111 protein-coding genes (1 of these 111 only partly in view) are annotated in these 112,968 nt (G+C 61.6%); 48 read left to right on the top strand and 63 right to left on the bottom strand.

Going from position 1 to position 112,968, the window contains the following annotated elements; genetic code table 11:
• Positions 1 to 49, bottom strand: partial view of a glycosyltransferase family 4 protein gene (locus ACFRFQ_RS00555; protein WP_378651732.1) — the beginning only. It extends 1,172 nt beyond the left edge of the window; 49 of the gene's 1,221 nt are visible here — the first part of the coding sequence; its start codon is at positions 47 to 49; its stop codon lies beyond the left edge, outside the window.
• Between the two features lie 189 nt (positions 50 to 238).
• Between ACFRFQ_RS00555 and ACFRFQ_RS00550 the strand changes: the two genes are divergently transcribed.
• The 5 genes from ACFRFQ_RS00550 (at position 239) to ACFRFQ_RS00530 (ending at position 5,806) form a co-directional block, all read left to right on the top strand.
• Positions 239 to 1,009 carry a class I SAM-dependent methyltransferase gene (locus ACFRFQ_RS00550; RefSeq protein WP_378651729.1) on the top strand — a complete coding sequence of 257 codons (771 nt, stop codon included), beginning with the start codon at positions 239 to 241 and terminating at the stop codon, positions 1,007 to 1,009.
• A 1-nt stretch (position 1,010) separates the two neighbouring features.
• The gene (locus ACFRFQ_RS00545) at positions 1,011 to 1,901 is read left to right on the top strand and encodes an ROK family protein (protein ID WP_378651726.1); all 891 of its coding nucleotides are present in this window, start codon (positions 1,011 to 1,013) and stop codon (positions 1,899 to 1,901) included.
• Between the two features lie 133 nt (positions 1,902 to 2,034).
• Positions 2,035 to 3,198, top strand: a complete 1,164-nt coding sequence (locus ACFRFQ_RS00540; protein WP_378651724.1) for a phosphotransferase family protein — start codon at positions 2,035 to 2,037, stop codon at positions 3,196 to 3,198.
• Between the two features lie 2 nt (positions 3,199 to 3,200).
• Complete coding sequence (locus ACFRFQ_RS00535; RefSeq protein ID WP_378653469.1) at positions 3,201 to 4,358, top strand: hypothetical protein; 1,158 nt, start codon at positions 3,201 to 3,203, stop codon at positions 4,356 to 4,358.
• Positions 4,358 to 5,806, top strand: a complete 1,449-nt coding sequence (locus ACFRFQ_RS00530; RefSeq protein ID WP_378651713.1) for an aldehyde dehydrogenase — start codon at positions 4,358 to 4,360, stop codon at positions 5,804 to 5,806. The genes ACFRFQ_RS00535 and ACFRFQ_RS00530 overlap by 1 nt, the downstream gene beginning before the upstream one ends.
• Positions 5,807 to 6,152: 346 nt before the next feature.
• On the opposite strand, the gene ACFRFQ_RS00525 is transcribed toward ACFRFQ_RS00530, so the two are convergent.
• Both ACFRFQ_RS00525 and ACFRFQ_RS00520 read right to left on the bottom strand, forming a co-directional pair.
• Positions 6,153 to 7,283 carry a pentapeptide repeat-containing protein gene (locus ACFRFQ_RS00525; RefSeq protein WP_378651710.1) on the bottom strand — a complete coding sequence of 377 codons (1,131 nt, stop codon included), beginning with the start codon at positions 7,281 to 7,283 and terminating at the stop codon, positions 6,153 to 6,155.
• 286 nt (positions 7,284 to 7,569) lie between these two features.
• Positions 7,570 to 7,965 (bottom strand): putative Ig domain-containing protein, encoded by a 396-nt coding sequence (locus tag ACFRFQ_RS00520; RefSeq protein WP_378651707.1) that lies wholly within the window; start codon positions 7,963 to 7,965, stop codon positions 7,570 to 7,572.
• 785 nt (positions 7,966 to 8,750) lie between these two features.
• On the opposite strand from ACFRFQ_RS00520, the gene ACFRFQ_RS00515 reads away from it, so the two are divergent.
• Entirely contained in the window at positions 8,751 to 9,698 is a 948-nt protein-coding gene (locus ACFRFQ_RS00515; protein ID WP_378651704.1) for a cation diffusion facilitator family transporter, read from the top strand.
• 19 nt (positions 9,699 to 9,717) lie between these two features.
• Positions 9,718 to 10,026, top strand: a complete 309-nt coding sequence (locus ACFRFQ_RS00510; RefSeq protein WP_378651702.1) for a hypothetical protein — start codon at positions 9,718 to 9,720, stop codon at positions 10,024 to 10,026.
• Positions 10,027 to 10,085: 59 nt separating this feature from the next.
• Here ACFRFQ_RS00510 and epsC read toward each other — a convergent pair whose 3' ends face one another.
• The 6 genes from epsC to ACFRFQ_RS00480 form a co-directional block, all read right to left on the bottom strand.
• A complete protein-coding gene (gene epsC / locus ACFRFQ_RS00505) occupies positions 10,086 to 10,664 on the bottom strand; it encodes a serine O-acetyltransferase EpsC (RefSeq protein ID WP_138870220.1) in 579 nt (192 codons plus the stop codon).
• 5 nt (positions 10,665 to 10,669) lie between these two features.
• Positions 10,670 to 11,605 (bottom strand): cysteine synthase A, encoded by a 936-nt coding sequence (gene cysK / locus ACFRFQ_RS00500; protein WP_378651699.1) that lies wholly within the window; start codon positions 11,603 to 11,605, stop codon positions 10,670 to 10,672.
• 200 nt (positions 11,606 to 11,805) lie between these two features.
• Positions 11,806 to 13,635 (bottom strand): phosphoenolpyruvate carboxykinase (GTP), encoded by a 1,830-nt coding sequence (locus ACFRFQ_RS00495; RefSeq protein WP_138870222.1) that lies wholly within the window; start codon positions 13,633 to 13,635, stop codon positions 11,806 to 11,808.
• Between the two features lie 329 nt (positions 13,636 to 13,964).
• Positions 13,965 to 14,339: a DUF6802 family protein gene (locus ACFRFQ_RS00490; protein ID WP_378651696.1), complete on the bottom strand. Its 375-nt coding sequence runs from the start codon at positions 14,337 to 14,339 to the stop codon at positions 13,965 to 13,967.
• Positions 14,340 to 14,461: 122 nt separating this feature from the next.
• Positions 14,462 to 15,817, bottom strand: a complete 1,356-nt coding sequence (locus ACFRFQ_RS00485) for a hypothetical protein (protein ID WP_378651693.1) — start codon at positions 15,815 to 15,817, stop codon at positions 14,462 to 14,464.
• Positions 15,814 to 16,758 carry a hypothetical protein gene (locus ACFRFQ_RS00480; protein WP_378651690.1) on the bottom strand — a complete coding sequence of 315 codons (945 nt, stop codon included), beginning with the start codon at positions 16,756 to 16,758 and terminating at the stop codon, positions 15,814 to 15,816. The genes ACFRFQ_RS00485 and ACFRFQ_RS00480 overlap by 4 nt, the downstream gene beginning before the upstream one ends.
• Positions 16,759 to 16,930: 172 nt before the next feature.
• On the opposite strand from ACFRFQ_RS00480, the gene trmB reads away from it, so the two are divergent.
• Genes trmB through ACFRFQ_RS00465 form a run of 3 tightly spaced genes read left to right on the top strand, consistent with a single transcriptional unit; the run spans position 16,931 to position 21,265 of the window.
• Positions 16,931 to 17,689: a tRNA (guanosine(46)-N7)-methyltransferase TrmB gene (gene trmB / locus ACFRFQ_RS00475; protein ID WP_045064652.1), complete on the top strand. Its 759-nt coding sequence runs from the start codon at positions 16,931 to 16,933 to the stop codon at positions 17,687 to 17,689.
• Positions 17,686 to 18,393, top strand: a complete 708-nt coding sequence (locus ACFRFQ_RS00470) for an NYN domain-containing protein (protein ID WP_138870224.1) — start codon at positions 17,686 to 17,688, stop codon at positions 18,391 to 18,393. The genes trmB and ACFRFQ_RS00470 overlap by 4 nt, the downstream gene beginning before the upstream one ends.
• Before the next feature lie 10 nt (positions 18,394 to 18,403).
• Positions 18,404 to 21,265, top strand: a complete 2,862-nt coding sequence (locus ACFRFQ_RS00465) for an MMPL family transporter (RefSeq protein WP_378651685.1) — start codon at positions 18,404 to 18,406, stop codon at positions 21,263 to 21,265.
• On the opposite strand, the gene ACFRFQ_RS00460 is transcribed toward ACFRFQ_RS00465, so the two are convergent.
• From ACFRFQ_RS00460 to ACFRFQ_RS00440, 5 genes are all read right to left on the bottom strand, one after another.
• Positions 21,240 to 23,084: a DUF2339 domain-containing protein gene (locus ACFRFQ_RS00460; protein ID WP_378651682.1), complete on the bottom strand. Its 1,845-nt coding sequence runs from the start codon at positions 23,082 to 23,084 to the stop codon at positions 21,240 to 21,242. The genes ACFRFQ_RS00465 and ACFRFQ_RS00460 overlap by 26 nt on opposite strands.
• Before the next feature lie 128 nt (positions 23,085 to 23,212).
• Positions 23,213 to 23,932 carry a DUF1707 domain-containing protein gene (locus tag ACFRFQ_RS00455; protein ID WP_138870227.1) on the bottom strand — a complete coding sequence of 240 codons (720 nt, stop codon included), beginning with the start codon at positions 23,930 to 23,932 and terminating at the stop codon, positions 23,213 to 23,215.
• Positions 23,933 to 23,975: 43 nt separating this feature from the next.
• Positions 23,976 to 24,608: a response regulator gene (locus tag ACFRFQ_RS00450; RefSeq protein ID WP_378653467.1), complete on the bottom strand. Its 633-nt coding sequence runs from the start codon at positions 24,606 to 24,608 to the stop codon at positions 23,976 to 23,978.
• 28 nt (positions 24,609 to 24,636) lie between these two features.
• Positions 24,637 to 25,842 carry a MacS family sensor histidine kinase gene (gene macS, locus ACFRFQ_RS00445; RefSeq protein WP_378651679.1) on the bottom strand — a complete coding sequence of 402 codons (1,206 nt, stop codon included), beginning with the start codon at positions 25,840 to 25,842 and terminating at the stop codon, positions 24,637 to 24,639.
• The gene (locus ACFRFQ_RS00440) at positions 25,835 to 27,025 is read right to left on the bottom strand and encodes an AI-2E family transporter (RefSeq protein ID WP_378651676.1); all 1,191 of its coding nucleotides are present in this window, start codon (positions 27,023 to 27,025) and stop codon (positions 25,835 to 25,837) included. The genes macS and ACFRFQ_RS00440 overlap by 8 nt, the downstream gene beginning before the upstream one ends.
• A 211-nt stretch (positions 27,026 to 27,236) precedes the next feature.
• Here ACFRFQ_RS00440 and ACFRFQ_RS00435 point away from each other — a divergent pair, with 211 nt between their 5' ends.
• Positions 27,237 to 28,715: an adenylate/guanylate cyclase domain-containing protein gene (locus ACFRFQ_RS00435; protein ID WP_138873406.1), complete on the top strand. Its 1,479-nt coding sequence runs from the start codon at positions 27,237 to 27,239 to the stop codon at positions 28,713 to 28,715.
• A gap of 9 nt (positions 28,716 to 28,724) precedes the next feature.
• Positions 28,725 to 29,831, top strand: coding sequence for a YbhN family protein (locus ACFRFQ_RS00430; RefSeq protein ID WP_378651673.1), 1,107 nt, complete (start codon positions 28,725 to 28,727; stop codon positions 29,829 to 29,831).
• On the opposite strand, the gene ACFRFQ_RS00425 is transcribed toward ACFRFQ_RS00430, so the two are convergent.
• Entirely contained in the window at positions 29,828 to 30,508 is a 681-nt protein-coding gene (locus ACFRFQ_RS00425; protein ID WP_378651670.1) for a FadR/GntR family transcriptional regulator, read from the bottom strand. The two genes, ACFRFQ_RS00430 and ACFRFQ_RS00425, sit on opposite strands and share 4 nt — an antisense overlap.
• Positions 30,509 to 30,672: 164 nt before the next feature.
• Between ACFRFQ_RS00425 and ACFRFQ_RS00420 the strand changes: the two genes are divergently transcribed.
• The 4 genes from ACFRFQ_RS00420 (at position 30,673) to ACFRFQ_RS00405 (ending at position 35,014) form a co-directional block, all read left to right on the top strand.
• The gene (locus tag ACFRFQ_RS00420; protein WP_378651668.1) at positions 30,673 to 32,448 is read left to right on the top strand and encodes a 2-isopropylmalate synthase; all 1,776 of its coding nucleotides are present in this window, start codon (positions 30,673 to 30,675) and stop codon (positions 32,446 to 32,448) included.
• A gap of 28 nt (positions 32,449 to 32,476) precedes the next feature.
• The gene (locus ACFRFQ_RS00415; protein ID WP_378651665.1) at positions 32,477 to 33,031 is read left to right on the top strand and encodes a YceI family protein; all 555 of its coding nucleotides are present in this window, start codon (positions 32,477 to 32,479) and stop codon (positions 33,029 to 33,031) included.
• A 76-nt stretch (positions 33,032 to 33,107) separates the two neighbouring features.
• Complete coding sequence (locus tag ACFRFQ_RS00410) at positions 33,108 to 33,485, top strand: DUF3054 domain-containing protein (protein WP_378651662.1); 378 nt, start codon at positions 33,108 to 33,110, stop codon at positions 33,483 to 33,485.
• 56 nt (positions 33,486 to 33,541) lie between these two features.
• On the top strand, positions 33,542 to 35,014 hold the full coding sequence (locus tag ACFRFQ_RS00405; protein ID WP_378651660.1) for a peptide MFS transporter: 1,473 nt from the start codon (positions 33,542 to 33,544) through the stop codon (positions 35,012 to 35,014).
• A 3-nt stretch (positions 35,015 to 35,017) separates the two neighbouring features.
• Here the strand turns inward: ACFRFQ_RS00405 and ACFRFQ_RS00400 are convergent, their stop codons facing one another.
• From ACFRFQ_RS00400 to ACFRFQ_RS00380, 5 genes are all read right to left on the bottom strand, one after another.
• Positions 35,018 to 35,755, bottom strand: coding sequence for a sulfite exporter TauE/SafE family protein (locus tag ACFRFQ_RS00400; protein ID WP_378651657.1), 738 nt, complete (start codon positions 35,753 to 35,755; stop codon positions 35,018 to 35,020).
• 45 nt (positions 35,756 to 35,800) lie between these two features.
• Entirely contained in the window at positions 35,801 to 36,661 is an 861-nt protein-coding gene (locus ACFRFQ_RS00395) for an SDR family NAD(P)-dependent oxidoreductase (RefSeq protein ID WP_378651654.1), read from the bottom strand.
• Positions 36,658 to 37,566 carry an LLM class F420-dependent oxidoreductase gene (locus ACFRFQ_RS00390; RefSeq protein WP_378651652.1) on the bottom strand — a complete coding sequence of 303 codons (909 nt, stop codon included), beginning with the start codon at positions 37,564 to 37,566 and terminating at the stop codon, positions 36,658 to 36,660. Before ACFRFQ_RS00390 ends, ACFRFQ_RS00395 begins: the two co-directional genes overlap by 4 nt.
• A 101-nt stretch (positions 37,567 to 37,667) precedes the next feature.
• Positions 37,668 to 39,356 (bottom strand): NTF2-like N-terminal transpeptidase domain-containing protein, encoded by a 1,689-nt coding sequence (locus ACFRFQ_RS00385; RefSeq protein ID WP_378651649.1) that lies wholly within the window; start codon positions 39,354 to 39,356, stop codon positions 37,668 to 37,670.
• Positions 39,357 to 39,463: 107 nt separating this feature from the next.
• Complete coding sequence (locus ACFRFQ_RS00380) at positions 39,464 to 41,269, bottom strand: penicillin-binding transpeptidase domain-containing protein (RefSeq protein ID WP_378651646.1); 1,806 nt, start codon at positions 41,267 to 41,269, stop codon at positions 39,464 to 39,466.
• Positions 41,270 to 41,355: 86 nt separating this feature from the next.
• Here ACFRFQ_RS00380 and ACFRFQ_RS00375 point away from each other — a divergent pair, with 86 nt between their 5' ends.
• The 3 genes from ACFRFQ_RS00375 (at position 41,356) to ACFRFQ_RS00365 (ending at position 44,528) form a co-directional block, all read left to right on the top strand.
• Complete coding sequence (locus tag ACFRFQ_RS00375) at positions 41,356 to 41,910, top strand: hypothetical protein (RefSeq protein ID WP_378651643.1); 555 nt, start codon at positions 41,356 to 41,358, stop codon at positions 41,908 to 41,910.
• Between the two features lie 188 nt (positions 41,911 to 42,098).
• Positions 42,099 to 43,700 (top strand): ABC-F family ATP-binding cassette domain-containing protein, encoded by a 1,602-nt coding sequence (locus ACFRFQ_RS00370; protein WP_378651640.1) that lies wholly within the window; start codon positions 42,099 to 42,101, stop codon positions 43,698 to 43,700.
• A 36-nt stretch (positions 43,701 to 43,736) separates the two neighbouring features.
• Positions 43,737 to 44,528 (top strand): alpha/beta fold hydrolase, encoded by a 792-nt coding sequence (locus ACFRFQ_RS00365; RefSeq protein ID WP_378651637.1) that lies wholly within the window; start codon positions 43,737 to 43,739, stop codon positions 44,526 to 44,528.
• Here ACFRFQ_RS00365 and ACFRFQ_RS00360 read toward each other — a convergent pair.
• The gene (locus ACFRFQ_RS00360) at positions 44,525 to 45,754 is read right to left on the bottom strand and encodes an acyl-CoA dehydrogenase family protein (protein ID WP_378651634.1); all 1,230 of its coding nucleotides are present in this window, start codon (positions 45,752 to 45,754) and stop codon (positions 44,525 to 44,527) included. The genes ACFRFQ_RS00365 and ACFRFQ_RS00360 overlap by 4 nt on opposite strands.
• Before the next feature lie 102 nt (positions 45,755 to 45,856).
• Complete coding sequence (locus ACFRFQ_RS00355; RefSeq protein WP_378651631.1) at positions 45,857 to 47,158, bottom strand: alpha/beta hydrolase; 1,302 nt, start codon at positions 47,156 to 47,158, stop codon at positions 45,857 to 45,859.
• 109 nt (positions 47,159 to 47,267) lie between these two features.
• On the opposite strand from ACFRFQ_RS00355, the gene ACFRFQ_RS00350 reads away from it, so the two are divergent.
• Complete coding sequence (locus tag ACFRFQ_RS00350) at positions 47,268 to 47,864, top strand: phosphoribosylanthranilate isomerase (protein ID WP_378651629.1); 597 nt, start codon at positions 47,268 to 47,270, stop codon at positions 47,862 to 47,864.
• On the opposite strand, the gene ACFRFQ_RS00345 is transcribed toward ACFRFQ_RS00350, so the two are convergent.
• On the bottom strand, positions 47,861 to 48,763 hold the full coding sequence (locus tag ACFRFQ_RS00345; protein WP_378651626.1) for an alpha/beta fold hydrolase: 903 nt from the start codon (positions 48,761 to 48,763) through the stop codon (positions 47,861 to 47,863). The genes ACFRFQ_RS00350 and ACFRFQ_RS00345 overlap by 4 nt on opposite strands.
• Positions 48,764 to 48,875: 112 nt before the next feature.
• Between ACFRFQ_RS00345 and ACFRFQ_RS00340 the strand changes: the two genes are divergently transcribed.
• Positions 48,876 to 49,874 (top strand): NADP-dependent oxidoreductase, encoded by a 999-nt coding sequence (locus ACFRFQ_RS00340; RefSeq protein ID WP_378651623.1) that lies wholly within the window; start codon positions 48,876 to 48,878, stop codon positions 49,872 to 49,874.
• Here the strand turns inward: ACFRFQ_RS00340 and ACFRFQ_RS00335 are convergent.
• Together ACFRFQ_RS00335 and ACFRFQ_RS00330 are read right to left on the bottom strand one after the other, a co-directional pair.
• Positions 49,843 to 51,006, bottom strand: coding sequence for a CaiB/BaiF CoA transferase family protein (locus ACFRFQ_RS00335; protein ID WP_378651620.1), 1,164 nt, complete (start codon positions 51,004 to 51,006; stop codon positions 49,843 to 49,845). The genes ACFRFQ_RS00340 and ACFRFQ_RS00335 overlap by 32 nt on opposite strands.
• The gene (locus tag ACFRFQ_RS00330) at positions 51,003 to 52,175 is read right to left on the bottom strand and encodes an acyl-CoA dehydrogenase family protein (RefSeq protein WP_378651618.1); all 1,173 of its coding nucleotides are present in this window, start codon (positions 52,173 to 52,175) and stop codon (positions 51,003 to 51,005) included. Before ACFRFQ_RS00330 ends, ACFRFQ_RS00335 begins: the two co-directional genes overlap by 4 nt.
• A 136-nt stretch (positions 52,176 to 52,311) precedes the next feature.
• Here ACFRFQ_RS00330 and ACFRFQ_RS00325 point away from each other — a divergent pair, with 136 nt between their 5' ends.
• Positions 52,312 to 53,379 carry a LacI family DNA-binding transcriptional regulator gene (locus tag ACFRFQ_RS00325; RefSeq protein WP_378651615.1) on the top strand — a complete coding sequence of 356 codons (1,068 nt, stop codon included), beginning with the start codon at positions 52,312 to 52,314 and terminating at the stop codon, positions 53,377 to 53,379.
• Here the strand turns inward: ACFRFQ_RS00325 and ACFRFQ_RS00320 are convergent.
• From ACFRFQ_RS00320 to ACFRFQ_RS00310, 3 genes are read right to left on the bottom strand one after another with little or no spacing between them, the layout of a single operon-like run.
• Positions 53,337 to 53,888: an SRPBCC family protein gene (locus ACFRFQ_RS00320; RefSeq protein WP_378651612.1), complete on the bottom strand. Its 552-nt coding sequence runs from the start codon at positions 53,886 to 53,888 to the stop codon at positions 53,337 to 53,339. The genes ACFRFQ_RS00325 and ACFRFQ_RS00320 overlap by 43 nt on opposite strands.
• Before the next feature lie 41 nt (positions 53,889 to 53,929).
• Positions 53,930 to 54,586 (bottom strand): alpha/beta fold hydrolase, encoded by a 657-nt coding sequence (locus tag ACFRFQ_RS00315; protein ID WP_378651609.1) that lies wholly within the window; start codon positions 54,584 to 54,586, stop codon positions 53,930 to 53,932.
• Positions 54,583 to 55,347 (bottom strand): MBL fold metallo-hydrolase, encoded by a 765-nt coding sequence (locus ACFRFQ_RS00310; protein WP_378651606.1) that lies wholly within the window; start codon positions 55,345 to 55,347, stop codon positions 54,583 to 54,585. Before ACFRFQ_RS00310 ends, ACFRFQ_RS00315 begins: the two co-directional genes overlap by 4 nt.
• 19 nt (positions 55,348 to 55,366) lie before the next feature.
• Between ACFRFQ_RS00310 and ACFRFQ_RS00305 the strand changes: the two genes are divergently transcribed.
• On the top strand, positions 55,367 to 56,434 hold the full coding sequence (locus tag ACFRFQ_RS00305) for an alpha/beta hydrolase (protein WP_378651603.1): 1,068 nt from the start codon (positions 55,367 to 55,369) through the stop codon (positions 56,432 to 56,434).
• A gap of 5 nt (positions 56,435 to 56,439) precedes the next feature.
• Here ACFRFQ_RS00305 and ACFRFQ_RS00300 read toward each other — a convergent pair whose 3' ends face one another.
• A complete protein-coding gene (locus ACFRFQ_RS00300) occupies positions 56,440 to 56,820 on the bottom strand; it encodes a DUF1801 domain-containing protein (protein WP_378651600.1) in 381 nt (126 codons plus the stop codon).
• A 125-nt stretch (positions 56,821 to 56,945) separates the two neighbouring features.
• Here ACFRFQ_RS00300 and ACFRFQ_RS00295 point away from each other — a divergent pair, with 125 nt between their 5' ends.
• The 3 genes from ACFRFQ_RS00295 to ACFRFQ_RS00285 all read left to right on the top strand — a co-directional run bounded on the left by ACFRFQ_RS00295 (position 56,946) and on the right by ACFRFQ_RS00285 (position 59,153).
• Positions 56,946 to 57,539: a hypothetical protein gene (locus tag ACFRFQ_RS00295; RefSeq protein WP_378651598.1), complete on the top strand. Its 594-nt coding sequence runs from the start codon at positions 56,946 to 56,948 to the stop codon at positions 57,537 to 57,539.
• Positions 57,540 to 57,541: 2 nt separating this feature from the next.
• Positions 57,542 to 58,519 carry a hypothetical protein gene (locus ACFRFQ_RS00290; protein WP_378651595.1) on the top strand — a complete coding sequence of 326 codons (978 nt, stop codon included), beginning with the start codon at positions 57,542 to 57,544 and terminating at the stop codon, positions 58,517 to 58,519.
• Between the two features lie 115 nt (positions 58,520 to 58,634).
• Positions 58,635 to 59,153 carry a GNAT family N-acetyltransferase gene (locus ACFRFQ_RS00285; RefSeq protein ID WP_378651593.1) on the top strand — a complete coding sequence of 173 codons (519 nt, stop codon included), beginning with the start codon at positions 58,635 to 58,637 and terminating at the stop codon, positions 59,151 to 59,153.
• Positions 59,154 to 59,155: 2 nt separating this feature from the next.
• Here ACFRFQ_RS00285 and ACFRFQ_RS00280 read toward each other — a convergent pair whose 3' ends face one another.
• Positions 59,156 to 59,383: a hypothetical protein gene (locus tag ACFRFQ_RS00280; protein WP_378651590.1), complete on the bottom strand. Its 228-nt coding sequence runs from the start codon at positions 59,381 to 59,383 to the stop codon at positions 59,156 to 59,158.
• Between the two features lie 160 nt (positions 59,384 to 59,543).
• On the opposite strand from ACFRFQ_RS00280, the gene ACFRFQ_RS00275 reads away from it, so the two are divergent.
• From ACFRFQ_RS00275 to ACFRFQ_RS00265, 3 genes are all read left to right on the top strand, one after another.
• The gene (locus tag ACFRFQ_RS00275) at positions 59,544 to 60,389 is read left to right on the top strand and encodes an LLM class F420-dependent oxidoreductase (RefSeq protein ID WP_378651587.1); all 846 of its coding nucleotides are present in this window, start codon (positions 59,544 to 59,546) and stop codon (positions 60,387 to 60,389) included.
• A gap of 98 nt (positions 60,390 to 60,487) precedes the next feature.
• A complete protein-coding gene (locus ACFRFQ_RS00270) occupies positions 60,488 to 61,057 on the top strand; it encodes a flavin reductase (RefSeq protein ID WP_378651584.1) in 570 nt (189 codons plus the stop codon).
• The gene (locus ACFRFQ_RS00265; protein WP_378651581.1) at positions 61,054 to 61,674 is read left to right on the top strand and encodes a superoxide dismutase; all 621 of its coding nucleotides are present in this window, start codon (positions 61,054 to 61,056) and stop codon (positions 61,672 to 61,674) included. Before ACFRFQ_RS00270 ends, ACFRFQ_RS00265 begins: the two co-directional genes overlap by 4 nt.
• 6 nt (positions 61,675 to 61,680) lie before the next feature.
• Here the strand turns inward: ACFRFQ_RS00265 and ACFRFQ_RS00260 are convergent, their stop codons facing one another.
• Together ACFRFQ_RS00260 and ACFRFQ_RS00255 are read right to left on the bottom strand one after the other, a co-directional pair.
• Positions 61,681 to 63,306, bottom strand: coding sequence for an FAD-dependent oxidoreductase (locus ACFRFQ_RS00260; RefSeq protein ID WP_378651578.1), 1,626 nt, complete (start codon positions 63,304 to 63,306; stop codon positions 61,681 to 61,683).
• A 62-nt stretch (positions 63,307 to 63,368) separates the two neighbouring features.
• The gene (locus ACFRFQ_RS00255; RefSeq protein WP_378651575.1) at positions 63,369 to 64,097 is read right to left on the bottom strand and encodes an enoyl-CoA hydratase/isomerase family protein; all 729 of its coding nucleotides are present in this window, start codon (positions 64,095 to 64,097) and stop codon (positions 63,369 to 63,371) included.
• A gap of 126 nt (positions 64,098 to 64,223) precedes the next feature.
• Here ACFRFQ_RS00255 and ACFRFQ_RS00250 point away from each other — a divergent pair, with 126 nt between their 5' ends.
• The 5 genes from ACFRFQ_RS00250 to ACFRFQ_RS00230 are packed head-to-tail and all read left to right on the top strand — an operon-like array spanning position 64,224 to position 69,143.
• Positions 64,224 to 65,756: an AMP-binding protein gene (locus tag ACFRFQ_RS00250; RefSeq protein WP_378651573.1), complete on the top strand. Its 1,533-nt coding sequence runs from the start codon at positions 64,224 to 64,226 to the stop codon at positions 65,754 to 65,756.
• Between the two features lie 41 nt (positions 65,757 to 65,797).
• On the top strand, positions 65,798 to 66,979 hold the full coding sequence (locus ACFRFQ_RS00245) for an amidohydrolase family protein (RefSeq protein WP_138870264.1): 1,182 nt from the start codon (positions 65,798 to 65,800) through the stop codon (positions 66,977 to 66,979).
• Positions 66,976 to 68,403 (top strand): FadD3 family acyl-CoA ligase, encoded by a 1,428-nt coding sequence (locus ACFRFQ_RS00240; protein WP_378651570.1) that lies wholly within the window; start codon positions 66,976 to 66,978, stop codon positions 68,401 to 68,403. Before ACFRFQ_RS00245 ends, ACFRFQ_RS00240 begins: the two co-directional genes overlap by 4 nt.
• A 33-nt stretch (positions 68,404 to 68,436) precedes the next feature.
• Entirely contained in the window at positions 68,437 to 68,670 is a 234-nt protein-coding gene (locus ACFRFQ_RS00235) for a hypothetical protein (RefSeq protein WP_378651567.1), read from the top strand.
• Positions 68,667 to 69,143, top strand: a complete 477-nt coding sequence (locus ACFRFQ_RS00230; protein WP_378651565.1) for a MaoC family dehydratase — start codon at positions 68,667 to 68,669, stop codon at positions 69,141 to 69,143. The genes ACFRFQ_RS00235 and ACFRFQ_RS00230 overlap by 4 nt, the downstream gene beginning before the upstream one ends.
• A 76-nt stretch (positions 69,144 to 69,219) precedes the next feature.
• Here ACFRFQ_RS00230 and ACFRFQ_RS00225 read toward each other — a convergent pair whose 3' ends face one another.
• Both ACFRFQ_RS00225 and ACFRFQ_RS00220 read right to left on the bottom strand, forming a co-directional pair.
• Positions 69,220 to 69,993: an SDR family NAD(P)-dependent oxidoreductase gene (locus tag ACFRFQ_RS00225; RefSeq protein WP_378651562.1), complete on the bottom strand. Its 774-nt coding sequence runs from the start codon at positions 69,991 to 69,993 to the stop codon at positions 69,220 to 69,222.
• A 31-nt stretch (positions 69,994 to 70,024) separates the two neighbouring features.
• The gene (locus ACFRFQ_RS00220) at positions 70,025 to 71,332 is read right to left on the bottom strand and encodes a cytochrome P450 (protein WP_378651559.1); all 1,308 of its coding nucleotides are present in this window, start codon (positions 71,330 to 71,332) and stop codon (positions 70,025 to 70,027) included.
• Positions 71,333 to 71,606: 274 nt separating this feature from the next.
• On the opposite strand from ACFRFQ_RS00220, the gene ACFRFQ_RS00215 reads away from it, so the two are divergent.
• The gene (locus ACFRFQ_RS00215; RefSeq protein WP_378651556.1) at positions 71,607 to 72,206 is read left to right on the top strand and encodes a TetR/AcrR family transcriptional regulator; all 600 of its coding nucleotides are present in this window, start codon (positions 71,607 to 71,609) and stop codon (positions 72,204 to 72,206) included.
• A gap of 198 nt (positions 72,207 to 72,404) precedes the next feature.
• Positions 72,405 to 72,596, top strand: coding sequence for a ferredoxin (locus ACFRFQ_RS00210; RefSeq protein ID WP_378651554.1), 192 nt, complete (start codon positions 72,405 to 72,407; stop codon positions 72,594 to 72,596).
• A 49-nt stretch (positions 72,597 to 72,645) separates the two neighbouring features.
• On the opposite strand, the gene ACFRFQ_RS00205 is transcribed toward ACFRFQ_RS00210, so the two are convergent.
• From ACFRFQ_RS00205 to ACFRFQ_RS00155, 11 genes are all read right to left on the bottom strand, one after another.
• Positions 72,646 to 73,254, bottom strand: coding sequence for a hypothetical protein (locus tag ACFRFQ_RS00205; RefSeq protein WP_378651551.1), 609 nt, complete (start codon positions 73,252 to 73,254; stop codon positions 72,646 to 72,648).
• Between the two features lie 51 nt (positions 73,255 to 73,305).
• On the bottom strand, positions 73,306 to 74,613 hold the full coding sequence (locus tag ACFRFQ_RS00200; protein ID WP_378651548.1) for an MlaD family protein: 1,308 nt from the start codon (positions 74,611 to 74,613) through the stop codon (positions 73,306 to 73,308).
• On the bottom strand, positions 74,610 to 75,719 hold the full coding sequence (locus tag ACFRFQ_RS00195) for an MlaD family protein (RefSeq protein ID WP_378651546.1): 1,110 nt from the start codon (positions 75,717 to 75,719) through the stop codon (positions 74,610 to 74,612). Before ACFRFQ_RS00195 ends, ACFRFQ_RS00200 begins: the two co-directional genes overlap by 4 nt.
• Entirely contained in the window at positions 75,716 to 76,822 is a 1,107-nt protein-coding gene (locus tag ACFRFQ_RS00190) for an MCE family protein (RefSeq protein WP_378651543.1), read from the bottom strand. The genes ACFRFQ_RS00195 and ACFRFQ_RS00190 overlap by 4 nt, the downstream gene beginning before the upstream one ends.
• Positions 76,819 to 77,871, bottom strand: a complete 1,053-nt coding sequence (locus ACFRFQ_RS00185; RefSeq protein ID WP_378651541.1) for an MCE family protein — start codon at positions 77,869 to 77,871, stop codon at positions 76,819 to 76,821. The genes ACFRFQ_RS00190 and ACFRFQ_RS00185 overlap by 4 nt, the downstream gene beginning before the upstream one ends.
• A gap of 6 nt (positions 77,872 to 77,877) precedes the next feature.
• Positions 77,878 to 78,915: an MCE family protein gene (locus ACFRFQ_RS00180; protein WP_378651538.1), complete on the bottom strand. Its 1,038-nt coding sequence runs from the start codon at positions 78,913 to 78,915 to the stop codon at positions 77,878 to 77,880.
• Positions 78,912 to 80,234 (bottom strand): MlaD family protein, encoded by a 1,323-nt coding sequence (locus ACFRFQ_RS00175; RefSeq protein ID WP_378651535.1) that lies wholly within the window; start codon positions 80,232 to 80,234, stop codon positions 78,912 to 78,914. The genes ACFRFQ_RS00180 and ACFRFQ_RS00175 overlap by 4 nt, the downstream gene beginning before the upstream one ends.
• Before the next feature lie 3 nt (positions 80,235 to 80,237).
• Entirely contained in the window at positions 80,238 to 81,092 is an 855-nt protein-coding gene (locus tag ACFRFQ_RS00170; RefSeq protein WP_378651533.1) for an ABC transporter permease, read from the bottom strand.
• Positions 81,093 to 81,953, bottom strand: coding sequence for an MlaE family ABC transporter permease (locus ACFRFQ_RS00165; protein WP_378651530.1), 861 nt, complete (start codon positions 81,951 to 81,953; stop codon positions 81,093 to 81,095).
• A gap of 780 nt (positions 81,954 to 82,733) precedes the next feature.
• On the bottom strand, positions 82,734 to 83,894 hold the full coding sequence (locus ACFRFQ_RS00160; RefSeq protein ID WP_378651528.1) for a thiolase family protein: 1,161 nt from the start codon (positions 83,892 to 83,894) through the stop codon (positions 82,734 to 82,736).
• Positions 83,891 to 85,084: an OB-fold domain-containing protein gene (locus ACFRFQ_RS00155; RefSeq protein ID WP_378651525.1), complete on the bottom strand. Its 1,194-nt coding sequence runs from the start codon at positions 85,082 to 85,084 to the stop codon at positions 83,891 to 83,893. The genes ACFRFQ_RS00160 and ACFRFQ_RS00155 overlap by 4 nt, the downstream gene beginning before the upstream one ends.
• Positions 85,085 to 85,403: 319 nt before the next feature.
• On the opposite strand from ACFRFQ_RS00155, the gene ACFRFQ_RS00150 reads away from it, so the two are divergent.
• From ACFRFQ_RS00150 to ACFRFQ_RS00110, 9 genes are all read left to right on the top strand, one after another.
• Positions 85,404 to 86,207 (top strand): TauD/TfdA family dioxygenase, encoded by an 804-nt coding sequence (locus tag ACFRFQ_RS00150; RefSeq protein ID WP_138870278.1) that lies wholly within the window; start codon positions 85,404 to 85,406, stop codon positions 86,205 to 86,207.
• Between the two features lie 23 nt (positions 86,208 to 86,230).
• Positions 86,231 to 86,950: an SDR family NAD(P)-dependent oxidoreductase gene (locus tag ACFRFQ_RS00145; protein WP_378651522.1), complete on the top strand. Its 720-nt coding sequence runs from the start codon at positions 86,231 to 86,233 to the stop codon at positions 86,948 to 86,950.
• 81 nt (positions 86,951 to 87,031) lie between these two features.
• On the top strand, positions 87,032 to 87,892 hold the full coding sequence (locus tag ACFRFQ_RS00140) for a mycofactocin-coupled SDR family oxidoreductase (protein ID WP_378651519.1): 861 nt from the start codon (positions 87,032 to 87,034) through the stop codon (positions 87,890 to 87,892).
• 98 nt (positions 87,893 to 87,990) lie between these two features.
• The gene (locus tag ACFRFQ_RS00135; protein ID WP_378651516.1) at positions 87,991 to 88,953 is read left to right on the top strand and encodes an alpha/beta hydrolase; all 963 of its coding nucleotides are present in this window, start codon (positions 87,991 to 87,993) and stop codon (positions 88,951 to 88,953) included.
• A 4-nt stretch (positions 88,954 to 88,957) separates the two neighbouring features.
• Positions 88,958 to 89,461, top strand: a complete 504-nt coding sequence (locus ACFRFQ_RS00130; protein ID WP_378651514.1) for a DoxX family protein — start codon at positions 88,958 to 88,960, stop codon at positions 89,459 to 89,461.
• 20 nt (positions 89,462 to 89,481) lie between these two features.
• Entirely contained in the window at positions 89,482 to 90,300 is an 819-nt protein-coding gene (locus ACFRFQ_RS00125) for an NAD(P)-dependent oxidoreductase (RefSeq protein WP_378653464.1), read from the top strand.
• A complete protein-coding gene (locus ACFRFQ_RS00120; protein WP_378651511.1) occupies positions 90,297 to 91,103 on the top strand; it encodes an NAD(P)-dependent oxidoreductase in 807 nt (268 codons plus the stop codon). Before ACFRFQ_RS00125 ends, ACFRFQ_RS00120 begins: the two co-directional genes overlap by 4 nt.
• A 79-nt stretch (positions 91,104 to 91,182) precedes the next feature.
• The gene (locus tag ACFRFQ_RS00115; protein ID WP_378651507.1) at positions 91,183 to 91,944 is read left to right on the top strand and encodes a GntR family transcriptional regulator; all 762 of its coding nucleotides are present in this window, start codon (positions 91,183 to 91,185) and stop codon (positions 91,942 to 91,944) included.
• Between the two features lie 105 nt (positions 91,945 to 92,049).
• The gene (locus ACFRFQ_RS00110) at positions 92,050 to 93,417 is read left to right on the top strand and encodes a DUF222 domain-containing protein (RefSeq protein ID WP_378651504.1); all 1,368 of its coding nucleotides are present in this window, start codon (positions 92,050 to 92,052) and stop codon (positions 93,415 to 93,417) included.
• Positions 93,418 to 93,527: 110 nt separating this feature from the next.
• Here the strand turns inward: ACFRFQ_RS00110 and ACFRFQ_RS00105 are convergent, their stop codons facing one another.
• From ACFRFQ_RS00105 to ACFRFQ_RS00080, 6 genes are all read right to left on the bottom strand, one after another.
• Positions 93,528 to 94,442, bottom strand: coding sequence for an NAD(P)-dependent oxidoreductase (locus ACFRFQ_RS00105; RefSeq protein ID WP_378651502.1), 915 nt, complete (start codon positions 94,440 to 94,442; stop codon positions 93,528 to 93,530).
• Positions 94,439 to 94,870: a carboxymuconolactone decarboxylase family protein gene (locus tag ACFRFQ_RS00100; RefSeq protein ID WP_378651499.1), complete on the bottom strand. Its 432-nt coding sequence runs from the start codon at positions 94,868 to 94,870 to the stop codon at positions 94,439 to 94,441. Before ACFRFQ_RS00100 ends, ACFRFQ_RS00105 begins: the two co-directional genes overlap by 4 nt.
• Complete coding sequence (locus ACFRFQ_RS00095) at positions 94,867 to 96,312, bottom strand: aldehyde dehydrogenase family protein (protein WP_378651496.1); 1,446 nt, start codon at positions 96,310 to 96,312, stop codon at positions 94,867 to 94,869. Before ACFRFQ_RS00095 ends, ACFRFQ_RS00100 begins: the two co-directional genes overlap by 4 nt.
• Before the next feature lie 75 nt (positions 96,313 to 96,387).
• Complete coding sequence (locus tag ACFRFQ_RS00090; protein WP_378651493.1) at positions 96,388 to 97,371, bottom strand: aldo/keto reductase; 984 nt, start codon at positions 97,369 to 97,371, stop codon at positions 96,388 to 96,390.
• Entirely contained in the window at positions 97,364 to 98,776 is a 1,413-nt protein-coding gene (locus ACFRFQ_RS00085; RefSeq protein ID WP_378651490.1) for an acyl-CoA reductase, read from the bottom strand. The genes ACFRFQ_RS00090 and ACFRFQ_RS00085 overlap by 8 nt, the downstream gene beginning before the upstream one ends.
• Before the next feature lie 11 nt (positions 98,777 to 98,787).
• Complete coding sequence (locus ACFRFQ_RS00080) at positions 98,788 to 100,086, bottom strand: hypothetical protein (RefSeq protein WP_378651487.1); 1,299 nt, start codon at positions 100,084 to 100,086, stop codon at positions 98,788 to 98,790.
• A 92-nt stretch (positions 100,087 to 100,178) separates the two neighbouring features.
• Between ACFRFQ_RS00080 and ACFRFQ_RS00075 the strand changes: the two genes are divergently transcribed.
• Positions 100,179 to 100,844 carry a TetR/AcrR family transcriptional regulator gene (locus ACFRFQ_RS00075; protein ID WP_378651484.1) on the top strand — a complete coding sequence of 222 codons (666 nt, stop codon included), beginning with the start codon at positions 100,179 to 100,181 and terminating at the stop codon, positions 100,842 to 100,844.
• 6 nt (positions 100,845 to 100,850) lie between these two features.
• On the opposite strand, the gene ACFRFQ_RS00070 is transcribed toward ACFRFQ_RS00075, so the two are convergent.
• The 12 genes from ACFRFQ_RS00070 to ACFRFQ_RS00015 all read right to left on the bottom strand — a co-directional run bounded on the left by ACFRFQ_RS00070 (position 100,851) and on the right by ACFRFQ_RS00015 (position 111,128).
• Positions 100,851 to 101,516, bottom strand: coding sequence for a TetR/AcrR family transcriptional regulator (locus ACFRFQ_RS00070; RefSeq protein ID WP_378651481.1), 666 nt, complete (start codon positions 101,514 to 101,516; stop codon positions 100,851 to 100,853).
• The gene (locus tag ACFRFQ_RS00065; protein ID WP_378651479.1) at positions 101,513 to 102,358 is read right to left on the bottom strand and encodes an SDR family oxidoreductase; all 846 of its coding nucleotides are present in this window, start codon (positions 102,356 to 102,358) and stop codon (positions 101,513 to 101,515) included. Before ACFRFQ_RS00065 ends, ACFRFQ_RS00070 begins: the two co-directional genes overlap by 4 nt.
• Positions 102,355 to 102,837 (bottom strand): VOC family protein, encoded by a 483-nt coding sequence (locus tag ACFRFQ_RS00060; protein ID WP_378651476.1) that lies wholly within the window; start codon positions 102,835 to 102,837, stop codon positions 102,355 to 102,357. The genes ACFRFQ_RS00065 and ACFRFQ_RS00060 overlap by 4 nt, the downstream gene beginning before the upstream one ends.
• A gap of 277 nt (positions 102,838 to 103,114) precedes the next feature.
• A complete protein-coding gene (locus ACFRFQ_RS00055; protein WP_378651473.1) occupies positions 103,115 to 103,582 on the bottom strand; it encodes a hypothetical protein in 468 nt (155 codons plus the stop codon).
• Between the two features lie 38 nt (positions 103,583 to 103,620).
• The gene (locus ACFRFQ_RS00050; RefSeq protein ID WP_378651470.1) at positions 103,621 to 104,226 is read right to left on the bottom strand and encodes a TetR/AcrR family transcriptional regulator; all 606 of its coding nucleotides are present in this window, start codon (positions 104,224 to 104,226) and stop codon (positions 103,621 to 103,623) included.
• Between the two features lie 149 nt (positions 104,227 to 104,375).
• Positions 104,376 to 105,524: an acyl-CoA dehydrogenase family protein gene (locus ACFRFQ_RS00045; protein ID WP_378651467.1), complete on the bottom strand. Its 1,149-nt coding sequence runs from the start codon at positions 105,522 to 105,524 to the stop codon at positions 104,376 to 104,378.
• 12 nt (positions 105,525 to 105,536) lie between these two features.
• Positions 105,537 to 106,682: a thiolase family protein gene (locus ACFRFQ_RS00040; protein ID WP_378651465.1), complete on the bottom strand. Its 1,146-nt coding sequence runs from the start codon at positions 106,680 to 106,682 to the stop codon at positions 105,537 to 105,539.
• 29 nt (positions 106,683 to 106,711) lie between these two features.
• Positions 106,712 to 107,533 (bottom strand): enoyl-CoA hydratase/isomerase family protein, encoded by an 822-nt coding sequence (locus tag ACFRFQ_RS00035; protein WP_378651463.1) that lies wholly within the window; start codon positions 107,531 to 107,533, stop codon positions 106,712 to 106,714.
• Positions 107,533 to 108,774 carry a CaiB/BaiF CoA transferase family protein gene (locus tag ACFRFQ_RS00030; protein WP_378651461.1) on the bottom strand — a complete coding sequence of 414 codons (1,242 nt, stop codon included), beginning with the start codon at positions 108,772 to 108,774 and terminating at the stop codon, positions 107,533 to 107,535. Before ACFRFQ_RS00030 ends, ACFRFQ_RS00035 begins: the two co-directional genes overlap by 1 nt.
• Positions 108,774 to 109,541, bottom strand: a complete 768-nt coding sequence (locus ACFRFQ_RS00025) for an SDR family NAD(P)-dependent oxidoreductase (RefSeq protein WP_378651458.1) — start codon at positions 109,539 to 109,541, stop codon at positions 108,774 to 108,776. Before ACFRFQ_RS00025 ends, ACFRFQ_RS00030 begins: the two co-directional genes overlap by 1 nt.
• Positions 109,541 to 110,707 (bottom strand): acyl-CoA dehydrogenase family protein, encoded by a 1,167-nt coding sequence (locus ACFRFQ_RS00020; RefSeq protein WP_378653461.1) that lies wholly within the window; start codon positions 110,705 to 110,707, stop codon positions 109,541 to 109,543. Before ACFRFQ_RS00020 ends, ACFRFQ_RS00025 begins: the two co-directional genes overlap by 1 nt.
• Positions 110,708 to 110,813: 106 nt before the next feature.
• Complete coding sequence (locus ACFRFQ_RS00015; protein WP_378651457.1) at positions 110,814 to 111,128, bottom strand: hypothetical protein; 315 nt, start codon at positions 111,126 to 111,128, stop codon at positions 110,814 to 110,816.
• Positions 111,129 to 111,319: 191 nt separating this feature from the next.
• Here ACFRFQ_RS00015 and ACFRFQ_RS00010 point away from each other — a divergent pair, with 191 nt between their 5' ends.
• Both ACFRFQ_RS00010 and ACFRFQ_RS00005 read left to right on the top strand, forming a co-directional pair.
• The gene (locus ACFRFQ_RS00010) at positions 111,320 to 111,787 is read left to right on the top strand and encodes a pyridoxamine 5'-phosphate oxidase family protein (protein WP_378651455.1); all 468 of its coding nucleotides are present in this window, start codon (positions 111,320 to 111,322) and stop codon (positions 111,785 to 111,787) included.
• Positions 111,788 to 111,964: 177 nt separating this feature from the next.
• A partial coding sequence (locus ACFRFQ_RS00005; protein WP_378651453.1) for an SRPBCC family protein occupies positions 111,965 to 112,968 on the top strand: 1,004 nt, incomplete at its 3' end.

The raw sequence follows: 112,968 nt of genomic DNA, 5'->3' as shown, positions 1-112,968 counted from the left end.
CCTGCGGATGCCCGGTGTCGCGCCAACAGAGCAACAGAACCTCGTGCACGTGCGTTACTCCCTAGAGTTCGTCGGTGACCCGCGCGGATGCGAGTGGTCCTGCGGGGGATGCCCACCCTGACCGGTCGGTAACCCTGCGGAACACCCTAACTGTTTCCGCGCCCGTATTGCCGCGCTCCTCACGGTGAAATTGACGGTGTTCGTGGACCCGGACTCGCGGTCGCTAAAGTTGATTCTCGTGACCAAGCCCGCAGTGACCCGCATTTTCGGCCGACGGGCGACCCTCAAACGATCCGTCAGCTTGCTCAGCGACTTCCGTCACGAGCAGACCGCACCAGATATCTTCTACGGCGCACTCGCTCGCGATTCCGTCGAATTGATCTCCGACCTGCATGAAGGTCACACCGGCCACACGCTCGACGGCCTCACCGTCCTCGATGTCGGCGGCGGACCCGGCTACTTCGCAGAAGTGTTCCAAGCTGCCGGTGCCCGCTACATCCCGGTCGAACCCGATCCGTCGGAGATGCACGCCGCAGGCTTGACCGTCGGCGGCGCGGTGCGCGGATCCGGGCTGGCTTTGCCGTTCCGGGACTCGTCGGTCGATATCTGCTTCTCCTCGAACGTGGCCGAACATGTCAGCGAACCGTGGCTCATGGCGGAGGAAATGCTGCGCGTCACCAAACCCGGCGGACTGATGGTCCTCTCGTACACCCTGTGGTGGGGTCCGTTCGGCGGGCACGAGACCGGGCCGTGGCACGCGTTCGGCGGTGAATACGCAGCCAAACGGTATCGCCGCACAACCGGCCGCGAACCGAAGAACAAATACGGGGAGTCCCTGTTCAAGGTGGGTGCCACCGACGGCTTGCGCTGGGCCCGTGGAACAGACCAAGGCACCCTGCTCGCCGCGATCCCCCGGTATCACCCGTCCTGGGCGTGGTGGATGGTTCGCGTTCCCGGCCTTCGCGAATTCCTCGTGAGCAACCTCGTCGTGGTTCTCGAGAAGCGTTGACATGATTCGCCTCGCCCTCGACGTCGGCGGCACCAAGATGGCTGCCGGCGTGGCTTCCGAGGACGGCCGGGTTCCCGAATTCCGCACGGTTCCCACACCGGAAACGGGCGCCTGGGCAGCGTGCGCGTCGCTACTGCAGAGCATCGCCGACGGACGCGCGGTTGACGGCGTCGGAATCGCCTGCGCCGGGCCGGTCGATACCGTCAGCGGGGTTGTCGCCCCCATCAATATCAACGAGTGGGCGTCCGGATTCGCACTGGTCGACGCTGTAGGTGCCCTCTTTCCTGGTACTCGAATCGCGCTGGCCATGGACGGAGCGGCCGCCGCACTGGCCGAACATCACCACGGCGCCGGGCGCGGAACCCCAGACCTGTTGAGCCTGGTCGTCTCCACCGGCGTCGGCGGCGGAGTTGTTCTGGGCGGTCACATCGCGCCGGGTCGCACGGGAAATGCCGGCCACATCGGGCATCTTGTTGTTCCCGGAACCGACGAACTCTGCTCGTGCGGTGGCGTCGGCTGCCTCGAGACGGTTGCGAGCGGTCCGGCAGCGGTTCGTTGGGCTCGCATTCAGGGGTGGACCGGCACCACCGGCCTCGAACTTGCCGACGACTCCCGCCGCGGCGACGCGCGCGCCCGTGCTGCGCTGCATCGCGCCGGAACTGCGCTGGGAGTTGCCATCGCATCGGCTGCGGCACTGCTGGATGTGAATCTTGCGGTGGTGGGCGGTGGTTTTGCCCAATCCGGCGAGCCCTTGTGGATACCACTCCGAGAATCGGCTGCCCGACATGCCCGTTTGTCGTTCATCGAGGACCTGAGAATCGTCCCGGCCGAGTTGGGCGAGCACGGAACGCTGACCGGCGCAGGGCTCCTGTCGCTCGTCGCTGCCATCTGACACGCGTTCTTCCCTGAGAAATCCGCAGGGAGTCCCACTAAACGGGTGCCACCTGTTCCCAATTTCTGTAACGTGTTTTAGTGTTCTGACTCACACCGTTACGGGCAGTGCGCGTGACACAAGCGGGAAGGAGGTGACCGTGAGCCCAGATGTTTCCTCGACCGAAGCCGAGCATCACGCCCAGGTCGCCCGACCAAGTGATTCCCTCCGCGATACCGAAGACCTCCGTGAACGCTTGGAACGCTGGATGGCCGGGAAGGTGCCGGCCGGATCCACCGTGACCGTCGCCGACGTCACCCTGCCCGCAGCCAACGGCATGTCGAGCGAAACCATCCTCTTCGACGCAACCTGGGACGGCGATCATCATCCGCTGGTCGCCCGTGTCGCCCCGGCTGAGACCACCATGCCGGTGTTTCCGACCTACGACCTCGAATCCCAGTTCCGCACCATGGCGCAGGTGCGCGAGCACTCTGCCGTGCCTGTCCCTGCGGTGTACTGGTCGGAGTCCGACGCCGACGCGCTGGGTGCACCGTTCTTCGTCATGGAACGAATCTCCGGTGACGTGCCGCCAGACGTCATGCCGTACAACTTCGGATCGTGGGTCACCGAGGCGTCCGCGGCGCAGCGAAAGACCCTGCAGCAGAACTCGGTCGACGTCCTGGCTCAATTGCACGCCATCGACAAGCCTTGTGAGCGTTTCGACTTCCTCCGACTCCCGAATTCGGGAACCACTGCACGAGAGGCATTCTCGGCGCACATCGCCGAGCAGCGCGGATACTACGAATGGGTCGTGAAAGACGGCGTCAGATCGCCGCTCATCGAACGCGCTCTCGACTGGGTCGAAGCACACAATCCCGCCGACGATTCGCCGGCCGTGCTCTGTTGGGGCGACTCACGCATCGGCAACGTCATGTACCAGGACTTCACCCCGGTCGCCGTACTTGACTGGGAAATGGCAACTCTCGGCCCCCGTGAGATGGACCTGGGTTGGATGGCGTTCCTGCACCGGTTCTTCGAGGACATCGCCGGGTTGGCCAACCTGCCCGGGCTGCCTGACTTCCTGCGACTGCCGGACATTGCCGCAACCTACGCCGACATCACCGGTCACACGCCACACGATCTCGAGTTCTACGTCACCTACGCAGCGCTGCGCCAGGCGGTAATCATGTGGCGAATTCAGGCTCGCGCCATAGCTTTCGGGCAAGCCGAGCAACCCGCCGACCCCGACGACATGATCATGCACCGCGCATCGCTCGCTGCGATGCTCGACGGCACCTACTGGGAGAGGGTGAAGTGACGATGTTGTCGCCGATGGACGATTACCCCATTCACCAGATCGCGGAACCGGTCCGCCACGTCGCCACCTCGGACCGAAACTTCTACGACCGCTATTACTTCAACTGCTATCCCCTGGGTAGTGCGGAGACCTTCCTGATCGTCGGTCTCGGCCAGTACCCCAATCTCGGTGTCATGGACGGATTCGCGGTCCTGCGTCACGGCGATCATCACATCGTGGCCCGCATGTCGAAAGCTCTGGGCGCCGATCGCACCGACACCACGGTCGGACCACTGCGCATCGAGGTCCTGGAAGGTCTGCAGAAACTGCGTGTCGTTCTCGAACCCGGCAGCGAATACGACCTCTCCTTCGACATCACCTTCGACGCCACCATCCCAGCGGCACTCGAGCCCAAGCACTTTCGACGCCAGCTCGAACGCATCACCTTCGACACGTCCCGCTTCCTGCAGACCGGAACGTGGACCGGCCAACTCACTGTCGACGGGGAAGAAATCGCGGTCGACCCCGACAGCTGGCGCGGCAATCGCGACCGCTCCTGGGGAGTGCGCCCGGTCGGTGAAGCCGAACCACCCGGCCGACGCGCCGTCGACGGTATCCAGAACTTCTTCTGGGTCTACTCAGTCATGCAATTCGACGAGTTCACCATCTCGGTCATCATGCAGGAAGACGAGCAAGGCCGTCGCATCGTCGAGGAAGCGATGCGAATCCGGCCGGAGGAAGGAAGCGATCCGGAATGGCTCGGCAGGCCCGAGCACAACCTGATCTTCTGCCCCGCCACCCGCGACGTCACCGGAGCCACCCTCACTTTCCACCGCCCCAGCGGAGAGGTCCTGACCGTCGACTGTGAACTGTTGCTGGCCAACCACATCGGCATCGGCACCGGGTACGGCCTCGAGCAGGACTGGCGCCACGGTATGTGGCAAGGCGAACTGGTTGTCCAAGGCCTGCGGCACAAGGTCCACGAATTCGAACCCATGCAGCGCATGTTCTCCCCCGTGGACAACCTCAGCAAGTTCCATCTCACCGAGGGGAATGAAACCTTCGACGGCACGGGGCTTTTCGAAGTCGCTGCCATCGGACCCCATGAGCGTTACGGCTTCACCAGTTTCATCGATATGGCGCCAGAGCGCGAGACCGACAACACCGAGGAAAGATTGTGATGACGAACTACGACAAGCTCTACATCGGCGGCGAGTGGGTAGCACCCGCGACCGACCAGATTCTCGAGGTGTTCTCACCGGCAACGGAGGAGCGCGTCGGAAGCTGTCCTGTCGCCGCTCCGGCAGACATCGACGCCGCAGTCTCCGCTGCGCGCAACGCTTTCGACAACGGACCGTGGGCCAAGACCACACCGGCCGAGCGGGGCGCGATCCTCGCGAAGGCCGCCAAGCTCCTCGAAGAGCGCAGTGCAGATCTCAACCAGCTCATCTCCAACGAGATGGGACAGCCGCCCGCCATGGTCGGCATGATGCAGCAGACCCCGTCGATGGCGACTCTCGGCTTCTACTCCGAACTGGCCGACAAGTTCGCGTGGGAGGAAAAGCGCACTGGCGTCTTCGGGCAGACCAAGGTCACCCGCGAACCCGTTGGTGTTGTCGCAGCGGTTCTCGCCTGGAACGTTCCGCTGTTCCTCGCGATCAACAAGCTGGCCCCCGCACTGCTCGCCGGCTGCACCGTCCTGCTCAAGCCGGCTCCCGAGTCACCGCTCTCGGTACACGTGATCGCGGAGATCTTCGCTGAGGCAGGCGTTCCCGCCGGCGTCATCTCCGTGCTCCCCGGCGGAGCCGAGACCGGCGAATACCTGGTCTCGCATCCTGACATCGACAAGATCACCTTCACCGGCTCCAGCGCCGTCGGCCGCAAGATCGGCGCGATCGCCGCGCAGAACCTCAAGCGCTGTTCCCTCGAACTCGGTGGCAAGTCCGCCGCCATCATCCTCGAGGACGCCGATCTCGCCGCCGGAATGCCGATGCTCGTCATGTCCGGCCTCATGAACACCGGTCAGGCGTGCGTCGCGCAGACCCGAATCCTCGCTCCCCGTTCACGTTACGACGAGGTCATCGAGGGTCTCAAGACCGCGGCCGGTTACATGGCCGTCGGCGATCCGTCCGATCCGGCATCTCAGCTCGGCCCGCTGATCTCCGAGAAGCAGCGCGACCGCGTCGAAGGCTACATCGCCAAGGGTAAGGAAGAGGGCGCTCGACTGGTCCTCGGCGGCGGCCGTCCCGCGGGACTCGACAAGGGCTGGTACGTCGAGCCGACCATCTTCGCCGACGTCGACAACTCCATGACCATCGCCCGCGAGGAGATCTTCGGACCCGTACTCTCGGTGATTCCGTACGACTCCGAGGACGAGGCCGTCAAGATCGCCAACGATTCCGACTACGGCCTCGCCGGATCCGTCTGGACCACCGACATCGATCACGGCCTCGAGATTGCCGCGCAAATCCGTACGGGCACCTACGCGATCAACTGGTATGCCTTCGACGCCGGCTCACCGTTCGGCGGTTACAAGAATTCCGGCATCGGCCGCGAGAACGGACCGGAGGGCCTCGAAGCCTTCTGCGAGACCAAGTCCGTGCTCATGCCGCCCGGCTACACGAGCTGACCTACCCCGGGGCAATCGCCCTTTGCTGACAGTTGGCACCCGTTCCGACCTGCCGGAACGGGTGCCAACGTTGTGAAATGGGTGCCTGTCAGTCTCAGACGACGACTGCATTTTCTAAGAAGACGGCTGCGCGCTCGGCGGAAGCACCACCACTGAGTCGTTCCCTGCCTGGCCGCTGAACCTCGAGTCCGAGAATTGATCGGGTGTTCCTATCGAAGCCGCTATGTCCAACATTCGTTCGGTTACGAGGCATTGATTGGTGAGACAAGTCCCCGAAACGACGTTGCCCGCCGTCCCTGCGGGGCGGCGGGCAACGTGATCAGGATGTCGGTACGGGTTGGAACGCTCAACTGCCGAAGATCGAGCCCAGCGATCCGGTCGCCGGCGGGTCGATCACCGGTGCGGCAGTGACATTGACCGTCACCTGCAAGGTGGCGTCGGGGGCGGTGCCGTTCGTGGCGGTGACGGTGAACGGAAAACTACCGGCGACGGGGGGTGTCCCGGTGACAACTCCGTTGGTGAGGGTGAGCCAGGTGGGTCGACCGGTGACGGTGAGAGTCGGGTTGGGGGTTCCGGTGGCTGTGAAGGTGTGGGTGAGTTCGGTTCCGACGGTCCCGGTCAAGGCGACGGGCGCGGTGTCGGTGAAAGCGGGAGCTTGGGTGACGTTGACGGTGAAGGTGCCGGTGCCGGTGCCGATCTCGGTGCCGACGGTGCACGTCACGAGGGTGGGGCCGATCGGGAACTGTGTTCCGGAGGCGTGGTCACAGGAGTTGACGGTCACTCCGATAGGGAGTGTGGGGGCGGTCCAGGTGGCGGTGGCGCCGTCCGCGGATATCGCGGGTACGGAGACGTTGCCGGGAATGACGCTGCTGCCGGTCAGGTTCGCGCCGCTCAGGACCGCGTCTGTCAGGTTCGCGCCGGTCAGGTTCGCGCTGGTCAGGTTCGTGTTGGTCAGGTTCGCGCCGAACATCTGCGCGCCGGTCAGGGTCGCGCCGGTCAGGTTCGCGCCGTACATCCACGCGGCGTACATCCACGCGTCGGTCAGGGTCGCGTCGGTCAGGGTCGCGCCGGACAGGTCCGCGCCGGACAGGTCCGCGCCGTTCAGGGTCGCTACGTTCAGGTCCGCGCCGGACAGGTACGTGCCGGACATGTACGCGAAGGACAGGCTCGCGCCGGATAGGCTCGCGCCGGTCAGGTTCGCGTCGATCAGGTTCGCGTAATCCAGGTTCACGCCGTCCAGGTTCATACCGGTCAGGTACTTGTTGGAACACTTGGTAAAGACGATGGAGTTGGGGTTGGGGACGTAGTTCCCGCACACTCTGGTGATGATCTGGACGGGGGTTTCGACTACTGCGGCGGCGGGTCCGACAGCAGTCCCGAACATCGCCGACGCGACGAGAACAACCCCGCCGAGTGCGGCGGTGATCGGTGCGCGGGTCGTTCGTCGAGGCGGGTGCCGATGCTCGGTTCGTGTCATGGTGGTGTGCTCTTTCCGGCAGAATCCGCACGGGTGCGGGGCGGCTACGGAAAGCAACCACGAAAATTGAACATAGAAGACATTCGCGTTGATGAATGCAGTTCTGTGGCAAATTCCCGAGCGAATGAGGGCGAACGTCCTACGCCCATGGGGGCGGACGGCACGCCATGGATACTTATGCGCTGGTTGGTGTTGTCTCCGATTCGTTCGTTTCTGAGACACTGAATTGGTGAGACAAGTCCCAGACACACTGACGTTGCCTCCACCCCGGAGGGCGGAGGCAACGTCAGTGTGTCGGTACGGGTCGGAAGGTCAGCTGCCGAAGAGAGATCGATCCGAGGGATCCGGTCGCTGGCAGTTCGGGAGCGTCAGCGGCCGAGGCGACTGTCACAGTGACCGTAAACGTTGCCGGAGTACCAGCGCCATTGGCGGTGAGGGTAAGCGTGAATATTCCTGCGGCGGTGGGTGTCCCGGACAGGACCTCGCCGGTGAAGGTGAGCCCAGCCGGTAGTACACCTGCAGTGACTCCCACCGACGGGGCGGGAGTTCCGGTGACATTGATGGTGTAGATGAAGGGGGTGCCGGCAACGGCGAGCATGGCGAGTTGGGTGCGGTCGGCAAAGCTGGAGGCTTTGGTGACAGTGAAGGTGCCCAAACCTGTCGACAGATCGTTGGTAGGCATCAGGCTGGTGACAGGGCAGGTCACGGTGGTGACACCAATCGAAAATAAGGTTCCGGCGGCGGGGTTACTAGTACCGAAGGTCAGCCCAGTGGGCGTGGTAGGGGTGGTCCAGGACACGTAGGTGCCGCCTCCGCGCCACCCTCTACCGACATCTTGTCGAGAACGAAGTGGCTGCTATTTGAGCGCCATCTAGGGATCTGTTCAGCAGAACCATTGACAGCTCTGATCCGCAAGGCCAATTAGACAGTTGGCGCACAGCACTTCTGAACACCGAATATCAAAAGACGACTGCACGCGGCACCAAAATCGCAGGTCACCCCGCAGCCGTCTTCTGAAACTGACGCCTCCACCCCTACGAAAGGATTTGGAGGACAATGTTATCGACAGTGCCTGCACTGACAACGCACGCATGGTCGGGAAGGTCAGGTGCCGAAGATCAAGTTCAGTGAGCCAAGGAATCCGGTGACGGGACAGTGCCGACTGTCAGCGAATCCTCAGATCCACCCGGTACCGTCGAAAGCGAATCAGTCGTCTCACAAAGGACATTCATATGCTCACCAACGCCATCAACGCTTTCCTCGCACTCTGGGGCAGCGCCTCCGTCGGCAGCAGTGGATACCAAATCCCGCCGGGAACCCTTCCCTTCGGTTCCTGAGCCAGGACGCCGGGATAGCCACCGGAAACCCGCTGAGTGCTAGCCCGACTCAGCGGGTTTCAGCATGTGGACGGCTATCCGAACGACAGTCACCACACAAAACCGTCCGCACGGGCCTAGCCTTAGCTCCGTGACCACCGAAACCGAAGCATCGGCCGACGAGAGCACCACCACCGTTGTACTAGCGTTTGCCGCAAATGCCCTGATTGCCGGGGCAAAAACAGCGGCCGCGATCATCACCGGATCAGCGTCGATGGTTGCCGAAGCCACACACTCGTGGGCCGACACCGGCAACGAGATCCTGCTCCTGATCGCCAACCGACGATCCAAACGCGTACCCGATCGCGAACACCCCCTCGGCTACGGCCGCGAGGCGTATATCTGGTCGATGTTCGCGGCCCTCGGACTCTTTGCGCTCGGCGCCGGAGTGTCGATCACCCACGGAATCCAGGAACTGTTCCATTCGGAGCCAGCCACCGATTTCGGAGTTGCCTACGCGGTCCTCGGAGTCTCGTTCATCCTCGAGGGCATCTCGTTCCGTCAGGCCTACAACCAATTGCGGGCAGAAGCCACGGCCGTCAACAGCGACGTTCTCACCCAAGCCCTCACCACGTCCGACCCCACAACCCGGGCCGTATTCGCCGAAGATGCTGCGGCACTTATCGGTTTGGTCATTGCCTTTGCCGGCGTCCTGCTGCACCAGATCACCGGCTCACCGATCCCTGACGCACTGGGATCCATCTTCGTCGGCATCCTCCTGGGCGTCATCGCGATCATCCTGATCGACCGCAACCGACGATTCCTGGTCGGCGAGGAAGCGTCACCGACCCTGCGCGGCGCAGCCGTCAAAGCACTGACACAGCTACCCGATGTCAACCGAATCACGTTCCTGCGCATGGAATACCTGGGACCACGGCAGGTGTACCTGGTTGCCAGCATCGACCTCGTCGGGGACTACGCCGAATCGCGAGTAGCCCACACGCTGCGCGACCTCGAGCGCACACTCGAGAGGAGTCCACGCGTCGTGCGGGCAATCCTGACGCTCTCGACACCGGACGAGCCGTCGATCACCGCCTGAAAGCCGATACTCTCGGTTGATGCGCGTACTTGTCGTTGTACTCATGGTTCTGGGATTTGTCGTCGGAGGAATTCCCTTGGTGGGCGTTGCGATCGACGTGATGACCAGTTCGGACGACAACATCGTGTTCCAGGGAGGGTACGCACCGCTAACTGGTGTGCAGATGAGTCGGGATTACGAGTCGTCGCTGAACCTCTACTTCGATTCTCAATCCAATCCGACGAGGAATTGGTTCATGCTTGCCAGTTTCCCGTTCATCGGAGCAGCCTTGGGCGCTCTGACCGCCGCCGTACTCGGGCGTCGCGGGTGGCGCCTGACGCGAGCCTGATCAGACGCCGGTGGCCGCCCCACCGACGAAACGAGGGGCGGCCACCGAGAGAACAGGGTTCAGATGTACATCGCAGGATCGATGTAGCTGTTCGGATCCACCAACTTCTCCTTGGCGGTCCGCGGCCGAGCCACTGCGGGAATACCCGTTGCAATGGAATCTGCCGGAACATCGCGCGTCACAACGGCATTGGCACCGATAGCGCTGCCCTCGCCGATGACAACGGGCCCCAAGATCTTGGCGCCCGCACCCACGGTGACCCGATCGCCGAGCGTCGGATGACGCTTGACCTGCTCGAGTGATCGACCCCCGAGCGTGACACCGTGATACAGCATGACATCGTTACCGATCTCAGCAGTCTCCCCGATCACGACGCCCATGCCGTGGTCGATGAAAAACCGTCGACCGATGGTCGCGCCGGGATGGATCTCGATGCCGGTGGCAAAACGTGTCAGCTGAGACAACACCCGCGCCGGGCCGCGCAGAGCGGGCACAGCCCACATCTTGTGCGCGATCCGATGCGACCAGATGGCATGCAGCCCTGAGTAAACGAGGGCATTCTCCACATTGCTGCGCGCGGCAGGATCCTGACCGCGCGCAGCCTGCAGGTCCTCGCGAATGACGCCGAGGATACTCACGAACCTCAGTCCCGGATGTGTTCGAACAGCGGGGTGGAGATGTAACGCTCACCGAAGTCGGGCACGACGACAACAATCAACTTGCCGGCGTTCTCGGGACGCTTCGCCAGTTCGAGCGCGGCCCAGACGTTGGCTCCGGAGGAGACGCCGCCGAGGATGCCCTCGTCGGTGCCCAATGCGCGGGCGGTGGTGACTGCGTCGTCGAACTTGACGTCGACGATCTCGTCGTAGATCTCACGATCGAGGACGTCGGGCACGAAGTTCGCGCCGATGCCCTGGATCTTGTGGGGGCCAGGCTGGCCACCGGTCAGGATCGGCGAATCAGCAGGCTCGACGCCGACGATCTTGACGCCGGGCTTGCGCGACTTGAGGGTCCGGCCGACGCCGGTGAGAGTTCCACCGGTACCGATACCGGCGACGAAGATGTCGATGGCACCGTCCGTGTCCGCCCATACCTCTTCGCCGGTGGTGGCCTCGTGGATGGCGGGGTTCGCCGGGTTACCGAACTGGTTGGCAGATACGGCGTTTTCGGTCTGCTCGACAATTTCCTTGGCCTTGGCAACTGCGCCTGCCATTCCGTCGGCACCCGGGGTCAGCACGATCTCGGCGCCGTACGCGCGCAGCATGACGCGACGCTCGGTGGACATCGTCTCCGGCATGGTCAAGATGACCTTGTAGCCGCGAGCAGCACCGACCATGGCGAGTGCGATACCGGTGTTGCCGCTGGTTCCCTCGACGATGGTTCCGCCGGGCTTGAGAGCGCCGGACTTCTCGGCTGCGTCGATGATCGCCACACCGATACGGTCCTTGACGCTGTTGGCCGGGTTGTAGAACTCGAGCTTCGCTACAACCTGCGCTCCGAGTCCCTCGGTCAAGCGGTTGAGTCGCACCAGCGGGGTGCGCCCGACCAACTCGGTGACATCGTTGTAAATTCCGGTCATTTCCGTACCTCCATGCGGCCGCAGTGTCGACCGGGTCGTTTCCTTGATGAGGTTATTGCATCATTCGATGTGTCCTATAGCTCAACCGGGCCGGTTAAGACCCCAGAACTACCCGAAAATATCCGCCGGAACGCCGAATGCCGCATCCGATCGATCAGATGCGGCATTCGGGTCACACAAGAACAGAAATAGCGAGGGACTCAGCCCAGGCGCTGCTTCAGAGCTTCGAACTCGTCACGGATCCCGGTAGGCAGCTTCTCGCCGACGAAGTCGAACCACTCCTCGATCAGCGGGATCTCGGCCTTCCACTCGTCGATGTTCACAGCGAGAGCCTCGGTGATGTCGGCATCCGACACGTCCAGGCCGTCGATGTCGAGAGCCGATCCCGTGGGAACGACGCCGATCGGAGTGTCGATTCCGGCAGCCTTGTGCTCGATACGCTCGACGATCCACTTCAGGACGCGAGAGTTCTCACCGAAGCCTGGCCACAGGAAGCGTCCGTCGTCGCCGCGGCGGAACCAGTTCACGTAGAAGACCTTGGGCAGCTTGGACTCGTCGGCAGACTTGCCGAGGTCGATCCAGTGCTGGAAGTAATCGCCCACGTTGTAGCCGAGGAACGGAAGCATTGCCATCGGGTCGCGGCGAACCGTACCGACCTGGCCTTCGGCTGCTGCGGTCTGCTCGGAGCCGACCGTGGCACCCATGAAGACGCCGTGCTGCCAGTCGCGAGCCTCGGTGACCAGCGGAACCGTCGTCTTACGACGTCCACCGAACAGGATTGCCGAGATCGGCACGCCCTTCGGGTCGTCCCACTCGGGAGCCATGATCGGGCACTGCGACATCGGGGTGCAGTAACGCGAGTTGGGGTGAGCGGCCTGCGTACCGGACTCGGGCGTCCACTCGTTGCCCTTCCAGTCGATCAGGTGCTGCGGATCGCCTTCGAGGCCTTCCCACCAGACGTCGCCGTCGTCGGTCAGTGCAACGTTGGTGAAGACCGTGTTGCCCTGGTCGATGGTGCGCATCGCGTTGGGGTTCGAGGACCAGTTGGTGCCCGGTGCCACGCCGAAGAAACCGAACTCGGGGTTGACGGCGTACAGCTGTCCGTCGTCACCGAAACGCATCCACGCGATGTCGTCACCGAGGGTCTCGGCGCGCCATCCGGGAATGGTCGGCTGGATCATCGCGAGGTTGGTCTTGCCACACGCGGACGGGAATGCCGCCGCGATGTAGTACGCCTTGTCCTCGGGGGAAATCAGCTTGAGGATGAGCATGTGCTCGGCCAGCCAGCCCTCGTCGTGCGCCATTGCGGAAGCGATACGCAGCGAGTAGCACTTCTTGCCCAGGAGAGCGTTTCCGCCGTAGCCGGAACCGAAGCTCCAGATCTCACGATCCTCGGGGAAGTGAGTGATGTACTTGGTGTCGTTGCACGGCCACGCAACGTCGGCTTCGCCATCGGCGAGCGGAGCGCCCAACGAGTGCAGTGCCTTGACGAAGAATCCGTCGGTGCCGAGCTTCTCGAGAACCTTGCTGCCCATGCGGGTCATGACGCGCATGGAGACAACGACGTACTCGGAGTCCGTGAGCTCGACGCCCAGCTTCGGATCCTCGGCATCGAGAGGACCCATGCAGAACGGCACGACGTACATTGTGCGTCCACGCATGGAACCGCTGTACAGGCCACCCATGAGGGTGCGCATCTCCGACGGGTCCATCCAGTTGTTGGTGGGGCCTGCGTCGATTTCTTCCTTCGAGCAGATGTAGGTGCGCGATTCGACGCGAGCCACATCGGAAGGATCGGAATTACCGAGGAACGAGTTCGGCTTCTTCTCGTCGTTGAGGCGCGTGAAAGTGCCTGCCTCGACCAGCTTGTTGGTAAGCCGGTCCCACTCTTCGTCCGAGCCGTCTGCAAAGACGACACGAGCGGGCTGGGTGAGTTCGGCAACCTCTTGCACCCATGCAAGCAATTCCTTGTGCTGCGTGGGGGGCGTGCCGTCAGTTCCGTTGAGACCGGGAATGGTCGCTGAGGTCATCAAACTCTCCTGGGGTGAGCCGGAACCGGGTTCTCGTGACACCGGATGCGAACTGCAGCGCCCCGATACCAGTCGATCCCGGTGTCCCCCTCTCGACGGGGTCCAGCCGCGTCATCCACTCACGTGGAATTCACGGACGCCGGGTGTCCTATGTACTGAGGTTAACGCTGGCTGTTCACCTGCAGGTAATCGGGTGCGGTCAGAAATGTCACAGAAACGATTCAGATGGTGTATCCACAACGCGTACCCGGCTTCCAATAGAGGCAAACGGTCCCGGATCGCAAGGCGAACGGTCCTTTACGCACGTCACTCAGTGCCTACTTCACGTGTCACAGGGTGCCAGAATCGGTGCGATCCCACACCAATACGCCTTGTTCGTCTCGGTGACATTCCCACCCCGCGAAGTCTCCGTCCGACTCCACCGTCGTCACGCGGTCGGCAACGCCGTCACGATCGAAATCCGAGACGACAACGATGGCAGCACCATCACTGTCGGAACCGTCGGTCGACACGACCCGACTGTCGACGATCCCATCGCCGTCCAGATCGAACGCGTCGAGCGTTGTCGTCAGGTCCCCGACGTCGACAGCCCCCGCGCCCGGTCCGAACGTCGCCGGGTCGATGCCATCCGCCGATAAATGATCGGCCACCACGTCGCACTGCCCCGTGTCGACGACGCCGGCTGTGATCAGTAGTCCGTCCATTACTTCCCCCTGTGCTTGATCTTGCTGGTCGCTTCTCCCGGCAACCCCTACCGAGATTCATCAGTACTACCAGATTTTCGTCGACATTAACCGACAAAAATCGGGGCCTGTGGACAACTCGTTCAGGCCCCGGCGCCGTTCAAAACGGCCAGGTCACGTTCACACGCGGCCAATTGTCCGGAACGTGCCTGTCCCAGTTCTCGGAGCTCGATGTCGATCTCCGCAATTCGCGCTTGCGCCGACGCAACCAGCTCACGACTCTCCGCCAGGATCGCGCTCCCCAGATCCACTTCTGCGTCAAGGAGTCCGTTCAGCGCGCGCTGCTCCCATTGCGCTCGGACGGTGGCCATCGTTTCCACCAGCCACGCACGAGCGTGCGCCCGATCTGCTGCAACGCCTCTCGCGCGGCTCAACCACCACGCCGCAGTGGCGCCGAGCACCAGAGTTACCGGAATGCTCGCGATATCGAGGGCCGGCACCATCTCCAGCGGAATGACCGCGATCCGCCCCAAACCGAGCCCCGCCGAGGCACCGACCAACACGGTGATGCGCTCTTCGTTTCCACGCGGCCGTATTGCCGGACCATCGGGAAAATGTGGGAGCGCGGCGCTCCCGCCCCGTTCGCCGATTCCGACCGCGGTGGCTATCGCAGCGTCGAAAGCCACTGTGCAGCTCTCGACTTCGTGTTGCAGACGTCCCGGCAAACTGTCGAGTTCGCTGCGGGAGGACTCCTCGATCCACAGTCGCGCCGACGCCACCGTAGTTCGAGAGGTGTCCGCGATCTGCTGCGAAAGTTCGGCTCGCGCTCGCTGGAGCCTGCTCCGCATCTGAGCCAGTCGTTCGCTACGTCGACCGTCGCGGTCGGTGAGCAACCCGGTGCGCTCAGCTCGCAGGTCAGCACCGGGATCGCTCTCGCGCAGGTTTCGGATCTCGAGGTCGATCATCCGTCGGGTTTCGGCGATCACACCGCCGCCGGGTTGCGATACGGCACGTCGGCGAACTGCGTCGATGACGTCGAACAGCGGTGCGACTCCACCACGTTCGGACAAGGCGATGATTGGCACCCCACCGTAAATATCGCTGTGATCTGCAAGAATTCGATGGTCGCGGTCGCGCACCGATTCCCAGTCGGGGTTCACGTTCGTTTTGGTCATCACAACCACAAACGGCAGGCCGCCAACCCCGGATTCGTCGAGCAACTCCAATTCTTCGCGCCCGATCACGCTTGCCGCGTCGACCACCAGCAATACGATGATGGAATCACTGGCGTGATCGACGCTCGTATATCCGCCCGCCGCGCGAAGGTGTCTTTCCACGTCTTCGCGACCACATCGTGGCAGTCCGAGAACAAAAACGCTTGCATTACTTGATGATTCATCCGCCCACGCCACATCGACATCGCCGGACAACCCGGCTGGGTTCCATCTCCGCACCACAGGATGAACCACCACCGGCAGAACCGAAGCCACATCGCTCACGCGCTCACCTCCGTGCTGTCTCGCTCGCCGCCGAGAAGCACCCACCGCCTGACATACGCCCGGTGGACCAGCGATATCGCGTCGGCCCAGGCGGAATGCTCGCGTTGCGTCGGCCCGCCCCACCACTGCGCGCACCTGCGCGCGTCCTCGGTTGTGGTCGGTGTCGGAGGTGCACCTGCCCCAAATTCACGCAGTTCCGGACGCGTCAGCGCACCTGTCGCGGCAAAGATCAGCCCGGAATCAGTCCGGAGATACTTTTCGACCTCGTCTCTGGCACCGGCCGACTCCCCCGCCTCGGCGCCGGCAGCGACACGCGCCAGTATCGATCGAATTCCGTCTACTCTGCGCCACCACCACAGCTCGAGAATCGGCGACAACTCATCGAAGAGCGCTTCCCGGCCTTGTCCGGTCAACGCGACCAGAGGAACTGTGACGGCGGAGACCTCACCGGAAATCTCGGACGCACGTGCCAGCGCGTCCTCCCACCCGTCACCGATGTGGTCGGCCTTGTTCAGAACTGCAAGGCAGTGATCGGACACCCGGCCGACTGCGCGTCGGTCCGCGTCTCGGATCGCATCGACTACGACGATCACAACACAGTGGCTGCTCAGATCCGGATCTGTCGCACCGGGCACGTCGAAGGCTCTCGTCTCCGTCGGAATCACCGGCGCGCCTCCCACCCGATGGCTCGCGAAGGGATCACTCTCGAGTAATCGGGTCACCGCGGACCGTCCGACTCCACTACGACCGGCAACCAATACCTGCAACGGTGCGGTCAGCGATCCGACTATCGAATGCACCGTCTCCGCTGCGTGCTGATCGATCGACATCAACCGGTAAGCAAGCCGTCGCAGTTCGTCCATCGGCGCCATACATGCGTCGTCCAGTGAGACTGCGGGCACAATCCGAGCCCACGCCTTCACATTTTCCCCTGTGTTCATCCCCACCCCACGTTCCCCGTCGTGCTGGGCAGATTCTGTCAGGTTTACGACGACACGGCTGTTCCTGGCAGGTCATCTCGCGTTCAGCTGTCCGATTTGACGGGCCGTTCTCCGGAATTTTCCCAGAAAGTCTCAACTCGAACTTCAGACCCGTCTGCGCTATATGGCAGTCATGCGTGACAATGGACGCGTGAACGAAGCCGATCAGCACGCACTGCCAACCCCGAACGCGGGCGAGACGGAAGACTCCAAGGGTTCCCGTCTCCATCCGCGCGTGACAAGTTTCCGTTCGCGCAGGGGTGCGCTGACCGACGCACAGCAGAAGTCATGGGACCGTCAGTGGCCGCTTATCGGTGCCGATGTGTCCGACACTCCCCTCGATGCGACCGCCTGGTTCGGACGTGACGCTCCGCTGATCATCGAGATCGGATCGGGCACCGGAACCGCCACCGCTGCGATGGCCAAAGCCGAACCGCACGTCAATCTCATCGCCATCGAGGTCTACCGCCCCGGGCTCGCGCAACTCCTCCAGCAGGTCGAACGCGAAGAGATCCCGAACGTCCGCGTCCTGCGCGGCGACGCGATGGATGTACTGGAAAACATGATTGCCCCCGAGTCGCTGACGGGTGTGCGGGTGTTCTTCCCGGATCCGTGGCCCAAGGCTCGTCATCACAAGCGTCGCCTGTTGCAGGCTCCGACTTTCTCGTTGATCGCCAATCGCCTCAAGCCCGGCGGAGTCCTCCACGTTGCCACCGACCACGCCGAATACGCTGAGTGGATCGAAGAAACCGGAAACGCCGAACCGCTCTTGAGCGCACTCGACTGGGAATCCCCGATGACTCACGAGCGCCCTGTCACGAAGTTCGAAGACAAGGCCCATAAGGTCGGAAGTGCAATTACCGAGCTTATATGGGGGAAGATCAGAGCATGAGCGTCAGCGAACAGCTATCCGACGACCTCGAGTCGTCAGGATCTCCCCTCGACCTCGGTCGTGACTCCCGCCACCCCAAGCGGGTCCTCCTGGTGTGGGATGCCCCCAACCTGGACATGGGTCTCGGCGCCATCCTCGGTGGCCGCCCTACCGCCGCCTACCGGCCACGATTCGACGCCCTCGGACGTTGGCTACTTTCACGGACCGCTGAACTGTCCGCGCGTGAGTCCGGCAATCTCGAACCCGAAGCGACCGTCTTCACGAATATCGCCACCGGCAGCGCCGACGTTGTGCGCCCGTGGGTCGAAGCGTTGCGTAACGTGGGTTTTGCGGTGTTCGCCAAGCCGAAGGTCGATGAGGACAGCGATGTCGATTCAGACATGCTCGAGCACATCGCTCTGCGGTACGGCGAGGGACTGGCCGGAATCATGGTCGCGTCCGCCGACGGTCAAGCATTCCGCGAACCGTTGGAAGACATCGCAGCGACCGGCATTCCGGTTCAGGTACTCGGATTCCGCGAGCACGCCAGCTGGGCTGTGTCGTCCGACGTCCTGGACTTCGTCGATCTCGAGGACATTCCCGGTGTCTTCCGCGAGCCTCTGCCGCGGGTAAGCCTGGATACTTTGCCCGACGAGGGCGCCTGGTTGCAGCCGTTCCGACCGCTTTCCGCCCTGCTTATCGGGCGAAAAAGTGTTGCCGAGTAGGAGTTGATCAGTGTTCGCCAGCTGGGGAAGCATCGTCTATCGTGCCCGCTTCACCGTCATCGCTGTCATGGTGGCGGGACTCCTCGGGCTTGCCGGATACGGCCTGAGCCTGCAGGACCATCTCAGCCAGAGCGGCTGGGACGATCCGGGGTCACAATCGGTCGAGGCTGCAAAGCTCGCCGACGGCACGTTCGGACGTAGCACCGCCGGCGACGTTCTGGCGCTGTACAGCGCGCCGGAAGGAAAAACCGTCGACGACCCGGAGTTCCAAGCGAAGGTCATCGACAGTCTTCAACGACTGGTCTCGGAGCATCCGGATCAGATCATGAAGATCAACGGTTCGTACTTCAAGGTCGGCGACGGACTTTCCGTCGCCGCCTTGGCGGACCCGACAAAACAACATGCCGTTGCCAGCGTGGCCATTGCCGGCGACAACGACACCGCGGTGTCCAACAACTTCCGCGATGTCGAGAGCGAGTTCTACATCGACGGTGTCAACGTGCAGTTGGCCGGTCTGCAGCCGGTCGCGAACTCGCTCAACGACACCATGGCCAACGACATCAAGCGCATGGAAATGCTCGCGATTCCCGCGGTCGGTGTCCTGCTGTTCTTCGTGTTCGGTGGCGTTGTTGCTGCTGCGCTCCCCCTGATCGTGGGCGGCCTAACCGTTATCGGGGCCAACGGAATCATCCGTCTGATTACCAACTTCACCGAGGTCAACGCATTTGTTGCGCCGGTGGTCTCCTTGGTCGGACTAGGTCTGGCCATCGACTACGGCCTGTTCATCGTCAGTCGTTTCCGTGAAGAAATTGCCGAAGGACACGACACTCCAGCGGCGGTCCGCCGAACGGTGATGACCGCCGGCCGAACCGTCATGTTCTCGGCGACCATGGTCGCCGTCAGCCTCGGTGGCCTTCTGTTGTTCCCCCAGGGCTTCCTGAAATCCGTCGCGTACGGCGCAATCGCGGCCGTCATGCTCGCGGCAATTTCGTCCGTCACGATCCTGCCTGCCATCCTCGGCATCCTCGGCAAGCGGATCGACGCACTGACCTTCAAGAGGCTTCGTCAGACCAAGACCAACGAGGAAATCGAGAACGGTTTCTGGGGCAAGCTCACCCGCTGGGTGATGCGGCATCCGCTCAAGGTTGCCGTTCCGATCGTGGCCGCGTTGCTCCTGATGATCATTCCGCTCAGCGGCATCAAGTTCGGTGGCATCAACGAGACGTACCTGCCGCCGGACAGCCCCACTCGCGTCGCTCAGGCCGAGTTCGACGAACTCTTCCCGGGTAACCGCACCGAACCTGTGCGTCTGGTCATCGAGGGCGCAGACAACACCGCTCTCGGCCAGATCGCGAAGACCGCCAACAGCGCGCCGGGGCTGGTCGAGAAGTTCACTCCCGAGGTCGCTACCAAGGACGGCGTCAACGTCCTCAAAGCCGGCCTGACCGAGCGCAACGAGGCTCGCCCCACCATCGACTACCTGCGGTCAGCTGATTGGCCGGAAGGTACGACGGTCCTTGTCGGCGGCACCCCTGCCATCGAGCAGGACAGCGTCGACGCTCTACTCGACCGTCTACCACTGATGGTCGTCACGGTCATCTTGCTGACGACACTGCTCATGTTCCTGACCTTCGGATCGTTGGTCCTGCCGATCAAGGCAGCACTGATGAGCGCACTCGGCCTGGGTTCGACGCTAGGCATCTTGACCTGGATCTTCATCGACGGCCACGGCAGTGAAATGCTCAACTTCACACCCGGTCCGATCATGTCGCCGGTTCTGGTGCTCATCATCGCCATCGTCTACGGGCTTTCCACAGACTACGAAGTCTTCTTGCTCTCGCGAATGGTGGAAGCGCGTGCCCAGGGCGCGAGCACCACCGAATCCATCCGGATCGGTACTGCGCACACCGGCCGCATCATCACCGCGGCGGCATTGATCCTCATCGTGGTGACAGGTGCGTTCGGCTTGTCCGAGTTGGTGATGATGAAGTACATCTCGTACGGCATGATCGCGGCTCTGGTCATCGACGCCACCCTCATCCGCATGTTCCTCGTCCCCGCGACGATGAAACTGCTCGGCGACGACTGCTGGTGGGCCCCGGCCTGGATGAAACGAATCCAGCAGAAGGTCGGGCTGGGCGAGCCGATCCTCGACAACGAACTTGCGCTTGTCGATGTCCCCCAGCTCACACCCGTCGGCGCGATCGCCGGACCGGCGCAGGCCAAAATCGCCGACCCTGCGCAGGCAAAAGCTGCGACACCGTCTCGGGTACTCCCGCCCACCACACCGGTCGGCGGCAAGCGCGAACCCGATCCCCTCACCGAACCCATTCCCCTCAGCGAGATGTCGGTCAAGGCGCCAACGCCCAAGACGTACGCACCCGGTGAGACACCCCGTCGACGCAGTACCGACCGGCCGGCCAGTGCGCCGCAGGATCTGATCGAAGCACCGGTCCCCAACCCCACGTACAAGGCTGCCAAGCCCGAACCGGCGGCAACCCCGACTCCGCCTCCGACCGCTCGCCGCACCTCCCCCGCTACACCGGCCCCCGCCGAACGACCGATCGAAAGCTGGTTGTCGGACCTGCGCACCCCAGGTGAGGCGCCACCGGCGTCGAGGCCACTGCCGGTCGTCCGCACTTCCGCACCGACAAACGGTGCCGTAACCAACGGCGCAGCCACCAACGGAGCTTCTTCCAACGGGGCTGGAGCGAACGGGGCTGGAGCAAACGGTGCAGCGACCAACGGCACGGCGTCCGAATCCACGCCGAACGGTCCGTCGTCCGGCAACGCTGCCAGCGGACGCCATCGTCCCGACGACGGCAATGCCGTGAGCGTCAGCGAGCTCATCGCGCGGCAGAAGCGGAGTTGATCTGGTCCTGCTTGCCGAAGGCGCGTGCATAACGCGTCCCGACAAGCAGGAGCAGTAGCCCGACCACCAGGAACGCGACACCGCGTACCAGTCCGCTCAGTGTGGCGAGATCGAACAGGAAGAGTTTTGCCAGCGCTGCGCAGGTCAGTGTCAGGCCGGTTCCCAGCATCGTGTGTGCGTACTCACGGTTGTTGAGCCCGAACACCAGAGCGGATGTGGCGGCCAGCATCCATACCACCGTCGCCGCACTGTGGCCGAACACAAATCCTGTTGTGCCGCCCCATATCTCGATACCCGAGGCCACCAGTGCGCAGGTCGCAGCGTAGAGGATGCCCATTCCGCTGATGGCCCATGTCGCGGCGATGTTGTTCTCCGAGACCAACTTCAGCCGCCTGGTGGCCAACACGAATGCCACGAGCACACCGATCGCCGTCAGACTCGTGAGCGCCGTCAACGCATCGAGATGGGCCGAAGCGGCCCGAGAGGTCATCAGCATGGAAGGCGCTGCGGATTCCAGGAACCCGATCCATCCGATTACGGCAAAACCGGATCCGAGTGCACAGACGAAACGCGATCCGGTCGAACCCGCAACCCCGATGAAAATGGTGGCGATGGCGAGCAGAACTGCAGCAGTCAACGACTGCGGTGATCCGGCAACACAGGACAGCAGCAGCGCCACTGCTCCGACGCCGGCAACGCTCATGCGCAGGTGAGTCGACAGTGCTGTGCCGGCTGCAGCGCCGGACAGGAGCACCAGGGCTGTGACGCCGTAGAGCAGAGAGGCCATCCGATCACTCAGGAGCACACCGACTCCCAGCAATGGCAGCACGGCGACAATGAACGTTGCGCTCGACCAGGCACCCGCAACACCGTCACGCGAAGGGGATCCCTTCCACTGCAAGGCAACTGCCGCGCTCAATCCGATCACCGAGACAAGAACTGCACTGAACGTCAATGCTGGTGAATCAACCTGCATTCCATCGAAGAGCGACACCCCGACGATTGCTGCGATCAACACGAGCACAACCGGCGCCGTACGAGCCAAACCGAGGTATTTCCAGTCGCGACCGAGTTGAGCGGATATTCCTGCAACCTGGAGTGCGACAAGAAATCCGATGAGCGGCAACGTGAGTGCCCCGGCCAATGCGGGTGCAGCCAACGCCGCGCCGAGCACGATCAGCAGCGTAAGAGATTCGGAGTTCCATCGAACGGCCACTGCGACTCCAGCAGCAGCGATGCCGAAGGCAATCACCATCGACAGTGGTGAGACGATCCAGCCGTACAGGACCGAGGCTGCCATCACGTCGAGATAGAGACCGGCAAATCCGGTGGCCGCCAGGGCGATTGCTCCCACCCGGCCGCCCGGGCGTCCGTACACCCGGAACCCGGCGAAGATCAGCGCGCCGGACAGTGCTGCTCCGCCGATCACTCGAAGCGGCGGCCCGAAAAAACCAGCCTGGGCCGCAAGAACCAACAGCATGACAACACCGATCAAGGTGACTGCCACGCCGGCAATGGCGAGGAGTCGGCTGATCATGCCATCACGTTGCCACCACGGCGCACTTGGTTGTTTGGGCGGACTCGTCGGGCGCACGGACTGCGGTTGGGGGGCAACGTACTGCGGGACCGGGTACTGAATCGGCTGCGGAACATACGCAGGCACCTGGGCGGGCGCTGCAGGCCGCATCGTGGTCAGTTGTGTCTGCAGAATCGACAGGTTCTGCCCCAGGTGGCGCAACTGCCGTCCGATGCTTTCGCACTCATCCGACAGCGCGGTCACCAGTCGCGGATCTACGGCAGGAGAACTTGGTGTGGTCATACACCGAGCCTGCTGCAGTCGGCCCCCGATTGAATGAGTAGTACTACTCGACCGGCATAGGGGCTTTCAGTGCAAACGCGGTCCAAGACCTAGTGCAAACGCGGTCCAAGACCTAGTGCGGACGCTGTCTAGGACCCCATGAACTTGCGGAAGGTGGTCCCGAACGGATGCTTCGCAGTGACGCTGCCGAAGCGCACCTTGCCGTGCACCACGATGTGCAGCGGCCCCATCTGCGGCCCCGACCGCACCTTGTTGGAAGCACTGCCACCAATGGCTTCGATATCGTTCATGTCCACCGTTGCCTCTTCGGGGACTATCAGCGAGATCGAGCTTGCGTAGTCGTTGATCGAGACATGCACGATCTGTGTCTGCATGACGGCCCGCGTGAAATCGACGGTGACACTGGACATTCGCGTGTCGATCACCACCGCTGGTGGAACGATCCACGCGCCGTTACGGGTCACTGTCGCCATCCGTCCACGAATAATCGCGGCGTTGGCTGCGCCGTAGGCACCGGACGCCGGAGCGCTCTGAGCAGCATAGGGCTGCGGTTGTGGGTACTGAGGAGGCTGATGAACCGGCGGCTGGTACCCCGGCGCCGGATACTGATAGCCAGGCTGGCCTGCGGACGCGGGATACGCAGGCGGTTCGTAATCCGAGATCAGAGTGATGCCCGGGAGATCGGCGAGTACGGCGTTGAGTTCGCCTCTGGTCTTTGCAGCCAACGCGGTGTCCATCCGTTCGGTGAACTCACCGAGTGAGAGCATCCCCTGACCGACGGCTTTCTGCAGCAATTCGCCGACGTGCTCTCGTTCTGCATCCGATACGCGTAGATTCCTGGCCTCCATGGTTTCCAGGATAAGCGCTAATCGAGGCATTCCTGGATAAGCATCAGTCGAGGCCCTGTTCGATGGCGTAACGCGTCAACTCGACGCGGTTCGCCAACTGAAGTTTGCGCAGAGTGGCCTGCACGTGGTTTTCGACGGTTCGGTGGCTCAGCGAGAGCCTCGTCGCAATCTGCTTGGCGCTGAGCCCTTTCGCGACCAGTCGCAGCACCTCGGTCTCCCGTTCGGTGAGTCTCGGAACCTCGGGGGCGCGGTCGTCGGCGGGGGCTGTGGACATGCGTCGGTATTCACCGAGTACCAATCCGGCGAGGCCAGGAGTGAAGACGGCTTGCCCGTCGTAGGTTGCGCGTACGGCGCCGAGGAGTTCGTCGACGGAAGCGCTTTTTACCAGGTAGCCGGACGCCCCCGCTTTGATCGCGTCCAGCACGTCGTCGCGTTCCGACGATGCAGACAGCACCAGGATCTTGCTGTTGGGCGAGACTTCGAGGACGGCGGCAGTTGCGTCGGCGCCATTTCCGTCGGGGAGGTGCATGTCCATGAGAACGACGTCCGGTGTCACTGCGGCGGCGCGATTTCGGGCACGCTCGACGCCGTCCGCGGTGGCTGCGACGACGAATCCGGCTGCTTCGAGGTCGCGGGACACTCCGTCACGCCACATCGGGTGATCGTCGACCACCATGACGGATACCCCGGTTACACCTTGCTGCTCAGTCACTTCCACTGCTTTCCTTCGGTACCGTGATTTCCCATTCTGTGCCCTCCCCTGGGCTGGTGTGCAGGCTCGCGGTGCCGCCGAGCACCGCGACGCGTCCGAGAATGGACTTCGATACTCCCATGCGGCCTTCGGCTTCGGCTTCGGCCAACCGGCCGTCGGGGATACCGATTCCGTCGTCGCGGATGCTGACGATGACCTCGTCCGGTAGATCTTCGAGCAGTACGAACACCCTGGCGCCTGGCCCAGCGTGGAGGGCTGCGTTGGACAGGGCGTTGTCGACGATGGCCGCCAGTTCGATGGCGCGGTCGCGGTCGAGAATGACAGGGTCGGCGGGTGTCGAGACGGATACCGTCGTGCTCGCCCCGGTGGTGAGCAGTGGGCACAGGTCGACGCTCTGACCACCGGTGTCGGCGGTTGCGCCCGAGCCTTGTTCGGAGATGAGCATGCGCAATGCCACTTCCTGCTCTCCGGCCAGTTCTGCGAGTTCTGCGGCTTCACCGCCCAGCGCGGCGCCTCGTCTTCGGACCATCGCCAGAACTTGGAGGACTCCGTCGTGGACTTCACGGGCGAGTCTTTCGCGTTCTTCGGTGGCTGCGGCGAGTCGCACGGCTTGTTCGAGTTGGCGATGTGCGCGTCGTGCCGTTGTGGTGGCGAGGCCGAGTGCCAGGCCGACCGATACGAGGACGGGGGCTGTGGCGTCACGCCAGAGATCAAAATTGATCTGGTCCCGAATGATCGCGCTGGCCGAGGAGATGACAACACCGGACGCGATGCCGAGCCACGGCCCACCGAGTATTGCCGCCGAGATCACGGCATTGGTCGCCCACAGCGTTGTCGGCAGAGTCTGGTGGTTCTGGTACCACTCGTGGTCTGACACGAGCCGCGTCGACGCCATGAGCGCGATGACGATCACCTGGTCTGCCAGCACGACATATTTCCGTGGAACCGTGTCGGCGGCGAGCATGACTGCGGAGGCACCGGACCACACCGCCATGAGAGCGACGAAGAACCAACTCAGACGTGCGTTGGTGTAATCCGATGCCGACGCGAACTGATAGCTGATCGCGTACACCAGCGTGACCAGCCGAAATGCCTGCGCGGCCCGCCACAGCGGCGCGTCCGGGTCTGTGTCTATTCCGGAAGCTTCGCGGACGGTGGGCCGGTAGTGCAATCGCCGCCGGCGGGCCGGTTCAGTCATCTGTGATCCGGCCGGGTGGGATCGGATTTTCGGTGCGCGGTTCGGTTCGTGGTTCGTCGGGTTCCGCTGGATAGAGCGGCGTCTCGGGATCTTCGACGTGCAGTTCGGCGTAGACGGCGTCGGGATCGTCGGCAAGCAGTGAGCGGATTGCCGTGTTGAGGACCGCGACGATCGGCACGGCGAGGAGCCCCCCGATAATCCCGGCGAGGACGATGCCCGCGGTAATCGCGAGAACCACGGCCAACGGGTGAAGCCGGACGGCGCGGCCGAGGAGCAACGGCTGCATGACGTGTGCCTCGAGCTGCATCACACCGACGATGATGGCGAGCACTATCAGGGCCGTCAGGAACCCCTTGGTGACCAGCGCCACGAGGACCGCAAGAAGTCCGGTCAGGAAAGCGCCGACAATCGGGATGAACGCGCCGATGAACACCAGCGAAGCCAGCGGCAACGCCAACGGGACACCGAGAATCGCGAGGCCCGCGCCGATTCCGATGGCGTCCGCCGCGGCGACGGCGACCGTGGCGCGTACGTATCCGATCAGCGAACCGAAACCTGCGGCCCCGGCGATCCGTATCCGGCGCCTTGATTCGCGCGGAATGATCCGCGTGACGAACTCCCAGATCTGGTCTCCGCCGTACAGGAAGAAGATCAGAGTGAAAAATGTCAGCAGTGCACCGGTGAAGATCTCGGTCACAACCGTCGCGGTGGTCAGTGCGCCACTGGTCAGCTGTTCGCGATTGGCTTGCACCGATTTGACGATGGAATCGCCTGCCTGGCGGATCTGGTCTTCGCTGAAGTGGAACGGGCCACTGGTCAACCAGTTCTGAATCTGGGTGACGCTGGCGGCAAACTGGTCGGTGAGCTGCGGAAGTCCGTCGATGAACTGTTCGACGACAAACGTCATGATCCCGGCGATGATGCCGAGAGCGCCGAGCAACACCACCACAACGGCAGCTGATCGCGGCACGCCCCACGTCTGAATCCGGTCGACGAACGGAATGAGCAGCGCCGACGCGAGGAGCGCCAGCCCGATTGGAATGAGCACCGTATCGAGTCGGTGGAAGACGTATCCGAGAATCACCAGGCCGGCGAAAATCACGATGAGACGCCATGACCACTCGGCTGCGATCCGCACGCCGGGGTGGACTGACTTCGCGTCGGACGTGATGGGTTTGTTCATTCCCACTCGAACTCATTCATGGCCGAATCCCCTCCGCATTCCCCTTATCCTGCGTTCTCTTCGGGAGCCTAACTGCCTGAGCCGACAACCGTGGGCAGACACAAATGGGACGCGCATACCAGTACTTCGATCCTGGCCAGCTAAATTGAACGCTGTGCGGGCTTCATACAGAGCGATAGCGGTGACGATCCGCAGTCGATGGCCCATCTATATGGTTTCGATGCTCGCGGCCAATCTGATCGGCGCGGTGCTGGTCTTTGCCTTTGTGCGGTATGGCGTGCCCATCGAGGAATCCGACGCGATCGTTGCCGATCATGTCCGGAATTTCGCGGTGTTCGGCATTTACCTCGCGTTTGCCGGCGTTGTCAGCCTTACGGCGGCAGCCATGATGCTCCGCAAGGTCATCCGGTGGCGATTACGCGGCGGTCCCCCGACACGCAGCGAACAGATGGCAGCGTTGCACGCACCGCTACGCCAGGCCATCGTCCACCTTGTTCTCTGGTTCCTCGGCGGCATCATCTTTGTCATCCTGACGATCAACGAGATGCCCGGGTTGGCTATCGCGGTGATTGTCACCGTCTGTATGGCCGCGACCACGACGTTCGGGTTCACGTACATGCTCGGTGAGCGAATCCTGCGTCCCGTCGCTGCGCTCGCGCTGAGTGAGGGCGAGTTCGACCGGACCATGGCGCCGGGCGTCGGCACGCGTTTGGCGATGACGTGGGGACTTGGCACGCTCATGCCCGTCGCCGGCATCATCTTGCTGTGCGCCACCCAACTCACCACTGATCTCGAGTTCTCGCCCAATTCGTTGGCGTGGGCGATCTTGTTGATCTCGATCATGGCGATCGTGCAGGCGTTCGCGCTGTCGATGCTGACGGCCAGTCAGATCTCCGACCCCATCCGGCAACTTCGACGCGCCATCGAGCGGGTACAGCGCGGTGCCACCGACGTTCGTGTCGAGGTGTTCGACGGCAGTGAGATCGGGCGTCTGCAGGTCGGGTTCAACCGTATGATGAAGGAGTCGGACGAGCGTCGTCTGTTGCGCCAGTTGTTCGGCCAACATGTCGGCGAGGACGTGGCTCGACGTGCTTTGCAGTTCGGTACGGAACTGGGTGGTGAAACACGCTTTGTCGCGGTCTTGTTCGTGGACATGGTCGGATCGACGGGCGCTGCGGCCGAACGCCCGCCGGGCGAGGTTGTCGAATTGCTCAACGAGTTCTTCCGCATCGTCGTCGACGTGATCGATCGTCACCACGGCTTTGTCAACAAATTCATGGGCGATGCGGCGCTCGCAATTTTCGGTGCTCCCCTCGATCGACCCGACGCGCCGACGGCTGCGCTGGCGGCTGCCCGCGAGTTGAGGTTCAAGCTCGACGCGATCACCGGCCTCGACATCGGCATCGGTGTGAGCGCCGGTTTGGCCGTCGCCGGAAATATCGGTGCCGCGGAGCGTTTCGAGTACACCGTGATCGGCGATCCCGTGAACGAGGCTTCGCGTTTGACCGAGCTCGCGAAGTTCCGTCCCAGCAGGGTCCTGGCGTCGACGAGTGCGCTGTATTTTGCGGACGAGGAGGAACAGGCCGAGTGGGAGCTGGGCGAGCAAGTTCAACTTCGTGGGCGCAGGCGGCTCACTCATCTGGCCTGGCCACAGAAATATCCCGAGGTCGAACCAGAACAGATTGGTTAGTCTGAATCGATGGAACAGACCGGAAAGTCCGCGTGGCGATTGAGACGACCCCCTCCGTCCGTCGCCGAGCCCGGTCGGGTTCGCGGACGTTTCTGGTGGATGAAGTATGTTCTCGGACTGGCGCTGATCACTCTGCTGGCGGTCGAGGGAACACTGCTCTGGCCCAAGCTCAATGAGTCCTGGCAGGCTCTGACGGAAATTCACTGGGGCTGGGTTGCGGCATGCATCGCCGCGCAAGCCCTCTCACTGAGCGGATACGCATCGGTGCAGCGGCGGCTTCTCAATGCTGCCGGTGTGGTGGCCGGGCACCTGAAGAATCTCTCCGTGATTTACGCAAGTACCGCAATGGCACTCACATTGCCTGCGGGGCAGGTGTTCTCCACCGCCTTCACGTACAAGCAGACCCGCAAGTGGGGTGCTACGCCGGTAGTCGCGTCGTGGCAACTGGCGATGTGCGGTGTGATCGCAGCAGCGACACTGGCACTTCTCGGCGCTACCGGCGCTCTGGCTTTCGGCACCAAGGTCAGTCCAGTCACACTGACTATCTCGATAATCTGTGTGGCGATCCTTTTCCTCGGTTTGCGGTATATCGCCCAGAACCCCGGCAGTCTCGAACGGATCGGACACTGGGTTCTTACCCGGTACAACAATTTTCGCGACAATCATCCAGATCGTGGACTGTCGCGCTGGTCCGAGATTCTTGCTCAACTCGATTCGGTGGAACTCGGACGCACCGATACGGTCATCGCTTTCGGATGGTCGGCGATCCATCGTGTTGCCGACGTCGCGTGTCTCGGCTTCGCTTGCTGGGCGGTGGGCGCTCACCCTTCGTTTGCCGGTTTGCTGATCGCGTTCACCGCAGCCAAGGCTGTCGGGAGCATTCCTCTGGTGCCTGGCGGTTTGGGATACGTGGACGCAGCGCTGATCACAGCGCTCACCATCGCCGGAGCCACCGGCGCGCAAGCACTCGCGTCACTGTTGGTCTATCGCATGGTGAGTTTTGTCTTGGTGGCGCTGGTCGGATGGATCGTCTTCCTGATCTCGTTCCGGGCAACACATCGCGATGACGCCGACATGACCATCGACTTCGAGCGCGGCGAGCAACCGGGGACCTAGCGTCGCAACGCTGCCGCCATGTCGTCGAGGTGTGCTCGGCTGATCCGTACCGCTGCCTCCGCGTCGCCGGCTTCGATGGCGTCCACCAACATTCGATGCTCGTCCGCGTCCGGCTGACTGGGGGGATGCAAATCCAGAACGGCGATCAACTCGATCAACGCTGCTCGTAGCCGAGGAACGAAGGTCTCGAAAAGTTCCGAGAGCACCGGGTTGTGCGCAGCAATCACGACCGCTCGGTGGACCGCGATGTCGGCGTCGACGAACGCCGCATCGCCGGAGTGCGCAGCGGCGGTTCTCCCGTCCAGTGCTTGCCGCAGCGCCGCGACGTCAACGGCATCGCGGCGCTGCGCAGCGAGACGCGCTGCCTCGATCTCGACCGCGTTCCGGACCTCGACGACATGCAGGATGGCTTCGGCTTCGAGCACCCGCGGCCACTGATCCGGCGGCGTCGCACTCCGCAGGAACACTCCGGCGCCCTGACGCGATTCCAACATTCCGAGCCCCGCGAGCGTGCGAACTGCTTCGCGGATGGTGGAACGACCGATGCCCAATTGGGCCGCCAGAGTGGTTTCACCTGGAAGTTTGTCACCGATCGTCCATTCGCCTCCGACAATGCGCGCACGGAGGAGCTCAGCAGCTTGATCGGTGAGTAGTTTGCGCTCGACCATCGGCGACACTGGAACTCCTCAGGTTGTCTGATAAGTGATTTCGTTCTAGTGTAGCCCGCATGGCTTACCGAGGACTCCTTCTCGACTGCCGCGGCGGGGCCTGAACAGACCGGCACCCCTCCGCGGGGTTCTGCCATGGCCGGTCTCTCACCAAGACCCGCAGGAGAACCCCGATGAGCACCACCTGGAACAAGCAGAAACCATCCCCCATGCCGTCCGAGCGCTATCGCGCCGCGTGGGATCGCGTCGACGTCCCGATTTTCGAGCGGACCTGGCCGTCGAACCGCACCACCACGGCGCCCCTGTGGGTACCGGTCGATCTGCGCGACGGCAACCAAGCCCTCGCGGAACCGATGGACCCCGATCGCAAGCGACGGATGTTCGAGATGATGGTGGCGATCGGCTACAAGGAAATCGAGGTCGGCTACCCCTCCGCGAGCCAGACCGACTTCGATTTCGTCCGCGACCTGGTACGCCTCGACCTGGTTCCCGACGACGTCACCATCGTCGTATTCACTGCTGCACGAACGGATTTGATCGAGCGAACCTACCAATCCATCGCAGGACTGCCGAATGCGGTGGTACACATGTACACCGCAACTGCACCGACCTGGCGCGATGTAGTTCTCGGGAAGGAGCGAGACGAACTGCACGGCATGATCTTTCGTGCCGCCGAGGATGTTGCGCGCGGCGGCGGCGGCCAGGACGGGTGGCGATTCGAGTTCTCACCCGAGGTCTTCAACCTGACGGAACCGGACTACATCCTGCAGGTCTGCAACAGCCTCACTGACCTCTGGGACGCCAGCCCCGATCGTCCGGTCATCCACAATCTGCCTGCCACAGTGGAAATCGCCACTCCCAACATCTACGCAGACCAGATCGAATACATGCATCACAATCTCGCTCGACGCGATTCCGTAATCCTGTCCGTGCATCCACACAACGATCGTGGCACCGGAGTGGCCTGTGCCGAACTGGCAGTGCTCGCCGGCGCGCAGCGCGTCGAAGGCTGCCTGTTCGGCAACGGTGAACGCACCGGCAATGTCGATCTGGTGACACTCGGACTCAATCTCCATGCCCAGGGCGTCGATCCGGCAATCGACTTCACCGACATCGACGACATACGTCGAACAGTGGAGTACTGCAACAGAATCCCGGTACACGAGCGTCACCCGTACGGCGGCGACCTGGTCTACACCGCGTTCTCGGGAACCCACCAGGACGCGATCAAGAAGGGCTTTGCACATCATTACGAGCGAGCCGAAATCCTCGGCGTCGATCCGTCGCAGGCACCGTGGGAAGTGCCGTACCTGCCGATCGATCCCGCTGACGTCGGTCGCGACTACCAGGCCGTGATCCGGGTAAACAGCCAGTCCGGCAAGGGCGGTATCGCCTACCTGTTGGCATCGGAATACGGCGTCGAACTCCCCCGTCGCCTGCAAATCGATTTTGCTGCGCGGGTTCAACGTGAAACCGATGGGTCCGGGCTCGAGATAATCGCCGACCAGCTGTGGAACCTCCTGCTGCGTGAGTACGGGTACAACGGAGGAATGCGCCGATACTCGGTGGAGCACAGCTCCGGTGGCGATCACCTGTTTGTCGTCTTGGATCGAGACGGCCGGGACATTACTGCCCAGGCCAGTGCGTCCGGACCCGTCGAGGCGCTGGCCAGGATCCTGACCGAGAACGGCACGGCAGTCGACGTACTGTCCCTCACCCAACATTCACTTCCCGGCAACTCGGATTCTCCGGGTAGTGCAACTTCTGCCGTCACCATCACGGAAGCCCTGGTCGACGGAGTCCAGCAGTGGGGCGTAGCGGTTCACAAGTCCGTCACAGCGTCGGCGCTTCACTCCGTCTATGCAGCAGCGTCCCGTCCATGTGATGCGAGTCACACATGCTTGCGGAAGGATTCCCCGAGGTCCATAGTTGAACCTACAAGCAATTGAACATTCAACTACTTATCAAGGAGTTTCGATGACCGCCGCTACCACCACGTTGCCCACATTGACCGCTGGAACCTGGGTCATCGACACGGTCCACTCGACCGTCGGTTTCTCGGTTCGCCACCTCATGGTGTCCAAGGTTCGCGGCACGTTCGACGAGTTCTCCGGCAAGATCACCGTCGCCGAGGACGGCACCCCGTCCGTCGAGGCCGAAATTTCGGTCGCCTCCATCAACACCAAGAACGAGCAGCGCGACGGCCACATCAAGTCCGCTGACTTCTTCGACGTCGAGAAGTACCCGACGGCCACCTTCAAGTCCACCGCAGTGCGCGCCAAGGGCAGCGACTTCGTGCTCGCAGGCGACTTCACCCTCCACGGTGTCACCCGCGAGGTCGAACTGAACCTCGAGTTCAACGGCGTCAACCCGGGCATGGGCAACGGCCCCGTTGCAGGCTTCGAAGCCACCACCGTCATCAACCGCAAGGACTTCGACATCTCCATCGAGATGCCCCTCGAAGGCGGCGGAGCAGTTGTCGGCGACAAGATCACCATCACCCTCGAGATCGAAGCTGGTCTGCAGGCCTAAGGAACAGCCCCCTGTGCGCCTTTATTAACGTCGGGCTCACGTGGTTGATAAAGGCGCACAGTCGTATGGTGTCCAGGTGAAGAAGTACGCACCATTCCTGCTGATCGACGCCATTCTGGTCATCGTGTTCTGCGCGATCGGCCGCCGCACCCACGAAGAGGCCAACGCGCTAGCCGGGCTGGCAAAAACGTCGTGGCCGTTCCTGAGCGGACTGTTGATCGGCTGGGCAGCTACTTACGGCCTCTACCGCGACAAATTCAACGCACTTCTGGTGGTTCCCACCGGCATCGTCGTGTGGTTGTCTGCAGTGATCTTCGGCATGATCCTGCGGGTGATCAGCGGACAGGGCACGCAGTTCAGTTTCATCCTGGTTGCCACGCTTGTCCTCGGAGTTTTCCTCCTCGGTTGGCGTGCGCTCGTCCCGCTCGTCGCAAAAATTCGCGCGAAGTCGTAACCGAATCGCTGGTCCAGGACTACCCGAATCGTAGCCAGAAGTAGGACACTTCTCGGATGAGCAACACTACGGAGCCTGCCGAACGGACCGAGAAGGAAGACAGGGGCTTCTTCGGCCAGCCGTTTGCATTGGCCAATCTGTTCGGCGTGGAAATGTGGGAGAGGTTCTCCTTCTACGGGATGCAAGGCATCCTGATCTACTACCTGTACTACACCGTCGCCGACGGTGGTCTCGGTATCAGCCAGGCTGCCGCGACGAGCATTGTCGGTGCGTACGGCGGCACGGTGTACCTGTCCACGATCCTCGGTGCGTGGGTGGCCGACCGCCTTCTCGGCTCGGAGCGGACGCTCTTCTACAGCGCTTCGCTGGTCATGGCCGGCCACATCGCGTTGGCGGTGTTCCCCGGTCTGTGGGGCGTCGGCATCGGTCTTGTCATGGTGGCCTTCGGCAGTGGCGGCCTCAAGGCAAACGCCACCTCACTGGTCGGCGATCTGTATTCGGCCACAGACGAGCGCCGCGACGCCGGTTTCTCGATCTTCTACATGGGCATCAACATCGGCGGTTTGGTCGGCCCGTTACTGACCGGCGCAGTACAGGATGCCTGGGGATTCCATGCCGGTTTCGCTCTCGCGGCCGTGGGCATGGCGCTCGGCCTGATCCAGTACACGTTGGGTCGCAAGCACCTTCACGGCATCGGCGCCGCCCCGGGCAACCCGCTTCCCGCGGACAAGCGCACTCTCTACATCGGTATCGGTGTCGCTGCGATCGTCGTGGTCGCCATCGCGTCGATCACCGGACTCATTACCGCGGACAACATGTCCGACGTTGTTGTCGGACTGACCATCATCGCGTCGCTCGGATATTTCCTGCTGATGTTGACCAGCAAGCAGATCACGAAGGTCGAACGCAGTCGCGTGTTTGCGTTCATCCCCATGTTCATCGCCAGCGCTGCCTTCTGGTCACTGTTCCAGCAGCAGTTCACGACAGTTCCGTTGATCTCGGACAAGCTTCTGGACCGCAACCTCTTCGGCTGGGACTTCCCGCCGAGCTGGGTTCAGTCCATCAACCCGGTGTTCATCATCGTCTTCGCAGGTGTCTTCGCGGCGATGTGGACCAAACTCGGACCACGCCAGCCGTCGTCGCCGATCAAGTTCGCCATCGGCACCGGGATCATGGGCTTGGCCTTCCTTGCCTTCATTCCCATCACCGGCGGAGGTCCTAACAGTGCACCGCTCCTCGGGTTGGCCGGAGTCCTTCTGCTCTTCACGTTTGCGGAACTGTTCCTCTCCCCCGTCGGCCTGTCGCTCGCAACCAAACTTGCGCCGGAGCGTTTCCACACGCAGATGGTCGCGTTGTTCTTCCTGTCCGTCGCGCTGGGATCCTCGATGGCCGGAACCCTCGCCGGTCATTTCGACATCGACGACAGCAAGCCGTTCTTCCTGATCATCGGATTCTCGTCGATCGGAATCGGAGTGGTGCTCGCTGCTGCGTCGCCGTGGATCAAGAAGCTGATGCAGGGCGTGCAGTAAGCACTATTTGACCCACAGCCACAGCGCCAATGTGAATCCCGCTATCGCTACTGCCACCCGCAGTACCGATGGCGGGATCTTCTTGACGACGGGTGGCCCGCACCAGCCTCCGGCCAAGGCGCCGATAGCCATCGCCAGCGCGGCCACCCAGTGAACTTGACCGGAAAAAGCGAAGATGAGGGCCGCCACCAGATTCGCGATGCCGAGGAAAAAGCTCTTCAGAATCGTGGCCCGCCACACCGTTTCGGAGGTGAGGATGAGGGTTGCGGCAAGAAAGATGACGCCGGCACCTGCACCGAAATACCCGCCGTACACGGCCACGGCAAACAGTGCGGCCGAGTAGATTCCCGGACGGTCACCACCGCCGGACAGTTCACGAATCTTCGGTTGAAGCAGCAGCGCCAGTGCCGCGAACGCAACCATCGCCGGTACAACCGATTCGAAGGATCCCTCCGGCGCGAGCCACAAAATCAACGCACCGATAATGCCGCCGGCGGCCGAATACAGAGACCAGCGAACAAGTTTGGGTCCGGTATCGGCAACTTCGCGCGACGAGTTCGCCAACGCACCGACGCCGACGGCCACCAGTGCCACGGTGTTGGTCATATTGGCGCTGACGGGCGACAATCCGACACTGAGCAACGCCGGGTACGACACGATGGACGCCAGTCCGGTGACAAAGCCGACTAGACCGCTGAAGAATCCCGCTACGACGAGAAAGAGAAAATCGAGCAGGTTCACAGCTCATGAACCTACCGGGCGCAGATTCTCGCCCACGCCACGCGCCTACGGATGCCCCTCCAGAAACCGCGTCGGTGCGTAGTTCGCCCAACCCGAGCCAGGCCAGTTGAACCACCCGGACGACGCGAGTGTTCCGCCGTCGGGATGAAGTGTTGTGCCCGTGATGAAGGTGGAGAGTCCGGAGGCAAGAAAGACGACGCTGTTCGACACGTCGGAGACATGCCCGACGCGTCCCATCGGTATCGCCACCCGAGCACCCACCGGAGTTGCCATCGAATGATCCCCGCTGCCGAATCGGGCAAGATTCGGCGTCGGGACAAAGTCCGGCGCAACGTTGTTCACGCGAATCCGGTCCGGGGCAAGTTCGACGGCCAGTGTCCGCGAAAACTGCTCGACAGCAGCCTTTGCCGCGGAGTAGACGGCAAAACCGGGTGCCGCGCGGTGTGCTTCGATGGTTGTCACATTGACGATGCTGCCGCCTCGGCCACCACTTTTCATCATCGGCACCGCGAGGGAGCACGCGTGCAGGACGTGGTGGAAGTTCGTGCGCAGAAGCGCGTCCCACCCTTTCGGTGTCGATTCGGCAAAAGGTGTGCGAAACGTGCCACCGACGACGTTGACCAGGATGTCGAGCCTGCCCCACCGCTCGTGAGCGGCCTCGAACAACGAGTTCAGCACGTCCGGATCACGTGCGTCACCGTGATGTACGACGGCGTCGCGTCCGCCCTCCGCCAACTCACGACGCAACCGCAGTGCCGCTTCGTCGTCGATGTCGACGACGGCCAGTCGCACTCCGTTCTCGGCAAGATCAGCGGCAATCGCGCCGCCGAGCCCACCGGCACCGCCCGTGATGACGGCCACGCAGCCGTCGAACCCGGCCCGATCTTCGAACCATGTTGTGCTCATGACAGGTACGTGGACCCGAACGCTTCGAGGAATTCGACGGTGGCGGCCAACCCTTCGATGGGACCGGAAACCACCACTGCGGTGACGCCTGATTTTTCGAGTTCTTCGAATACTTCGCGGTGCCGGTCGGATTCGACTGTCGGCGTGTGGATCCCGTCGCCGTGATAGGAGTACACGACGTCGATGGGCTCGGCGCGTCCGGCGGCCAGCGCCGCATTTCGCACTTCGGTGATGTGACCGCCGATCTGATCAACCGATCCGAGAGTGGGTGTTCGGGCGGTGGCACTCAACTCTGCCCCGCCGGACATCGGCATCCATCCCTGTGCGCGCTCCGCCACGCGGCGGCGGGTCAGCTTGGAGTTACCCCCGATCCAGATGGGAATCGGATTCTGAACCGGCTTCGGCCGGGCGATGACGTCGAGGGCGCTGAAGTGCTTGCCGCGGTAGGTAAACGGTTCACCGCTCCAATGCAGCGGAAGCACGTCGAGCGCTTCGTCGAAGAGCTCGTTGCGCTCGTCGAAATCGATACCGAGAGCGTGAAATTCGCTTTTCTGATATCCGGTTCCGAGCCCGAGCGTGAGGCGCCCACCCGAGAGCTTGTCCAGAGTCGACGCGGATTTTGCCAGCAGAAAGGGATTTCGGTACGGGGCCACCGCGAGATACGTGAGCAGTCGCAGTCGTTCGGTTGCCGCCGCGACATAACCGAGGGCAACAAAAGGGTCGAGTGTCTGATGCCCTCCCGAGGCCAGCCACCGGGCGCCGGGGATCGGATGTTCACTGAGCGACAGCGTGTCGAATCCGGCGCGTTCGGCCGCAATGGCCACGTCTCGCAGCGGCCCGGGATCGAGGACGTCCCCGTCGAGACCGCTTATTTCCGGGTAGTGGTAGATGAAACGCAATGTCACCGAGTGAACCCTCTCTGGCACGCGAGCACATACCCGGCTCGACCAGGTACGCTTTCCAGAGATGAGAATAGCGATTACATATTTGAAAGTCACGCTCTCATTTACTTGTCAGCAGGCTTCGCCAACTCCTGGAACAACTTCTCCGTCATCTGCTGCGCCCGGTCGTTACCATCAGCATCTGCGACGAAGACTGCAAAGGCCAGGTCACCACGTGATCCGAAGAACCAGCGATCGTCACCACTCGCCGCGCCGGCAGCGATCAGATCCGGGTATCCGACCACACCGCCCGCACCGCGCATGGAATCACGAAGCCGGTCGGTCACGTCAGCCGGCAGAGCTGACGCCGCAGTGTCGGCAGTCGCGGGCTGTCCGAACACCATCATCGGCGTCGGGGCACTGCCACGGGCAATGGACGCTGCGAGCATAGCCATACCGAACGGCGTGACCTGAGGTTCGCCAGCTCCGGTGGAAGTCCGGTTCGCCACGATATTGTTCACCGACTCGTTCCCGCCGGAACCATCCGACGCAAACGTTGCCGTCTGCTGCTCGAGGCTGGGAATGTGGAATCCATTGCCGAGTCCGAGTTGCCGCGCGGTGTCTGCCAGCTGTTCGCCAGACACGGCACGTGGCTCGACGCCGTTCTGCATAGACGACGCCAACCGGACGAGGTCAAGGGCGCCACCTGCCGGACGAAGCCCGGTGAAGGCGATCGGTCCCTGCTCGATAGCCTGATTATTCTGGGCCGCAGCAAGAATCGCGCCGTCCGAAGGTCGGATCGCGACTATCGCTGCCGGAGTTCCGGCGCTCACCACAGCTTCGATTGCCGCAAGTTGTGTGTGCGAATCCATGGTCGCGGCAACATCGGGGCCGGGAGGTCCCTGGAAACCGGCCTGTTTGACTGCCGCTCCGTTTCGGTCGACAAGATTAACCGCCCAGCCTGCGGTGGCGTCGCGGTTTGCCTGCCACGCGGTACGCAACGGGTCCAGTAGAGGCGAGTTGATCCGGCGATCCGACGCAATGAGTTTGGGTGTCTTCACGACAACAACTCCGGGGATGGCGAAGTCGCTTTCGAGGTACAGGTAGTCGGGGTCGCGCAGGAGCACTGCGGTGATCGGCTGACCGGGGTGCGCTGCGAGGTCCGCGAGCATCGATTCGCTGGTCACCAACGGGGCGACGGGTTCGATGACTTTCGCGAGTCGGCGCGTCGTGTCGACGGGATCTGGTGTGGCCGCCGGGTCGATCGTGATGGCGTTGATGGTCTGCTCGTTCATCAGCAGAGTCCCAGCCGCATCGACCACCTTGGGCGGGGCCGCGTCGGTTCGGGTGTAGTCGACGGTGCTTCCGCTGCCGAGTCCGGGGACGATGACCGACGGATCCCACGACACTCGCCAGCCGACGGACAGATCCCGGACTTCACCCTGCGACTGGTACGTCCAGTCCTTGCCATCGCCGAAGTTCCAGGCCGCGTCGAGGGTGAAAAATCCGGAGTCACTACCGAGGTCTATGACCTGGGCGACGTCGAAGTCGGTGGAACGCGCTTCCAATCCGTCGAACATCTGCGAGATGGCTGCACGTGCGGCATTGGGGTACGACGTGAGATTGGCGGCGCCGTCGACGTCGTGGTTGTTGAGTGCGGTGACAAAATCTTCGACGACCGTCGCGGCGTCAGTTTCCTTCTCTCCCCCGACGACGCACGACGCAAGTGCCACTGTCATGACAACAGCAGCTATCGAAGCAATTGCGTATTTGACGTTTTTTCCGCGGCTGCGTTTCTGTGCTCCGGGCCCCATTGGTGCAACTCTTCACTTCTGTCACAAGCGTAACAAGCACGGGATGCCTACGAACGTGTCACGGTTGAGCCACGGTGGTGTCATCGAACTGCAATCGAAATCAGGTTTCACCGCAAAAAAGTGCCCGCGACCTGCACCGCAGGAGCAGAGCTGTCTGCGCCGGCGATGAAAACCGCAAACGCCAGATCTCCCCTGATCCCGACAAACCATCCATGCGCTGGACCGCCGTCAACTTCCGCTGTTCCGGTCTTGCCCAACAGTCCGTCGATGTCGGCGAGAGTCGTGGCGGTACCGCCGGTGACGGTCTCACGCATCATGGTCCGCAACTGTTCGGTCACCACCGCGGGGGTGGGCGTCACAGTCTGGTCGGCAACCCCCGGCTTTCCTTTCACGACCATCGGGGCCGGCGTTTCACCGTGCGCGATAGACGCTGCGACCAACGCCATCCCGAACGGCGTGGCCGTGACGGTTCCCTGCCCGATCGCCGATTCGACACGTTCGGCCGGCGTGTTCGCGTCTGGCACATTTCCGGTCACAGTCGTCAGGCCTGGGGTGACGTAGTCGACTCCCAATCCGAATTGCAGTGCCGCATCGTGCAGCGCGTCCGCGGGCAGACCAACGGCCAGACGCGCCATCGTCGTGTTGCACGAATGCGCGAAAGCGGTGTGCAGGGGCACCGAGCCGAGATCGAACTCGTCGTCGTTGGGAATCTGTCGGCCCTCGACGTTCTCGGTGCCTGGACATGGCAGGACCGTGTCGGGAGTCGCAACTCCGGCTTGCAGCGCCGCCGACGTAGTCACGGTCTTGAATGTCGAGCCCGGCGGATACAGACCCGTGAGCGCAATCGGCCCCTGAGCATCGGCGGCCGAGTTCTGGGCAACCGCAAGAACAGCTCCGGACGACGGTTGCAGCGCCACGATCACCGCAGGCTGCGTCACCGCGGCGAGAGCGTTCTCCGCTCCTAATTGAAGTGTCCGGTCGATTGTTGTTGCGATGGTCGGCGCGACCGGGCCGTCCTGTCCGGCGATCGTGGTCGCCGACCCGTTCTCCTTCACCATTTGCACCGCCCACCCAGCGGATTTGTCCTGACCTTCCTGCCACAGGTCGCTCAGCCCGCTGAAGGTCGGCGACGTCAGAGCCTTGTCGACGGACAGCAACCGCGCTTGTGGGGCAAGCGTCACCCCGGGCAGGGAAGCCAACCGTTCTTGAATGGGTGCAAGGTCTTCCGCGCGAAGGGTGATTGCCGTGATCGGTTTTCCGGCAGCCGCGGCGAGGTCATTGCGCAACGAATCTGCTGTGACCGTCGGTGCAATCGGAGAGACGAGCGCCGCCACGGCATCGGTGTCGGCGGCGGGCTCGAGGTTGACCAGTGTCACCACCTGCTGCTCCATGATGGGCTGTCCGGCGGAATCGAGAACCGCAGGCGGGGCACCGGTCGTGGGTGTGTACCGCAGGGTGGTCGACGCCCTCAGATCCGGTGCGAGCAATGCCGGATCCCATTCGATCAACCATTGATCGCCACTTGCTGATGCATTCCCGTTGGTGGAGTACGTCCAGTCTTGGCCTTCCCCGAAGTGCCAGGCCGCATCAAGAGTGAAGGTGCCGGCGCTGTCTCCGGATTTCTCAGCTTCCGAAACCGTGAACGTTCCCTCGTCCTTCCCCAGTCCGTCGATCATCGCGGTGATCGCGGTGGATGCCGCCGCGGGATCGGTCGTCAGGTTTGCCGCTGCTGACACGTCGTCGTCAGTGAGTGCAGACGCGAACTGCTCGGCCACTGATCGCGGCTGGTCAGGGCCACTGCTGCACGCGACGATACTGCTCGCGGCGGCTACTCCCATGACCGTGAACACGGTGATTTTTCGGATCAACGGGTGGCGAATATCAACTCTCGATGGGCGCACCTTCTCGATCATGCCCGAAATTGTGGCGAACACTGGATTATCGGTGTAATCATGTAATCAGAGCAATCAACGCTCCAGACGACTTTCAGGAGAACGTCATGAAAAACTCACACGGCCCCGGCGAGCGCGGATTCGGACGCCCCGGAGGTTGGCAACAAGCATCAGTTCCCGATGCCGGTGACGCGGCCGACTGGTTTGCCGGCAGGCTCCCCGACACCTGGTTCACCCGCCCGGCCGATGTTCAGGTGGACCGCGAGGAGATCGTCGTGATCGGGGAATTACCACCCGTCGACGGCGGATCCGCGGCAGCGGAAGGCCGTATCTCTCGCTTCCGTGAAACCACCCGCGCCGATCGCATGCGCATCGCCGACGAAGCCGAGGCCCGATACGGCCGGAAGGTGGCGTGGGGTGTGAAACTCGACGAAAAGACCGTCCTGTTCACACATCTCGCGGTTCCGGTAATGACACGGTTGCGTCAACCCGAGCGCAAGGTACTCGACACGTTAGTAGACGCGGGTGTTGCCAGGTCACGCGCCGACGCACTCAAGTGGACCGTCCGCCTCGCCGGTCAGCACAGCGAACAGTGGCTAGCGGAACTCCGAGATGCGATGAAGAAGGTCGACGATCTGAGAACGGAGGGGCCGAAGATCTGACGATGCACATCACACGCTAATTCGATTGCCTACGACGACGGTCATCGAGTAGCGTCGATTCTCAGCAGTTTCATCCCCGACAGAACAGGAAACGGGCCGTTGCTCATCTAGAGGTTCATTACGCGAAGGCATCCACACCCATCAGCCGCGGCTGAGCCGGGTGGTCCCCGCACCCTCTGGAGTACAACATGACCCACTCTCATTCCTCTTTGTCTCTGTCCGACCTCACGTTCACCTGGCCGGACGGCGAACCTGTCTTCGCAGGTCTGAGCTTTGTGTTCCCCAGCGGCCGTGTCGGTCTGGTGGGATTGAACGGCTCCGGGAAGTCCACGCTGTTGCGTGTGATCGCGGGCCGATTGACACCCGACGCCGGTTCCGTTCATGCTTCCGGCGAGATCGGCTACCTACGCCAGGACATCACACTCGATCCGAATGTTCGAGTGGATGACATCCTGGAGATCACCGATCTACGTATTGCCTTGCACCGCATAGAAACCGGTGAGGGTACCGAGGCTGACTTCGCGTTGGCCGAAGGCAACTGGGACATCGAGGAACGTGCGATCTCGACTCTGCACCGACTCGGGCTCGAACGTGTTGTCCCCGGCACCGAGGCCTTGGGACGCACCGTCGGTACGCTTTCCGGCGGCGAGACGGTGCTCCTCGGTCTCACCGCGACCCTTCTGAAAAATCCGCAGGTGCTGCTACTGGACGAGCCGACCAATAATCTGGACCAATTGGCGCGCGCCCGGGTTCATGCCGCCGTCCAACAGTTCCCCGGCACGGTCTTGGTCGTGAGTCACGACCGGGAGTTGTTGAACAGCATGGAATTCACGGTGGAACTTCGTCGTGGAAATCTTCGGACGTTCGGTGGCAATTACTCCCTGTACCAGGAGGTGACAACGGCGGAACAGGAGAACGCCCTGGCCGCCGTGCGCGACGCCAAGACCGATCTGGCAAAGCAGAGCCGCGAATTGATCGAAGCACGAACCAAACTGGATCGCCGCAAGCGGTACGGCCAGAAGATTCAAGACGAGAAGCGGCTACCGCCGATCCTGGCGCAGGCCCGCAAGCGTAAAGCCGAGGTTTCGGCAGGAAAACTGTCGGTCAACCATATCGGCAAGGTCGACGACGCGAAGTCTGCTCTTGCCGACGCGGAGAAGCTACTTCGCGACGATCGCGAAATTCGTTTGGATCTTCCTGACACACAGGTACATCCGGGACAGCAGGTGGCGTCACTGGAGAGTGTTCCGCTGCGCAGCGGCCAGACTGCTTCTCTGCATATCACCGGACCGGAACGTATCGCAATTGTGGGGCCCAACGGAATTGGGAAGACGACCCTTCTCGACGCACTGGTGGAGGCTCAGCCATATGTTCCCTGCCGCGTACTTCGCCAGCGGCTGGACGTGTTCGACGAGAGCCTGTCGGTAGCCGAGAATGTCGCAGCGGCCGCGCCGCATGCAACCAGTGAGGAAATTCGTGGACAACTGGCTCGATTCCTTTTCCGCGGAACCGATTCCGATGTGACTGCGTCTGCACTGTCCGGCGGTGAACGTCTCCGCGCGGCGTTGGCGACCATCCTCCTTGCGCAGCCCGCTCCCAAACTCTTGATCCTGGACGAGCCGACCAACAATCTGGATCTCCCCAGCCTTGCCCATCTCACACAAGCACTTCACGATTTCCGGGGTGCGCTGGTTGTTGTCAGCCACGATCTTCCGTTCTTGCGGGAAATCAACATCACCCGATGGATCAGGATGGACGAGAACGGAATTCAGGACATCGATCCCGAGTAGCAACGACGCTATCGCCACGTCCATAATGGATCGGTGATGCAGGATGCGAGAAACCCCGTTGACGGTACCCGGATCGCGTACCAGGTCGTGGGGACGGGAACTCCCCTGCTGATGGTTCACGGCACTGCTCTGTCGCATTCGATCTGGCGTGGTTTCGGCTACGTCAAAGCCTTGCAGGATCAATACCGGATGATCCTGGTCGACATGCGCGGGCACGGTCGCAGCGAGAAGCCGCACACGTCCGATTCCTACGCGATGGATCTGGTGGTCGGCGATCTCCTCGAGGTCCTCGATACCGAGTCGCCGTTCGAACCCGCCCATGTCCTGGGGTATTCGTTCGGTGGGCGCGCAACACTGTCGTTGGCTATCGAGCACTCCGAACGGGTGCGATCGCTGACCGTCGGCGGTGGGAGCAGCAGACCCATGACCGGCGCGTTCGACGCGCTTTTCTTCCCGGGCTGCGTCGGCGCCCTCGAGGAGGGCGGGATCGACGGTTTTCTCGACGGCTGGGGCGCCAGGCGCGGCAGGCCGGTCGATCCGCAGACCGCGGCGGCATTTCGCCGGAACGATCCCCTCGCGCTGGCCGCGTATATGCGACGGTCCGACGTCGAACCGGGTATCGACGACAATGTTCTTCGCGAGATGATCACTCCGACATTGATGTTCGTCGGATCCAAGGACCGGGAGCGACGACCCGATACTGAGCACGCCGCGTCCCTGATCCCGGACTGTTCACTCACCGTCATCGACGGCACTGACCATGCCAGTGCCGTCGTGGCATCTGACGCCGTTCTAGCGTCGTTGATTCCTTTTCTGCGCCGGCACTAGCCCAGCAATCCCTTTGCGATGTGCGTGACCTGAATTTCGTTGCTGCCGGCGTAGATCATGAGCGACTTCGCGTCACGGGCCAACTGCTCGACGCGATACTCGGCCATGTAGCCGTTTCCGCCGAACAACTGGACGGCTTCCATGGCAACTTCGGTTGCGGCGCGCGACGAGTACAGCTTCATCGCCGACGCCTCGGCGAGGGTCACCTTGTCGCCGGCTGCCGTGCGCTCGATCGCGTTGAAGACCATGTTCTGCACATTGATTCGGGCTACTTCCATCTCGGCGAGCTTGAGTTGGATGAGCTGGAACTGTCCGATTTCGCGGCCCCACAGTTTGCGGGACTTCGCGTAGTCGATGCAGAGGCGGTGGCATTCGTTGATGATTCCGAGGGACAGGGACGCAATGCCGATGCGTTCGGCGGCGAAGCTTTCCTTGGCACTGGATTTTCCGTCGGATTTTCCGCTGTCTTCGGTTTCGCCGAGCAGGCGATCCTTGGTGATGCGGACGTTGTCGAAGAACAGCTCGCCGGTGGGTGAGGAGTTCATGCCCATCTTCTTGAACGGCGGGCTCTGGGTGAACCCTTCCATGCCCTTGTCGAGGATGAATGCGAGCACCTTGCGGTCGCGGCGGTCTACGGAGGCGTCACCTTCGTCGAGCTTGGCGTAGACGATGGTGACGTCGGCATACGGTCCGTTGGTGATGAAGGTTTTGTTGCCGTTGAGGATGTAGTCGTCGCCGTCGCGGCGAACGTAGGATTTCATGCCGCCGAAGGCGTCGGATCCGGAATCAGGTTCGGTGATCGCCCAGGCGCCGACGGTCTCGAAGGTGACCAGTCCGGGCAGCCAGCGTTCCTTCTGCGCGAGGGTGCCGCGGCTGCGGATCGTTCCGGCCGCAAGCCCGAGACTGACGCCCAGCGACGCGACCAGGCCAAGACTCACGCCGGCCAGTTCACTGTTGAGTACGACGCCCATACTCCCGGCGCCGCTGAAGGCGCTTCCCTTCTCACCGTCGCGGGCTGGTGCGTCGCCACGCTCGCGGGCAAGAGTTTTCTCGAGACCCTCGCGTGCCATGTCGGCCAATCCGAAGGTCGAGTACAGCTTTCGGATGATGTCGAAAGGCGGGAGCGCTCCGCTTTCGAGTTCGTCGACGTGCGGCCGCACCTCCTTGTCGATAAAGCCCCGCAAGGCGTCGCGGAACATCAGGTCGGTGTCGGACCACTCGTACATGTGCGTGCACTCCACTCGCTGAACGATCGGCTGCCGGAAAACAGCCTCACCTCGAATATAGAACACGTTCCAGTTGATGGGGTAGAACTGAGTGGATGGAACTCAGCTGATCAGTCCCATCCGCTGTGAAAGCCACTCGAGTTCCTGCTTCATAGCGGCCGACCACACGACAAAACTGTGGCCGCCGGGCAGTTCGACGTACTTGACGTTCATGCCCGCGGCTTTGGCCGCGTCGTAGATCTTCTGCTGCCCGGGCTTGAAGTCGTTGTCGTCGCTTCCGACCACCACGATGCCGGCAGAATCGGGGAACTTCCGGTTCGCCAGGATGTCCATCGGATTGACCTTCTTGAACGCTGCCTCGTCGCCGCCGAAAATCTGATCGACAGTCCGTTTCCGATCACCGAGCGACGGTTCGACCTGCCCGGAGAAGTCCAGGAACGTCGGGTAGATTTCCGGGAAGTTGGTCGCCATCTGGAGCGAGCATGTCCCGCCGTACGACAGTCCGCCGATGGCCCAAGCCTGCGGATCGGTATCGACCTGGAATGCCGACGTCACTGCAGCGGGTAGATCCTTGGCAAGATACGTCGCAACATTTCCCGCCGGCGAGTCAGTACACAGCGGGTTGGCGAACTGTGTGCCGGTCGCGTCGGCCATCACGACGATCGGCGCGAGTCCGGAATGCTCGCGCGCAAAGGAATCCATTGTGGCGGTGATCTTCCCGCCTTGCAGCCAATCCTGCGGGCTTCCCGGCTGCCCGGCCATCAGGACCAGAACGGGGAGCAACGGACGAGGATCCGTGAAGTACGACGCCGGCAGATATACCTCGGCATCGCGTGCGGTAAATCCTGAAACCGTTCCGGGGACAGGAAGAGTCGTCACTCGGCCGCGGTTAGACATGCCGTCCGGGGCTTTCCAGACTGCATCCGTGGGATCGCCGGTCACAACCGGATTGGTCGGACCGGGCACGTCGGCAAGGTCGATCCGGTCGAAATCGTCGTGGCCCAGCACAATTCCCACAGTCGGATACGCGGAGAACTCGAGGTTGATCTGCACCGCGGCCGTAAGCACCATCAGTAGTGCTGCGACGACGGACAGCACTGCGCTTCGAATACTGCCGCCGGCTTTGATGCGCGGGCCGAGAAGCAGGAGCCCGTACACGGCAAAACCGATCCACACGTAGATCGACATCGCAATCGGATCGGGGAAAGGCACGATCACTTTCTCCACCAGGATCCACGCCGCCACCATGATCACCAATGCAGCGACGCCGCACACCGGAATCGCGTAGCGGTAGAACCACCGAGGCTTCCCACTGAGCAACCACACTCCACCGAGTACGCCCAGAATCGTCAAGACCACAGGCACGGGACCAGAGATCACACTCGTCCGGTAGAGCCAGTCCACGTGTCGCCTCTCGTCGTGCCGCTACGCCTGTCCGTCGAAAGCGTAGAGCCGTAATCGAGGGTTCGCCACGATCGAGGGGTTTCCAGGCACGGCTAGTACCCTGAAGCAGGTGACTTTCATCAAGATCTGTGGCCTCCGCGACGCCGATACCGTCGACCTCGCCGTCCGACTCGGCGTCGACGCCATTGGTTTTGTCTTTGCCGAGAGTGTCCGCAAGGTCGACACGGCGCTTGCCACCGACCTCATTGCCCGAGTCCCCGGCACCATCCGAGCTGTCGGCGTGTTTCTCGGCAACCCGCTCGATCAGATCCTCGAGATCGCCGGGGTTACAGGACTGACGTATGTCCAGGTCCATGATCTCGAGTCCGCCGAGCAGGTTCAGCAACTGCACGACGCGGGCCTGACGGTGATTCGAGCGGTCGTCTCCGGCCGGGTGCGCGACGGCTACAGCCTCGATCTGGGCGAGGACGAACTCCTGATCGACGGAGCCGACGCCGGTTCCGGAGTGACCTGGGATTGGGCGCAGCAGCAGTCCAGGCCTGCGGGCCAGTGGATTCTGGCCGGCGGTCTCGGGCCAGACAATGTCCGCGCCGCACTGGACGCCACCGGGGCCTGGGGTGTCGACGTGTCCAGTGGCGTCGAGTCCTCACGTGGTGTCAAGGACCATGCGTTGATCACAAAATTTGTAGCGGCGGCTCGCGGCTAGATCAGAGCTGCCGACCGGTCGGCCGCAGCCCACGCACCCAGCACGGTCCGCACGCCGGTCACCAACTGCAGCGGCTGATCGATCATCACGTGGTGACCGGCGTCGGGAATTTCCGCGACGATTGCTTCCGGCCCCAACAGGATTCGGATGTCGGCCATCAGTGCGTCGGAGACAATTCCGTTCTCCGCCCGGAAATATGCTGTGCGGCAACGCGGGCTGTGATCGGTCACCTTGCCGGCACCGGTGCGAACGAAGACCCCCGGATCGAATTTCCACGACCAACCGCCGTCGACGGCTTCCATCGAGGTGTCCGCAACATGGTCACGGACGCACGGCAATCCAGTGTCCTGCGCCGGAACGAAGCGGAAGCGCGCCTTCGCGTCTTCGCGAGTCGGGTAGATCTTCTTCGGGCCGAATGCGTTCTCCTTCCGACTGGCTTCTTCTTCCGGCGTCAATGCCCGCAACGGCGAGTCGATGATGACTACACCACCGAGTTCGTCGCCGAGGATGTCCGAGGCCACGAACGAGACGATCCCGCCCATGCTGTGTCCCACCACGATCGGCTTTCCCTCGATCCCGCCGGCCCCCGCCGCCTCGACTATCTCGCGTGCCCACATCGCCAGCGCGTAACTCTCGCGGGTGCCACTGTCTCCGTGCCCACTCAGGTCGAGGGCGACAACTCGGTGATCGGCAGCCAGCTGCGGACCGATGTGATCCCACCACCGACTGTGTGCGGCGCCGCCGTGAACCAGCACGATTCCCGGCCCAACCGGCCCCCAGGCGCGGAATCGTACGGTTGTACCCTCGACGTCTACCGAGCCTGTCTCGGTGGGCGTCGACAACGCCTTCGTGAACCAGTCCGGGGCTTGCTGCGCCTCTTCGACGTTCGTGTTGCTCATTTCCTGAACATAACCCACCCGTCTCAATCCTTTCGGAACACTTCCCCTGTAACCACACGATCACCTATATTGAATCCGGCCTCAAGTTCAATTGTTCTACCGAGAGGGACACATGCCGAACCGCCAAGTACGCCTCGCTACGCGACCGACGGGCCTTCCCAACGCCTCCACCTGGGAATATGTCGACGCCGACATTCCCGTCGCCGGGCCGGGCGAGTTTGTCGTCAAGGTCGAATACCTCTCACTCGACCCCGCTATGCGCGGTTGGCTCAACGACGTGAAGTCGTACGTTCCGCCGGTGAAACTCGGTTCCGTCATGCGCGCTCACGGCGTCGGTCACATCACGGAGTCGCAGCATCCCGAGTTCAAAGTCGGCGAGGTTGTCGCGGGAGCGTTCGGCGCAGCGGAGTTCGGGCTGTCAGACGGTACCGACGTAACACGGGTCGACGAATCCATCGCACCCATGCCCACCTGGCTCGGAGCACTCGGATTCCCGGGCGTCACAGCCTATTTCGGCCTTCTCGAGGTCGGAAAACTGAAAGACGGCGACACCGTTGTCGTCTCCGGTGCCGCCGGAGCGGTGGGAAGCTTGGTCGGCCAGATCGCAAAGATCCACGGCTGCAGGGTAATCGGCATTGCCGGTGGCCCCGAGAAGTGTGCATGGCTCACCGACGAACTCGGATTCGACGCCGCGATCGACTACAAGAACGAATCCGTCTACAAAGCCCTGCGCGCTGCGGCGCCCGACGGAATCGACGTGTACTTCGACAATGTCGGTGGCGAAATCCTCGACGCCGCACTCTCCCGCCTGCGCCTGGGCGCTCGCGTTGTCATCTGCGGCGCTATTGCCGGCTACAACGCCACCGAGCCGCAACCTGGTCCGTCGCACTATCTGTCACTTCTCGTGAACCGGGCAACCATGGCCGGCTTTGTGGTCTTCGATTATCTCGATCGATACTCCGAGGCGCAGGAACAGATCGGGAAATGGATCAAGAGCGGTCAGTTGACGGCTCGCGAGCACATCGTCGACGGCGGCATCGACGCGTTCGGCGAAAGCCTCAATCTCCTGTTCGCGGGGGCTAACACGGGAAAGCTGGTTCTGCGGGTGTAGCCGAATCGGGTACAGCCGAATCCTCCCCCAGTCGCGGCGGCGCGGTGCGGTAGGTGGCCGGAGTGGCACTGAGCCGAATCGGGTTGGCCACCTGCCGGATCGGTACTGGGCGGCGCGGATCATCGATAGTGGCAACAGGATCGAGGTTCAACCGGTCGGCAAGCTCCATCGCATCCGCGATGTTGTTGAGCGGGCCGCACGGAACACCACGTGCCGCCAACCTCTCGAACCAGTAGTCGGCAGTGTGAGATGCCAGAGCACGTGTCAACGCCTCGAACAGTTCCTCGCGATGAGCAACCCGATCGCGGTTTGTCGCGAAACGCGCATCGGCTGCCAGCTGAGGGATCCCCAGAACGTCTGTCAGAGAAGCGAACTGCCGATCATTTCCCACTGCCAAGACGAGCTTCCGATCAGCCGTGTCAAACAGTTCGTACGGCGCGATACTGGGGTGGCGGTTCCCCATCGCCTGTGGAACCACCCCGGCAGCGACGTAGCCGGACGACTGATTGGCAAGTGCCGACAGCAACGAGGACAACAGATTAACTTCGACATGTTGGCCCTCACCGGTCCGGTCCCGATGACGTAGCGCAGCAAGGATTCCGACGCTTGCATGCAGGCCAGTGATGACGTCCACCACCGCTACACCGACCTTGGTGGGCGAATGCGGGTCCGGCCCGGTGATGCTCATCAAACCGCCGACCGCCTGGATCAACAGGTCGTATCCCGGAAGTGAGTTGTTTCCACCGAACCCGCTGATCGAGCAGTACACGATCGACGGATTCATCTCCTGCGCAGCGTCGTAACCCAATCCGAGCCGGTCCATGGTTCCTGGCAGGAAGTTCTGCACGACAACATCGGCGGTGCGAACCAAGTCCTGCGCGGCCTCCAGGTCATGGGCGTCACGCAAGTCCAACGTGACCGATTTCTTGTTCCGGTTCACGGAGAGAAAGTAACTGGACTCTTCGCCGACCCACGGCGGTCCCCAACTGCGGGTGTCGTCGCCGACGCCGGGACGCTCGATCTTGATCACCTCGGCGCCGAGATCCGCCAGGATCATCGTGGCGTACGGCCCGGCGAGCACTCGGCCGAAGTCGGCGATCACCAGTCCGTCCAGAGCGCCAGGCGTTGTCACCGGAATGCTTCCTCACCCGTCAGTGCCCGGCCGATCACCAACTGGTGAACCTCGGAGGTGCCTTCGTACGTGAGGACCGATTCGAGATTGTTGGCGTGCCGGATGACCGGGTATTCCAACGTGATGCCGTTGGCACCCAGGATCGTTCGGCACTGCCGGGCGATCTTGATGGCTTCGCGCACATTGTTCAGCTTGCCGGTGCTGACCTGCTCGGGGCGAACGGTGCCGGCGTCCTTGAGTCGTCCGAGATGGATCGCGAGCAACTGCCCCTTACCCAATTCGACTGCCATGTCGGCGATCTTGGCCTGCGTCAGCTGATAGGCGGCCAGCGATTTGTCGAAAACCTGCCGATCACGGGCGTAGGCGATTGCAGTCTCGAGGCAGTCGCGGGCAGCGCCCATCGAGCCGAAGATGATGCCGAACCTGGCCTCGTTGAGGCAACCGAGCGGACCGGACAGGCCGCGGGCGTTTGGCAGCATCGCCGATGCGGGCAGTCGCACGTCCTCGAGCACGAGCTCGGAGGTAACGGACGCACGCAACGACATCTTGTTCTTGATTTCGGGTGCCGAGAACCCGGGAGTGTTTGTCGGAACGACAAATCCGCGCACACCGTCCTCGGTTCGCGCCCAGACCACAGCGACGTCTGCGACGGATCCGTTGGTGATCCACATCTTGGTGCCATTGAGAATCCAGTCGTCACCGTCGCGCTTGGCATTGGTGCGCATACCGCCTGGGTTGGAACCGAAGTCGGGTTCCGTGAGACCGAAGCAGCCGAGGGCGGTACCCGCCGCCATGCGCGGAAGCCACTCTTCCTTCTGCTCTTCACTGCCGTTGTAATGGATCGCGAACATCGCGAGCGACCCTTGAACGGAAACGAGGCTGCGAATACCGGAGTCGACGGCTTCGAGTTCCTGGCACGCCAGGCCGTACGCGGTGGCGCTCATCCCGGCGCAGCCGTACCCCTCGAGGTGCATGCCCAGCACGCCCAACGATCCGAGTTCCTGCGCCAACTCGCGCACCGGCAGTGCCGCATCTTCGAACCACTGACCGATGTGTGGGCGGATGCGAGTCTCGACCATCGTGCGCACAGTGTCGCGGATCGCGATTTCCTCGGCGTCGAGCAGCGTGTCGATGGAAAACAGTTCGGACAGGGACTGCGGCGTGCTCACGTTGCCTCCAAGGATGTACGTACGGGTTTCGACGAGATTGACGAGAACGATTGTGCAATCGTTTGCATCACCTAGAGTAGAGACCGAATTGGCATCACGTCAATCCCCGAAATGAGTCTCAGGAGCCCCCGAGTTGATGTCGCCGGACCCGTCGACCCGCAGCAGCCGACGCCCACCCACCCTGCGAGAAATCGCGGACAAGGCCGGGGTTCACATCTCGACAGCATCGCGGGTCCTGCGCCAGCCTGAACCCGTCGACGGCTGGTCCGACTCGGCGCAGCGCGTACGTCAGGTCGCCGAAGAACTCGGCTACCAGCCAAATCTCTGGGCCGCAAGCCTGCGAACACGCAAAACCACAACCATCGGTGTGGTCATGCCGAGACTCACCGACGGCGTCGTCGCCACGATGTTCGGCGGCATCGAAGAAGCCGCGACGGCTGCCGGCTACTCGGTTCTGCTGTCCAGCCCGCCCGACGATCTTGATGCCCAACGCAAAGCCGTCGAGTTCCTGATCAGCCGTCAGGTCGACGGCCTCATGCTCAGCAGCATCCACCTGCCCGGCGCCGATTTTGTCGAGTCGCTACCCACGCGCTCACTCCCCGTCCTGCTCCTCAACCGCCACATCGACGTCGGGCTCCCCTACGTCAGCGGCGACGACCGCCGCGGCGGATACCTTGCCGGCAGGCACCTGCTGGACTGCGGCTACCGCGACCTCGGGGTGATTGCCGGGCCGGATCACGCCAGTACCTCACGCGAACGCGTCGCCGGATTCCGTGACGCGCTCGCCGAAGCAGGCTTGGAACTGCCGCCGCACCGGATCGTTGCCTCCGATTTCGAGGTGGAAGGTGGTGTTCGAGCTGCAACCCAACTGCTCAGTGGCCCGACGCGTCCCGACGCTATCTTCACGGTCAGCGACACCATTGCCATCGGTGTTCTCGGCGTCGCCCGGGATCTGGGCCTGAGCATTCCGAACGACCTTGCGCTGGTGGGCTACAACGACATTCCGGTGGTCTCGCAACTGCCCGTCCCACTGACTACAGTTCGCTCACCGGCCCGCAAGATCGGTGCAACCGGGGTCCAGAATCTGCTCTCCCTCATGGCGGGAAAGAGCGTCGAATCGGTGAAACTGCCGGTCGAACTGATCGTGCGGGCCTCGACGCGTTACCAGACTTCGGATTCCTCGATCCCTAACCGACTGGCGTAGCGCGAGTTGAGATCGTCCCAGCCGTACTCGCGTGCCTTCTCGCCCACGATGGGACCGAACGGCGAACCCGCAAGCAGCGCATCGAGGACGTCGAAGCACAAATGCCACCCCGCGGCCAACGCGGACGCCATTCCCTCGGCGCGCGAACGCTGAGTCAGAACCACCTCGGTTCCGCCGTCGACCGGAGTGAGCTCCCAGATCAATTCGTCCGGGCCCCATTCGTGTTCGAGTCGACGAGCTTGTTCGACCACTCGGACGGACGCCGGAAACGACATCTCCGGATCGCCTTCCTCCGAGAGCATGGCGATGACGACTTCGCCGACGCTGCCCAGGTTGCGATCAGCCGTGTACGGCGTCCACTTGGCCAACATTTCCGGATCGGTCACCGCCGCCCAGACCTGATCGACGGGGTACGGCAGCGTTCGCGGGAAGGTGACTACCGTGTCATCGCCATCGACGGTTACCGTCACGTCGGACAGGGCACTGGGCTGATATTGCTGGGCACTCATAGTTCGATCTCACCAGGTGCCGCCGACAGGAGCAACCGGCGTCAGGCTGGACTGATTCCGAACAGTTCGAACGCCGCCGCGACGGTGTGTTCGACCACGGGAAATTTGGTCACCCCCAAGTCGTGTTTGGCGCCGTCGAACTCCACCAACCTCGTTGCCGCGGAGATCAAGTCGAGCGCCGATCGTATCTCGTCCGTCGTCGCAAATTCGTCCTTCGATCCGTGCACCACCACTGTGGGAGTTGCCAGTGCCGGAAGATGCTCGGTGCGCAATTTCTCCGGCTTCTTCGGCGGATGCAGAGGGTAGGACAGCAAGATCAGCCCGTTCACCAATTGTGGGTCCTCGGCCGCCAGCATCGAGGCCTGGCGACCGCCGTACGAATGACCACCGAGAAGTACAGGCCCACGGCTCGGGTAGTCCTTGCGCAGCGTCGCAACAACATCCGCGATTCCCGCCCGGTCTTCGGCGGCGCGGGACGGGTGCGGCGGTCCCTTCGGCCGACGCACGCGGTAGGCGAGATCGAATCGCAACACCTGCACTCCCGCTTCGGCAAAGCCCTCGGCAACAGCGCGAAGGAGCACAGTGTCGCAGTTGCTTCCGGCGCCGTGAGTGAGCGCCAACGTCGCGATCGGCGCGGCATCGGGCCGATGCAGGAATCCGTGCAGCTCACCGCGGTCGACGGTTTCCAGAGTGGTCATGGTCGCATCCTCGTCCGGCCCGCGCGGGCCTGCTCGACTGCTGCCGTCATCGTGCCCTCGTATGCCGGTCCGTGTCCGGGGAAGATGACGCCGGCCGGGGTTGCCGCAATGGCGTCCAGCGCCTCGTCTGTTGCAGCTCGGTGATGATTGAACGGACACACCAGGAACTGCGGACCCGTCTGCCTCGACGTCGCATGCCCCGTCACCAGGGCGTCACCCGAAGCAATGACGCCGGCGCCGGGAATCAGGTACGCACTGTGCCCGTCGGTATGCCCGTGCGTGGGAATCGGCACGATGGCGCCGGGAACATCCAGGGCGACACCTTCCGCAAAAGCCTGTGCCTGAGGCAGTTCCGCGCCCTTCAGCGCGCCGGCGCCGATCACGTCGAACAGCCATTTCGGCGCACCCCGACGCCACAGGAGTAACGGAACCTTGACCGGCCCCAGTTGTTGCAGGTATTCGCGTCGCGCATGAGGGACTTCCAACGGGTCCATCAGCACCGGAATGTCATGGCGGGTCAGTATGTCCGCAATCCCACCGATGTGGTCGATGTGAGCGTGAGTGACAAGCACGGCGCGCACGTCGCCGATGCGGTGACCGATCTGCTCGATGGACCGTTCCACGTCACCGCCGTTGGCCGGGTACCCACCGTCGATCAGAGTGAGATCGGAGCCCTCCTCGACAAGAACCCAGTTTGCGTGCCCACATCGAACCAGGTGCGTGTTGTCGATCCGCGTGATCGACAGTTCCTTAGTACTCATGATTGGTAGTGTGCGCCACGTGTCGGAATCCCGGAACAGCGCCAGTGACCGAACCGTGCGGGGCCTCGCCGAAGCAGGCCTGGTCGCAGCAGCATTCGCGCTGCCTACAGCAGTGAAACGTCGCATCACCGGCCCGCCGGTGATCAAGGACGGACACACTCTCGACGCCGACGCCCACATGTTGTTGACTCTTGCCAAGGCCCGGCCGCGGCCCGCACTGTCGTCGGAACCGCAGGTACTGGCCGCAGCCCGCGCCGAATTGACGCGGACGGCGATGATGATGGCTGGTCGACCGGCGTCGGCGCGCACGGAAGACATCTCCGTGCAGGGTGCCGACTGTCCCCTTCGTGCTCGCCTCTACGTACCCATCCACGAATCCGGTGCGCTGCTGGTGTTCTTCCATGGCGGCGGCTGGGTCCAGGGCGACCTCGAGTCACATGACGCTCCCTGCCGGTTGTTGGCAGAAACGTCGGGAGCCCGGGTCATCTCCGTCGAATATCGTCTAGCACCCGAATTCCCGTTCCCCACACCAGTACACGACGCCTATGCGTCGTATCTCGACATTGTTTCCCGGGCAGCCGAGTTCGCCGTCGATCCCACCCGCATTGCTGTGGGCGGCGACAGTGCAGGTGGGCACCTGTCGGCAGTTGTTGCGCTCCGCGCCCGAGATGACGGGTATCCATCACCAGCAGCGCAGTTGTTGATCTATCCGGCCACCGATTTTCACGAGAGAAGGCCGTCCCGAACGACATTCGGCGATGGGTTTTTCCTTACCGAAGCAAATATGAACTTCTACGAGCACAGCTTCCTAGGGGAGAACTCGGATCGACTGGACCCGTGGGTATCTCCACTACGTGCACAAAGCCTCAACGATCTGCCACCGGCGATTGTGGTGACAGCCGGATTCGATCCCCTCCGCGATGAAGGCGAGGCATACGCACAGCTGCTGCGCGACAACGGAGTTCGCGTTGTCGCGCGGCGCTATCCCGGATTCATCCACGGCTTCGTGAACGTTCTCGGCCCCAGCGCACGATCACGTGCGGCGGTTGTCGAAATAGGCGGAATGCTCCGAGCGCTGTTGGCCTAGAACGCCTAAGCAGCATTGAGGGCAATTGCGGCGTGAATGAGGCCCGTGAACGCTTTCTCGTCAATGGTGTCGCCCTCGTTGAAGTCGATGGCGCGCCTGGTGTTGCCTTCGAGGCTGGAGTTGAACATTCCCGTCGGATCATCCAACGCGGCGCCCTTGAAGAACGTCACCTTCACAGCCTTCTTGTATGTCTCACCCGTGCAGAGAATGCCGTTGTGCTCCCACACCGGAACCCCTCGCCACTTCCATTCCTCGACAACATCGGGGTCGGCTGCCTTGACCAGGGCCCGGATCCGCGCGAGCATCTCTCCGCGCCAGTCACCGAGTTCCTCGATCCTCGCGTCGATCAATTCCGAGGGAGAACTCCCTGCTGCGTCCTTCATCATGGTCGGCGCCCTCTCCAGGGTCGACTCGCTCCCGGTCACCTCGAGTATGCCCGTTTGTCTTCACGCCGGGCGGCAAACACGGCGCATGTTCGTTCACCCTGAGTTTCGTGATGAATAATGCAGCGATGCCATCACTCGGAACGCGAGTAACAACCGTCCTCTCGTCGAAGTCGCGAGGTGGGTTGTTGATCCGGTCCGCACTCGCGGCGGTCGTCACCGTCGGCGTAGTCATCTCCGCGGTCCTCTCGCTTGGCGGCGACAACCGTGTAGCCGACACCGCATCGGAATCACCGACCGATACGAAGGCCGGAACCCACAACAGCGCCGAAGCGATCATCGGGACATTCCCACCCGCGCTGGCCGAGAGCATCTGCTCGCCGGGCTCGCCCAACTCGACAGGCGACCTGTACCTACTCTGCACGGTCAACTCCGGATCAGCTCTCGCCCAGAGCGTCTCAACCGACTACAACATCACCTTCGTCGCCTGGGTAAACCAGACCGAGGCTGGTGAGACTCTCATCGACTGGCGTGAGAACGAGCGGCCAGAGCTCATCACCGAGAACGCCTCGCGTACCGCAGCTGCCCGCATCGAGTACCGCGACGCCGTGAGCACCACGGACTACGCCAATTCCGACAGCGGGCTCCACTTCACCTCGAGCGCCATTTTTCCGGATGTTTTAGCCGCCAAGGCATTCCTCGAAAGCGCCGGGTTGATCTGACAATGCGCAAATTCCTGGCTGTCACCTTTGTCGGCGCGGTAAGCATCTTCGCAGTCGCATCGATATATTCTTCCGTCCGCAGCGACAGTGTCTCGTTCACCCCTCCGGTGGCGGCGATAGTCGAGCAGGCGGATTGCACTACACCTGATATCTCCGCGCCACTCAGCGGGCTCGCTCAGGTGGATTCACAGACCCCACCGATCACCGAACCAGGCTATCCGCCAACGGGTTTCGAACCCGTCGCGGTCATCCGGTGCGAGCGCGGGGAAAACGCCGCCGGTGGCTTGACTATCGATGCAGTTCGCCTCGAAGGCGATGTATCCGCGGCTGTCGAAGCATTCCGGACCGAATCGCACCGGTTCCGCGACAACATCTCGGCGTCATGCGCGATACGGGAACTCGAGCCCGCGGGCCTGTGGTTCGTCGACGCGTCGGGCGATGCATTTCGTCCCGCCTGGCCGTCGGCGCCGTGCGGCTTCCAGGACGCACCTCTCGCACCGCTGAATGCCTTGCACGAAGCCAGTCGTCAGCAGCACCCGATCGACGCAGTATCCGCAGACGATCCGGGAACCTGCCCGGACTCGATCGGATCTCTGTTCGAACTCACTACCCACGACGACGTCGACAAATCTGTGCGTGCAGATTCCGAGAACACCAGATACTCACCTCTCGACAGCCCGTTGGCCACGCCCGTCGACGACGTCGGGCGACTGCAGGTGTGCCGGTACAACCTGGGCCAGGCATCCTTGCATATCCGCTTGCCACTGGCAGACAGCGTCGAGTTGATGCAGGCAGCGTCCTCGGCACCCATCGCCCCACCGTGCGATCAGATCGCACAGCAGGTGGCGTCGATCGACCTCCGTCGAGCAGACGGTTCAGGGGGAACCCAAGTTTTTGCCGAACTCGACGGCTGCCAACGCATCGGATTCGGCGGATACCGTCAGGTACCCGCCTCGATCACCGAACTACTGACACGTTGACGAACTCACGAAAACCATTACCTAACAGCATTTGTCGAAGCATTCATTGAGATGATCCGAAGAATTCCGAAATCGAGGCGCGCGAGAGCAACCAGCTCGGGTAGTTTCGTACCCCATGTACATCCGCCGCGAATGCCCGTCCGACCGCGATGCCGTCTACTCACTTCTCGGTGCCGCATTCGCGGATCAGGCGCCGCCTGGCGAGACGCCGTTCGAGATCGAACTGACGCGCCAACTCTTTGCGTCGGACGAGTACCTTCCGAAGTTGTCCCTGGTCGCCGAGATCGACGGCGAGGTGGCCGGCTTCGTGATCGGAACCCGAGGTTGGGTCGGTGAGGTGGAGGCGGTGGGCCTGGGCCCGCTGGCGGTGGCACCGGAAAATCAGCGGTCCGGCGTTGGCTCGGCATTGATGCACGCAATTATCGGCGCAGCGGACGCTCTGGACGTGCCACTGCTCGCACTGCTGGGCAGCACCGAGTACTACCCACGGTTCGGGTTTGTGACCAGCACGAAGGTGGGTATCGAATCTCCGGAAGCCGAGTGGGGCGCGCATTTCCAGATCCGCACCCTGGCAGCGCACACGGCGGATCAGGTCGGCACCTTCAAGTACGCGGCACCGTTCGACGCGGCGTGATGTCAGTCGAACAGAGTCGGCGACACGCCCTCGTCTGAAGCACCTTCGGTTGGTGCGATTTTCTTGCCGCCGCCCTTGCGCACAACGGTCAGGCTTGTCGTTCGAAGTGACAGCCTGTGCCCGTCACCGTGTTCGAGCAACGCCATACCCTGACGAACGTCGACTACCGTCCACGGACCCGCATGGTCGGCTGCCTGTACGAGGTCACCGGACTCCACCTCAGTTGCCATGACCACTCCTTAGTTCCTGGTGTCCTGCACGTTCCCCTTCACATTATCGACGCGACCACGTAGCGACCGACGAGCAGGGTACGGCCGAACCCCAAAAACCACCCCGAACAGACCTGCAACAAGTTACAGTTTTTCCGACGGACCATCGAAGGAGAAGCCTGTGCGCTACGGAGTCAGCTTGTTCACCAGCGACCGAGGCATTCGCCCTGCCGATGCGGCCGTTGCCGCCGAAGCCGCCGGGTTCGACGCCTTCTACGTTCCCGAGCACACGCACATCCCGGCATCACGGGCGTCGGATCATCCCGGGACCAAATCCGCGGAACTACCGGACGACCGCTACATGCGCACCCTCGACCCCTGGGTCGCTCTCGGCACCGCAGCATCGGTCACCAGCACCATTCGTCTGGGAACGTCGGTGGCACTCCCCCTCGAGCATGATCCGATCACTCTGGCAAAAACCATCGCGTCCCTGGATCATCTGTCAGACGGACGTGTCGTCTTCGGCGTCGGATTCGGCTGGAATGCCGAGGAACTCGCAGATCACGGTGTGCCGCCGAACAAGCGTCGTACTGCCCTGCGCGAATACCTCGAAGCGATGGGCGAACTCTGGACGAAAGACGAGGCGTCGTACGAGGGCCAGTTCGTGAAGTACGGTGCCAGTTGGGCATGGCCGAAGCCCGTACAGAAACCGCGTCCACCGATCCTTCTCGGCGCCGGAGCAAGCGAAAAGACCTTCAAGTGGATCGCACAGTCCGCCGACGGCTGGATCACGACTCCGATCCAGCAGGAGATCGAGGACAACGTAGAACTGTTCCGAAAGATCTGGTCCGAAGCCGGAAGAGTCGGCGAGCCCGAGATAACCGTCCTTGCCGGAAAACCCGAGGCGGACAAGCTTGCCCACTGGGAGAGCATCGGAGTGACCGAGGCGATGTTCGGCACGCCGGACGCCGCTCCAACCGACGTTGTGGAATACATCAAGAGGCTGGCCACCAAGTTAGGGCGGTGAACCCCGTCACATCACCTTGATCTCAAGCGCACTCGAGGTTTTACCGTCAATTCAGCACACGGAAACGTGCGTCGACGGAATTACCCGAGTAGCGAAAGGTGAGCACTCACGTGACGACGGAACTGATTGGACCACACACCGATTCGACACCGGAACCGTCTATCCGTGAATCTTTTGTCGATGCGTTCCGTCGACACCCGGCAGGCGTCGCGATCATCACCGCCGCCGGCAACGACGGTCCCGTGGGAATCACCTCGTCGTCGGTGACGTCGATCAGCGCAGATCCGGCTGTGCTCGCATTTTCCCTGCAATCTCTGCGTGGATCCGCTGCCGCGATCGCGGATGCTTCCAGTTTCCTTGTCCATCTTGCCCATTCCGAGAATGTAGGGCTGGCGCAGATATTCGCGACGCGTGGCACCGTCCGATTCGGCGAGGACATGGACTGGTCGTTCCTGTCCACCGGTGAACCCTTCCTCCACGGAACGGCGCATGCTCTCCGCGCAGTTCCACTCGGTGCCACTGCCTGTGGATCCGCGCTCATCGTCACAGCCGAAGTTGTCGAGGTCATAGCGCCCACGCGCCTTCTCACCCCACTCGTCTACCACGACCGGGCGTATCACCATCTCACCCCAGCGACCCCTCACCAATCGAAAGGCACACAACGATGACCGAATACGTCCTGCCCCAGCTCGATTACGATTACGCAGCTCTCGAACCCCACATCTCGGGCGAAATCATGGAACTGCACCACAGCAAGCATCACGCGACCTACGTCGCGGGCGCAAACAGTGCAATCGAGCAGTTGGCTGCCGCCCGTGCGGACGGCACGATCGCAGCCAAGGCTCCGCAGCTCAGCAAGAACCTCGCCTTCCACCTTGGCGGCCACACCAATCACTCGATCTTCTGGAAGAACCTCTCCCCCAACGGTGGTGAGCGACCGGAAGGTGAACTGGCTGCTGCCATCGACGAACACTTCGGCTCGTTCGATGCGTTTGTCACTCACTTCTCCGCAGTCGCAACCACCTTGCAGGGTTCCGGCTGGGCCGTGCTGGCCTACGACACGATCGGTCAACGCCTGATCATCGAACAGCTCACCGATCAGCAGGGAAACATCAGTATCGGCATTGTTCCGCTCCTGATGCTCGACATGTGGGAGCACGCTTTCTACCTGCAGTACAAGAATGTCAAGGCCGATTACGTCAAGGCGTACTGGAACGTCGTCAACTGGGAAGACGTGGCGCAGCGCTACGCCGATGCCACGTCGGTCCTGGGTTCCGGGAAGTAGTTACGCTCAGCGACGTGCGGTGATCTTGATGCGAGGGCGGCCGGCAGCTTTACCGGCCGCCTTCTCCTCTGCGTCCCGCGACGCCCACCCTGCCTTGTCGATCATGTCCGGTTGACGCTCTGTCACCAGTTCGACCAGGGACGTCCGGTCGCGTTCAGGTGTGTTCAGCAGCCCGGCGTCGAAGTCAGCCAATAGCTGTGCGACAGTTTCCTTTGCGTCGACGCGATTGGTGCCGATCACTCCCCGCGGGCCACGCTTGATCCAGCCGCTGGTGTAGACGCCGACCGTGCCGTCCACCCGGCCCTGCTGGTTGGGAATGATTCCCCGAGATTCGTCGAACGGCACGTCAGGGACGGGTTCGCCTCGATAGCCAACCGACCGCAGAACCAGCGACGCTTCCAGTGTTTCGACCTTGTCGGTGGCAAACGCTGCAAGATCGTCGTCAAGTGTGTTGTGGACCAACGTCACCGATTCAACCCGGCCACTTCCCTGCAGTTCGATGGGCGCAACGAGGTATCGGAAGACAATTCGCTTGTTGCCGCCGCCTGTCGGCCTCTGTGCGTACTCACGGGCAAGGTCGACTTTGAGTTTGTCGGACAGTAGCGCATCGGGATCATCCAGCGCTGCCGCGCTTGCCGCGTCCAACACGACGTCGTGCCCGTCGATCACAACGTCGACACCGTTCAGGTGACCGAGCGCGAGAAACTCCGGCGCGGAATACGCGGCCTGAAGCGGGCCTCGTCGTCCGAGAACCACAACCTCACGAATATTGCTGTTGCGCAGCGCATCCAATGTGTGATCGGCGATGTCGGTTTGTGCAAGTTCGTCGACATCACACGTGAGAACTCGCGCCACGTCGAGTGCCACGTTGCCGTTTCCGACGATAACCGCGCGCTCCCCCGACAGGTCGAATTCACGATCGGAAAAGTCCGGATGCCCGTTGTACCAGGACACGAACTCCGTTGCGGAATGACTGCCGGGCAATGATTCTCCGGGGATGCCCAGCTTACGATCGGTCGCGGCACCCACTGCATAAATCACGGCGTCATGGTGTCGAAGTAACTCGTCGTGCGAAATGTGCTTACCCACTTCGACGTCGAGATAGAACTGAAACGACTCCGATTTGAACGAAGGCCCGAAGACACTCACAACACCCTTGGTTTCCTGATGATCCGGCGCAACTCCACTGCGCACCAAACCCCAGGGCGAGGGCAAGCGGTCGAACATCTCGATTTCCACGGATCCCCGCGCCAGCAGTTCCGCGGCGCAGTAGCACGCCGCAGGCCCGGATCCGACTATCGCAACACGTATTCGAGGCAGATCCGCCGATGGCCGTTTTGGTGGAGCGGGGAACGCGACGTCATCGGTGTCCAGCGGATTCTGCTCGAAGTATGCAGCATTGATCTCGGTGTACCGGCCCATCGACTCACTGAGATCGTATTCGGAGTAGATCGCATCTACTGGACACGCGTCGACACATGCTCCGCAATCTATGCACGTGTCCGGATCGATGTAGAGCATCTCGGCAGTGGTGTATCCGGGATCTCCCGGCCGCGGACGAATGCAGTCGACCGGGCACACGGCTACGCAACTTGTGTCGTTGCAGCATCGTTGAGTGATCACAAAAGTCATGTGGAGTCCGTAAGTGGTCGGAAAGTGCGGCAACGATTCGCACGCACTCGTAGGATTTCAATTCACTTGTTGCGGTTCATAACCCGCTCTGCCGCGGCCCAGTGTTCGTCCGTGATCCACAAACGCGCAAATGCGTCGATGGCTTCGGGTGGTGTTACTCCGGACATTACCCGTTTGATCCGTTCGGCCGGAGCGTTTGCCAGCGACTTCGCCAGCGAGCGCCAGCCATCGTCGAAGGATTCGCGGGGCAGAACACGATCGACAAGCCCGATCGATTCCGCGTCGGCCGCGCTCATGATCGTCCCGGAGCCGGCAAGCATCAATGCCCGGCCACGCCCGACAAGTGTGGCGAGCCGCTCGGCCCCTCCCCACGCCGGCATGATTCCCAGACTCACCTGATTGAAGCCGATCTTGATGTCGTGCGCGGCAATTCGAATATCTGCCGACACGGCTACTTCGGCGCCGCCGCCGAGCGCATGTCCGTTCAGCGCCGCAATGACGGGGCCGGGGAAGCTCGCGATGCGGTCGCAGATCGACCTCATCCGGCGCGCCATATCGGCTGCCTGCTCCAGCGTCCGAAGTTTGGCCAATTCCTTGAGGTCGCCGCCGGAGACGAACGCGCGATCGCCGGAGCCTGTGATCACCAGCGCACGGGCTCCGAGAACCGAGTCGAGTGCGTCGTCCAACTGGTCCATCGTTTCCGGTGCGATGGCATTACGTGCTTGTGGACGGTCGATGGTGATGATCGCCAACTCGCCGTCCATTTCAACGATTACCAAGATGTTCTCCATTACGATATTGGCATTCTCGTTTTGTGAGAATATCATATTCACAGCTGGCAGAAGCCAGTTCGACCGCTCCCGTCACGCGCCGCAGTTCGGCCTCGGAGCGGCTCGGTTACCTGCATTGGAGCTCATATGCGGCACATTCCCGCCACGCTTACCACCCGGTACCTCGACGAGGGATGGTGGACTCAGGACACGATCGGCACGATGCTCACGCGAGGTCTCAGTGCCGCCTCCGACACCGAATTCCGCATCCACTCGAAGGTCCGTCCGTGGTCCGGAACTTTTGCGGACGTAGATCTGGTGGCACGCAGGTTGGCGGGTGGCCTGCGGGAACGCGGCGTCGGCGCGGGTGATGTTGTCGCGTTTCAGCTTCCCAACTGGATGGAGGCAGCGGCGGTGTTCTGGGCGTCGGCCTTTCTCGGCGCGACGGTTGTTCCCATCGTTCACTTCTACGGTCGCAAGGAAGTTGCCTACATTCTCGACGAGACGAAGCCGAAGGTCTTCATCACCGCCGAGAAGTTCGGACGCACCGAGTTCCAGCCCGATCTGTGCGCGAGAGTCCCCGTTGTCGGCGTCGTCGGACGGGATTTCGACGACTTACTCAGCGAGGAACCGCTCGCAGAGAACCTCGACACCGATCCGTCGTCCGCGGTGCTTATCGCTTTCACCTCCGGCACAACCCGCGCGCCCAAGGGTGTCATCCACAGCCATCAGACGCTCGGTCACGAAACTCGTCAGCTTTTGGGCCTGTACCCGAAAGACCGTGGCAAGCAACTCACGTCGGCTCCGGTCGGGCACTTCATCGGCATGGTCAACGCCTTCCTCATTCCGGTCGTCGACGGTTCCCCGATCAATCTGACCGACGCGTGGGATCCAGAACAGGCGCTGGAGTTGATGACCAGCGATCAACTCACGGTCGGCGGCGGCGCAACCTACTTCCTCACCAGCCTGCTAGATCATCCGAAGTTCACGCCGGAACATTTGGCCTGCATGAAATATGCAGGGCTAGGTGGCTCGTCGGTGCCTGCAGCGGTTACGAGAAGACTGGCCGACTTCGGCATCGTCGTCTTCCGCTCGTACGGCAGCACCGAGCATCCGTCGATTACCGGATCGAGCCACCTTGCCCCAGAGGACAAGCGGTTGTTCACGGACGGAAATGTCATGGAGGGCGCGGAGATCCGGCTTGCCGACGACGGAGAGATCCTCAGCCGGGGGCCCGATCTCTGCATCGGCTACACCGACCAAGCGCTCACCGACGCGACATTCGACGCCGACGGCTGGTATCACACCGGGGACATCGGCGAAATCGACGAAGACGGCTACCTGACGATAACGGACCGCAAGTCCGACATCATCATTCGCGGCGGCGAGAACGTGAGCGCCCTCGAGGTCGAGGAAATCCTTCTCTCGATGCCCGGAGTCGCCGAGGCCGCAGCGGTATCCGCCCCGGACGAGCGTCTCGGCGAGCACGTTGCCGCCGTGCTGCGCCTGCTGCCCGGCCACAGCTTGCCGACGATGGACGAACTCCGTACGCACTTCGACCGAGCGGGTGTCGCAAAACAGAAGTGGCCGGAGGAATTGCACCAGGTGGACGACTTCCACCGGACGGCCAGCGGCAAGATTCAGAAGTTTTTGGTCCGTCAGGATATTGCGACCGCCTAAAAAAGAGAATAGTGTTCTCATCAAACGCAAAGGAGAATCTCATGCCCCCGAAGGACCTGCCTTACCCGCTGTTCGACGCAGACAACCATCTGTACGAGACTGCCGAGGCTCTCACCAAGTACCTCCCGGCGAAGTACAAGGACGCCATCAAGTACGTCGAGGTCGACGGACGCACCAAGATCGCCATTCGCGGACAGATCAGCGAGTACATCCCCAACCCCACGTTCAGCGTCGTTGCACGCCCGGGTTCCATGGAGGAGTACTTCAAGAACGGAAACCCCGAAGGCAAGAGCCGTCGCGAGATCTTCGGTAAGTCCATGAAGGCGATCCCCGCCTTCAGCGAGCCTGGTCCGCGCCTGGAACTGATGGACGAGTTGGGCGTCGACCGCACTCTGATGTTCCCGACCCTCGCCAGCCTTGTCGAAGAGCGGATGCGTGACGATCCGGACCTGATTCACGCTGTTGTCCACGCGCTCAACGAGTGGCTGTACGAGACATGGCAGTTCAACTACAAGGACCGCATCTTCACCACCCCGGTGATCAGCCTTCCGATCCTCGACAAGGCACTCGAAGAACTCGAGTGGGTTGCCGAGCGTGGCGCTAAGGCAATTCTCGTGCGTCCCGCACCCGTCCCCGGATTCAAGGGACCGCGTTCCTTCGCGATGCCCGAGTTCGACCCCTTCTGGAAGCGTGTCGTAGAGCTCGATCTCCTCGTCGCGATGCACTCGTCCGACAGCGGATACGCCCGCTTCGACGCCGAATGGGAAGGCACGGACGGCGAAATGCTGCCGTTCCAGACCAACACCTTCCGCATGGTCAACGAGTGGCGTCCCGTGCAGGACACCGTGGCATCGTGGGTCTGCCACGGCGCATTGTTCCGCTTCCCCGACCTCAAGCTCGCGGTCATCGAAAGTGGATCTGCTTGGCTCCGACCACTTCTGGACAGCCTCGCCGACACCTTCAAGAAGGCACCTGAGGGCTTCGGTATGCAGGATCCCGTCGCGGCGATCAAGCGCCAGGTCCACGTCAGCCCCTTCTACGAGGAGGGCGTGACCGATCTGATCGATCTTGTCGGCGTCGACCGAGTGCTCTTCGGCTCGGACTACCCACATCCGGAGGGCTTGGCGGAACCGCGGCACTTCGCGGACATGCTCGGGCACCTGGACGAGAAGGATCAGGCAAAGATCATGGGCGGCAACCTTGCAGGGCTCCTTTCGCTGTGAAATGGCAGACCATCCCTGAGATGGTCCTGAGTGCGGCCGACCGCTTCGGCACTGCCGAAGCGGTCGTCGACGGGCCCGTCCGGATCACCTTCGTCGAACTCGCTGATCGGGTCCGCCGGGCCGCAGGCGCACTTGCCGCGATCGGCGTGGACAAGGGTGATCGAGTGGCGATCTGGGCGCCCAACTCCGCCGAATGGATCATCGCCGCATTTGGCACCTTGACCGCCGGCGGAGTGCTGGTTCCCGTCAACACGCGGTACAAGGCCGACGAAGCCGCCGACATCATCCGTCGGAGCGGAGCCAAAGCCGTACTCGTCCAGAAGGGATTTCTGGGTCTCGAGTACAGCGCACCCGACGACGTCCCGGTGATCGACCTGAAGTCGGATTTCCTCTCCAGCGGTGCACCTTTCGAATGCAAGATCAGCGGCGACGACATCGCCGACATCATGTACACGTCAGGAACGACGGGGCGCCCCAAGGGCGTCATGATGAACCACCACCAGACGTTGCGGATGTTCTCCGAGTGGTGCGATCTCGCAGACCTGAGGGAAGGCGATCGCTATCTGATCGTCAACCCGTTCTTCCACATGTTCGGATACAAAGCCGGCGTAGTCGCGTCGCTGATTCGCGGCGCCACCATCCTGCCGGTAGCTGTTCTCGACGTGGATCAGGTACTCGAACTCGTGGAGACCGAGAAGATCACCATGCTCCCGGGACCGCCGACGCTCTATCAGTCGCTGCTGGCCGCTCCCAACACCCGAGATCTGTCGTCACTACGTGCCGCAGTCACGGGATCGGCGGACATTCCGGTAGAACTCATCCGCCGCGTTGCAAAGGAACTTCCGTTCCAGACCATCATGACGGGCTACGGCTTGAGCGAAGGGGGAACGGCAACCGCGTCGCGTCCCGGTGACTCGTTCGAGCAGATAGCAACCACCGTCGGTACACCATGTGACGGAATCGAATTGCGCATCGCAGATGATTCCGAGGTACTGATTCGCGGATACAACGTCATGCAGGGATATCTCGACGATCCGCTGGCGACCGCCGAAGCGATCGACACAGACGGTTGGCTGCACACAGGCGATCTCGGAACGCTGGACGACGAGGGGCGGCTCAGCATCGTGGGCCGCAAGAAGGACATGTTCATCGTCGGCGGATTCAACGCGTATCCGGCCGAGATCGAAGGTTTCCTTCTCGAACACCCGGCAGTCGATCAAGTGGCTGTGATCGGCGTTCCCGACGAACGGATGGGACAGGTCGGCAAAGCCTTCGTGGTGACCAAACATCCTGTGGCAGCGCAAGACCTACTTTCCTGGAGCCGAGAGCGGATGGCAGGGTTCAAGGCCCCTCGCACTGTCGAGTTCCTCGACGCGTTGCCGCTCAACGCGACGGGAAAAGTCATGAAAGACCAATTGAGATAACCGAACTCACACAAGAATTGAGGAGGCATGTAAATGAACGACCATGATGCGATATTGACGTTCGCCCTGAAGTGGCGGCATTGGAACGGCGGACCCGCCGAAGACATTTTTGTACAATTCGGGATCACGCCGACTCAGTTCTTCCGCCGTCTCCGTGGCATTCTGGAGTTCGAAGAGCAGGCCGACCTCTCACCGGATGTCGCGGCAGACCTAGCGTACATCTGCGATCTGCGGCTGAACCCCGTTGAACTCCGGCTGGCGAGTTGAGCACCCAGAGCGGCTTGTGCCAGACCGATTTCACCACGTTCGACGATATTCGGACCGCTGTCGGGACAACGATCGGCACCAGCGATTGGATCACGATCGATCAGAAACGGATCGATCTCTTCGCGGCGGCCACCGACGACGACCAGTGGATACACGTCGATACGGATCGCGCTGCTGACGGACCTTACGGCGCCACCATCGCACATGGATTCCTGACACTGTCGTTGCTGGCTCCGATAGTTCAGCGAGTCATGGCCGTCAGCTGCGCCCGCATGGCGCTCAACTACGGACTGGGGAAAGTGAGATTCATCAGCCCGGTCCTGGTGGACAGCCGGGTGCGGGGAACAGTGGAACTCACCTCGGTCACCGATATCGACGGCGGAATCCAAGTGGAACGAACCGTCACAATCACCGCCGAGGGGTCCGAGCGGCCCGCGTGTGTCGCACAGAATCTGGTTCGCTACTTGACCTGACATCTGCTGGTATACAACAGATCATGCGACGTCGACGCCGGAACTGCCGGCGTCGACGCCGCATGAGAACCGCCACTTACATATACCAACCTCCGTTGACCCCGATGAGCTGTCCCGTGATAAAGCCCGCGTTGTCCGTACAGAGGAACGCGCACGCCGCCGCCACGTCACTCGGCAACCCGGCACGGCGAACCGGTGTCATGCTCGCGATGACATCGACACCGGGGAAATCTCCGTCGGCTTCGGACTTGCGAGCCATCGGGGTATCGATGATCGACGGCGGGATCGAGTTCACCGTAATCCCCTGCGGCGCAAGCTCGAAGGACAGTGCTTTAGTCAGTGCGATGACCCCACCTTTGGATGCTACGTAATGGGCCATGTTCGGCGCGCCTGACTGAGCACTCGACGACGAGATGGTGACGATTCGACCCCAGCCCGCTTCGATCATGTCGGGAATCACTGCCTGAACGGAGGTGAAGGTTCCGGTGAGGTTGACCGCGACGATGTGATCCCACTCCTCCGCGGTGATTTCGGTGACCGGGGTGAAAGTCTCGACACCTGCACTGGTGACGATGATCGAGATCGGGCCGAGCTCGCCGCGAACTGCGTTCATGGCGGCACTGACACCGACCCGATCGGTGACATCCACTTGATATGCCATAGCGTCGGCACCGGCCGCGCTCAACTTCTCCGCAACGCGCTGCGCTTCGTCGATATTCCTGTCCAGCAATGCAACTCGGTGCCCTTGCTCCGAAAGGGACTGAGCCACTGCCAGTCCGATACCCGATCCTGCACCCGTCACCACCGCGACGCGGTCGCTCGCGGAAGTCCCCTGGTTGGATGAAGTCATGTTGTACTCCTTGCTCGTCAGCCGGTTTCAATCAGCGGGTTTCAGTCATCACGGATTCGGTCGACAAAGATTCCGTCGCGGGAGTGAATTCGAGATGCAGCGCCTTGAGGCCCCGCAAAATGTATGTCGGTTCGTATTCGTACGTCCGTGCTGTCACTGGTCCGTGCTCGGCCTCGGAAATCCGAATGTCCTTCATCCGATCCAGAAGTCGCGTGATACTGACACGCGATTCGACGCGGGCCAGCGGACCACCGGGGCAGGCGTGAATTCCCCGACCGAACGCTAGGTGTTCGCGCGCATTCTGCCGTTCGATGTCGAACGTGTCAGGATCTTCGAACCTTTCCGGATCACGGTTCACAGCACTGTTCAAGATCATGACGATGGTTCCCGCCGGAACATCCATATCACCAACAGTCGTCGGGTTTTTCGCAAGCCTGAAGTCGCTCTTGACCGGACCCTCCATTCGAAGTGTCTCCTCGACGAAATTGGGGATACGTTCCGGTTCGTCGCGAAGCAGCTGCTGAAGTTCGGGATTCTCGGCGATGAATCTGAAGGACGCGGTCAACAGCCGCGCCGTCGTGTCCTGGCCGGCAGCGAACAAGAAGCAGGCGACGTGTACCAGGTCGACGACTTCCGGGGTGGAGCCGTCTGGATACTTGGCGGTGGCGATGGCTGTCAGTACATCGTCCCGCGGTTCCCGTCGACGGTCCTCGATGTACGACGTGAACCGCTCTGCCAGGAACTCGAGCGGATTGCTCGTGAAGGCCTCGGTCTCGTCGATCGAGCCCGCCTGCTGCGCGCCGAGTGTCACGCGAAATACCTGATGATCCTCTTCCGGGACACCGAGCAGATCGGCGATGACAAGCAGCGCAAACGGTTGCGCGTAGTCACTCATGAGGTTGCACGAGCCTCGTGCGATGAATTCGTCGATCTGACTGTCGGCGAGTCGCCACATGAACTCTTCGTTCTCCGCCAACCGCCTGGGCGTCAGCAACCTCTTCAACAGCGACCTGTGCGCCGCGTGCTGTGGCATGTCCATGGTCACCAGATGCTCATGCAACGGAAAGTGATCGCGGTACTGCTCGATGAGCGCGCCGAGGTCGTCTCCCTCGGGTTCGAAGGGCAATCCGGGGAACGGGCCCGTCGCCGAAACACACGAAGAGAACACTTCGGAGTCGCGGTACACGGCAGTGGCCGCGTCGTACCCCGTCACGGCAACTACACCGTGGTGCGGTTCTCGCACAACGGGACATTGCGCGCGTAGGGATTCGAAGTACGGATACGGATCGTCCACGATCGACGGATCGGTGAAGAAGTCGACCTGATCGATTTCTGTCATTGCGGGTCTCCTGTGTCGGAAAGCAGGGCACTCGGACTAAGGGCAGAACACTTGTGTCGGAAAGCAGCGCATCCTCGGGACGAGGCGGGGTCGACGGGTATCTGTGGCGAGCCGAATCAGCGACGTCACCTGCAAATGCTGATCACTCGATCAGCATAATGCTGAGCATATGCGTAGCTTGGCGAGTAGGCAATGGTCCAGCGGAGTTTTCTTCGCATTAGGCTGTTACGAGAACTGTTCACTTGACCAGCCTTTGACGCTTAGGGAGCAACGGATGACTTCGCCACGCAGAATCGGCGCACCTGATGCTAAAAATCGAGCACTCCTCCTCGATGCCGCGGAGCACGTCATGCTGGAAGAGGGGTACGCAGCGGTCAGTTCTCGCCGTATCGCAAAGCAAGCCGGACTGAAGCCACCGCTCGTGTACTACTACTTCCGCACCATGGACGATCTGTTCCTCGAACTGTTTCGGCGGCGCGCAACAGAAGGCCTCGAGCGTCAGGCAGAACTACTGAAATCACCGCAACCCTTGAGAGCACTGTGGGAGTTCAGCATCGCAGCGGAGGGCACCGCCTTCACTATGGAATTCATCGCTCTCGCCAATCACCGGAAAGTCATCCGGGCGGAGATCGCCGACTACTCCGAACGATTCCGCGCAGCCCAGCTCGAGACAATGGGAAATGTATTGCAGGAGTACGGCATCGATCCAGATAGCTGCCCACCTGCCGCCGCGTTGGTATTGATCACAAGCTTGTCTCGCGTACTGGTGATGGAAGAGTCGCTCGGCGTTTTCGGCGGGCACGCCGAGACCTTCGCATTGGTCGAGAAATACCTGGTTCAGCTCGAAGGTGAACGGCTTCCGGATACGAATTAGACACAGCCAGAACCCTTTTGGGGCTTGCAATCTCTTGCGCGAAGGTACAGTATCCAAGGTGGTGGATGGCTTTCCATTCACGCGAGCCTGCGTTCCGATCCGCTGGAATCACATTCGCTCGCTCACTCGTTGCACCACGGCATCGAATTGCAAGACGGCATTGATTCGAGCCGTGCACTTGATCAGGGAGGACTCCGGATGCGCGTCGTCGTCGACAAGAATCTATGTGAGGCAAACGCACTCTGCGTGGAAAATGCGCCGGAAGTGTTTGCGCTCGACACCAACGAGGAACTGGAAGTAACGGCGGGCCCGGTCCCGCACGATGCCGAAGACCGGGTTCGGACGTCAATCGCCCAATGCCCCAGAGCCGCTCTCTCCGAACAAGAATGAGTGCGGAGCGGGCTCGCCCCTGTGGCGCCCCCGCTCCCCGCTCGCGGAGTCACGGTAGATCCACCTTTCCTGCAAGCCAGCGACCGTCCACCAGGTTCATCGTCATCACGACTCGACTGCGGTCGATCCGCGGATCAGGTGCGACGGTATTACTGACGGTCTGGTCGATGAACAACAGGACCTGGACTTCAGTAGTGGTCGCCGATTTGACTCCAGCATCGATCACAACCCCCTGAGCTGCCGCCTTGTTATCGACCAGCAGTTGTTTCAATTGTTCACTGGACTGGGAGTACATGTCCTTGAATTCTCCGGTGGCGCCGTCGAGTACAGCTGCAAAATTTTGATCGAGCGCATCCGAACTCACACTTGTCAGAGTCACGGCGTACTGGCGCGCCGCATCGAGAGCTGCCGTCGCCGCTGACTCGACAGCGCGCGCATTGTGCAGTTTCCATCCGAAAACTGCTGCTGTGGACAGTGATACGGCCAGTAGCGCTGCGGCCACCGCGATTTTGATGACGCTCCCCCATCGGCGAACCCGAACAACTCGCTCGGCATCGCTCGAACCCACATCACTCTCGCCCTCCGATTCGGATTCCACTTCCACCGGGTCCAGGTCTGCAGCCTCGTCGATTGTTGTTGCCGAACCGCGTTCGCTCATTTTCCTTCTCCTTTGCGGCGATGATCATGTATTTCAACTGCTGTTCCGGGTTTACCCCGGCGGGCTCTGTTCGAGGTCAGGCCCTCCGTAGGGAAGTGGAATCGATTGAGGTCCAATCGGTGTCGGAGTCGCTTGCGCGTCGGGAACAACACCGGCGGGCGGGCCGGCAGTGTCGTCGCCGGGTTGCCGCGGCGCGTTCCGAGCGCCGCGGACGAGTACAGACGGATCTTCGTTGTCGCAGTACGTGTACAGATATGGTTCCGGGAAGTCCGGAACCGTCGCCGGTAGCCGGGGCAAGTTGTAATCACACGAATAACGTGGGTAGACGTTGACAAATGCCCAGATTCCGCCGTCGTGAAAAACGGTGGCGAGCGCTTCGAGTGTCGATCCCTGACGGTACGTCGGGGCGAAGAACTCCTGGAGCGCAGGAACATTCAAGTAGGCCATCTGGGCTACCGTCGTCAGGTTGCCGAGTAGCTGAACCATTGTCGGTGAGTTGTCTGCAATGAGCGCGTCAATCGACTTCAGCGTCGACGGCGTACCGTCGAGGAACTCACGAAGCCCCGTGTCCTTCGCTTCGACGCCGCGCAGAAGTTCCGACAGATTGCTCGTAGTACTGCGCAACCCCGGGCCGACGTCGCCGAGCGTGCCGAGCAGAACCTTGCTACTGCGCAGAAGTGTTGTCGTCTGCGGTAGTACCGTGTCGAGTGTCGAAACAAGGAAGGCGCCGCCGTCCAGTATCGCCGCCAGCTTCTTCGGTCCATCCGGTCCGACGCCGAGTTCCGCAACCATCATCTCGAGTTCGGCGGGATCGATTTGGGCCAGCATGCCGTCGAGGTTTCCCAGCATCGACGCCAGCGGCACGGGAGTAGACGTTTCGTCGGAAGAGATTTCCGATCCGTCGACAAGAAACGGACCACTGTCAGTGGTGGGCCGGAAGTCGAGGTACTGCTCGCCTGCCATCGAAAGCCCCGCCACCCGCACTTCCCCGCCCTGTGGAATCTCGACACCCCCGTCGATCTCCGCGACGGCAACAACGCCATTGTCAGTCAATTCGACCGAATTCACCTTGCCCACCGGGACTCCGCGGAGCATCACCTCCTGCTGCGGCAGCAGCCCACCCGATATCGAAAAATGGACGCGCACAGTGATCTTCGAGCTGATCGGGCTCAGGTGAAAAACACCGAAGGTCAGGTACACGACACCGACAACCAGTGTTGCGGCGAGGGCAACCACCGACATCGTGAGCCGGTGAGCACTACTGAAACGGACGGCACCAACGAGAGCTGCCGCGGGGACTTCCAGAAGCCGCGCCGCCGGGCTCATCTCGTCCACACCGTCAGGGATCTGTTTGTTCATCGGCCGGTTCCCAGCACTTTGCCTTGCAACCGCAGCAGCGTGTAGGTAATCGTTCCCACCAGCGCATCCCAGTCAGAAGAATCCGGAAGTCGACTGCCAGGGTCAGCCGGATGATTCGGATCGGCAATCGCCCCGATAGCCAGCTGTTCCAGGTCGGCATTGACATGCGCGGAGGTCGAGTTGGTGATCTTGAGGAGTGGCGGCAACAACCTGTTGACGGCTGCGAGACTCGCGTTGGGATCGGTTGCCGCGTCGTTGAGTTCCGCGGCGATCGTGTTGATGTCGGCGACCATCCCGCCTGCACCGGTACCGCTGACCGACGGAAACTTTCCCACTTGGGTGCTTACCTGGGCCACCTGCGCGAGCAGATCGAGCATCTGCGCCGTGTTGGCGTCGAGAGTACCGAGGGCGGGACCAGCCGCTGAAATCGCGTCGTCGATCGACGATTGGCGCCCCGACACCGTCGTGAGAAGCTGATCGGTCGACGCAAGCGTATCGCGGATCTCGTTGCTCCGACTCGACAGTGTCCCGATCAGAGCGGTCGATTCACCGATCAGGTCGGCCATCTCGTCACCTCGTCCGCCGACGGCTTCTCCGAGCCCGTTGACAACCTTCGTCAGGTTGCGCAGGACGCCACCGTTGATCAAGAAAGACGACGTGGTGAGGAGTTCTTCGATCGTGGCCGCCGACGTGGTCGACGCAATCGGAATACTGTCACCGTCGGACAGGAGCGGACCGTTCGTCACTGATTCGGCCGGGGGTTCCACCGCAACGAATACGTCTCCCAGCGGTGTTGCCGATCGCAATTCCGCGCTTGCCCCGGCCGGCAGACTGATTCCGTCCTGGATCCTCATCGTGACTATTGCTTCGTAGTTCTGCACTCTCATCGCTTCGACCTCGCCGATGTCGGCGCCCTGGAGTTTCACCTTCGCTTGCGCAGGCAGATTGAGTGCATTGTCGAAGACTGCGTAGAGCGTGTAATAGTCTCCGGAAACACCGGGTGCCGGCAGCGGCAGACTCTCGAGTCCTACGCCACACGCTGCCGTGGACAGCATCAGGCCGGCGCAGGCCCCGGCGGAGAGCACCCGCCACCCTGTCGGCGTCATCGTGGCAGCCCCGCCATGCCCTCGAGCATTCCGGAGATCCCGAAGTCCGGGCCGAAATCTTCGAGTGTTCCCGTGCTGCAGCCAAGCTGGCGCAGGCCGAGGACATTGCAGATCTCCTTGACCAACTGCCCGTCGAGAAAGACCTTTTCCAGCTGAGCGTGCACCCTCGCACCGCCGTTCTCCTGGTCGATTGCGTTGTAGGCGTTGTCCATCAGGAGCGGGGTGACGGTGAGAAACTCGGAAAGTTCGCGCCGATAGTCAGCCAATGCGGTCACCACGGTGTTTGCATTCGTCACCGTCGATTGCAGAGTTCCCTGGTTGGCCGCGAGAAGTTTGTCTGCCTCGAGAAGGATCTGGTTGACCTTGGTACCGGTGTCCCCCGTCCCCAAGTCCGCCTCACCGAGAAGGTCACTCACTTGCGCTAGGGCTGAACCGAATTCACGAATATCCTGATCATTGCTCGCAGCAACGGAAGTCAAGACCGAAAGATTGTCGACAACAGTCGTGATGGCATTCTGTGTTTCAGCGCCGCCGTCGCTACCCAGTTGCAGTGCCGACGCCAACTGGCTCAGCGACGACCTGATCGCTTGCCCGTTTCCGTCGACTATCGCACTTCCGACGCCGAGTAGGTCGGCGACCGGACCGGAACCCTCTCCATCGCCTTGTAACTCGATCGCCATCTTGTCTGCCATGGCGATCAGTCGATCGAATTCGACTGGTGTCTTTGTTCGGTCCATCGTGATGACGTCGCCGTCCGTCATCACCGGTCCGTCCTGGTAGGACGGAGTGATTTCGACATGACGGTCGGTCAACACCGACGTCGACACAGTCACCGCCTGTGCGGCTTCCGGGATCTTGACTCCACCGCCCAAGCTCATCGTCACTTCCACGAACGTGCCGCGGGGGACGATGCTGATCACCGAACCGATGGGCACGCCGAGCACCGATACGGCGTTTCCTTCGTACAGGCCTGCGCCACTGTCGAACTGAGCCGTAACGGTGATCGTCTCGTCCATCGAGGTTGCGCTGCGAAGACCGGAACAACCGGCCGTAGCGACGACAACCACCAACACGATCTTCGACATCGATTTCAGGGATCTCATTTGCAGTCCTTCAGGTAGGGCGGCAAATTCATCTCGTTTGCATGGCCGCTGACGGCGCACATCCACGAGTCGATGAACGGCCCAGCGGGGGCGGTGAAATCGACTTCGTTGGCGGTCCCGGAGGTATTCGCGAAGTTTCGCAGCGGAACCGGCAGGATCTCCAATGTGTTGCGCAGCAGATCGTCATTGTTGCTCAAGCTCTGGAGCAAGCCGTCCAGATTGGTGATCAGCTCGTCTATTGCCGGACTGTCGTTGACAACGATGTTGTTCAGTTGATCTACGAGTGCGGTTGTGGATACGAGTAGTTGGTCGACTACTTCCCGTCTGGCAGTGATGTCTTCCAGCACGTCACGGCCGTTTCGCACCAACTCACCCAGACTGTTCTGCTGCGCGCGGATGACAGTGGTCACCTCACCTGTGCTGGTCAGCAGAGAACCGATCTGTCCGCGCCGTTCGGCCAATACCGAAGACAAGTTCTCGATGTTCGCGAGTACCTGCGGCACGAGCGCCGGTGTGCCCTCGAGTTGATCGGACAGCGTCGTGAGCGTTTGCCCGATCTTCTCCGCGTCAACCTGCTCGAACGTGGTGGTCGCGTTGTCCAGCGTCTGTTGCAGATCATAGGGAACTTCGGTGTTGGCCAACCTGATCCGATGATCGGCGATTTCACCGTCACCGCCGGGACGAATTTCGACGTAACGCGATCCCAACAAAGTCGTCAACTTGATGGAAGCTGCCGTATCGGCCCCCAGCGAGACACCTTCGTCGATCTGCATAGTCACGACAACTTGATCACCTGCCAGCCGAACACCGTCGACTGTTCCCACTGGAACGCCCGCGATGGTGACCGCGTCGCCCGCGCTGACTCCGGCGGCCTGAGCAAATTCGGCGGCGTAGCTGACCTTGCCGATTCCTGCGGAAGTAACCCAGAGGGCGACGACCATCACGACGGCGATGCCTGCCACCGTCACGACACCGATTCCCAGGGCGCTGCGATCCTCGAGCGGTTTACGCAGTCTACGAGCATAATTCGATGTTGCTTTTCTGGTCATCTCTGATTACCTGCAAATCTTCGACTGGGTTATCTGGCCACCGGGGGTCGACTGCGCAACTATCGCCGGGATCACGGCACTGATCGCCGGGACGAGGGTGAGATTGAGATTGCACAGGTACGTGTTGATGTAACTTCCGTCCTGACTTGCGCGCGCAAGTCCTTTCAGCATCGGCGGTAGATTGAAACCGAAGTATCCGAAGGTATCCTTGTCGTCGAGAAAGTGTTGAGCGAAACCTGGTTCCCGAGTGAGGAACTCGTTCAGATCAGGAGATACGTCGCTCGACAACTTTGCCACTTGATCGGCAACGAGCGCGATCGAACCCAGCGAATCGACCATTTCGCCCCGCCTGGCTGCCAACTGTTCGAATATGGACTGAGCCTGCGTGATCATCGTGTCGACGTTGGTGCTCTGCATCGCGAGGCTGCGAACGATGCCGTCCAGATTGACGATGATATCGCCTAGAATCTTGTCCGGTCCGGCAAACGACTCGGCGAGAGTGGACGTCTCGGACACCAACGTGGTGATCGATCCCGAATCTCCCTGCAGTGCACTGATGATCGCAGTGGTGACATTGTCGATCTGCTGGGGATCGAGCACGCTGAAGAGTGGTTCGAAACCGTTGAGAAGAACCGAGATGTCGAATGAGGGTTCCGTGTTCTCGACCGGAATCTCGTCTCCCCCCGTCAAGACTCGAGGTTCACCCTGCTCACCGAGAGACAATCCGAGATAGCGCTGGCCGATGATGTTCTGGTACGTGATCGCGGCCTTGGTGTTGCCGTACAGCGCTTGATCCGATTCGATACGAAATGCGACTCGCGCGAGTGTTCCGTCGAGGCTGACCGAATCGACGCGCCCCACCCGAACACCAGCCATCCGCACGTCGTCGCCGGCGCGCAATCCTGACGCATCGGTAAAAACTGCGGTAAACGACGTCGTGTCTCCCGCAACGCCGCGCTGCAGCGTTACGAACACAGTCCACGTGAGACCACAAGAGATCAACAGGAATACGGCAATACCGATCAAGGGTTTGCGATAGCTCATCGGGTCCCCTGCCCAGGGTCGAGTGGCACGTCCGAATCGGGTGTCACCTGCACCGTGTTGCCACGGGCCAGCGGTCCGAGAATGAACTCATCGGCGGAAGTCGATTCGCCTCCCAGAAGATCTCCCAGAAGTGCCTTCTCCTGCGCACTTCCGACCGGACCGACATTCCCCCCGGACGTCGGGGCAAAGTCGAACTGCTGGGCGATGCCGTCAGCGACCACAGGTGGCACTGCAGTCTCCGGTGCAGTCGCGCAACTCGGACCGGCCAACTCGCCGTAGCGAGGACAGTCATCTCGGGTGTACATCTTGTGCGGTGTGAACTGGAACAGGAATTTTCCGGTCGCGTTCTGCTGCCCCACCGGCCAGAACTCGGTGAACCACTTGTCGGATATGACTTTCATCCGTGTGACGATGGGTGCGAATTCCGTACTACCGTCGGCAACTACGCTCAGTACCGGCGAAAGTTGAGTGGTGATGTCGACGATCTTGTCCGTGTTGTTGTCGAGTACGGAACCGACTTCCGACAGTGTGGTCGAACCGGCAGCCAACAAGGCTGTCAATGCGGCATCCTTCTCTGCCAACGTTCGCATCGGCACGACGGAATGGTGTACGGCATCAAGAAGGTCTGGTGCGGCTTCTTGGAGACCGCGGATGGCAGAAGACAACGCATCCAAGGTGGAAGGTTCACCGGTCGGCGTGATCAGCTCACCGAGTTCGCCGGCAATTCGGCGGAGTTGCTCACCCGCAGTGACGATATCGGCACCGCGACGATCTGTTGCCGCCGCAACAACGGCCAGCATTCCCAGTGTGCGATCAGTTCCGATACGTGCTGTCGCAGAGACAATTTCACGGAGTTTTGTCAACGCAGTTTGCAGCTGAACCGTTGAAAGGCTCTCGTCCTGTGCGATTTCCGCGTGCGGTGACAGCGGCGGTCCGCTGCCGTTGTCCACCAACTGAACGGACGACACCGCAAAGACATTGCTGGGCACCACACGCGCTGTCACAGTTGCCGGAATCCCGGCTGCATACTCCGGTTTCAGCGCGATGTCGACATACTTCTTCTCGCCGCCACTCGACGTATCCACACTGTTCACCACTCCGACCAGCACTCCTCGAAACTTCACATCCGAACGCGCAGGCAACCCGTCGCCGACATCGGCGAGAACCGCTGTGACCTCGAAGGCCTTGTCGAAAACTCCGTTCATCTTCGCGACCAATCCGGTGATCAACAGCGCCACGACGATCAGTGCACAGAGACCGTTCACGAGAAGTGTTGTCGCAGAGGGTCCTCGACCGTCGGCTTCGAAGAGTATCGGCATCAGCTACCCACCCAGCCTTGCTCCGGAACCGATGCCCCAGAATGCCACGGTGAGCAACAAATTCACGACGATCATCGCCGAGATACTGGCCCGCATCGCTCGGCCGGCCGCAGTCCCGACCCCTTGCGGACCACCGGAAGCGAAGAAGCCGTAGTAACACTGGATGGTGGAGGTAATGGTCACGAACACAACAGCTTTCACCAATGAGTAACCGATGTCCGTGGCACTGAGAACTAAACGGAAGTAATGCTCGTAGGTTCCGCTCGACACTCCACCTGACAACCCGATCACTACTTTCACAGCAAGGTAGTTCAAGGCTAGGCAGAGCAGATACAGCGGCACCACTGCGACCACGGATGCCATCAGCCTTGTTGTCACGAGATACGGAATGGGACGGATCGCCAGAGCTTCCATCGCGTCGATCTCCTCCGAGATTCGCATCGCGCCCAGTTGCGCTGTGAAGCGGCACCCTGCCTGCGCGGCAAAAGCCAACGAGGCCATGATGGGTGCCAGTTCCCTCGTTGTTGCAGTCGACGCAATCATTCCAGTCGCCGGCTCCAATCCCAGCAGATGCAGCGCGTTGTAGCCTTCGATTCCCACGATCGCTCCGGCCGCGGCGCCCAGAACGATGATCACACCTGCAGTTCCGCCACCGACCACGATCGAGCCGTTGCCCCACGTGACGTCGGCGAGGATCCGCAAGAATTCCTTCCGGTAATGCCTCAAGGTCCAGGGAACTGCGGCCAGTGCCCGGCCCAGAAAGGTGACCATGTGGCCCAGCCGCATGACGACTGTTGCTTGCGCCATGGCTACTTTGACGGCTGACCTCACGCCCGGTGGGTAATACCGCGATGCCATCTAGAAACCCGTCCGTGGAAACATCAACACGTACAACTGTGTCAGGACCACGTTCACGACCATGAGGAGCAAAATTGATGCCACCACTGTGGCATTGACCGAGTTGGCAACGCCGGCTGGTCCACCGCGCGTGGTAATCCCCTTGTGGCAAGCCACGATTGCCACTATCGCGCCGTAGAGGACTGCCTTGATCATTGTCAGGAAGAAATCACCGACGGTCGCAAAGGATGCAAAAGTCGACACAAAACTACCGGGAGTGCCGTTCTGGACGAAGGTGTTGAACAGGTAGCCGGAAAGGAATCCCACAAAGCAGACGAGCCCCGTCAGCGCAACACCAACCGTGATCGCTGCCACCAGCCTGGGCACCACAAGCCTGCGGACAACGGAAATCCCCATAACTTCCAACGCATCGATCTCGTCGCGGATCTTGCGCGATCCGAGGTCAGCGCATATCGCCGATCCCGCTGCCGATGCCATGAGCAAGGCAGCGACCATGGGAGCGCCCTGCCTGATCACCGCAAGGCCGCTGGCAGCCCCGGCCAGCGACGTCGCGCCGACTTGTCCAGCGAGCAGGCCGAATTGAATCGACAATGTCACACCGATCGGTATCGCGACAAACAAAGTCGGAACCGCGGATGCCGACGCCATGAAGGCCGTCTGACGCACGAACTCCGCAACGGGAAATCGGAAGGTCGCGATGTCGATCACCAAGTACTGGATTGCGCGAAGTCCGAGAACACATTGTCCACCAACCGTTTCCAGTGCAGCAACAGGATGCCGTCGTGTATACCCGTGCATCCAACCGGCGATTTCGCTTGATGCAGAACTTTTCTGGCCAAAACTTCGATCTGGGATCTCCATGGATCTTCCACTTTCCGTTCGCCCACAAGTTCAGTCCGCCTCGTACGAGAGTGCGCACGCATTGCGTCTAACCTGCCGCTACCGCGTGATCTGCCGCCTTCCGAACTGAGCATTGCCCCCCGAAAGATGCTGTCCGCCCGTTCCGAGCTCAGCTTTCACTAAAATGCTGAGCACCTTCTTAGCATGAATTGTCGAATGAGGTCAAGATCACAGCGCGCGACGAACCTTCGACACCGAGTGCGTATTGCAGCCTTCCCCATCGAACATGCCGACTTGGCCGACTCAGCGAATCGAGTTCTATTGCAAGGAGATTGGAAATCCACACGGCAGATACCGGCGCTTCAAGACTCTCGTCACGTCACCCACGGACATAGCCACCCCCTCGAGAAATGCACGTAACGAACATCAACTCACCCAGACTTGACCCGCAAGGGCAACACTGCCGCAGTAAATCTGGCTGAGCGGCACCTGGCTGAGCGAACATAAAACTAGACACTATTGTGAAAAGTGTCAAGGAAAATGGTTCTGTGCAGGTCCGCACGTCGCACTCATGCCCACGTCGTCGAGATCTGCGGCGCCACTGGCGAAAACGGCCGGCGCTAGCTACGACAACAAGAATTGCCGCCTGGCGTGTGGACACAGGCGGCTACGGCAAATCACGAGCTATCGACACGGGTCGATTAGCCGTCAGTTCCGGTGCAACGCACCGTAGACAGGCAGCAGTGGGCAAGCGTCGCTCGACGCTCGCCCACTGTCAATACTTCTCCGAACTATTTCGTTTCAGACCGTCGGCCCCTCCAAAATGGTCACTGCAGCAACGGCAGTCGGCCCACCGACGTTGTGTGCCAAGCCGATCCGGGCTCCGTCGACCTGATTGACGGCGTCCCCCCGCAGCTGTTCGAACAACTCGACGCACTGCGCGACACCGGTCGCTCCCGGCGGGTGCCCCTTGGCGATCAGTCCGCCACTGGGATTCACCGGAATGGAGCCGCCGATCCCGGTAGCTCCCGATTCGATGAGTTTGAACCCCTCGAACCGGTCGGCGAAGCCGAGATCCTCGTAGCTGATCAACTCGATGCCGGTGAAGAAGTCGTGTACCTCTGCGACGTCCACGTCGGACGGGGTCATGCAGGCCATCGAAAAGGCCTGCTTTGCAGCGCGGACCGAGGCGGGGAACGATGTCATGTCACGCTTGTGTTGGTGCATGACGGAATCCAGACCCAGGCCGACGCCGCGGATCCAGACCGGCCGATCTGTGTACCTCCCCACGACATCTTCTGCCGCCAGCACCAACGCCGCGGCGCCGTCACTCTGTGGTGCGCAATCGTAGGCACTGAACGGTGTCACGATGGTCGGCGCGTTCAGTGCTTCCTCGATGGTGATCTCGAAACGCTTGCAGGCCTTGGGGTTGTTGACACCGTGAAGATGATTCTTGACGGCCACCATGGCCATATGTTCCCGGGTTGCGGGAGATTCGTGCAGGTAGCGGCGCACATGTAAGGCGAAGCCGGCCGGAGCCACCAGGCCGAGCGGGTAATCCCACGCCATGTCCCGGGCCATCGCTTCCCATTCCCACAGCATGTCCTTCGACGCACTCTCGCGGAGTTTGTCCGCGCCCATGACCACCGCGACGTCGAATGCGCCCGACGCGATTCCGAACAGCGCGTTGCGGACGGCGTCATGGCCTGTTGCGCAGGAGTTTTCGATACGAGTTACCGGAATGTCTGCCAGTCCGAGAGTATCTGCGAGAATTCCGGACGGGAACCCGTCTGGTGTTCCCATCGCACCGAACCAGGCTGCCTGCAGATCCGACTTGTCCAAGCCCTTGTCGACACTGGCCGCGCATTCGGAGAACGCCATGGGCAACAGGTCTTTGATACCCAGGGTGAAATGTTCGGCAAAGGGTGTCATCCCCGCGCCGACTATCGCCACGTTTCTCATACCGCCTCCTGCTCGATCAGAAATGCTGCCTCCGGTTCGAATGCGTATCCGTAGTCCGGCACCCCGGAGCGAATCGCCACCCGGCGTAGAACCATTCGGCCACGATCGCCGAGATCAACTGTTCCCGGTTCGACGCCGGTCACCTTGACGAGCGCACGAACATCGACGTCGTCGAGTTCCACGATCACCAGGGAATACGGAGTCTTCAGTCCGGGAACCGGAACATGCACGGTTACTTCGGTATACACCGATCCGGTACGTGGTAGTGGCACAAAGGTGTAGTCCGTCTTCAGTGTGCCGTCGTTGTCGACACGATACCGAGGAGGAAAGTCCAGGTCTTCACTGTCTTCGTATTTTCCGGCTTCCCACCGGACTTTTGCGTCGAAGGCGCGCTCGTAGGCTGCCAGCGAGATCGGAATGTCGGCGCCGGGTACGAACTGGCCTTCCACTTTCGGGCGCGGCGCAGGCTCGCGGCGATGAACCTCGGCGGTGCCGTCCGCGACCCGGACTCCGGAGAGACTGGCTTGCTCGACGCCGACGAGGGATCCGGTGCTTCCCGAATCGACCATGGCCGCGAGAGCAAACAGACCCGAACTCGCGCCGAGTGTCGGTAGCCGAACGGGCTCTCCCGCACACAATGCGGCGGCCTGCTTGTGTTCGACACCGGCGACCGCGACCGGGGCATCCACCCAGGCAGCTGACAATGATGCGGCAAATCCGCGTTCCTTGAGCAACCGTGGATCGCCGTAATCATGGACAACACCAATGGAGTTACGAGTACGCACGGGAAGGCTACGCGAGACCCGAGCGGCGGTGCGGACGCGCAATCCGTGGTCCGAGGTCAGTACGGCCGCCGCCCCTGCCGGTTCGAGGTCGACGCCGATGATCAGTGTCCGAGGGCGAGCGTTGCTGACGGCGTCGAGCGTTGCGGGCGCACCGCCGAGGCGCTCGACCACCTCCAGTTCGGGATCCAGTCCGAGTCCGGCCAGCAGGACTGCGGCATTACTGCTTTCCAGCAGTGGCAGATCCCGGCTGACCAGAATGACGTGCTCTACGGAGGTGCTGGTGCTACACGCCGCTCTGCCGGCTTCGACCGCGAGAGTGATCGCGTCTTCGTCGTCACCCGGCACGCGGGAATCCGACGTCCCCCAGCACGGTAGGTACGTCCCTATCGAAGCGATGTATGACATGCCAGTCTCCCCGTAATCGTGAAAATCGCTCAGAACTTCAAGCGAGAGCAGGTACACGGTGAATCAGGAGGTCACTCCCTAAACCCATCGAGTGCATCTCGTTTCCCTCTGATTTGAATACGCTATTCTCACAAATGAGAATACTGCATTCTCGCTGTGAGAATTGTAGCAATCAGACCGACTCTCGCATAGCCCCACGACTGCGAGTCACCTTCATCGATCGCCAGGCTTCTCCCGGAGTGAACTGCCCTTCTTCGACTCTTGCGGGCATCACGAAAGCGAGAGTATGGTTCTCATAAATTGAAGGGAGATTCTTCTGATGGAGACTAAGGCGCTCAGCCCGGCATTGGGCGTAGAGGTCATCGGTATCGACAGCTTGGACGACGAGGCTGTAGTTGCGAGATGCCTGGAGGCATTGAAGTGGCGCGGGGTACTGCTCATCCGCGGTTTGCACCTCGACGACGATGCTCAGATCGCATTCAGCCGCAAGCTCGGGCCGGTATTGGCCCCCGCGGGCAAGGAAATTTTCAAGGTCACGCTCGACCCGGCCAAGAACCCGTCGGCCGAATACCTTCGGGGCACGTTCAATTGGCACATCGACGACACCACCAACGACGTGCCGGCCAAGGCGACGATGCTGACTGCGCGGCACGTGGCCATGACAGGCGGAGGCACCGAATTCGCCAGCACGTACGCGGCGTACGAGAATCTGCCGGAGCAGGAACGTAAGCGCTACGACGACCTTCGCGTCGTCCACAGCTTCGAAGCTGCACAGCGACTTATCGAGCCGAACCCCACTGAGAAGCAACTTGCATCCTGGCGCCATCTGCCCACCCATGAATCGTCATTGGTCTGGGAACACCGCGACGGACGCAAGTCATTGGTCCTCGGCGCAACGGCCGACCACGTCGTGGGAATGCAGCCTGACGAAAGCCGGGCGCTCCTCGACGAACTGCTCGCGTGGACCACCCAGGAGCGCTTCTCCTACAGCCACACGTGGGAGGTCGACGACGTGGTCATCTGGGACAACACCGGAATGCTGCATCGTGCACTTCCCTACGACCCCAAGTCGGAGCGAACGATGCACCGCACCACAATCCTCGGCAACGAGCCGTGGGCATGAGCGAATCCGCGAACGGAGAGAACGTGAGTACTCAGATCACGCGAACTGCAGTTGTCACCGGTGGCAGTTCGGGTATCGGTCGCGCTGTCGCAGAACGCCTGCGCACCGACGGATACAACGTAGCCACGATCGACCTCACACCCTCAGACGAAAAGTATTCGTACACAGCAAATGTCACGGACCGCGCCCGGTTGGACGAAGTTCTTGCGGAGATCCGCACAGAATTGGGTCCCGTCACCATCCTGGTGAACGCAGCCGGCCTCGACGGATTCCAACGATTCACGAAGCTGTCGTTCGACGACTGGAAGCGCGTCATCGACGTCAACCTCGACGGTGTATTCCATTGCTGCCAAGCGGCACTCCCCGACATGCTCGACGCCGGCTGGGGTCGCATCGTCAATATCTCGTCGTCCAGCGCGCACTCCGGGCAGCCGTTCATGACGCATTACGTCGCGTCCAAGTCCGCGGTCAACGGCCTCACCAAATCCTTGGCGCTGGAGCTCGGCCCAGAAGGAATCACCGTCAACGCCGTTCCCCCCGGATTCATCGACACTCCGATGCTGCGTACGGCCGAAGGCAAGCGCCTCCTCGGTGGCACCGTCGAAGACCACATTGCCAAGACACCGGTCCGGCGCGTCGGCCGACCGGAAGACATCGCAGCTGCCTGCGCGTTCCTCATCTCCGAAGAAGCCGGCTACATCACCGGTCAGATCCTCGGCGTCAACGGCGGCCGCAATACCTAGTCCTTCCGCTTCACGCGCGGCGAATAAGGCAGCTGCACAACCAGTTTGAACAACCCAACACATCGAACGAAGGGATTCACAATGGGACGCGTTGAAGGCAAGGTTGCGTTCATCACCGGCGCAGCGCGGGGTCAGGGCCGGAGTCATGCGGTGCGTTTGGCCGAAGAGGGTGCCGACATCATCGCCGTCGACATCTGCGCCGACTTCGATTCCATTACGTACCCGATGGCCACCCCCGAGGATCTCGAAGAGACTGCCCGTCTCGTCGAGAAGCACGGTCGCCGCATCGTCACCGCCAAGGCCGACGTCCGCAAGGTCGACGAGCTGCGTGCGGCGCTCGAACGTGGCGTGGCCGAGTTGGGCCACCTCGACATCGTTGTCGCGCAGGCCGGCGTTGCCGGAATGCGCGGTGAACCGGATATCGCGGCCTGGTCCGACACCGTCGACACCAACCTCGTCGGCACGATCAACGCTATCCAGGCGGCGCTGCCTTACCTCGGCACGGGTGCCTCGATCATCGCCACCGGTTCGACAGCGTCGATGATCGACACCAGCAAGGTCGACGTACCCGGCAAGGACCTCGGCGGCGTTGCGTACGTGTTCTCCAAGCGTGCGCTCTCCCATTACGTACACGAACTCGCCACACACCTCGCGCCACGCGGAATTCGTGCCAACGTTGTGCATCCCACCAACTGCAACACCGACATGCTGCACAACGAATCGATGTACAAGTCCTTCCGCCCCGACCTCGAGAACCCGGGCCGCGAAGATGCAGTGCTGTCGTTCCCGGTCCAGCAGGCAATGCAGATTCCGTGGGTCGAGCCCGAGGACATCAGTGAGACCGTCCTCTTCCTCGCATCGGAGCAGGCTCGTTACGTCACCGGCATGCAGATGCGCGTCGACGGCGGCGGCTACCTGAAGTCGTACGACTACCACATCTGATCTTCAGACTTCGCCTTCACGAAACACATTCGTGAAGGCGAAGTTTCAATCATCACCCATCGCGAAGTCAGTGCTCGCTATTTCTTCAGGACGGATACATGAGCACCACGAATACCGTAGTCGCCAGTTCGACTGGCACAATCGCTTCAGGCCACGCGCCCGTGAACCGGACCGTCGATGTCGACGGCATTCCCATGTCCGCGTTACTGATCGAGGTTCCAGAACCGCGTGCGGTCATTCTTGCCGTGCACGGCGGGGCAACGAACTCGGCATACTTCGACTGCCCCGGGCACCCCCGACTGTCGCTGTTGCGCACCGCAGCAGCCCTCGGATTCACCGTGCTTGCACTCGACCGACCTGGGTACGGCAGCTCCAATCCCCATGCAACCGAATTGGCCGATCCCGAGGTACGCGTCGACATGACGTATGCGGCGATCGAACATCATCTCGAAGGAATCGACCGCGGCGCAGGTATATTCGTTCTGGCTCACTCCATCGGCTGCGAATTGGCCACCCGGTTGGCCGCGGACGAGCGCGGAGACGCCTTCCTCGGTATCGAACTCTCCGGCACCGGCCGTGAGCAACAGCCCCTTGCACAGGAAATCCTGGGCGTCACCGCCCGCAACGCCGATCCCATCGCCGTGCGTGAATTGTTGTGGCAGCCGAGCCGGTTGTACGCCGAAGAACTGTTCGGCGGTCTCCCGATCGCATCCCGGACACCGAAGTACGAAGGTGACGTGGTGCGAAGCTGGCCTCGGGATAACTTCCCGAATCTGGCTGCACGCGTGAATATTCCCGTTCATTTCACTGCGGGCGAATACGAGCATGTGTGGCGGAACGATCCCGAGGCGCTGCTCGCCGTCGCCGAGTTGTTCACCGCTGCACCGCGAGTGGTCGTGGACAAGCAGTTCGACGGCGGACACAACCTCAGCCTCGGTTATACCGCGACTGCATATCACCTCCGCGTCTTGGCGTTTGTCGAGGAATGCATCGCCGGTCGATCCGAATTCGCAGACCTGCCAACAGACGACAGCACGGCTCACGCGAGCCACGGAAGGTGACTCCATGAATTCCGCAGACGTTGCACTGCTACTGATCCGATTGGCCGTGGGTTCGACCATGATTGCTCACGGAGTCAATCACTGGATCGGCGGCGGAAAGATCGAGGGTACCGCCCGCTGGTTCAGCGGACTCGGACTACGCAACGGCACCTTTCAGGCCTGGATGAGCGTAGTCACCGAAGTCGGTGCCGGCATCTTACTGATCGTCGGATTCCTGAATCCGTTTGCCTGCGCGGCCGTCATCTCGGTCATGCTGGTTGCCGGCATACTGGCACACCGCCCCAACGGATTCTTCATCTTCCGTGACGGCTACGAGTACGTGATGGTGCTCGCGCTTGTCGCGCTCGCCTCCGCCATGCTCGGCCCCGGCAGCATATCCCTCGACAGCGCACTGAACATCGATGTCTCCGGGTGGGCAGGTGGCGGTATCGCCCTCGGAGTGGGCGCAGTCGGCACCGCTGTACTTCTCGGCTTGTTCTGGCGGCCACAGCTACAGGAGGTTTCATGATCACTCTAGGAGGACCCGCGATGCACGTAGGATTCATCGGACTCGGTAGCCAGGGCACGCCGATGGCACGGCGAATCGTCCACTCCGGCTATGAAACCACTCTGTGGGCACGACGTCCCGAAGCCCGAGTTCCCTTTTCCGACACTACTGCCAAGTTCGCCGAATCTGCGGCCGAACTGGGCGCGGCAAGCGATCTCGTGTGCATTTGTGTCGGCAGCGACGCGGATGTTCTCGACGTTGTCACCGGCGAGGACGGAGTCCTCGCCGGAATGAAGCCGGGTGGAATCATCGCCGTGCACAGCACAGTTCACCCGGATACTTGTCGCGAACTCGGCGAAACAGCGGCTGCTCGAGGAGTCTCCGTCGTTGACGCTCCAGTCAGTGGCGGTGGCATCGCCGCTACGGAAGGCCGCCTTCTGGTGATGGTCGGAGGAAGCGACGAAGACTTCGAACGCGTCCGTCCTGTCTTCTCGATGTACGCGAATCCTGTTGTTCACCTCGGCCCGCTGGGCTCCGGTCAGATCACGAAGCTGCTCAACAATCTTCTCTTCACGGCAAACTTGGCTACAGCCGCGAACACGCTTGCACTCGGCCAGTCGCTCGGTGTTGATCCCAACCGCCTCGGAGACGTCATCTCGCACGGCACCGCAAACAGCTTCGCGCTGAGCCGGATCGTCTCTGCCGGCGGAACACTCGAGCGTATCGCCCAGCACGCGGGCACCTTGCTCCAGAAGGACGTCGGGCTGATCGCGGATCTTGCGACGTCAGCGCAAGCACCCACCGGAGTTGTACTGACTGCGGCTGATGCCACCCTCGAACTCATGGATCACCGCCGATGACGCGCGTCGGGTTTATCGGCGCCGGACGGATGGGCGGACCGATGGTCAGTCGTCTCGTCGAAGCCGGTCACGAGGTTCGCGGGTTTACACGTTCTACCGAATCGCGAACTGCGCTGGAAGCATCCGGCGCTCGAGCCGTGTCCACCTTTGCCGAGGTCGGCGCAGACACCGATCTCGTGATCATCTGTGTCTTCACGGACGAGCAGGTTCGCGAGGTATGCCTCGGCAGCGACCTGCTCGCGTCGATGCCTCGCGGATCGACCCTGGTGTTGCACACAACGGGAAGCCCGCGCACAGCTGAAGCCGTCGCCGAGCACGCAACACAATTTGGTGTCGCAGTCGTGGACTCACCGGTCAGCGGCGGACCGCACGACATCGCCGCGGGCAGGCTGACCCTCTTTGTCGGCGGCGATGCCAACACACTCGCACGCATCCAGCCGACCTTGGAAAGCTACGCCGATCCAGTTCTCTACGTTGGACCGATCGGCAACGGGCAGCGGGTCAAGCTTGTCAACAATGCCCTCTTCGCTGCCCAGATCGGCCTTCTCACCGAAGCTGTCCGACTGGGAACGCAACTCGGGATCGAGGAGGGTGATCTGCTCGCGGCGCTTCCCTACGGCAGTTCCAACAGCCGGGCTCTGACCAGTGTTTCTGCCAAGGGTTCAGTGGCCGCATTTGCGGACTCCGTCGGAGATTTCCTGCGCAAGGACGTGGGCGTCGTCCGACAGATCGCTACCGAACTGGATGGCAATCTCGGACTGCTCGACGACGCGGTCAACGCCGCACTACCGAATCGCGTCTGACTCACGCCGGTACTTCCGAATGCGATAGCGTTGCCGATGAGAATATCGGCAGTCAATCGACCATAAGCGGGAGAACAAGATGGGCGGGTCAGTCCTGTCGGGCAGTACCGATCTACCGGGGTACCGACGCCTTGCTCTGACTCTCGCCGAAGCTGTGGCAGCCGGCCGGTACGACCAGACAACCCCCCTGCCGACGGACACCGAACTGATGGCCGAGTACGGACTCGGGCGACAAACGGTGCGCCGAGCGTTTCAGGAACTCGTGGCGGACGGCCTGGTGTATCGCGTCCGCGGCCGAGGAACATTTCCGACGGACCAACCAAGCACCGGCCGCTCCGTCCGTTCCACCGATTCGATCGAACAGCTCGAGGAGTGGCCGGGCACCGAGATGGAAGTCATCTCGCCTCTCGAACTCCGACGTGACCGTGTCCACGCCGAAAAGCTCGAGCTCGACGGTCTTGTTGTGGCGCAGTTGAAGGTTCGGCGCTGGATCGACAACCAGCCATACGCCGTCAACACGATCATTCTCCCGCCCGACGTCGCCGAAAAACTGATATCCGAGAGCCTGATCCCGACAAGCCGCACGCCCGGAACCATCCTCGCTTCGGTCGGTAGTGTGGCGGGTCCTGTTGCCGGGGCCGAGGAAACCGTCACCGCAATTCTCGTCTCCGACGACATCGCCGAAATTCTGCACACCGCGCCGGGTAGACCTGCCCTACACATCGAGCGGGTCTACCGAAACGGCAATGGAGTTCCGGTAGAAATCTCGTTGACGGTACACGCATCGGAACGGTACGAGCACCGACTCTCGATTCAGCGTGCCGGTCGTCACGGCTCCTGAAAATTGCTGCAAGATCCGCCGATACCTCTGGCTCCAAACATCATTCGGAAGAATGTGCCCGAAAAATCCCTTGAATCGAATGGATGTTCGAGTATAATTGAGGTCATGGGTGGGGAGGCCTTGATGACGACGGTTTTTGATTCTATTGCGGTGGGGGATGTTGTAGCCGGTTCGGCTGCGGGTGTGCGCGGCCGGTTGTGGCGGTTGCACCCGTCCGAGGTCCGCGATGTTGCCGTTAGTGCATCGGCGGAAATTCTTCGGCTGGAAGCGATTCGAGTGGCCGCGGTCGACGAATTGGCACTCAATCCCGATGAGCAGGTGCTCTGCTACCGCGGTGTGGGTCGGTGGTTGGCGGCGAATACGATGCTGCAGAACTCGGCCGGCAACAAGATCGCCGCTCTCGGTGCCGCACTGCGGGTGTTCCCGGATATTGCGGCGCAGTTCGAGGCCGGTGATCTCTCGCTCGATCATGCAGCATTGATCGCCGCGTTCTGTGAATCCCCGCCGAAAGGGATGCCGGACATCGCGTTGACGCCAAGCCTGAAAACTCTTCTTGCCGCTGCGTCCGGGGTGGAAGCGACCACCACGAAGGTGCGGTATGCGATCGCGGTTTTGGAGCGGATTTTCGAATCCGACGAGCCTCCGCCCGGTGAGGATAATGATCTGAATGCGTTACGTATCGCGCCGACGTTGAACGGTCGGGTTGTCATCAAGGGCGACTTCGATGCGTTGACCGGTGAAATGCTGCTATCGGCGCTGTCGGGGTTGTCGATGCCCAAACCTGCCGCGGACGGGACCCCGGATGCGCGGTCGGCAGCAAAACGCACCGCCGACGCGTTCACCGAACTCATCCGCCGCTACCTCGACAACGCCGCCACCGGTGTGGATGGTGGTCAACGTCCGCACGTGAATGTGCATATCACTGCGAAAGACCTTGCCGAGCATCGTGAATGCGCCACCACACGAGCAGACAACGATGACGCGCCTGATCTGGATGACGAGTCTGTGTTCGAGGATCTCGATGTCGGGTACATGCCGTGGATGGGTCCGCTCAGCGTCAGCAAAACTCGGATGCTGGCGTGTGATTGCATGCTCTCGACCGTCTTGATGGACGGTAACGGCGCACCGTTGGATGCGACACCGCTCAAGCGCCTCGTCACAGCCCAGCAACGTATCGCGTTGATCGCCCGGGACAAAGGCTGCGCATTCCCCAACTGCGATGCCGTCCCCGCCTGGTGCGACGCGCACCATATAAAACCGTGGTCGACGGGCGGTTTGACGGTGATGGACAACCTCGTGTTGCTCTGCCGGAGCCACCACACGTTGATCCACAGCACCAGCGGGTTCCGCGGAATCTGGGAAATCAAAATGGGTTCCGATCACAAACCCTGGTTCATTCCGCCAGCAGCGATCGACCCGAAACAACGACGCCGACGTTCCACCACCCGCCAAGGACCAGTCCACCGAGACTGAAACCAGCTCTGCCGGAACCACATACCGCGTGAACGCTTCGCATCACCAGCTAAGACGATGCGAAGCCCACACGCATGCGCGTAGCCCACACGCAGCGAATCACCAGTGCACTAGTCGTGAAGCGACACCTGGGCAAGCTCCTCGAGGTATCGCACGACCTCGGTTTGGTCCGCTCCCGGAGCCAAGCCGTCGACAGCGGTTTCCCAGATCTGGCCGAGCGTGTCGCCGAGGACAGTGGATACGTCCTGAGAACGAGCTAAGTCCAGGGCGATGCCGATGTCCTTACGCATCAGTGTTGCGGCGAAACCGGAGTCGAATGTTCCTGACAAAACAAACTTTTCGTACTTCGTCTCCGTTGCCTGGTTCCGGCCACTACTGGCGTTGATCACTGAAAGCAAGGTCGCCGGATCGATGCCGAACTTGCGACCCACCAACATGGCCTCCGCCGCCGCGACAAGGCCGTTGGCGGCAAGAAGGTTGTTGAGTGCCTTTGCAGCGTGTCCCGAACCCACCGGACCGACATGGATGATCGCAGATCCGGTGGCGCGCAGGAGCGGCAACACATCTGCGACCACATCGGCGTCACCACCCGCCATCACGGCAAGATCCGCCTTCAGGGCGCGTCCGACTCCACCGCTGACGGGGGCGTCGACAATTCGAATACCCTGTTCGGCGGCTACTTCAGCCAGCTTCTGGGTGCGATCCGGAATGCTCGATCCCATGTCCACGATGGTGCTGCCTGCCTGCAGTTGCGACAGTAATCCCCCCTCACCGAGAACCACGGCATCGACGATGTCGCTGGTCGGCAGAACCAGCACCACCACATCGCACTTCGAGAAGTCTGCGAAATCCGTTGTGCCCACAGCGCTCGGATGACTGTCGAGAAACCGTTGCTGCGATGCGGCGTCGGCGTCACGGACGATCAACTGTTGGCCCGAGTTGACGAAGTTGCGGGCAATCGGTCCACCCATCGCACCCAGCCCGACCAGGCCGACACTTTTGCCCGGCAACGGGATCACGCTCATGCGGATACCTCCGCTGTGAGGGGGCCCAGTTCTGCAGTCAGGGTTTCCTGAACCACCCGCATAGCCGCCATACCCAGAGGAACTCCCACGTACGCCGTGGCGTGGATAACGGCCTCGGTGATCTCGCCCCGAGTCAGGCCGTTGCTCAGACCGACGCGAACGTGGACGGACAACTCATGCGGCTGGCTGAGGGCGATCAGCATTCCGAGATTGATCAGCGAACGACTCCGTCGGTCGAGGCCGGGCCGGGTCCATGCACCTCCCCACACGAATTCACTCACGAACTTCTGCAATTCTTCGCCGTCAGTTCCGGCACTGCGGGTCATTGCCGCATCCACGTACTCCGCTCCGAGGACTTCCCTACGCACCGCCAAACCGGCCGCGAAGACAGTCTGGTGAGCCAGATCGAGCGGGCTCTCTTGTGTCACTGTGAATCTCCCTCGAATTTGATGGTCACGCACTTGACCTGGCTGTAGTGATGGAGAGCCTCCACACCCTTTTCGCGACCGTAGCCGCTGTTCTTCCACCCGCCGAACGGAGTCTGCACCGATCCTGTGGACCAGGTGTTGACAAACACTTGACCCACACGGATCCGCTCGCTGACCCGCAGTGCCCGCGACACATTGCTGGTCCAAACACCGGCTACCAGACCGTAATCCGAGTCGTTGGCCAGTTCAATCGCCTCGTCCTCGGTATCGAACGCGATCACGAGAACCACAGGTCCGAATATCTCCTCGCGTGCGATCCGGGCGGAATTGTCGACACCGATGTACACCGTGGGATCGATGTAGAACCCACCCGTTTCCTTTGCCATCGCAGATACCGTTCCGCCGGTCACAGCCTGTGCACCTTCGGATTCCGCGACCTTGAAGTATTTCTGCACTCGCTCGAACTGGGCTCTGGTGATAAGCGGACCGATATCGCGCCCAGGACGCACCGCCGCGGCACCCGAAACCAACTTCTGTACAACCTCGTCGTGGATCGACCGATGAACGAGAAGCCTGGTTCCGGCTGAACACACCTGGCCGGCATTAGCCGTGAATGCGAGGAGCGAACCGGCGACGGCCTTCGCCACATCGGCGTCGGCAAAGATGATATTGGCGGACTTTCCTCCCAATTCCAGTGTGAGTGGGATGATTCGGTCTGCCGCAATTCGCCCGATGACACGGCCGGTGTCCACGGAACCTGTAAATGCCACCTTGGACACATCCGGGTGGGCCACCAGCGCCGCACCGGCATCTCGGCCCGTACCGAGAACCACGTTGAAGACTCCGGGCGGAAAACCCACCTCGGACGCGAGTTGGGCCAACCGAACCGTCGACGCCGACGTGCTCTCCGACGGCTTGACCACCACAGTGTTGCCGGCAGCCAGAGCCGGTGCGCATGCCCTCGCTGCCTGGTTCAGCGGAACATTCCACGGCGTGATGACGCCGATTACTCCGAAAGCCTCACGGCGGGTGTACACATGCTGGTCCGGAGCCACGTCGAGAGTGTCTCCGGCCGGCATGCCGATCAGCCCGCCGTAGAAATCGAAGTATGTTGCCGAGTTCTCGACCTCAGCCAGTGCAACGGCCTCCGGCTTGCCGGTTTCGCTGATCTCCAACCGGGCCAACTCCGCGGAATCGGCGCGCATGGCCCGGGCGAGGTCGCCGAACAAGCGCGCCCGAGCAAGCGCCGGTATCTGCTTCCACGCCGTTTCAGCAGCAACTGCGGCCTGAACCGCCAGGTCGACGTCGCGAGCATCGCCACACGCGAGCTGCCTTGCCTCACAACCGGTTGCCGGATCCGTGACGGACATGTAGTCGGCACTGGTCGGCATCACCGCAATACCGGCGATCCAATGATCGAGCTTGTCCAACGTGCTTCCCATCTACAAGGTGACGTAATAAGCCGACTCTAATATCGAGAATCTAACAAAGTGCCGACCCTTTGTCGAGAGTCCTCTCTACAACTGCTGCGGCTCCAACACCGCGCGCCGCTCGTTCAGGAAATCGTGCGGATAGCCCAGCCGTATCCGCGATGCAGCGTCGAGACGCTCGAGTTGCCCCTCCTCGAAGTTCACATGCAGTGCGCCTAGGTTGTCTCGAAGCTGTTCCACCGTGCGCGCCCCGATCGACGGCATGAGCCCGCGACGGATGACCCACGCCAGGGCAACCTGCGCCGGGCTGACGCCGAGTTCGACTGCAATGTCGTGGGCAACGGTTCGAGCCTCCCGGCCGGCAGGCGAGAGCCGTTCGGGATCCCCTTTACCGGCGAGCAGGCCGCGAGCCAATGGACTCCACGCACACACGGCTAGATCCAAATCGTGTGCCATCGGAAGAAGCTCACGATCGGGACTACGTGCGACCAAGGAGTATTCGACTTGCATAGCGCTGTACGCACTCCAACCGCGCAACTCGGCGATTGCGTTCGATCGGGCAACGACCCAGGCCGGAGTATTGGTGACACCGATCGCCAAGACCTTGCCACTGCGGACCAGATCGTCGAGTCCGCGGAGCGTCTCCTCGGCCGGTGTCTGTCGATCCCATGCATGCACCCACAACAAGTCGATGTAGTCGGTGCCGAGACGCCGCAGACTCTCTTCGACACTGCGACGCAGGCTTTTCCGATGATTTCCGCCGGAATTCGGATCACCCGGATGCGTCGGGAGCGTGTACTTCGTGCTTACGACGACATCGTCGCGCTCGGAAGCGATCAGCCGTCCGAGGATTGCCTCGCTCGCACCGTTGGTGTAGTTGTTGGCCGTATCGATGAAATTCCCACCGGAACTGCGGAATTCCTTGTAGATGTCCTGACACGTGGACTCATCGGCTCCAAAGCCCCAGTCCGTTCCGAATGTCATGGCGCCCAGACACATTTCGCTAACCCGCAGACCGGATCTGCCGAGCACGCGCAGCGGCATGCCGGCACTGCTCACTGCTTCAGGCATCGTCGTCCACGACCCAGTTGACAAATCGATGCAGCGGATACATGCCGTCGTGCGGACTGCCCATGCTGCCGGTCAATGCACTACCCAGCTTGACCACACGCTGAACTCCCGCTGTTGCCAGCCGATCTCGCACCTCAGGCTTGCGATGTGTCGGGTAGACACCCACGGTCTGTGTTGCCACCGTCGCGAAATGTGCCGCATCAGCCATCGATGCAATGGGGACGACGTTGACCGTCTTGTTCGTCGGGTGGAAGTCCACCGGTTCCGGTGAGCGGACAACAAGACCACTGCCGTCGTAGCTGCCCCAGATGCGGTAATCGGGCTCGAGAAATCGCATTCCCTCCACTTCTTCGCGAATATCACGTGGCGTCTTCGGCCCGATCGCCTCGGCGAAGTCGCGGTCGACTGCCAGACGCTCGCACAGCAATGCGCAGAAGCGATCCACCTGCTCGATGTCACCTTCGACGGCAATGTGACGCGCTGCGAGGCATGCGTCCTGGTTGAAGATCGTGGCGTCGGACGCTGCCAGCTCCGCCACCTCGCGCAGGGTCTCTTCGGACTCGAAGGCTTCGCGTCCGATGACGGACATCGAGACCTTGGGGTCGAAGGAAATCAGCTGGAAGCCGGGACCGGCGTACTTCGCGGCATTCTCGATAGCGGGGCCACCACCCCACGCCACGAGCTTGTCGAAGTACTGAGACCGGTAGAGCACGCTCTCGACCTTCTCGTCGCCGCCGCGCCAGTACACGGCGGACATCGAACGCAGGATCGGATGGTCCGGCTCGATGTCGGACATGGTGCGCAGCACCGCAACAGTGGTGAACGGGTCGGCCGATGGCATCTTGAAGACGTTGACGGCCTTGACGAGTGCCGCGTCGGCAATCGACGTCATGGCAGCGCTCGGGGAGTTTCCGGCCAGCATGTGCACGAGTCTGGGCGGGAATGCCCGCACCCGGCTCACACGACCGTTGGGGTCGGTGCGCTCCACCCATCCGTCGAGTAGGTTGCGATCGCCGAAGGTGCGGTCCAGGCGGTATTCCAGCGCCTCCCGGGTCAGAAACTGCCCCGGCCGCGCGAAAGTGTTCTCGATGATTCGCCTGGGTAGCGCGCTGACCTGCAGGGTCATCTCGAGGGATTCCTGCAGGTATTCGTTGGTCTCGAGCGTGAGATGCTTTGCCGTCTCGACCAGGAAGTCGATGATGTCCGTGATCGGCACGTCGAACGCCGGTCCTGGCTCGGTACGAGGAACGAACAATGTGTTCAGTTCCAGAGCGGGCGTGACGAACGGAACCCCGAAGTCCCGCGACAGATACTCGGTGTCCTCACCCCAGACGAGCTTTCCTCGAATGAAGTGGGGTACCCGGATCTTGGACTTGCTCGGTGCGAGTGTTGATGACGTGGTCATGAATGTTTCTCTCAGTCCTCGAGGAATCCGCGGACATATGCGTCCGTGGTGCCGGCACAGGTGATCTTGTCGTCGTCTGCCAGATCGGAATAGCGGGTGATGTCTGCATCAACCGTAGGACCGACTCGGCCACAGGAGCATTCACCGAGTTCGACCGAGATTTTGTCTCCGGTGATCGTTCCGCCCCAGCGTCCGTCGACGGTGGTGTCGAAGAACGCGGCGCGGCCTTCCACCTTGCCGTCCGACTCGGTTGCCAGTGATTCGCCGTTCTTGTCGAGAACGAACAGCACCAATTCCGCAGGCACGTGATACCGGCCCGACAGGCACTTCGGCAGACGAATATTCAACTCTTGCATCGAGTAGTAGTGAAAGAACCTGCTCGGATCGATGTTCAGCATGCGGAAGATCTGATTCTGGTAATCGGCGGGCAGTGACATCCCCTTGAGCCCACCGCCCGCCGTCATCGCATTCTCCCCCGTGATGTCGCCTTCCTTCATCCCGAGTTCTCTCAGAATCTCGGTGAGGTGGAACAAGTTCGGAAACTGTGAATTGAAGAAGATCTTCTCGGTGCGGTGTTCGATGATCTGCTCAGCCCAATGGCGCAGGCGGCGTTCGTTTTCTGCTTGTCGGACAGCGGCCGCCGTCTCATGCGTAGCGAGCTCGTCCGGTGCCGCGGTCCCGTCTGCCATCGCCTTGCGCATGGCAGACAGACGCGCCATATAGGCATAGTGACCGCTTGCCGCCGCACCCGATGGCGGTTCGATACCGTCCGGCCGGCCGTACTCCTGGTAGATGAGATCACGCATGGCGTTGTGTCCACTCAAGCCGGTTTCCGGTCCGACCGGGATGACGTGCCACGAGTTGTCGCGATGAATCCCCAAGTCGGTCAGGCAATCCAGCATGTTCTGCATGGACACTTCACGATCCTGTACGGACTTGTTGAGGAAGGAACTCTTCCCGCTCGTCCCACTCGAACTCGACACCAAGTGCCCGACTGCCTCGAGGGTATCGATATACCCGTCGACATCGACAACGGTTGACACGTCCACTCCCTCGACGCGATGCGCCGAAAGCGAATCGAGCCACCGGTTAAGTTGTGCCCATTGACCTTTAGCGATCAACGATTCCGGGTAACTCTTGTACGTGGTGTGAGGAAACAGCAGCGGAATCATATCCTCGCGGCGTGCGATTTCGGTGATCCCCTCGTCGTCCGCCCGCTGCTTCAGTACCGGCACCTGCTGACGCAGTTCCTGGAATCGCGCGTCGAGTCGCTCGACAATCTCATCTCGCTGTGTGGTCGTCCCTGACATTGTGCCTCCAGTCGATGTGGCCCCCGAAATTAACTTTACCCATCGGTTTAGTTTTCTGTCTATAGCTGAGTTCGACTGGCACACTGATGTTCATGACGTCGCACAAGTCCGAACCGGGCGCAGCCGGACAACGCCGAAGCCGCGGGGGGCGCCCCACGCTCGAGCAAGCCACCGCGCTGGATCACGCCATCCGTGAGGGCGCCCTCGCCATGTTCCTCGAGCATGGCTACGAGGGCACGTCGATGAATGCCATCGCGGCTGCGGCCGGCACTACCAAACCAACGCTGTACACACGATTCCCCACGAAGGAAGCCGTCTTCCGCTCGGTTCTCGGTTGGGCTGTCCAACGTACGGATTGGCCTGTGCCAGAACCACCTGCACCTGATCTCGACAATCTGGAAGTCGCATTGACCACCATTGCGAGGACAGCGCTGAGCCGCGCGCTGAATCCGTCGATGATCAAGCTCGAACAGATCGCGATCACCTACGCGGAACGCTTTCCGGACATCGCTCGTCGAACACACGGCACGGGATTCTGGCCGCGCAAACAGTTGGTCACAGATCTACTCGTGCGACATGCCGAAGCCGGCGAGATCGTTGCCGAGGAGCCGGACGTACTCGCCGAACTCTTTCTCGGCATGGCATCCGGCGGTCCGGCTCGCCTGGCCTCGTTCGGAATCGTCCACGATCCCATAGACCAGGAACGCCATGTTCAGTCCGCAGTAGCGCTGTTTCTTCGCAGTCTCAGGCCCGATTGAGATCGACTAGGCGGGCGTTATTGTGCGTAAACAGAATTCGGTGATCCGATCGATATCCGAATCGGTAGGTTGAATCCGCTGCCAGAGGTAGTCGGAGAGCTTTCCGACTGTCGCGTGCGCCGCCAGTACGGCATCGAACTCCGGTGTCACACTGCCGAGCTCTGCAAGGGGACCACGCAGCAGAGTCGCCAGTGGACCGCTCGCCGACGGTGGTCCCGATACAGCGCCGACGCCCGTCCCACCCGCATTCCAGAGTACTGCGCGGGTAGTCGCCGCCGAATCTTCGTCAGCCTGCGACAGGACTCCTTCGACCCACCGCCTAACCTTCTCCTCTGGGGTCGTCTCCTTGTCCATCTGATGTGCAACATACGTTGCCAAACGCTCGGAACCATCCTCCAAGATTGCTGATACCAGTGCATCTTTCGACTTGAAATGCCGATAGAAGACATCGTTGGACAGTCCGGCTTGGGCCACGATATCGGCAACCCGAGGGCGAGAGTTCGTTCCCAGCGACCTGATGACCACCAATGCGGCGTCAAGCAATCTGCGGACCTCGCTTGCGTACACAGCACCGCGATCTGCCAAAGCCCGCGCAGCGATGCGGGTTGCCAGATCTTGTGTCGGTTCGGTTGCCGAGCCACTCATGTCCATCGGCAGAAGATACTCCGTCACGAACGAGCCGTACTCAGTCCGCCGCTGGTGTGCACCGCGGCGCAGATTCCACCGTCGACGAGAATATCTGTTCCGTTGAGGAAGCTCGCGTCGTCCGAGAGCAGGAACGCCACGACTGCTGCTACTTCGTCAGCACTACCGGTGCGGGAGAGAGGCGTCTGCGCGACCAGCGCACTCAGATGCGCGTTATTCTCGGCTTCCTGTCGGCCTTGAGGGGTGTCGATCAGTCCGGGCGACAGCGAGCAGACGCGGGCACCGACGGAACCCAACCGCACGGCCTCGTTCTTCACGAAACGTTGAACACCGTATTTCGCCCACGCGTACGCTGCACCGGTGTGTTCGATCGCCGGTCCGACTGCTTCGTAGATCTCGTCCAGAAAGTGCTCTCGCAGAGGATCTTCCAATGCCGCAGCGGTAGCTGCATCCGGTGCGAGCGACGCCAGCGTCGGCGCCATGGATGCAAAACACACCATTGCCGTTCCGGCCGTGGCGAGCGGACGCAACGCATTCGCAAGCAACGCCGTACCCACAAGATCGACGGAAAAGATCCTGCGCCAATCGGCCATGGTCGGCGAGATTCCGGCAACGTGCGCGACCGCCCGCAGAGTTCCGAGTTCACGCACCCGATCCACCAGACGCGTAAGGCCGACAGGGTCCGTGACATCGAGAACAAACGGTTCCACGACAGCGCTGCCGGTTTCGGAGAGCTCAGCTGCTGCCGCTGTGACGGTTTCCGGATCCAGGTCGACCAGCAGCAATCGGTCTACCGAGTCGGTCAGACGCCGCGCGCAAGCAAAACCCATGCCTCGTCCCGCGCCGGTCACTACCCCGACAGTTGTCATGACTGCGCACCAACTTCCACTTCTCGTGCGACGGGCGCCGCCCAGCACTGTTCAAGGCCTGTCTTCGCGGTTCGGCTCACAAGTTCGATCCGAAATCCCCACGGACTGCACTGGAACGAGAAGAACGGGATGCCATCAGGTCCGAGACGTGTTGCCTCGGTGATGTATCCGTGGCCTGCAAGCTCAGCAGAGTCTGCCGCGACGTCGTCGGACCAGTACCCGACATGATGAATACCCTGCCCCTTAGTTGCATCCCACAGAGACGACTGCGGAACGGCGCGAATGATTTCCACCCGCGGCGCGGTCACCGAATACGCACATCGCAGGTCAACAGTGGTGTCACCGCTCGGCAGTGTGACGTCGATCGGGCCACCGACCTCAGGGCCCCATTCGTATCCGAACAGCGACGACAGTTCGCCCCTGGTCTGCTCGAAGGTCTCGGTGACGATCCCGAGATGGAAAAGATCCTCGGCCTTCATTCCGCGGTCACATCGATCTGCGGCGCCCTCTGTGACACCCGTGCGCACGCAACACCCAGAACATAATTCTTTGACATGAGAAGAATATTCTCACTTCAGGGCGCGCAAAGCAAGGGAATTGCAGGATCCCACCAAACCTTCACGCGACCAACGCTTTCCAAAGCAACACCGCTTCCACGACAATGCTCCGGCTGTTGATACACGATATGCGTGTCAACAGCCGGAGCAGGTGGCTTCTCGATCCTTCCCGCACGGACTGTGCGCGGGAAGTAGTTCACTAACCGACTGACACGAGGTTCACTCCGTCCGCCGGACACTTTCCGAACAGGCTGACCCCACGAAACGATTCGGTTGCACTGACGGGATCGGGCGAACTGGATGCGGCAGCAAGCGCATGTGACTTGAAAACCATTGCAGCGCGGCTCAACTGGTGCGAACTCGGCCCGAAGTGATGAGCAAGATCGCTCGGAACCTTGTCACCCCACAACGTGACGTCGATGATGCCGCGATCCAGGGTATCGAGCAATCCTTCACGCACCATCGCGTTGGACTCGAACAGGTCACCTGCCAGAGCAATCGCCTGCGGGCGCGGCCCGTTGGGCGAGGCCATGACAGACTCCAGATCCAATGTGGTTGCGCCGAGAATCTGCAACGGCCGAGTATTCTCGTGCTTTTCGATGATTACCGTGACGTCCCAGCCGGCCATCACCTGGTCGAACATCCACCCGCCTGCATGACGCACCACGTCGGCAACAGTCGGCGCGAGGACGGCAAGACGGTACCTCAGACTGTGCCTACGAGCGCGAGCTGTCGAGTCAGCGATCGCGTGTAGTCCTTGAATATTTCGGTCAGTGGAATCGAACGATCGAGCAGCCATGAGGTCTCCATTCCGTTGAGAAACGCGACAATCTCTACGGCCTTGACGGCCGGGTCAATATCATTGCGGTACTTGCCTGCGCGTTGACCGCGCAGGATACCTGCGGCAATCGTGTCGATGGCCGCACGCTGCCGAGCGAGCAAGCGACCATGCAACGGGGCCTCCGGATCCAAACTCTCGATCAAGAGCACCGAGTACATGCCGATCAAGTGAGGCGAACGTTCGAACCGCGCGCCAACTTGCTCGAGCTGTTCCAAGACATCGCCGGTTCGATCAGCATGAGCGTCGTCATCCGCATCCCGCGCGTCCAACACGGCATGCAACAACTGTTCCTTGGACTCGAAGTGGTGCAAAAGTCCAGCGGACGTCACACCGGCTTCACCAGCGATCTGTGCAAGCGTCGTACTGCGCCACCCATTTAGTGTCAGCAGTCGCTGAGCAGCGGAAAGGATAAGCTGTTTCCGGTCTTCGCCCTTTGCTAAGAGAGTGGCATACGGGCGCTGCGCGGACATCGAACTCCTCTGCTCAAAACAACCTACTGAACACACAGTAGGTTGTTTTCAGCTCTGTGACAAGCGTCTCATCCAGCGCACAGTTACGCAACAGGTCACAGCTAACCTGTCGCTTTCGGCGCCCACCCGAGCAGGAAGTCGCAAATCGCCTACAAGCCAAGGGACTTCGCGATTATCACCTTCATAACCTCACTCGTACCTGCATAGATACGGGCCACACGTGCATCTGTATAGAGTCGCGCGATCGGATACTCCATCATGTAGCCGTAACCACCGAAAAGCTGAAGGCATCGGTCGACCACACGCGCTTGCATTTCGGTGCAGAACAACTTGACCCGCGCTGCATCAGCACCCGACAATTCGCCGTCGACCAGATCGAGTACCGCCCGATCGATCATCGCCTGTCCGGCCTCGACCTCAGCCGACATCGCGGCCAACTCGAACTTCGTATTCTGGAACGACGCAACCGGCGTCCCGAAGGCCTTGCGTTCCTTGACGTACTCGATAGTCGCCGTCACCGCGGCGCGAGCCTGAGCCACCGAACCCACGGCAACAGTCATCCGCTCCTGAGGAAGATTGCGACCGAGGTAACCGAACGCGGCGCCCTCGTCGCCCAATCTGTTGGCGACAGGCACTCGCACAGTGTCGAAGGACAACTCGACTGTGTCTTGAACCTTGCAGCCCATCTTGTCGAGAACACGCCCACGGGTAAACCCAGGCATTCCATCCTCGACGACCAACAGCGACAGACCGGCACGCCGATTCTCCGGATCCGTCGACGTGCGGGCGACCACGATCACGAGATCGGCGAGCAGTCCGCCGGTGATGAATGTCTTGGCACCGTTGACGACGTACTCGTCCCCGTCGCGCACCGCAGTGGTGCGTACGCCCGCAAGATCCGAACCGGTACCCGGTTCCGTCATCGCAATTGCCGACAGAAGGGTTCCCGCCGCCAATCCGGGGAACCAGCGTGATCGCTGCTCGTCATTAGCGTAAGCAAGGAAATACGGGAGAATCACATCGAGCTGTGTGCGAACCGTGCTCAGTGTGACCAGAGCGCGCGCCGACTCCTCCTGCAAGATGACGTTGTATCGATAGTCGGGCATCCCCGCTCCCCCGTATTCCTCGGGGATGGCGGTGCCGAGCAGTCCCAACGAGCCGAGTTGTTCGAAAGTCGCCCTCGGCATCTGACCGGCCTTTTCCCACGACGGGTACTCGGGCACAACATGCTTCTCGATGAAATCGCGGGCGAGCTTACGGAATGCCTCGTGATCGGGAGTGAACACATCTCTACGCATTTTGTCTCTTCCTCACACAGCCAGTTCGACGAGCGTGGCATTTGCGGTGCCGCCACCCTCACACATGGTTTGCAATCCGTACTGAATTCCGTTGTAGCGCATGTGATGAATCATTCGAGTCATCAAAACCGCCCCGGATCCCCCGAGTGGATGTCCGAGCGCGATGGCACCGCCGAGCGGGTTCATCAATGCCGGATCCGCACCGGTTTCAGCGAGCCACGCCAGCGGCACCGACGCGAAGGCTTCGTTGACCTCGAACACTCCGACCTCGTTCAGGTCGACCCGCGCCTTCTTCAAGACCTTGTCCGTTGCCGGAATCGGACCAGTGAGCATGAGCACCGGATCGGAACCGGTCACAGCACCGGCGCAGTAGCGGACGATCGGCGTCAGTCCGAGCTGGCGTGCCCGCTCCGGCGTCGTCACCAACAGTGCTGCGGCGCCGTCGGAAATCTGCGACGAGTTGCCGGCATGTATGACTCCGTCGTCTGCAAATGCGGGTTTCAACTTCGCGAGTGTCTCCACCGAGGTTCCGCGGCGAATACCCTCGTCGACCGAGACTGTTCCGGAATCTGTTGACACCGAGACGATCTGGCTTTCAAATGCACCGTCGTCCTGGGCTGCCGCAGCGCGCTCGTGTGAGAGTGCGGAGAACTCGTCGAGATGTGTACGCGTCAGAGCCCACTTCTGTGCGATGCCCTCCGCAGACAATCCCTGATTGAACGAGAAATTGTCGTATCGTTCGAAGACTTTGGGGCCGTATGGCTGCCCGGACGCCTTGGCGGCTCCAAGCGGAACCCGGCTCATGACCTCGACGCCACCGGCGACAACAACATCCTGCTGACCCGACATGACGGCCTGCACCGCAAAATCGAGTGCCTGCTGACTCGAACCGCACGCTCGGTTGACCGTCGTACCGGGGATGGACTCGGGCCATCCCGCTGCAAGTACCGAGTAGCGGCCGATATTGCTCGACTGGTCACCGACCTGGGAGACGCAACCCCAGATCACGTCGTCGACGACGCCGGGATCGATACCGGTGCGCTCGGCCAGGGCGGCGAGGACCACTGAGGACAAGTCCGCCGGATGCACGCTCGACAACCCGCCGTTACGCCTACCCACCGGAGTCCGAACTGCTTCGGCGATTACAACTTCACGCATGTCTCTCCACTCTCCGAACTGATTTCTGTTCAACTACCGATTCGCGGCACGGCCCAGCGGCCGGCAAATCGAGGTTCACGTTTCTCCGCGAATGCGGCGTACGCCTCCGGTGCGTCGGAGGTACCGAAATTCATTGCCTGCGCGCGCGCCTCGTTGGCGAGCGCATCCCGCATCGTGCGGTCGGCACCTTCGTTCAACAACGACTTGCTCTGCGCCAGCGCGATCGGTGGTCCGGCCGCCAGACGCTGTGCCAGGTCACGGGCATATTCGTCGATCTCCGATTTCGGCACAACCCAGGTCACCAGCCCCAAGGCTTCGGCTTCATCGGCACCGATGGTCTCGGCGAGCAGAACGAGGCGTTTGGCCTGCTGCAGGCCGACAAGCTTCGGCAGTAGCCATGATCCACCGAGGTCCAACGACAGTCCCCGCTTGGAAAATATCTGCGAAAATGTCGATTCGGGCGTGGCCACCACGAGATCGCACCCGAGCGCCAGATTCCACCCTGCACCGACGGCCACCCCGGATACCTTGGCGACAGTAGGTATCGGCAGTTCGTGGAGCAGTAGGGCAACATCGGTGAGTACGCGCAACTTGTGCATGGGGTGGATGTCGGCGATTTCCGATAGATCCGCACCCGAGCAGAAGGCGCCGCCTGCCCCCTCGATGACCAACGCTCGGACGTCGCGGTTGATCTCGAGGGATACCAGCGAATCACGCAGCGCTGACCATAGTTCCGGGTTGATCGCATTCTTACGGTGCGGGCGGTTGAGCGTCAGGGTCCGGACACCGTCACGGTCCTCGGTCAGCAAGACGGGGCCGGGCGCCACCGATGTGTTTTTCTCGTCCGCCATCAGCAGTACGCCGGTCCGATCGCGCCGTCGCCGCGCAGCGCGGCGATGTCGTCTCCGGTAAAGCCGAAGTCCGCGAGAACCCGGTCCGTGTGTTCGCCGAGTCCCGGCACCGCTGCCATCGGCGGATCGAATCCGGCAATGATCGGCGGCGGCAGCAATGCCTCGATCGGACCGGCCGGTGTATCGATCTGCCGCCAGCGGTCACGAGCACTCAGTTGTGGATGCTCGAGCACTTCGCTGGGGAGGTTGTAGCGAGAGTTTCCGATTCCAGCGGCGTCGGCAATCTTCTGAATATGCTCGAGATCGTGCTGACCACACCATGATTCGATGGCTCCATCGAGAATGTCCCGATGACGAACCCTCCCGGCGTTACCGGAAAACCGTGTGTCATCCGCAAGGTCGGGACGTCCCAGTATCTCTCGGGCAAGTCGCTGCCATTCCCGGTCGTTGGTCGTGCCGAGTACAACCGTCTGCCCGTCTCTGGTCCCGTACGAACCGTACGGGGAAACAGCAGGCGAACTCATTCCCAATGGTTGCTGATCGATCCCCGAGTACTTCGTGTACGTGAGCGGATAACCCATCAACTCCGTCATGGTGTCGAACAGGCTCACCGACACCGACGACAGGTCGCCTCCATGTCCACGACCCTTGCCGCACAGGAGCGCCAGAATCGACAGCGCCGCATACAAACCCGAGGAGATGTCGGCGACGGGTGGTCCGGGTTTTGCCGGCTCACCCGGGCGGCCGGTCACGGCACACGCACCGGACTCTGCCTGGACGAGAAGGTCGTACGCCCGCTTGTGCGACAGCGGACCGCCGGCGCCGTAGCCGTCGATTTCCACGGTGATCAGATCCGGATGCCGTTCGGCCAGATCACTCGCAGACAGGCGAAGTCGTGCCATCGCACCGGGCGCCAAGTTCGACACCAACACGTGAGCCTTGTCCAACAGTCGGTGCATGGTTTCGATCCCGGCGTCGGACTTCAAGTTCAGCGTGACCGATTCCTTACCACGATTGGCCCAGACAAAATGGGCGGCAAGACCATTCACGACATCGTCGTAGTCTCGCGCAAAATCGCCGCCCTGCGGATTTTCGACCTTGATCACGCGGGCGCCGAAATCCGCCAACGTACGTGTACACATCGGAGCGGACACGGCTTGCTCCAACGTCACCACGGTAATTCCCGCGAGCGGCCCCACTGATGTAGCAGAGGAGCACGCGGCAGGGTCCGAACCTGACATCACATCACCATGCCACCATCCACCGGCAGCACCTGCCCGGTGACGAAGGACGAGGCATTCGATGCCAGGAACACAAAGGCACCCGCGATTTCCTCGGGCTCCGCCCAGCGTCGCAACGGGATTCGTGTCATCATGTTCGCGGCGAACTTCTCATCGGTGCGGATGGTCTCGGTCATCGGCGTGGCAGCCAACGGAGCGAGTGCGTTCACCAGGATGTTCTTGCGCGCCAGTTCCCGAGCCAGAGACTTGGTCAGGCCGATGATCCCGGCCTTCGCGGCCGAGTAGTTCACCTGACCAAGCGTTCCGGTGATTCCGGCCGAAGACGTCACGTTGATGATTCGCCCCGTCCCGTCGGTGGCCAGGAAGGGCAAAGCTGCCTGCGAGCAATGGAAAGCCCCGAGCAGGTGGATGTCGAGCATCCGCTGGAACGAATCCTGCGCCAGATCCTTGAACATCGCGGGCGCGGTCACTCCGGCATTGTTCACCAGGATGTGCAGCTTCCCCTCGGTGAACCCGGCCGCACGTGCCACCGCGGCGTCCGCGGCAGCACGGTCCCTGACGTCGAGGGCAAAGCTGTCCGCCTTGCCGCCCGACGCCGTAATGCGTTCTGCAACAGCAGCTGCCGCGTCGCCGTCGACGTCGGTAACCAGCACGGTCGCTCCGGCCGTCGCAAACGCCCGCGCAACGGCGGAGCCGATACCGCCGGCCGCGCCGGTGACCAGTGCTGATCGTCCCGTCAAGTCGAACATCGGATTGGTTGCGGTCATCAGTAGCTCCTCGGCATTCCCAAAGTATGTGATCCCAGATAGTTCAAAATCATTTCCTGACTGATGGGTGCAATCCTCATCAGTCGGGCCTCACGGAAGTAGCGAGCGACGTGGTATTCCTCGGAATAGCCCATCCCGCCGTGAGTTTGCAGTGCTCGGTCCGCGGCGGCAAAACCTGCTTCGGCACAAAGATATTTGGCTGTGTTCGCTTCGCGGCCGCATTGATTTCCCTGGTCGTACAACCAGGTTGCCTTGCGCAACACCAGCTCTGCGGCATCAAGATGGGCAAGCGCGTCCGCAAGCGGAAACTGAATGCCCTGATTCATGCCGATCGGCCGACCGAATACCTCACGCTCGTTGGCATACTTCACGGCCTTCTCGAGTGCCACCCGGCCAATGCCGAGCGCCTCGGATGCGATGAGCATGCGTTCCGGATTCAATCCGTCGAGGAGGTACGAGAATCCCTTGCCTTCCTCTCCCACCCTGTCCTCGACGGGAATCCGAAGATTGTCGATGAACAACTCGTTGGACGTGACGGCGTTTCGACCCATCTTCGCGATCGGCCGGATATCGACACAACTGCGGTCCAGATCGGTCAGGAACAGAGTCATTCCGTCGGTCTTCTTCGTGACGTCGTCATAACGCTCGGTACGGGTCAGAAGAAGAATCTTCTCGGATTCAAGTGCTTTCGAGATCCACACCTTACGTCCGTTGACCACGTAGTGGTCTCCGTCGCGCTTGGCGAAGGTCGAGATCCGAGACGTGTCCAAGCCGGCGCCGGGTTCCGTTACTCCGAAGCAGACATGCAGGTCGCCCGACGCGATGCGCGGCAAAGTTCGTGCCTTGAGTTCATCGGATCCGTGGACGACCACGGGGTGCATTCCGAAGATGGACAGGTGAATCGAGCTGGCCGCGTTCATACCGCCGCCGGACTTGGCGACCTCTTCGAGAAGTAGTGTGGCTTCGGTGATTCCGAGCCCATGACCGCCGTATTCCTCGGGGATGGTCATTCCCAGCCAACCCCCCTCGGCGATGGCGTTGTAGAACTCGACAGGGAACTCGTGCGCCCGGTCCTTCTCCATCCAGTACTGATCGTCGAACTTCTTCACCAGTTCAGCGACCGACTTACGGATCAATTCCTGATCCTCGGTCAGTTCGAAATTCATACCGCCGGACACAATCGACTCCTCTGCTGTGCATCACCTGAAGACTCGCCGGCGCGGCGCCCGGTTGCCCGAACTCCCCGTACCGACTTTTGTTGCTGTTACGTGTTCAATCGGAGGCAGGGAGCGCCTTGGCAGCCTTGAGGGTCATGGCAACGCCGTCGCAACTCAACTCGCCCACTCCGGACGACGTGCACAGCACTTCGAGGCTCTGATTGGCGTCTACATAGCGTTTTCCGATGAGCGTGACTGCGTCGGTGACTGCTGAGGCGGCAGCCTGGCCCGGCGCAGCGGGAACCATTGGGCTGCCCCCACAAGCGATTACAGGGTTTCCGGCTGCGGGCGCGCGGACGACGATCACCCGCGTGGTGCACACGGCACTGGCGAGCTGGCCTCCCGGCCGCAAAGGTATTGGTGCGGTCATGGTGAACCTCCCCTTTTCGATAGGTCGATCGCCGAGCAGAGCCGAATCTGTGGGCATCGAGTGTCGACGCGAAGAAATCAGGCCGCGCCGACCGGCGCTCGTCGGTGGATCGTCCAAATTGACGACTTCTAGGAAATTATATTCTCCATACTAGAGAATCAAGCTCTCTTTGACTATTCGCAGGAGGAAAAATGTCAGGACAGCGTCGTGGAACCACTATCGCCATGACAGAGGAGGAACGCACTGCATTCCTCTCCACACAACCGATCTGCCGAGTTGCAACTGTCGGCCCGAGCGGAAGACCGCACGTCAGCGCCCTGTGGTTCGTCTGGGACGGAACTTCACTCTGGCTCAACTCCCTCACCCGAAGCAGACGCTGGACCGATCTCGAACTCGATCCCCGCGTAAGTGTCATCGTCGACGAGGGAGATACGGACTTCCTCGGCTTACGCGGCGTTGAGCTGGAAGGAAAGGTTCGACAAGTAGGCGAAATACCTCGCCGCGGAGAACCGGATGCGGAGTTGATCACCCCTGAGCGCCTGTTTGCCGACAAGTACATAGGCAACGGCGGGAACTTCAGTTACGACGGCAGGCACGGCTGGCTCCAACTCGTTCCCGAGAACATCGTGAGCTGGGATTTCTCCAAACTCCGGCGATAGCGGTTGACTACCGACATTCGCATATGGCAGTCTGAATTTCGTTGTTGAGAATCGCATTCTCATTCGAGAGAGTGCATCCTTCAGAAATCTTCTGTACCAGCCGAACCAGCCGCAGTGCACAGCCATTCACGCTTCGGCATCGCGGCGGAACACGAACATGAGAACGAGAGGTAGACCGTGCCACACTTCGCCAAACCGGCCGCGGGAAGCTGGACCGAACAGTATCCCCACCTCGGCACCGCACCCGTCGACTACACCGACTCCATCGACCCCGAACACTACGAAGCCGAACGCGAAGCAATCTTCAAACGCACCTGGCTCAACGTCGGACGCGTCGAACGAGTCCCCCGCACCGGCAGCTACTTCACCAAAGAACTCGCCGCCGTCAACACCTCCCTCATCATCGTCAAAGGCGCCGACGGAACCATCCGCGCATTCCACAACGTCTGCCGACACCGCGGAAACAAGCTGGTATGGAACGAAATCCCCGGCGACGAAACCTCAGGCACCTGCCGCCAATTCACCTGCAAATACCACGCCTGGCGCTACGACCTCGACGGCAAACTCTCCTTCATCCAACAAGAAGGCGAATTCTTCGACGTCGACAAACAAGACTACGGACTCGTCGAAGTCACCTGCGAAACCTGGCAAGGCTTCATCTTCGTCAACCTCAACCCCCAACAGAGCCTCGAGGAATACCTCGGCCCCATGCTCAAAGGCGTCGAAGGCTACCCCTTCCACGAAATGACCGAGGTCTACAGCTACCGCGCCGAAATCGGCAGCAACTGGAAACTCTTCATCGACGCATTCGCCGAGTTCTACCACGCCCCCATCCTGCACCAGAAGCAGGCAACCAAAGCCGAAGCAGACAAACTCGCCGCCACCGGCTTCGAAGCACTCCACTACGAACTCGACGGACCCCACTCCCTCATCTCCTCCTGGGGCGGAATGGCACCGCCGAAAGACCTCAACATGGTCAAACCCATCGAACGCGCACTCCGCAGCGGCCTCTTCGGCCCCTGGGACCGCCCCGACATCGAAGGCCTCGACCCCCTACCCCCCACACTCAACCCCGCCCGCCACGCAGCCTGGGGCGAAGACAGCTTCACCATCTTCCCCAACTTCATGCTCCTCATCTGGGCACCAGGCTGGTACCTCACCTACCACTACTGGCCCACCGC

This window comes from Rhodococcus sp. NPDC056743 (assembly GCF_042790355.1).
GTDB lineage: Bacteria > Actinomycetota > Actinomycetes > Mycobacteriales > Mycobacteriaceae > Rhodococcus_F.
This window is presented reverse-complemented; position numbering and strand designations above follow the sequence as displayed.

Excerpts from the sequence above, each read along its gene's own strand:
- ACFRFQ_RS00545 (WP_378651726.1), top strand. The coding sequence starts at position 1,011 with ATGATTCGCCTCGCCCTCGACGTCGGCGGCACCAAGATGGCTGCCGGC.
- ACFRFQ_RS00535 (WP_378653469.1), top strand. The coding sequence starts at position 3,201 with ATGTTGTCGCCGATGGACGATTACCCCATTCACCAGATCGCGGAACCG.
- ACFRFQ_RS00530 (WP_378651713.1), top strand. The coding sequence starts at position 4,358 with ATGACGAACTACGACAAGCTCTACATCGGCGGCGAGTGGGTAGCACCC.
- ACFRFQ_RS00525 (WP_378651710.1), bottom strand. The coding sequence starts at position 7,283 with ATGACACGAACCGAGCATCGGCACCCGCCTCGACGAACGACCCGCGCA.
- ACFRFQ_RS00520 (WP_378651707.1), bottom strand. The coding sequence starts at position 7,965 with ATGCCTACCAACGATCTGTCGACAGGTTTGGGCACCTTCACTGTCACC.
- ACFRFQ_RS00510 (WP_378651702.1), top strand. The coding sequence starts at position 9,718 with ATGCGCGTACTTGTCGTTGTACTCATGGTTCTGGGATTTGTCGTCGGA.
- cysK (WP_378651699.1), bottom strand. The coding sequence starts at position 11,605 with ATGACCGGAATTTACAACGATGTCACCGAGTTGGTCGGGCGCACCCCG.
- ACFRFQ_RS00495 (WP_138870222.1), bottom strand. The coding sequence starts at position 13,635 with ATGACCTCAGCGACCATTCCCGGTCTCAACGGAACTGACGGCACGCCC.
- ACFRFQ_RS00490 (WP_378651696.1), bottom strand. The coding sequence starts at position 14,339 with ATGGACGGACTACTGATCACAGCCGGCGTCGTCGACACGGGGCAGTGC.
- ACFRFQ_RS00480 (WP_378651690.1), bottom strand. The coding sequence starts at position 16,758 with ATGAACACAGGGGAAAATGTGAAGGCGTGGGCTCGGATTGTGCCCGCA.
- trmB (WP_045064652.1), top strand. The coding sequence starts at position 16,931 with ATGCGTGACAATGGACGCGTGAACGAAGCCGATCAGCACGCACTGCCA.
- ACFRFQ_RS00470 (WP_138870224.1), top strand. The coding sequence starts at position 17,686 with ATGAGCGTCAGCGAACAGCTATCCGACGACCTCGAGTCGTCAGGATCT.
- ACFRFQ_RS00460 (WP_378651682.1), bottom strand. The coding sequence starts at position 23,084 with ATGACCACACCAAGTTCTCCTGCCGTAGATCCGCGACTGGTGACCGCG.
- ACFRFQ_RS00455 (WP_138870227.1), bottom strand. The coding sequence starts at position 23,932 with ATGGAGGCCAGGAATCTACGCGTATCGGATGCAGAACGAGAGCACGTC.
- ACFRFQ_RS00450 (WP_378653467.1), bottom strand. The coding sequence starts at position 24,608 with ATGGTGGTCGACGATCACCCGATGTGGCGTGACGGAGTGTCCCGCGAC.
- macS (WP_378651679.1), bottom strand. The coding sequence starts at position 25,842 with ATGACTGAACCGGCCCGCCGGCGGCGATTGCACTACCGGCCCACCGTC.
- ACFRFQ_RS00440 (WP_378651676.1), bottom strand. The coding sequence starts at position 27,025 with ATGAACAAACCCATCACGTCCGACGCGAAGTCAGTCCACCCCGGCGTG.
- ACFRFQ_RS00435 (WP_138873406.1), top strand. The coding sequence starts at position 27,237 with ATGGTTTCGATGCTCGCGGCCAATCTGATCGGCGCGGTGCTGGTCTTT.
- ACFRFQ_RS00430 (WP_378651673.1), top strand. The coding sequence starts at position 28,725 with ATGGAACAGACCGGAAAGTCCGCGTGGCGATTGAGACGACCCCCTCCG.
- ACFRFQ_RS00420 (WP_378651668.1), top strand. The coding sequence starts at position 30,673 with ATGAGCACCACCTGGAACAAGCAGAAACCATCCCCCATGCCGTCCGAG.
- ACFRFQ_RS00415 (WP_378651665.1), top strand. The coding sequence starts at position 32,477 with ATGACCGCCGCTACCACCACGTTGCCCACATTGACCGCTGGAACCTGG.
- ACFRFQ_RS00405 (WP_378651660.1), top strand. The coding sequence starts at position 33,542 with ATGAGCAACACTACGGAGCCTGCCGAACGGACCGAGAAGGAAGACAGG.
- ACFRFQ_RS00395 (WP_378651654.1), bottom strand. The coding sequence starts at position 36,661 with ATGAGCACAACATGGTTCGAAGATCGGGCCGGGTTCGACGGCTGCGTG.
- ACFRFQ_RS00385 (WP_378651649.1), bottom strand. The coding sequence starts at position 39,356 with ATGGGGCCCGGAGCACAGAAACGCAGCCGCGGAAAAAACGTCAAATAC.
- ACFRFQ_RS00380 (WP_378651646.1), bottom strand. The coding sequence starts at position 41,269 with ATGATCGAGAAGGTGCGCCCATCGAGAGTTGATATTCGCCACCCGTTG.
- ACFRFQ_RS00375 (WP_378651643.1), top strand. The coding sequence starts at position 41,356 with ATGAAAAACTCACACGGCCCCGGCGAGCGCGGATTCGGACGCCCCGGA.
- ACFRFQ_RS00370 (WP_378651640.1), top strand. The coding sequence starts at position 42,099 with ATGACCCACTCTCATTCCTCTTTGTCTCTGTCCGACCTCACGTTCACC.
- ACFRFQ_RS00365 (WP_378651637.1), top strand. The coding sequence starts at position 43,737 with ATGCAGGATGCGAGAAACCCCGTTGACGGTACCCGGATCGCGTACCAG.
- ACFRFQ_RS00360 (WP_378651634.1), bottom strand. The coding sequence starts at position 45,754 with ATGTACGAGTGGTCCGACACCGACCTGATGTTCCGCGACGCCTTGCGG.
- ACFRFQ_RS00345 (WP_378651626.1), bottom strand. The coding sequence starts at position 48,763 with ATGAGCAACACGAACGTCGAAGAGGCGCAGCAAGCCCCGGACTGGTTC.
- ACFRFQ_RS00340 (WP_378651623.1), top strand. The coding sequence starts at position 48,876 with ATGCCGAACCGCCAAGTACGCCTCGCTACGCGACCGACGGGCCTTCCC.
- ACFRFQ_RS00325 (WP_378651615.1), top strand. The coding sequence starts at position 52,312 with ATGTCGCCGGACCCGTCGACCCGCAGCAGCCGACGCCCACCCACCCTG.
- ACFRFQ_RS00320 (WP_378651612.1), bottom strand. The coding sequence starts at position 53,888 with ATGAGTGCCCAGCAATATCAGCCCAGTGCCCTGTCCGACGTGACGGTA.
- ACFRFQ_RS00315 (WP_378651609.1), bottom strand. The coding sequence starts at position 54,586 with ATGACCACTCTGGAAACCGTCGACCGCGGTGAGCTGCACGGATTCCTG.
- ACFRFQ_RS00310 (WP_378651606.1), bottom strand. The coding sequence starts at position 55,347 with ATGAGTACTAAGGAACTGTCGATCACGCGGATCGACAACACGCACCTG.
- ACFRFQ_RS00300 (WP_378651600.1), bottom strand. The coding sequence starts at position 56,820 with ATGATGAAGGACGCAGCAGGGAGTTCTCCCTCGGAATTGATCGACGCG.
- ACFRFQ_RS00295 (WP_378651598.1), top strand. The coding sequence starts at position 56,946 with ATGCCATCACTCGGAACGCGAGTAACAACCGTCCTCTCGTCGAAGTCG.
- ACFRFQ_RS00290 (WP_378651595.1), top strand. The coding sequence starts at position 57,542 with ATGCGCAAATTCCTGGCTGTCACCTTTGTCGGCGCGGTAAGCATCTTC.
- ACFRFQ_RS00285 (WP_378651593.1), top strand. The coding sequence starts at position 58,635 with ATGTACATCCGCCGCGAATGCCCGTCCGACCGCGATGCCGTCTACTCA.
- ACFRFQ_RS00280 (WP_378651590.1), bottom strand. The coding sequence starts at position 59,383 with ATGGCAACTGAGGTGGAGTCCGGTGACCTCGTACAGGCAGCCGACCAT.
- ACFRFQ_RS00265 (WP_378651581.1), top strand. The coding sequence starts at position 61,054 with ATGACCGAATACGTCCTGCCCCAGCTCGATTACGATTACGCAGCTCTC.
- ACFRFQ_RS00260 (WP_378651578.1), bottom strand. The coding sequence starts at position 63,306 with ATGACTTTTGTGATCACTCAACGATGCTGCAACGACACAAGTTGCGTA.
- ACFRFQ_RS00255 (WP_378651575.1), bottom strand. The coding sequence starts at position 64,097 with ATGGAGAACATCTTGGTAATCGTTGAAATGGACGGCGAGTTGGCGATC.
- ACFRFQ_RS00250 (WP_378651573.1), top strand. The coding sequence starts at position 64,224 with ATGCGGCACATTCCCGCCACGCTTACCACCCGGTACCTCGACGAGGGA.
- ACFRFQ_RS00245 (WP_138870264.1), top strand. The coding sequence starts at position 65,798 with ATGCCCCCGAAGGACCTGCCTTACCCGCTGTTCGACGCAGACAACCAT.
- ACFRFQ_RS00235 (WP_378651567.1), top strand. The coding sequence starts at position 68,437 with ATGAACGACCATGATGCGATATTGACGTTCGCCCTGAAGTGGCGGCAT.
- ACFRFQ_RS00225 (WP_378651562.1), bottom strand. The coding sequence starts at position 69,993 with ATGACTTCATCCAACCAGGGGACTTCCGCGAGCGACCGCGTCGCGGTG.
- ACFRFQ_RS00220 (WP_378651559.1), bottom strand. The coding sequence starts at position 71,332 with ATGACAGAAATCGATCAGGTCGACTTCTTCACCGATCCGTCGATCGTG.
- ACFRFQ_RS00215 (WP_378651556.1), top strand. The coding sequence starts at position 71,607 with ATGACTTCGCCACGCAGAATCGGCGCACCTGATGCTAAAAATCGAGCA.
- ACFRFQ_RS00210 (WP_378651554.1), top strand. The coding sequence starts at position 72,405 with ATGCGCGTCGTCGTCGACAAGAATCTATGTGAGGCAAACGCACTCTGC.
- ACFRFQ_RS00205 (WP_378651551.1), bottom strand. The coding sequence starts at position 73,254 with ATGAGCGAACGCGGTTCGGCAACAACAATCGACGAGGCTGCAGACCTG.
- ACFRFQ_RS00200 (WP_378651548.1), bottom strand. The coding sequence starts at position 74,613 with ATGAACAAACAGATCCCTGACGGTGTGGACGAGATGAGCCCGGCGGCG.
- ACFRFQ_RS00195 (WP_378651546.1), bottom strand. The coding sequence starts at position 75,719 with ATGACGCCGACAGGGTGGCGGGTGCTCTCCGCCGGGGCCTGCGCCGGC.
- ACFRFQ_RS00190 (WP_378651543.1), bottom strand. The coding sequence starts at position 76,822 with ATGAGATCCCTGAAATCGATGTCGAAGATCGTGTTGGTGGTTGTCGTC.
- ACFRFQ_RS00185 (WP_378651541.1), bottom strand. The coding sequence starts at position 77,871 with ATGACCAGAAAAGCAACATCGAATTATGCTCGTAGACTGCGTAAACCG.
- ACFRFQ_RS00180 (WP_378651538.1), bottom strand. The coding sequence starts at position 78,915 with ATGAGCTATCGCAAACCCTTGATCGGTATTGCCGTATTCCTGTTGATC.
- ACFRFQ_RS00175 (WP_378651535.1), bottom strand. The coding sequence starts at position 80,234 with ATGCCGATACTCTTCGAAGCCGACGGTCGAGGACCCTCTGCGACAACA.
- ACFRFQ_RS00170 (WP_378651533.1), bottom strand. The coding sequence starts at position 81,092 with ATGGCATCGCGGTATTACCCACCGGGCGTGAGGTCAGCCGTCAAAGTA.
- ACFRFQ_RS00165 (WP_378651530.1), bottom strand. The coding sequence starts at position 81,953 with ATGGAGATCCCAGATCGAAGTTTTGGCCAGAAAAGTTCTGCATCAAGC.
- ACFRFQ_RS00160 (WP_378651528.1), bottom strand. The coding sequence starts at position 83,894 with ATGAGAAACGTGGCGATAGTCGGCGCGGGGATGACACCCTTTGCCGAA.
- ACFRFQ_RS00155 (WP_378651525.1), bottom strand. The coding sequence starts at position 85,084 with ATGTCATACATCGCTTCGATAGGGACGTACCTACCGTGCTGGGGGACG.
- ACFRFQ_RS00150 (WP_138870278.1), top strand. The coding sequence starts at position 85,404 with ATGGAGACTAAGGCGCTCAGCCCGGCATTGGGCGTAGAGGTCATCGGT.
- ACFRFQ_RS00140 (WP_378651519.1), top strand. The coding sequence starts at position 87,032 with ATGGGACGCGTTGAAGGCAAGGTTGCGTTCATCACCGGCGCAGCGCGG.
- ACFRFQ_RS00135 (WP_378651516.1), top strand. The coding sequence starts at position 87,991 with ATGAGCACCACGAATACCGTAGTCGCCAGTTCGACTGGCACAATCGCT.
- ACFRFQ_RS00130 (WP_378651514.1), top strand. The coding sequence starts at position 88,958 with ATGAATTCCGCAGACGTTGCACTGCTACTGATCCGATTGGCCGTGGGT.
- ACFRFQ_RS00125 (WP_378653464.1), top strand. The coding sequence starts at position 89,482 with ATGCACGTAGGATTCATCGGACTCGGTAGCCAGGGCACGCCGATGGCA.
- ACFRFQ_RS00120 (WP_378651511.1), top strand. The coding sequence starts at position 90,297 with ATGACGCGCGTCGGGTTTATCGGCGCCGGACGGATGGGCGGACCGATG.
- ACFRFQ_RS00115 (WP_378651507.1), top strand. The coding sequence starts at position 91,183 with ATGGGCGGGTCAGTCCTGTCGGGCAGTACCGATCTACCGGGGTACCGA.
- ACFRFQ_RS00110 (WP_378651504.1), top strand. The coding sequence starts at position 92,050 with ATGGGTGGGGAGGCCTTGATGACGACGGTTTTTGATTCTATTGCGGTG.
- ACFRFQ_RS00105 (WP_378651502.1), bottom strand. The coding sequence starts at position 94,442 with ATGAGCGTGATCCCGTTGCCGGGCAAAAGTGTCGGCCTGGTCGGGCTG.
- ACFRFQ_RS00095 (WP_378651496.1), bottom strand. The coding sequence starts at position 96,312 with ATGGGAAGCACGTTGGACAAGCTCGATCATTGGATCGCCGGTATTGCG.
- ACFRFQ_RS00090 (WP_378651493.1), bottom strand. The coding sequence starts at position 97,371 with ATGCCTGAAGCAGTGAGCAGTGCCGGCATGCCGCTGCGCGTGCTCGGC.
- ACFRFQ_RS00085 (WP_378651490.1), bottom strand. The coding sequence starts at position 98,776 with ATGACCACGTCATCAACACTCGCACCGAGCAAGTCCAAGATCCGGGTA.
- ACFRFQ_RS00080 (WP_378651487.1), bottom strand. The coding sequence starts at position 100,086 with ATGTCAGGGACGACCACACAGCGAGATGAGATTGTCGAGCGACTCGAC.
- ACFRFQ_RS00075 (WP_378651484.1), top strand. The coding sequence starts at position 100,179 with ATGACGTCGCACAAGTCCGAACCGGGCGCAGCCGGACAACGCCGAAGC.
- ACFRFQ_RS00065 (WP_378651479.1), bottom strand. The coding sequence starts at position 102,358 with ATGACAACTGTCGGGGTAGTGACCGGCGCGGGACGAGGCATGGGTTTT.
- ACFRFQ_RS00060 (WP_378651476.1), bottom strand. The coding sequence starts at position 102,837 with ATGAAGGCCGAGGATCTTTTCCATCTCGGGATCGTCACCGAGACCTTC.
- ACFRFQ_RS00050 (WP_378651470.1), bottom strand. The coding sequence starts at position 104,226 with ATGTCCGCGCAGCGCCCGTATGCCACTCTCTTAGCAAAGGGCGAAGAC.
- ACFRFQ_RS00045 (WP_378651467.1), bottom strand. The coding sequence starts at position 105,524 with ATGCGTAGAGATGTGTTCACTCCCGATCACGAGGCATTCCGTAAGCTC.
- ACFRFQ_RS00040 (WP_378651465.1), bottom strand. The coding sequence starts at position 106,682 with ATGCGTGAAGTTGTAATCGCCGAAGCAGTTCGGACTCCGGTGGGTAGG.
- ACFRFQ_RS00035 (WP_378651463.1), bottom strand. The coding sequence starts at position 107,533 with ATGGCGGACGAGAAAAACACATCGGTGGCGCCCGGCCCCGTCTTGCTG.
- ACFRFQ_RS00030 (WP_378651461.1), bottom strand. The coding sequence starts at position 108,774 with ATGTCAGGTTCGGACCCTGCCGCGTGCTCCTCTGCTACATCAGTGGGG.
- ACFRFQ_RS00025 (WP_378651458.1), bottom strand. The coding sequence starts at position 109,541 with ATGACCGCAACCAATCCGATGTTCGACTTGACGGGACGATCAGCACTG.
- ACFRFQ_RS00020 (WP_378653461.1), bottom strand. The coding sequence starts at position 110,707 with ATGAATTTCGAACTGACCGAGGATCAGGAATTGATCCGTAAGTCGGTC.
- ACFRFQ_RS00015 (WP_378651457.1), bottom strand. The coding sequence starts at position 111,128 with ATGACCGCACCAATACCTTTGCGGCCGGGAGGCCAGCTCGCCAGTGCC.
- ACFRFQ_RS00010 (WP_378651455.1), top strand. The coding sequence starts at position 111,320 with ATGTCAGGACAGCGTCGTGGAACCACTATCGCCATGACAGAGGAGGAA.